Source organism: Streptomyces sp. CNQ329, assembly GCF_000482585.1.
The window spans coordinates 114,242-215,698 of sequence record NZ_AXVU01000007.1 but is presented as its reverse complement, the minus strand read 5'-3'; the positions used below and the strand labels follow the sequence as shown (position 1 = coordinate 215,698).

The 101,457-nt window shown below is 73.1% G+C and carries 89 protein-coding genes, 1 tRNA gene and 2 pseudogenes (1 of these 92 running past the window's edge); 56 read left to right on the top strand and 36 right to left on the bottom strand.

All coding sequences use genetic code 11. The features are described 5' to 3' along the window. A pseudogene (locus I003_RS35930) lies at window positions 1-164 on the top strand (IS701 family transposase); the annotation flags it as partial. A 239-nt stretch (window positions 165-403) separates the two neighbouring features. Here the strand turns inward: I003_RS35930 and I003_RS0107170 are convergent. Beyond that, entirely contained in the window at window positions 404-2,623 is a 2,220-nt protein-coding gene (locus I003_RS0107170; RefSeq protein WP_027770899.1) for an MMPL family transporter, read from the bottom strand. Window positions 2,624-2,706: 83 nt separating this feature from the next. Between I003_RS0107170 and I003_RS0107165 the strand changes: the two genes are divergently transcribed. The 10 genes from I003_RS0107165 to I003_RS0107120 all read left to right on the top strand — a co-directional run bounded on the left by I003_RS0107165 (window position 2,707) and on the right by I003_RS0107120 (window position 15,400). Further along, the gene (locus I003_RS0107165) at window positions 2,707-3,363 is read left to right on the top strand and encodes a TetR/AcrR family transcriptional regulator (RefSeq protein ID WP_027770898.1); all 657 of its coding nucleotides are present in this window, start codon (window positions 2,707-2,709) and stop codon (window positions 3,361-3,363) included. A 322-nt stretch (window positions 3,364-3,685) separates the two neighbouring features. Beyond that, window positions 3,686-4,582 (top strand): squalene synthase HpnC, encoded by an 897-nt coding sequence (gene hpnC, locus I003_RS0107160; RefSeq protein WP_027770897.1) that lies wholly within the window; start codon window positions 3,686-3,688, stop codon window positions 4,580-4,582. Window positions 4,583-4,589: 7 nt separating this feature from the next. Beyond that, window positions 4,590-5,525: a presqualene diphosphate synthase HpnD gene (gene hpnD / locus I003_RS0107155; protein ID WP_027770896.1), complete on the top strand. Its 936-nt coding sequence runs from the start codon at window positions 4,590-4,592 to the stop codon at window positions 5,523-5,525. Between the two features lie 211 nt (window positions 5,526-5,736). Further along, the gene (gene hpnE, locus I003_RS0107150; RefSeq protein WP_027770895.1) at window positions 5,737-7,182 is read left to right on the top strand and encodes a hydroxysqualene dehydroxylase HpnE; all 1,446 of its coding nucleotides are present in this window, start codon (window positions 5,737-5,739) and stop codon (window positions 7,180-7,182) included. A gap of 23 nt (window positions 7,183-7,205) precedes the next feature. Continuing rightward, window positions 7,206-8,300: a polyprenyl synthetase family protein gene (locus tag I003_RS0107145; protein ID WP_027770894.1), complete on the top strand. Its 1,095-nt coding sequence runs from the start codon at window positions 7,206-7,208 to the stop codon at window positions 8,298-8,300. 49 nt (window positions 8,301-8,349) lie between these two features. Further along, entirely contained in the window at window positions 8,350-10,383 is a 2,034-nt protein-coding gene (shc, locus tag I003_RS0107140; protein WP_027770893.1) for a squalene--hopene cyclase, read from the top strand. Further along, window positions 10,383-11,060 carry a phosphorylase family protein gene (locus tag I003_RS0107135; RefSeq protein WP_027770892.1) on the top strand — a complete coding sequence of 226 codons (678 nt, stop codon included), beginning with the start codon at window positions 10,383-10,385 and terminating at the stop codon, window positions 11,058-11,060. The genes shc and I003_RS0107135 overlap by 1 nt, the downstream gene beginning before the upstream one ends. Beyond that, window positions 11,060-12,109, top strand: coding sequence for an adenosyl-hopene transferase HpnH (gene hpnH / locus I003_RS0107130; protein WP_027770891.1), 1,050 nt, complete (start codon window positions 11,060-11,062; stop codon window positions 12,107-12,109). Before I003_RS0107135 ends, hpnH begins: the two co-directional genes overlap by 1 nt. A 1-nt stretch (window position 12,110) precedes the next feature. After that, window positions 12,111-14,024 (top strand): 1-deoxy-D-xylulose-5-phosphate synthase, encoded by a 1,914-nt coding sequence (dxs, locus tag I003_RS0107125; protein ID WP_027770890.1) that lies wholly within the window; start codon window positions 12,111-12,113, stop codon window positions 14,022-14,024. Beyond that, entirely contained in the window at window positions 14,021-15,400 is a 1,380-nt protein-coding gene (locus I003_RS0107120) for a class-III pyridoxal-phosphate-dependent aminotransferase (protein ID WP_027770889.1), read from the top strand. The genes dxs and I003_RS0107120 overlap by 4 nt, the downstream gene beginning before the upstream one ends. A 17-nt stretch (window positions 15,401-15,417) precedes the next feature. Here I003_RS0107120 and I003_RS0107115 read toward each other — a convergent pair whose 3' ends face one another. Continuing rightward, window positions 15,418-16,209, bottom strand: coding sequence for a tyrosine-protein phosphatase (locus I003_RS0107115; RefSeq protein ID WP_027770888.1), 792 nt, complete (start codon window positions 16,207-16,209; stop codon window positions 15,418-15,420). A 114-nt stretch (window positions 16,210-16,323) separates the two neighbouring features. Here I003_RS0107115 and I003_RS0107110 point away from each other — a divergent pair, with 114 nt between their 5' ends. From I003_RS0107110 to I003_RS31650, 7 genes are all read left to right on the top strand, one after another. Further along, window positions 16,324-18,441, top strand: a complete 2,118-nt coding sequence (locus I003_RS0107110; protein WP_027770887.1) for an alpha-galactosidase — start codon at window positions 16,324-16,326, stop codon at window positions 18,439-18,441. A 114-nt stretch (window positions 18,442-18,555) separates the two neighbouring features. Continuing rightward, window positions 18,556-19,200, top strand: coding sequence for a phosphoribosyltransferase family protein (locus I003_RS0107105; RefSeq protein ID WP_027770886.1), 645 nt, complete (start codon window positions 18,556-18,558; stop codon window positions 19,198-19,200). 166 nt (window positions 19,201-19,366) lie between these two features. Further along, a complete protein-coding gene (locus tag I003_RS0107100; protein ID WP_027770885.1) occupies window positions 19,367-21,049 on the top strand; it encodes an ATP-binding protein in 1,683 nt (560 codons plus the stop codon). A gap of 19 nt (window positions 21,050-21,068) precedes the next feature. Then, on the top strand, window positions 21,069-21,455 hold the full coding sequence (locus I003_RS0107095) for a roadblock/LC7 domain-containing protein (RefSeq protein ID WP_027770884.1): 387 nt from the start codon (window positions 21,069-21,071) through the stop codon (window positions 21,453-21,455). After that, window positions 21,452-21,805 (top strand): DUF742 domain-containing protein, encoded by a 354-nt coding sequence (locus I003_RS0107090; protein ID WP_027770883.1) that lies wholly within the window; start codon window positions 21,452-21,454, stop codon window positions 21,803-21,805. Before I003_RS0107095 ends, I003_RS0107090 begins: the two co-directional genes overlap by 4 nt. Next, the gene (locus tag I003_RS0107085; protein WP_027770882.1) at window positions 21,786-22,406 is read left to right on the top strand and encodes an ATP/GTP-binding protein; all 621 of its coding nucleotides are present in this window, start codon (window positions 21,786-21,788) and stop codon (window positions 22,404-22,406) included. The genes I003_RS0107090 and I003_RS0107085 overlap by 20 nt, the downstream gene beginning before the upstream one ends. Before the next feature lie 122 nt (window positions 22,407-22,528). Beyond that, window positions 22,529-23,974 (top strand): cytochrome, encoded by a 1,446-nt coding sequence (locus tag I003_RS31650; protein ID WP_051368129.1) that lies wholly within the window; start codon window positions 22,529-22,531, stop codon window positions 23,972-23,974. Between the two features lie 6 nt (window positions 23,975-23,980). Here I003_RS31650 and I003_RS0107075 read toward each other — a convergent pair whose 3' ends face one another. Then, entirely contained in the window at window positions 23,981-25,039 is a 1,059-nt protein-coding gene (locus tag I003_RS0107075) for a terpene synthase family protein (protein WP_027770881.1), read from the bottom strand. 256 nt (window positions 25,040-25,295) lie between these two features. Here I003_RS0107075 and I003_RS0107070 point away from each other — a divergent pair, with 256 nt between their 5' ends. The 4 genes from I003_RS0107070 to I003_RS0107055 all read left to right on the top strand — a co-directional run bounded on the left by I003_RS0107070 (window position 25,296) and on the right by I003_RS0107055 (window position 29,190). Further along, entirely contained in the window at window positions 25,296-26,900 is a 1,605-nt protein-coding gene (locus I003_RS0107070; RefSeq protein WP_027770880.1) for an alkaline phosphatase D family protein, read from the top strand. Between the two features lie 55 nt (window positions 26,901-26,955). Next, window positions 26,956-27,804 (top strand): GNAT family N-acetyltransferase, encoded by an 849-nt coding sequence (locus I003_RS0107065; protein ID WP_027770879.1) that lies wholly within the window; start codon window positions 26,956-26,958, stop codon window positions 27,802-27,804. 88 nt (window positions 27,805-27,892) lie between these two features. Further along, window positions 27,893-28,816 (top strand): alpha/beta hydrolase, encoded by a 924-nt coding sequence (locus tag I003_RS0107060; protein ID WP_027770878.1) that lies wholly within the window; start codon window positions 27,893-27,895, stop codon window positions 28,814-28,816. A gap of 17 nt (window positions 28,817-28,833) precedes the next feature. After that, window positions 28,834-29,190 (top strand): MmcQ/YjbR family DNA-binding protein, encoded by a 357-nt coding sequence (locus tag I003_RS0107055; protein WP_027770877.1) that lies wholly within the window; start codon window positions 28,834-28,836, stop codon window positions 29,188-29,190. Window positions 29,191-29,209: 19 nt separating this feature from the next. On the opposite strand, the gene I003_RS0107050 is transcribed toward I003_RS0107055, so the two are convergent. The 9 genes from I003_RS0107050 to I003_RS0107010 form a co-directional block, all read right to left on the bottom strand. Then, the gene (locus I003_RS0107050; protein WP_027770876.1) at window positions 29,210-30,136 is read right to left on the bottom strand and encodes a transketolase; all 927 of its coding nucleotides are present in this window, start codon (window positions 30,134-30,136) and stop codon (window positions 29,210-29,212) included. 31 nt (window positions 30,137-30,167) lie between these two features. After that, window positions 30,168-30,896: a transketolase gene (locus I003_RS0107045; protein ID WP_027770875.1), complete on the bottom strand. Its 729-nt coding sequence runs from the start codon at window positions 30,894-30,896 to the stop codon at window positions 30,168-30,170. 78 nt (window positions 30,897-30,974) lie between these two features. Then, window positions 30,975-31,595, bottom strand: coding sequence for a class I SAM-dependent methyltransferase (locus tag I003_RS0107040; protein WP_027770874.1), 621 nt, complete (start codon window positions 31,593-31,595; stop codon window positions 30,975-30,977). Between the two features lie 203 nt (window positions 31,596-31,798). Then, complete coding sequence (locus I003_RS0107035) at window positions 31,799-33,196, bottom strand: sulfatase family protein (protein WP_027770873.1); 1,398 nt, start codon at window positions 33,194-33,196, stop codon at window positions 31,799-31,801. A gap of 31 nt (window positions 33,197-33,227) precedes the next feature. Further along, the gene (locus I003_RS0107030; RefSeq protein ID WP_027770872.1) at window positions 33,228-34,046 is read right to left on the bottom strand and encodes a carbohydrate ABC transporter permease; all 819 of its coding nucleotides are present in this window, start codon (window positions 34,044-34,046) and stop codon (window positions 33,228-33,230) included. Beyond that, window positions 34,046-34,984: a carbohydrate ABC transporter permease gene (locus I003_RS0107025; protein ID WP_199784245.1), complete on the bottom strand. Its 939-nt coding sequence runs from the start codon at window positions 34,982-34,984 to the stop codon at window positions 34,046-34,048. Before I003_RS0107025 ends, I003_RS0107030 begins: the two co-directional genes overlap by 1 nt. A gap of 6 nt (window positions 34,985-34,990) precedes the next feature. Further along, window positions 34,991-36,292, bottom strand: a complete 1,302-nt coding sequence (locus I003_RS0107020; RefSeq protein ID WP_486584122.1) for an ABC transporter substrate-binding protein — start codon at window positions 36,290-36,292, stop codon at window positions 34,991-34,993. 58 nt (window positions 36,293-36,350) lie between these two features. Then, window positions 36,351-37,361, bottom strand: a complete 1,011-nt coding sequence (locus tag I003_RS0107015) for a LacI family DNA-binding transcriptional regulator (protein WP_027770869.1) — start codon at window positions 37,359-37,361, stop codon at window positions 36,351-36,353. Window positions 37,362-37,463: 102 nt separating this feature from the next. Further along, a complete protein-coding gene (locus tag I003_RS0107010) occupies window positions 37,464-38,546 on the bottom strand; it encodes a M23 family metallopeptidase (RefSeq protein ID WP_027770868.1) in 1,083 nt (360 codons plus the stop codon). Window positions 38,547-38,828: 282 nt separating this feature from the next. Between I003_RS0107010 and I003_RS0107005 the strand changes: the two genes are divergently transcribed. Beyond that, window positions 38,829-39,293: a Dps family protein gene (locus I003_RS0107005; protein WP_027770867.1), complete on the top strand. Its 465-nt coding sequence runs from the start codon at window positions 38,829-38,831 to the stop codon at window positions 39,291-39,293. Window positions 39,294-39,406: 113 nt separating this feature from the next. On the opposite strand, the gene I003_RS0107000 is transcribed toward I003_RS0107005, so the two are convergent. Then, the gene (locus I003_RS0107000) at window positions 39,407-40,645 is read right to left on the bottom strand and encodes an alginate lyase family protein (protein WP_486584121.1); all 1,239 of its coding nucleotides are present in this window, start codon (window positions 40,643-40,645) and stop codon (window positions 39,407-39,409) included. Window positions 40,646-40,825: 180 nt separating this feature from the next. Next, window positions 40,826-42,631, bottom strand: coding sequence for a gamma-glutamyltransferase (ggt, locus tag I003_RS0106995; RefSeq protein ID WP_027770865.1), 1,806 nt, complete (start codon window positions 42,629-42,631; stop codon window positions 40,826-40,828). A 137-nt stretch (window positions 42,632-42,768) separates the two neighbouring features. On the opposite strand from ggt, the gene I003_RS0106990 reads away from it, so the two are divergent. The 4 genes from I003_RS0106990 to I003_RS0106975 all read left to right on the top strand — a co-directional run bounded on the left by I003_RS0106990 (window position 42,769) and on the right by I003_RS0106975 (window position 46,615). Next, complete coding sequence (locus tag I003_RS0106990) at window positions 42,769-43,899, top strand: pyridoxal-phosphate dependent enzyme (protein WP_037720263.1); 1,131 nt, start codon at window positions 42,769-42,771, stop codon at window positions 43,897-43,899. Continuing rightward, window positions 43,896-44,519, top strand: coding sequence for a PAS domain-containing protein (locus tag I003_RS0106985; RefSeq protein ID WP_027770863.1), 624 nt, complete (start codon window positions 43,896-43,898; stop codon window positions 44,517-44,519). The genes I003_RS0106990 and I003_RS0106985 overlap by 4 nt, the downstream gene beginning before the upstream one ends. Before the next feature lie 159 nt (window positions 44,520-44,678). Beyond that, a complete protein-coding gene (locus tag I003_RS0106980; RefSeq protein WP_027770862.1) occupies window positions 44,679-45,743 on the top strand; it encodes an NUDIX hydrolase in 1,065 nt (354 codons plus the stop codon). 110 nt (window positions 45,744-45,853) lie between these two features. Then, a complete protein-coding gene (locus tag I003_RS0106975; RefSeq protein WP_027770861.1) occupies window positions 45,854-46,615 on the top strand; it encodes a crotonase/enoyl-CoA hydratase family protein in 762 nt (253 codons plus the stop codon). A gap of 18 nt (window positions 46,616-46,633) precedes the next feature. On the opposite strand, the gene I003_RS0106970 is transcribed toward I003_RS0106975, so the two are convergent. Both I003_RS0106970 and I003_RS0106965 read right to left on the bottom strand, forming a co-directional pair. Continuing rightward, entirely contained in the window at window positions 46,634-47,683 is a 1,050-nt protein-coding gene (locus tag I003_RS0106970) for an acyltransferase domain-containing protein (protein WP_027770860.1), read from the bottom strand. A 12-nt stretch (window positions 47,684-47,695) separates the two neighbouring features. Beyond that, a complete protein-coding gene (locus I003_RS0106965; RefSeq protein ID WP_027770859.1) occupies window positions 47,696-49,474 on the bottom strand; it encodes a serine/threonine protein kinase in 1,779 nt (592 codons plus the stop codon). A gap of 273 nt (window positions 49,475-49,747) precedes the next feature. On the opposite strand from I003_RS0106965, the gene I003_RS0106960 reads away from it, so the two are divergent. Continuing rightward, window positions 49,748-50,848 carry a hypothetical protein gene (locus I003_RS0106960; RefSeq protein ID WP_027770858.1) on the top strand — a complete coding sequence of 367 codons (1,101 nt, stop codon included), beginning with the start codon at window positions 49,748-49,750 and terminating at the stop codon, window positions 50,846-50,848. Between the two features lie 225 nt (window positions 50,849-51,073). Here I003_RS0106960 and I003_RS0106955 read toward each other — a convergent pair whose 3' ends face one another. From I003_RS0106955 to I003_RS36370, 3 genes are all read right to left on the bottom strand, one after another. Continuing rightward, window positions 51,074-52,609, bottom strand: a complete 1,536-nt coding sequence (locus tag I003_RS0106955; RefSeq protein ID WP_027770857.1) for an ATP-dependent DNA ligase — start codon at window positions 52,607-52,609, stop codon at window positions 51,074-51,076. 82 nt (window positions 52,610-52,691) lie between these two features. Then, on the bottom strand, window positions 52,692-53,354 hold the full coding sequence (locus tag I003_RS36375; RefSeq protein WP_199784243.1) for a hemerythrin domain-containing protein: 663 nt from the start codon (window positions 53,352-53,354) through the stop codon (window positions 52,692-52,694). Next, window positions 53,347-54,207, bottom strand: a complete 861-nt coding sequence (locus I003_RS36370) for an LLM class flavin-dependent oxidoreductase (RefSeq protein ID WP_027770855.1) — start codon at window positions 54,205-54,207, stop codon at window positions 53,347-53,349. Before I003_RS36370 ends, I003_RS36375 begins: the two co-directional genes overlap by 8 nt. A 96-nt stretch (window positions 54,208-54,303) precedes the next feature. Between I003_RS36370 and I003_RS0106940 the strand changes: the two genes are divergently transcribed. The 5 genes and pseudogenes from I003_RS0106940 (at window position 54,304) to I003_RS34160 (ending at window position 58,817) form a co-directional block, all read left to right on the top strand. Next, complete coding sequence (locus tag I003_RS0106940; protein WP_027770854.1) at window positions 54,304-54,837, top strand: MarR family winged helix-turn-helix transcriptional regulator; 534 nt, start codon at window positions 54,304-54,306, stop codon at window positions 54,835-54,837. Between the two features lie 25 nt (window positions 54,838-54,862). Further along, window positions 54,863-55,189, top strand: a pseudogene (locus I003_RS36760) (oxidoreductase); the annotation flags it as partial. A gap of 99 nt (window positions 55,190-55,288) precedes the next feature. After that, window positions 55,289-55,362, top strand: a tRNA-Pro gene (locus I003_RS0106935). A 432-nt stretch (window positions 55,363-55,794) separates the two neighbouring features. Continuing rightward, window positions 55,795-56,193 (top strand): effector-associated constant component EACC1, encoded by a 399-nt coding sequence (locus I003_RS0106930; RefSeq protein ID WP_027770853.1) that lies wholly within the window; start codon window positions 55,795-55,797, stop codon window positions 56,191-56,193. After that, on the top strand, window positions 56,190-58,817 hold the full coding sequence (locus I003_RS34160; protein ID WP_027770852.1) for a caspase, EACC1-associated type: 2,628 nt from the start codon (window positions 56,190-56,192) through the stop codon (window positions 58,815-58,817). The genes I003_RS0106930 and I003_RS34160 overlap by 4 nt, the downstream gene beginning before the upstream one ends. Before the next feature lie 89 nt (window positions 58,818-58,906). On the opposite strand, the gene I003_RS0106920 is transcribed toward I003_RS34160, so the two are convergent. Then, window positions 58,907-59,629: a peptidoglycan recognition protein family protein gene (locus I003_RS0106920; RefSeq protein ID WP_027770851.1), complete on the bottom strand. Its 723-nt coding sequence runs from the start codon at window positions 59,627-59,629 to the stop codon at window positions 58,907-58,909. 375 nt (window positions 59,630-60,004) lie between these two features. Next, window positions 60,005-60,856: a hypothetical protein gene (locus tag I003_RS0106915; RefSeq protein WP_027770850.1), complete on the bottom strand. Its 852-nt coding sequence runs from the start codon at window positions 60,854-60,856 to the stop codon at window positions 60,005-60,007. A 267-nt stretch (window positions 60,857-61,123) separates the two neighbouring features. On the opposite strand from I003_RS0106915, the gene I003_RS0106910 reads away from it, so the two are divergent. Continuing rightward, window positions 61,124-61,555, top strand: coding sequence for a hypothetical protein (locus tag I003_RS0106910; RefSeq protein WP_027770849.1), 432 nt, complete (start codon window positions 61,124-61,126; stop codon window positions 61,553-61,555). Window positions 61,556-61,909: 354 nt separating this feature from the next. On the opposite strand, the gene I003_RS0106905 is transcribed toward I003_RS0106910, so the two are convergent. Next, a complete protein-coding gene (locus tag I003_RS0106905; RefSeq protein WP_027770848.1) occupies window positions 61,910-62,929 on the bottom strand; it encodes a DUF4331 family protein in 1,020 nt (339 codons plus the stop codon). Between the two features lie 243 nt (window positions 62,930-63,172). On the opposite strand from I003_RS0106905, the gene I003_RS0106900 reads away from it, so the two are divergent. The 5 genes from I003_RS0106900 (at window position 63,173) to I003_RS31640 (ending at window position 69,892) form a co-directional block, all read left to right on the top strand. Beyond that, complete coding sequence (locus I003_RS0106900) at window positions 63,173-64,678, top strand: cryptochrome/photolyase family protein (RefSeq protein WP_027770847.1); 1,506 nt, start codon at window positions 63,173-63,175, stop codon at window positions 64,676-64,678. Between the two features lie 196 nt (window positions 64,679-64,874). Beyond that, entirely contained in the window at window positions 64,875-65,423 is a 549-nt protein-coding gene (locus tag I003_RS0106895; protein WP_027770846.1) for a 2Fe-2S iron-sulfur cluster-binding protein, read from the top strand. After that, a complete protein-coding gene (locus I003_RS0106890; RefSeq protein WP_027770845.1) occupies window positions 65,420-66,418 on the top strand; it encodes an FAD binding domain-containing protein in 999 nt (332 codons plus the stop codon). The genes I003_RS0106895 and I003_RS0106890 overlap by 4 nt, the downstream gene beginning before the upstream one ends. Beyond that, window positions 66,415-68,526 carry a xanthine dehydrogenase family protein molybdopterin-binding subunit gene (locus I003_RS0106885; RefSeq protein WP_027770844.1) on the top strand — a complete coding sequence of 704 codons (2,112 nt, stop codon included), beginning with the start codon at window positions 66,415-66,417 and terminating at the stop codon, window positions 68,524-68,526. Before I003_RS0106890 ends, I003_RS0106885 begins: the two co-directional genes overlap by 4 nt. 142 nt (window positions 68,527-68,668) lie before the next feature. Further along, on the top strand, window positions 68,669-69,892 hold the full coding sequence (locus tag I003_RS31640) for an aromatic ring-hydroxylating oxygenase subunit alpha (RefSeq protein WP_078563792.1): 1,224 nt from the start codon (window positions 68,669-68,671) through the stop codon (window positions 69,890-69,892). A gap of 26 nt (window positions 69,893-69,918) precedes the next feature. On the opposite strand, the gene I003_RS0106875 is transcribed toward I003_RS31640, so the two are convergent. The 3 genes from I003_RS0106875 to I003_RS0106865 all read right to left on the bottom strand — a co-directional run bounded on the left by I003_RS0106875 (window position 69,919) and on the right by I003_RS0106865 (window position 72,562). Beyond that, window positions 69,919-70,725, bottom strand: a complete 807-nt coding sequence (locus tag I003_RS0106875) for a SigB/SigF/SigG family RNA polymerase sigma factor (RefSeq protein ID WP_027770843.1) — start codon at window positions 70,723-70,725, stop codon at window positions 69,919-69,921. A gap of 277 nt (window positions 70,726-71,002) precedes the next feature. Then, entirely contained in the window at window positions 71,003-71,704 is a 702-nt protein-coding gene (locus I003_RS0106870; protein ID WP_486584120.1) for a HemK2/MTQ2 family protein methyltransferase, read from the bottom strand. A gap of 24 nt (window positions 71,705-71,728) precedes the next feature. Then, entirely contained in the window at window positions 71,729-72,562 is an 834-nt protein-coding gene (locus I003_RS0106865) for a 2OG-Fe dioxygenase family protein (RefSeq protein WP_051368122.1), read from the bottom strand. 244 nt (window positions 72,563-72,806) lie between these two features. Between I003_RS0106865 and I003_RS0106860 the strand changes: the two genes are divergently transcribed. The 4 genes from I003_RS0106860 to I003_RS0106845 all read left to right on the top strand — a co-directional run bounded on the left by I003_RS0106860 (window position 72,807) and on the right by I003_RS0106845 (window position 76,453). Continuing rightward, window positions 72,807-73,799, top strand: a complete 993-nt coding sequence (locus tag I003_RS0106860; RefSeq protein ID WP_027770840.1) for an iron-containing redox enzyme family protein — start codon at window positions 72,807-72,809, stop codon at window positions 73,797-73,799. Between the two features lie 210 nt (window positions 73,800-74,009). Then, window positions 74,010-74,222: a CDGSH iron-sulfur domain-containing protein gene (locus I003_RS0106855; RefSeq protein WP_027770839.1), complete on the top strand. Its 213-nt coding sequence runs from the start codon at window positions 74,010-74,012 to the stop codon at window positions 74,220-74,222. Then, complete coding sequence (locus I003_RS0106850) at window positions 74,219-75,508, top strand: preATP grasp domain-containing protein (protein ID WP_027770838.1); 1,290 nt, start codon at window positions 74,219-74,221, stop codon at window positions 75,506-75,508. The genes I003_RS0106855 and I003_RS0106850 overlap by 4 nt, the downstream gene beginning before the upstream one ends. Window positions 75,509-75,562: 54 nt before the next feature. Next, complete coding sequence (locus I003_RS0106845) at window positions 75,563-76,453, top strand: SDR family oxidoreductase (RefSeq protein ID WP_027770837.1); 891 nt, start codon at window positions 75,563-75,565, stop codon at window positions 76,451-76,453. A gap of 119 nt (window positions 76,454-76,572) precedes the next feature. Here I003_RS0106845 and I003_RS0106840 read toward each other — a convergent pair whose 3' ends face one another. Then, a complete protein-coding gene (locus I003_RS0106840; protein WP_027770836.1) occupies window positions 76,573-77,130 on the bottom strand; it encodes a hemerythrin domain-containing protein in 558 nt (185 codons plus the stop codon). A gap of 316 nt (window positions 77,131-77,446) precedes the next feature. On the opposite strand from I003_RS0106840, the gene I003_RS0106835 reads away from it, so the two are divergent. After that, window positions 77,447-79,792 carry a nitrate reductase gene (locus I003_RS0106835; RefSeq protein WP_027770835.1) on the top strand — a complete coding sequence of 782 codons (2,346 nt, stop codon included), beginning with the start codon at window positions 77,447-77,449 and terminating at the stop codon, window positions 79,790-79,792. A gap of 108 nt (window positions 79,793-79,900) precedes the next feature. On the opposite strand, the gene I003_RS0106830 is transcribed toward I003_RS0106835, so the two are convergent. Both I003_RS0106830 and I003_RS31630 read right to left on the bottom strand, forming a co-directional pair. Further along, on the bottom strand, window positions 79,901-80,428 hold the full coding sequence (locus I003_RS0106830; RefSeq protein WP_027770834.1) for a GAF domain-containing protein: 528 nt from the start codon (window positions 80,426-80,428) through the stop codon (window positions 79,901-79,903). A 388-nt stretch (window positions 80,429-80,816) separates the two neighbouring features. Further along, window positions 80,817-81,413, bottom strand: coding sequence for a serine hydrolase domain-containing protein (locus tag I003_RS31630; protein WP_158688943.1), 597 nt, complete (start codon window positions 81,411-81,413; stop codon window positions 80,817-80,819). Window positions 81,414-81,436: 23 nt separating this feature from the next. Here I003_RS31630 and I003_RS0106815 point away from each other — a divergent pair, with 23 nt between their 5' ends. Next, on the top strand, window positions 81,437-82,123 hold the full coding sequence (locus I003_RS0106815) for a cytidylate kinase family protein (protein ID WP_027770831.1): 687 nt from the start codon (window positions 81,437-81,439) through the stop codon (window positions 82,121-82,123). Window positions 82,124-82,142: 19 nt separating this feature from the next. Here I003_RS0106815 and I003_RS0106810 read toward each other — a convergent pair whose 3' ends face one another. Further along, entirely contained in the window at window positions 82,143-83,240 is a 1,098-nt protein-coding gene (locus I003_RS0106810; protein WP_027770830.1) for a two-component regulator propeller domain-containing protein, read from the bottom strand. Next, entirely contained in the window at window positions 83,237-84,082 is an 846-nt protein-coding gene (locus tag I003_RS0106805) for a hypothetical protein (RefSeq protein WP_027770829.1), read from the bottom strand. The genes I003_RS0106810 and I003_RS0106805 overlap by 4 nt, the downstream gene beginning before the upstream one ends. Window positions 84,083-84,548: 466 nt before the next feature. Here I003_RS0106805 and I003_RS0106800 point away from each other — a divergent pair, with 466 nt between their 5' ends. From I003_RS0106800 to I003_RS0106785, 4 genes are all read left to right on the top strand, one after another. Next, window positions 84,549-84,743 carry a hypothetical protein gene (locus I003_RS0106800; RefSeq protein ID WP_027770828.1) on the top strand — a complete coding sequence of 65 codons (195 nt, stop codon included), beginning with the start codon at window positions 84,549-84,551 and terminating at the stop codon, window positions 84,741-84,743. A 64-nt stretch (window positions 84,744-84,807) separates the two neighbouring features. Continuing rightward, a complete protein-coding gene (locus I003_RS0106795) occupies window positions 84,808-85,569 on the top strand; it encodes a hypothetical protein (protein ID WP_486584119.1) in 762 nt (253 codons plus the stop codon). Further along, window positions 85,566-86,486, top strand: a complete 921-nt coding sequence (locus tag I003_RS0106790; protein ID WP_027770826.1) for a DUF6895 family protein — start codon at window positions 85,566-85,568, stop codon at window positions 86,484-86,486. Before I003_RS0106795 ends, I003_RS0106790 begins: the two co-directional genes overlap by 4 nt. Before the next feature lie 14 nt (window positions 86,487-86,500). Then, window positions 86,501-87,544: a serine hydrolase domain-containing protein gene (locus I003_RS0106785; protein WP_027770825.1), complete on the top strand. Its 1,044-nt coding sequence runs from the start codon at window positions 86,501-86,503 to the stop codon at window positions 87,542-87,544. Between the two features lie 85 nt (window positions 87,545-87,629). Here I003_RS0106785 and I003_RS0106780 read toward each other — a convergent pair whose 3' ends face one another. Continuing rightward, window positions 87,630-88,568 carry a WYL domain-containing protein gene (locus I003_RS0106780; RefSeq protein WP_027770824.1) on the bottom strand — a complete coding sequence of 313 codons (939 nt, stop codon included), beginning with the start codon at window positions 88,566-88,568 and terminating at the stop codon, window positions 87,630-87,632. A 99-nt stretch (window positions 88,569-88,667) separates the two neighbouring features. On the opposite strand from I003_RS0106780, the gene I003_RS0106775 reads away from it, so the two are divergent. Beyond that, window positions 88,668-89,930 (top strand): ATP-grasp domain-containing protein, encoded by a 1,263-nt coding sequence (locus tag I003_RS0106775; RefSeq protein WP_027770823.1) that lies wholly within the window; start codon window positions 88,668-88,670, stop codon window positions 89,928-89,930. Further along, on the top strand, window positions 89,927-91,144 hold the full coding sequence (locus tag I003_RS0106770; RefSeq protein WP_027770822.1) for an MFS transporter: 1,218 nt from the start codon (window positions 89,927-89,929) through the stop codon (window positions 91,142-91,144). The genes I003_RS0106775 and I003_RS0106770 overlap by 4 nt, the downstream gene beginning before the upstream one ends. Before the next feature lie 22 nt (window positions 91,145-91,166). On the opposite strand, the gene I003_RS0106765 is transcribed toward I003_RS0106770, so the two are convergent. Beyond that, complete coding sequence (locus I003_RS0106765) at window positions 91,167-92,600, bottom strand: hypothetical protein (RefSeq protein ID WP_027770821.1); 1,434 nt, start codon at window positions 92,598-92,600, stop codon at window positions 91,167-91,169. Between the two features lie 100 nt (window positions 92,601-92,700). Continuing rightward, window positions 92,701-93,189, bottom strand: coding sequence for a glutathione peroxidase (locus I003_RS0106760; protein WP_027770820.1), 489 nt, complete (start codon window positions 93,187-93,189; stop codon window positions 92,701-92,703). A gap of 171 nt (window positions 93,190-93,360) precedes the next feature. Between I003_RS0106760 and I003_RS31625 the strand changes: the two genes are divergently transcribed. The 3 genes from I003_RS31625 to I003_RS0106745 all read left to right on the top strand — a co-directional run bounded on the left by I003_RS31625 (window position 93,361) and on the right by I003_RS0106745 (window position 97,801). After that, complete coding sequence (locus I003_RS31625) at window positions 93,361-95,583, top strand: outer membrane protein assembly factor BamB family protein (protein WP_051368121.1); 2,223 nt, start codon at window positions 93,361-93,363, stop codon at window positions 95,581-95,583. Then, window positions 95,570-96,934, top strand: coding sequence for a serine/threonine-protein kinase (locus I003_RS31620; protein WP_051368120.1), 1,365 nt, complete (start codon window positions 95,570-95,572; stop codon window positions 96,932-96,934). Before I003_RS31625 ends, I003_RS31620 begins: the two co-directional genes overlap by 14 nt. Before the next feature lie 78 nt (window positions 96,935-97,012). Then, window positions 97,013-97,801: a hypothetical protein gene (locus tag I003_RS0106745; protein WP_027770819.1), complete on the top strand. Its 789-nt coding sequence runs from the start codon at window positions 97,013-97,015 to the stop codon at window positions 97,799-97,801. A gap of 24 nt (window positions 97,802-97,825) precedes the next feature. On the opposite strand, the gene I003_RS0106740 is transcribed toward I003_RS0106745, so the two are convergent. Together I003_RS0106740 and I003_RS0106735 are read right to left on the bottom strand one after the other, a co-directional pair. Beyond that, window positions 97,826-98,602, bottom strand: a complete 777-nt coding sequence (locus I003_RS0106740) for an NPP1 family protein (RefSeq protein WP_027770818.1) — start codon at window positions 98,600-98,602, stop codon at window positions 97,826-97,828. Between the two features lie 170 nt (window positions 98,603-98,772). After that, window positions 98,773-99,174: a GNAT family N-acetyltransferase gene (locus tag I003_RS0106735; RefSeq protein WP_027770817.1), complete on the bottom strand. Its 402-nt coding sequence runs from the start codon at window positions 99,172-99,174 to the stop codon at window positions 98,773-98,775. 165 nt (window positions 99,175-99,339) lie between these two features. Between I003_RS0106735 and murA the strand changes: the two genes are divergently transcribed. Together murA and I003_RS0106725 are read left to right on the top strand one after the other, a co-directional pair. Beyond that, on the top strand, window positions 99,340-100,647 hold the full coding sequence (gene murA / locus I003_RS0106730; protein WP_027770816.1) for a UDP-N-acetylglucosamine 1-carboxyvinyltransferase: 1,308 nt from the start codon (window positions 99,340-99,342) through the stop codon (window positions 100,645-100,647). A 70-nt stretch (window positions 100,648-100,717) separates the two neighbouring features. Continuing rightward, entirely contained in the window at window positions 100,718-100,921 is a 204-nt protein-coding gene (locus I003_RS0106725; protein ID WP_486584118.1) for a hypothetical protein, read from the top strand. Here I003_RS0106725 and I003_RS0106720 read toward each other — a convergent pair. Continuing rightward, window positions 100,896-101,457, bottom strand: the end of a protein-coding gene (locus I003_RS0106720) for a low temperature requirement protein A (protein WP_027770814.1). The gene runs 725 nt beyond the window's last position; 562 of the gene's 1,287 nt are visible here — the last part of the coding sequence; the start codon falls outside the window, past its right edge; its stop codon occupies window positions 100,896-100,898. The genes I003_RS0106725 and I003_RS0106720 overlap by 26 nt on opposite strands.

Genomic DNA, 101,457 nt, shown 5'->3' with positions numbered 1-101,457 from the left:
TGGACAACTACCAGGTACGCAAATACGACGCCTGGTATCGCCATATCACCCTGTCCATGCTGGCGTTGGCGTTCCTGGCCGCGATGACCCGAACCCCGCAAAAGGGGGCTCTTCACGCCTGGGCGGTGACCGCGGGCCGCGAACGCGGCGGCTCGCGGCCCTGACCGTCACCGAGGCCCGGCGGCTGTTCAACTTGATCGGCTCGACTCGCACCGCCATCGACCAGGGACTTCACTGGTCGATCTGGAGGCGCGCGCATCAGGCGGAGGCACGACGCCACCACTTCCGAAGGCGGCTACGACTTCAGGTGATCAAGATCTAGCCCTGTAGTACTAGCCGCGCGTACGCGCCGAAGGGCCCCGCCGCACCGTCGCGGCGGGGCCCTTGCCGTACGCTCCGTGCCTCACACCCCGGCGGGGGTGCGCTCCGGCTCACGCTCGGGCGGAGCCCCCGGGCCGGGCCCCGCCTCGCTCAGGCCCACGCGGCCGTGCACCCGGCGCAGCCAGCGCGGCGCGTACCAGGCGCGTCCGCCGAGCAGCCGCATCGCGGCCGGCACCAGCACGCCGCGCACCGCGACGGCGTCGATGAGGATGGCCAGGCCGCTGCCCAGGCCGAACATCTGCAGGAAGCTGACCTCGCCGGTGCCGAAGGCGAAGAAGCTGACGGCCAGCAGCCCGGCGGCGATGGTGACGATCCGGCCGGTACGGGCCAGCCCGTCGGTGACCGCCGTGGCCGGGTCGGCACCCGCGTCGTGCAGCTCCTTGATCCGGCTGGTGAGGAAGACCTCGTAGTCCATCGACAGGCCGAAGGCGATGCAGAACATCAGCACGGTCATCGCCGTGTCCATCGGCTGCGGGGTGAAGCCCAGCAGCCCGCTGAAATGGCCGTCCTGGAAGATCCACACCATCGCGCCCATGGCCGCGGCCAGGCTGACGGCGTTGAGGACGACCGCCCGCAGCGGCTGGACGATGCTGCCGGTGAAGAGGAACAGCAGCACGAACGTGGTGATCAGAACCATCCCGACGGCCAGAGGCAACCGGTCGCCGATGCTGTCCTTGGCGTCGACCAGCTCCGCGTCGGTGCCGCCGACCAGCGTCTCCACCCCGCCGGGGGCGGGCACCGCGCGTACCTCCCCGACCAGGTGCCGGGCCGCGGCGGACTTGGGCGCCGGCTCGACCGAGACGGTCAGCCGCTGGGCGTCGGGCCGGCCGAGTCCGGCGGCGGCGGGGCCCGCGGGTCCGGCCGCGCCGTCGGCGTACGTGCCGTTGCTCGCGTCGACCCGGGCGACGCCGTCCAGCCGGGACAGCTCGGTGGCGTACGCGGTGAGGTCGGGCCCGGCGACGGGGCCGGTGGTCACCACGTCGACGGCGGTGCTGTCGTCGACGGCGAAGTCCTCGCGCAGCGCGGTGGCCACCTGCCGGCTCTGCGCGTTCTCCGGGAGCACCCGCTCGTCCGGGGTGCCGTAGCTGACCCCCAGCAGCGGGGAGGCGGCGAGGAGCAGCACCCCGAGCACCGGCAGCGCGGTCAGCGCGGGCCGGCGCATGACGGCGCCGGCGACGCGGCCCCACAGCGGTGCGTCGGGGCGCCGCACGGCGCGGGCACCCGGGATCCGGCCCCGGTTCACGCGGTGGCCGAGGACGGCGAGGAGCGCGGGGATGATCACCAGCGCGCTGACCGCCGCGATGGCCACGACGCCGATGCCGGCGTAGGCGAAGGAGCGCAGGAAGTACTGCGGGAAGACCAGCAGCGCGGCCAGGGCGGCGACGATCGTGGCGGAGGAGAAGGCGATCGTCCGGCCCGCGGTCGCCACCGTGCGGCGGACGGCCTGCGGTACTCCGTCGCCCGCGGCCAGCTGCTCGCGGAACCGGCTGACCAGCAGCAGCCCGTAGTCGATGCCCAGGCCGAGGCCCAGCGCGATGGTGAGGTTGACCGAGAAGACCGAGACGTCGGTGAGGCTGCCCAGCACCCACAGCTCGGCGAACGTGCCGAAGATGGCGACCAGGCCGATCGCCAGCGGCAGCAGCGCCGCGACGATGCTGCCGAAGGCGAGGACCAGCAGCACAAGGGTGACGGGCACGGCGATGGACTCGGCCAGCGCCAGGTCGGCGGCGACCTGCGTGGAGACGTCGTTGCTCACCGCGGCCCCGCCGCCGGCCTTCACGGTGACCCCGTCGCGGGTGCCGGTGTACGCGTCGGTGAGCGTCCTGGCGTGGTCGGCCTCCTTCTCGTCGCCCCCGGCGACGTGCGCGAGCACGAGGGCCTGGCTCCCGTCCTTCGACGTCAGCCCCTCGCCGCCGCGGTCCCAGTACGACACCACGCTGCTGACGGTGGACTCCGCCCGCAGCCCCTCGGTCACCTCCCGCCCGCGTTCGCGGGCCGCGTCCCCGCCGAGCCCCCCGGACTCGGCGGAGACGAGCAGGACCAGGTTCGTATCGCCCCCGAATCTGTCCTCGATCACCTCCTGCGCCTTGCTCGACGGCGATCCCGGATCGCTGAAACCGCCGGCGCTGAGCTTGCCGAAGGCACCGAAGCCGAGCGCCGCCATGGCGACGACCGCGAGGACGGCGAGCGTGAGCACGAGGCGGGTCCTGCGCAGTACGAGCTCCGCGATGCGTGTCAGCACGGTGCTCCCCCTTCATGTTTATGGCGTTAACATTGACCCTGACAGGTGATGTTAATGCTGTCAACATGAGGCATGATGCGACTATGGGCGAGGTCAGGGGCGGTAAGGCCGGATACCACCACGGCGACTTGCGGAACGCGCTGGTCGACGCGGCATCGGAACTGGCCCGCGGCGGCGGGCCCGAGGCGGTCGTGCTGCGGGAGGCGGCCCGGCGTGTCGGCGTGTCGCCGACGGCCGCGTACCGCCACTTCGCCAATCAGGCCGATCTCCTGCAGGCCGTCAAGGACGAGGGTCAGCGGCGGCTGGCGGACACCATGGAGAAGGCGATCGCCGAGACCGGGCCGCCCGGCGCCGTCCCGGCGGAGGCCGCCAAGGCCCGGCTGACGGCCCTCGGCCTCGGCTACGTCCGCTTCGCCGTCGCCGAACCGGGCATGTACCGCGCGGCCTTCTGCCGGGTCGAGCAGGACCCCGAGGTGTGGACCCGCGGAGACGGCGTCGGGGACCTCCATCCGGGCGACGTCCGCTCCTTCCGGCTCCTCGTCGGCGCCATGGACGCCCTCGACGCCGCCGGCGTGATGCGACCGGGCGTACGGGCCGGCGCGGAGTTCGCCGCCTGGTCCTCGGTGCACGGGCTGGCCATGCTCATTCTCGACGGGCCGCTGCGCGACGTGCCGCCCGCGCAGCGGGACGCGATCGTCACCCGCACGCTCACCATGATCCTGGACGGTCTCACCGTGTGACCCGTCAAACCCCTTGCGTGCGACGGCGTTTCGCGCTTTACCGGGAACGTGCGCAGGGAGGTGACCACTGCATGCCGCGTCTTCGTCCTGTACGGCGTACGCTGGACCGGTGCTGTTTGGCGGCATGTGGGCGATAAAGGAGCTTGACCGTCACCCCGGACCTGCTCGGGGTCACGACGCCGGCGGCGGCGTGTCCGGAATGGGCACATCTGGGTACGCGGTGTAGAACGGGAGGCGTGACGGCTATGGCGAAGACGAAACCCCAGCTCGTAGGTGCGCCCGCCGTCTGCGCCCCGAGGGCGGCAGCCCAGGGCAGTTGCCGGTGACCCCGGCGGACGACACCCCGTCGCGCGCCGTACTCGGCCAGGCCGCCGACGAGAACTTCCCCGTGGCCCCGTTCTTCCTGCCCCGTGCCTGGCGCGCCGACCTCATGGCGCTCTACGGCTACGCCCGGCTCGTCGACGACATCGGGGACGGCGACCTCGCCCCCGGCGGCGCCGACGCCGCCGCGCTCGGCCTCGGCCCGGACGAGGCCGGGGACCCCCTCGCGCTCCTCGACGCGCTGGAAGCCGACCTGGAGCGGGTCTTCACGCCCGGCGCCACGCCGGGCCACCCCCTGCTGCGCCGGCTGCGCCCCACCGTCCACCGCCACCGGCTGTCCCCGCAGCCGTTCCACGGCCTGCTCCAGGCCAACCGTCAGGACCAGAAGATCCGGCGCTACGAGACGTACGCCGAGCTGGAGGGCTACTGCGAGCTGTCCGCCAACCCGGTCGGCCGGCTCGTCCTCGCCGTGACGGGCACCGAGAGTCCCGAGCGCATCCGGCGTTCGGACGCGATCTGCACCGCTCTGCAGATCGTCGAGCACATCCAGGACGTGGCCGAGGACCTCGGCCGGGACCGCATCTACCTCCCGGCCGAGGACATGCGCCGCTTCGGCGTCACCGAAGCGGATCTCGCCCGGCCCCGCGCCGGCGAGCCGGTGCGCGCCCTGATCCGGTACGAGGCCGACCGCGCCGCGCGGCTCCTCGACGAGGGCGCGCCCCTCGTCGCCAGCGTGCGCGGCCGGCTGCGGCTGCTGCTCGCCGGCTTCGTCGCCGGCGGACGCGCGGCGCTCGCCGCCGTCGCCGCCGCCGGCCACGACGTGCTCCCCGGACCGCCGAAGCCCACCCGCCGCAGGCTGCTGCGCGAGGTGGGGTCGACCCTGCGACGAGAGGGGTGACCGCTCCGTGACCACACCGTCGCGCGCGGCCTACGCATCCGCACAGGTGCTCTCCGCCTACCGGTACTGCGAGGCCGTCACCGGCAGTCAGGCCCGGAACTTCGCGTACGGCATCAGACTCCTGCCGTACGACAAGCGGCTGGCGATGTCGGCGCTGTACGCGTTCTCGCGGCGCGTGGACGACATCGGCGACGGCGACCTGCCACCGGAGACCAAGCGCGCCCGGCTGGCGGACACCCGGCGCCTGCTCGACCGCATCCGGGCCGGCGAGGTGGCCGAGGACGACACCGATCCGGTGGCCGTGGCGCTCGCCCACGCCGCGCGCCGCTTCCCGATCCCGCTGGGCGGGCTCGACGAGCTGATCGACGGGGTGCTCGCGGACGTGCGCGGCCGGGAGTACGAGACCTGGGAGGACCTCAAGGACTACTGCCGCTGCGTGGCCGGAGCCGTCGGACGGCTCTCCCTCGGCGTGTTCGGTACCGTGCCCGGCGCGCGGCACTCCGAGCGCGCCCCTGCCTACGCGGACACGCTCGGGCTCGCGCTGCAGTTGACGAACATCCTGCGGGACCTGCGCGAGGACGCCGCCGAGGGCCGCAGCTACCTGCCTGCGGTCGACCTGGCCAAGTTCGGCTGCTCCGCGGGCTTCCACGGCGACACGGCGCCCCCCGGCTCGGACTTCCCCGGGCTGGTGCAGTTCGAGGTGCGCCGTGCCCGCGCCCTCTTCGCCGACGGCTACCGGCTGCTGCCCATGCTCGACCGGCGCAGCGGCGCCTGCGTCGCGGCGATGGCCGGCATCTACCACCGGCTGCTGGAGCGGATCGCCGCCGACCCCGAGGCCGTGCTGCGCGGCCGGGTGTCCCTGCCGGGCCGGGAGAAGGCGTACGTCGCGGTCCGCGGACTGGTCGGCGTCGACGCCCGGCAGGCGAGCCGGAGGCCCCGGTGAGCCCCGCGCCGGCCGCCGCGGCGCCGTACGCACGGGACCACGGCCCCGTCAACACGGCGCACGAGACGGACCGGGAGCGCCCGGAAGCGCCTTCGGCGTGCGCTGCGGCGCACGGAGCGCAGGGTGGTGCGCCGCGGTCCGGCAAGGTGTGCCGCACGAAGCGGCGGGCCAGACATAGTGCGTGTCGATACGGGTGGGGAGGTGGCCGGTGATGGCTGACTCCGGCCCGGAAAGACGGCCGCGTGCCGTCGTGGTCGGCGGCGGACTGGCAGGGATGACCGCCGCGATGGGACTCGCCGACGCCGGAGTCGACGTCACACTTCTGGAAGGCCGGCCGCGCCTGGGCGGGCTCGCCTTCTCCTTCCGCCGCGGCGATCTCTCCGTCGACAACGGCCAGCACGTCTACCTGCGTTGCTGCGCCGCCTACCGCTGGTTCCTGGACGAGGTGGGCGGCAGCGGGCTCGCCCCGCTGCAGGAGCGCCTCGACGTTCCCGTGCTGGACGCCGCCGCCCCCGCCCGCAGGGGCCCGGGCCCGCGGGCCGGCCGGCTCGGCCGCACCGACCTGCCGGCACCGCTGCACCTCGCCGCCGGCCTCGCCCGCTACCCGCACATGTCACTCGCCGAACGCGCGAGCGTGGGCCGGGCCGCACTGGCGATGCGGCGGCTCGATCCGGCCGACCCCGCCCTGGACGGCGTGGACTTCGCCAGTTGGCTGCACCGCCACGGGCAGTCGCCGCGCGCCGTCTCGGCGCTGTGGGACATGGTCGGCGTCGCCACCCTCAACGCCTTCGCCCCGGAGGTCTCCCTCGGGCTGGCCACCATGGTGTTCAGGACCGCGCTGCTCACCGACCGCGGCGCGGCCGACATCGGCTGGGCCCGCGTGCCGCTGGGGCAGTTGCACGACAAGCTGCCCCGCCGCCGGCTGGAGCGGTCCGGCGCCCGCATCCTGCTGCGTACCCGCGCCACCGAGCTGCGCCGTACCCCCGCCGGCGGCTGGCAGGTCGACGTCGCGACCGGGCCCGGACGGGCCGGGGGCACGGCCGCATCGCTGGACACCGACGCCGTGGTCCTCGCCGTACCGCAGCGCGAGGCGCACGGACTGCTGCCGGCCGGCGCGATCGACCACAAGGACCGGCTGCTGCAGATCGGCACCGCCCCCATCCTCAACCTCCATGTCGTGTACGACCGGCGGGTGCTGCACTCCCCGTTCGTCGCCGCGATCGGCACCCCGGTGCAGTGGATCTTCGACCGCACCGACACCTCCGGCCTCGCCGACACCCCCGAGGGCCGGGGCTGCCAGTACCTGGCGGTCTCCCAGTCCGCCGCGCAGGACGACATCGAGCGGCCCGTCGGCGAACTGCGCGAGCGTTACCTCCCCGAGCTGGCGAAGCTGCTGCCCGACGCGCGCGGCGCCGGGGTACGCGACTTCTTCGTCACCCGCGAGCGCACCGCGACCTTCGCCCCGGCACCGGGCGTCGGCCGGCTGCGCCCGGGTTCCCGGACCCACGCGCCCGGCCTCGCCCTCGCGGGCGCGTGGACCGCCACCGGCTGGCCCGCGACCATGGAGAGCGCCGTTCTCAGCGGCCTCGCAGCGGTCCGCGAGACCCTCGGCGGCCTGGGCCGAGAAGTGCCGCGGAACCTGCTGGAAGCAGTGTGAGATCCGTCATCGGAGGAGAGAACGTGCCCCGTCCAGAACCGGACACCGACACCGCGGCCACCCCCGGCGCCGCCGACGTCCTGGCCTTGCTGGACCACGCCCGGGAGCTGACCAACCCGGTGCTGCGTGCCTACGTCGACCGGCTCGTGCCCCCGATGGACACCGTCGCCGCCTACCACTTCGGCTGGATCGACGCGCAGGGCAACCCCGCGGTGGGAGACAGCGGCAAGGCCGTACGCCCCCTCCTGTCGCTGCTCGCCGCCGAGGCCGCCGGGGCCTGTCCGGAGACCGGGATCCCCGGTGCCGTCGCGGTGGAGCTGGTGCACAACTTCTCCCTCCTGCACGACGACCTCATGGACGGCGACGAGCAGCGGCGCCACCGCGACACCGTGTGGAAGCTGCACGGGCCGGCGCAGGCCATCCTCGTCGGCGACGCCCTCTTCGCGCTCGCCTGCGAACTGCTCCTGGAACTGGACACGCCCGAGGCGGCGCGCGCCGCCCGCCGGCTGAGCACCGCCACCCGCAAGCTCATCGACGGCCAGGCACAGGACATCTCCTACGAGCACCGCGAGAGCGTCACGGTCGCCGAGTGCCTGGAGATGGAGGGCAACAAGACCGGCGCGCTGCTCGCGTGCGCCTGCTCCGTCGGCGCCGTGCTGGGCGGCGCGGGCGAGGACGTCGCCGACGGACTGGAGCGCTACGGCTTCCATCTCGGCCTGGCCTTCCAGGCCGTCGACGATGTGCTCGGCATCTGGGGCGAGCCCGCCGTCACCGGCAAGCAGACCTGGAGCGATCTGCGCCAGCGCAAGAAGTCCCTGCCGGTGTGCGCGGCGCTCGCCGCCGGAGGCCCTGCCTCGGCAGAGCTGGCGAAGATGCTCGCCGCCGACGCCAAACGTGCCGATGACCGGAATACCGATGCGGAGAACGACTTCGACGAGGAAGAATTCGCGGCCCGGGCCGCGTTGATCGAAGAAGCCGGCGGACGCCGGTGGACTCAGGAGGAGGCACAAAGGCAGCACAAGAGCGCTCTGGCCTCGCTGGACGGGGTGAAGATGTCCGACGACATCCGCGAACGGTTCGTCGGACTCGCCGACTTCGTCGTCGTACGCCGGCACTGACACCGACGCCCGGGCCGCGCGTCCGGACGTTCCTTCGAAAGGGGTGTGCATGAAAGCCACCGCCGATGGCGGCAACGCAACCGACACCGCCCCCGCAGGGGCGACGGCCGCCTTACTGGCCGCGAGGCAGGCGGTCGAGCGGGCGAGTGCCAACCTGCTCGACCGGCAGGACGCCGAGGGCTGGTGGAAGGGCGACCTGGAGACCAACGTCACCATGGACGCCGAGGACCTGCTGCTGCGCGAGTTCCTGGGCGTACGGGACGAGACCACCACCTCGGCCGCCGCCCGCTTCATCCGGAGCCGGCAGGGCCCGGAGGGCGCCTGGGCGACGTTCTACGGCGGCCCCGGCGAGATCTCCGCGACCGTCGAAGCCTACGTCGCGCTCCGGCTCGCCGGCGACGCGCCCGACGAGGAGCACATGGCGCGCGCCGCCGCCTGGGTGCGCGCGCACGGCGGCATCGCCGGGACCCGCGTCTTCACCCGTATCTGGCTCGCGCTGTTCGGCTGGTGGCGCTGGGAGGACCTGCCCGAGCTGCCGCCCGAGCTGATCTACCTGCCGACCTGGTTCCCGCTGAACATCTACGACTTCGGCTGCTGGGCCCGGCAGACGATCGTGCCGCTGACCATCGTGTCCGCCAAGCGCCCGGTGCGCCCCGGACCGTTCGGCCTGGACGAGCTGCACACCGATCCCGCGGTGCCCAACCCGCCCCGGCCGCGGGCGTCGCCGGCGACCTGGGACGGGGTCTTCCAGCGGCTGGACCGGGCGCTGCACGCGTACCGCAGGGTCGCGCTGCGCCCGCTGCGCAAGGCCGCGCTGCGCAGTTGTGCCCGCTGGATCATCGAACGCCAGGAGAGCGACGGCTGCTGGGGCGGCATCCAGCCGCCCGCCGTCTACTCGGTGATCGCGCTGCACCTGCTGGGCTACGACCTCGACCACCCGGTGCTGAAGGCCGGTCTTGAGTCGCTGGACCGCTTCGCGGTCTGGACCGACGGCCCTCAGAAGGGGGATGCGGACACCGACGGCGCGAGTGATACGGGAGACACGCGCGACGACGGCCCGGTCCGGATGATCGAGGCGTGCCAGTCACCGGTCTGGGACACGTGTCTGGCGACCATCGCGCTCGCCGACGCCGGCGTGCCCGCCGACCACCCCCAGCTCGTCAAGGCCGCGGACTGGATGCTCGCGGAACAGGTGCGGACCACCGGCGACTGGTCCGTACGCCGTCCCGGACTCACCCCCGGCGGCTGGGCGTTCGAGTTCCACAACGACAACTACCCCGACACCGACGACACCGCCGAGGTCGTCCTCGCCCTGCGCCGCGTCGCCCATCCGGACCAGGCGCGCGTCGATGCCGCCGTGGAGCGGGCCGTACGCTGGCTGGCGGGCATGCAGTCGAAGAACGGGGCCTGGGGCGCCTTCGACGTGGACAACACCTCGGCATTCCCCAACAGGCTGCCGTTCTGCGACTTCGGCGAGGTCATCGACCCGCCGTCGGCGGACGTCACCGCGCACGTCGTGGAGACGCTGGCCGGTGAGAAGCTCGGCGGCGACCCGCACACCCGCCGCGGTGTGGCCTGGCTGCTCGCCGAGCAGGAGGCGGCAGGCGGCTGGTTCGGCCGCTGGGGCGTCAATCACGTGTACGGCACGGGTTCCGTGGTGCCCGCGCTCGTCGCCGCCGGGCTGCCCACGTCGCACCCGGCGATCCGGAGGGCCGTCACGTGGCTGGAGAAGGTGCAGAACGACGACGGCGGCTGGGGCGAGGACCTGCGTTCGTATCCGGACGCGACGTGGATCGCCCGCGGCGATTCCACCGCCTCGCAGACCGGCTGGGCGCTGCTCGCCCTGCTGGCCGCCGGCGAGCACGGCAGCGCGGCCGTCGAGCGCGGCGTGGCCTGGCTGGTGCGCACCCAGCTTCCCGACGGGTCCTGGGACGAGCCGCAGTTCACCGGCACCGGCTTCCCATGGGACTTCTCCATCAACTACCACCTGTACCGGATGGTCTTCCCGCTCACCGCGCTCGGCCGCTACCTGTCCGCGACAGCCGGCCCGGCGCCGTCCGCCGGTGACGGCCGGGGGGCCTGATGCCCGACGCCCCCGCGCCCCTGCTCGTCGTCTGCGCGCTCGGCATCGAGCGCAGGGCGCTGGGCTCGGGCACGTCCCCGGCCGAGGGCGCGGCCGGGGACGCGGGCCCGGTGGCCGTGCTGCGCACCGGCATGGGGCCCGAGCGGGCCGAGCGGGCCGTGGCCCGCCGGCTCGCGGAGGACACCTACCGCGCCGCGCCCGTGATCGCCGCCGGGTTCTGCGCCGGGCTGCTGCCGGAGATGCGTCCCGGCGACGTCGTCGTCGCCGACGCCGTACGGGCCGACCACGAGGACGCCGGGAGAAACGCCGAGACCACCGGCTGCCCGGACAACGGGCCGCTGCTCGACGCCCTCGCTCTTCTCGGCACCCGGGTGCACACCGGGCTGCTGATGGGCACCGATCACGTCGTACGCGGCGCGGCCGGCCGCGCCCGCCTGCGCGAGCGCGGCGCCATCGCCGCCGACATGGAGTCCGCCGCCACCCTGCGCACGGCGGCGGCGTCCCCGGGGACCCGGCCCGTGGCCGCCGTCCGGGTGGTCGTCGACGCGCCCGAGCATGAACTCGTCCGTTTCGGAACGCTGCGCGGCGGCATCGCCGCGTACCGCGTGCTCAGCTCAGTTCTTCCTGCATTTTTCGAATGGCACCGTCATGTGACGATCCCCAGGAGGCGAACCTGATGGCCATGCCACTGCGCCAATCGCTCAAGGTTGCCAGCTATCTCTTCTCGCAGCGGACGCTCAAGCGCCGGGAGAAGTTCCCCCTGATCGTGGAGTTGGAGCCACTTTTCGCCTGCAATCTCAAGTGCGAAGGATGCGGAAAGATCCAGCATCCCGCCGGCGTGCTCAAGCAGCGCATGCCGGTGGCCCAGGCGGTGGGCGCCGTGCTGGAGTCGGGTGCGCCGATGGTCTCGATCGCCGGCGGCGAGCCGCTGATGCACCCGCAGATCGACGAGATCGTGCGGCAGCTCGTGGCCCGCAGGAAGTTCGTGTTCCTGTGCACCAACGCGATGCTCCTGCGCAAGAAGCTCGACAAGTTCCGGCCCTCGCCCTACTTCGCCTTCGCGGTGCACATCGACGGCCTGCGCGAGCGGCACGACGAGTCGGTCGCCAAGGAGGGCGTCTTCGACGAGGCCGTGGCGGCGATGAAGGAGGCCAAGCGGCGCGGGTTCCGGGTCACCACCAACTCCACGTTCTTCAACACCGACACCCCGCAGACCGTCGTCGAGGTCCTCGACTTCCTCAACGACGACCTCAAGGTGGACGAGATGATGATCTCGCCCGCGTACGCGTACGAGAAGGCGCCCGACCAGGAGCACTTCCTCGGCGTCGAGCAGACCCGCGAGCTGTTCAAGAAGGCCTTCGCCGGCGGCAACCGCAAGCGCTGGCGGCTCAACCACAGCCCGCTGTTCCTCGACTTCCTGGAGGGCAAGGTCGACTTCCCGTGCACGGCCTGGGCCATCCCCAACTACTCGCTCTTCGGCTGGCAGCGTCCCTGCTACCTGATGAGCGACGGCTACGTGCCGACCTACCGGGAGCTGATCGAGGACACCGACTGGGACAAGTACGGCCGCGGCCGGGACCCCCGGTGCGCCAACTGCATGGCCCACTGCGGCTACGAGCCCACCTCCATCCTCGCCACCACCGCCTCACTGAAGGAGTCGCTGCGCGCCGCGCGGGAGACCGTCGGCGGCAACCGGACCCGAGGGGGAGTGCGAGGGGGAAAGTGAGATGTCGCTCCTGGAGAGCATCGGCGGCCCGGACGACCTGAAGGCGCTGCCGCCGGAGCGGCTGGACGACCTGGCGGCGGAGATCCGCGACTTCCTCATCCACGCCGTGGCCCGCACCGGCGGCCACCTCGGGCCGAACCTCGGCGTCGTCGAGCTGACCCTCGCGTTGCACCGGGTCTTCGACTCGCCGGCCGACCGCATCCTGTGGGACACCGGACACCAGTCGTACGTACACAAACTGGTCACCGGCCGGCGGGACTTCTCGGGGCTGCGCGCCGAGGGGGGCCTGTCCGGCTACCCGTCGCGGGCCGAGTCCGAGCACGACGTGATCGAGAACAGCCACGCCTCCACGGTCCTCGGCTGGGCCGACGGCCTGGCGAAGGCCAACGAGGTGCGCGGCAGCGGCGACCACGTCGTCGCGGTCATCGGCGACGGCGCACTGACCGGCGGGATGGCATGGGAGGCGCTGAACAACATCGCCGCCGCCCGGGACCGCCCGCTGGTCATCGTCGTCAACGACAACGAACGCTCCTACTCGCCGACCATCGGCGGCCTCGCCGACCACCTGGCGACCCTGCGCACCACGGACGGCTACGAACGCTTCCTGTCCTGGGGCAAGGAACTGCTCGACCGCACGCCGGTGGTGGGCAAGCCACTGTACGACTCGCTGCACGGCGCGAAGAAGGGCTTCAAGGACGCCTTCGCACCGCAGGGCATGTTCGAGGACCTGGGGCTGAAGTACGTCGGCCCCGTCGACGGGCACGACATCGCCGCCGTCGAGTCCGCGCTGCGCCGCGCCAAACGGTTCCACGGGCCGGTCCTCGTGCACTGCCTGACGGAGAAGGGCCGCGGCTACCAGCCCGCCCTGGACGACGAGGCCGACCACTTCCACACCGTCGGCGTGATGGACCCGTTCACCTGCGAACCCCTCGCGCCGGCCGGCGCGGCGTCGTGGACCTCGGTCTTCTCCGACGAACTGGTGCGCATCGGCGCCGAGCGCGAAGACGTGGTGGCGATCACCGCGGCGATGCTCCACCCCACCGGGCTCGCCGCGTTCGCCGCGGCGTACCCCGGGCGGGTGTGGGACGTCGGCATCGCCGAGCAGCACGCCGCGGTGTCCGCGGCGGGCCTGGCCACCGGCGGGCTCCACCCCGTCGTGGCGGTCTACGCCACGTTCCTGAACCGCGCGTTCGACCAGGTGCTGATGGATGTCGCGCTGCACCGCTGCGGCGTCACGTTCGTACTCGACCGCGCCGGCGTGACCGGGCCGGACGGCGCCTCGCACCACGGCATGTGGGACATGTCGATCCTCCAGGTCGTCCCCGGGCTGCGGATCGCCGCGCCACGCGACGCCGACCAGTTGCGTGCCCAGTTGCGCGAGGCCGTCGCGGTCGGCGACGCCCCGACCGTCGTCCGCTTCCCCCGGGGCACGGCGTCCGAGCCGATAGCCGCGCTCGGGCGCGTCGGCGGCATGGACGTGCTGCGCCGCGACGAGCGCGAGGACGTGCTGCTCGTCGGCGTCGGCGCCATGGCGTCCGTCTGCCTGGAGGCCGCGGAGCTGCTCGCCGGGCGGGGGCTGGGCTGCACCGTCGTCGACCCGCGCTGGGTCAAGCCCGTCGACGGGCACCTGCCGCCGCTGGCGGACCGGTACCGCGTCGTCGCCGTGGTGGAGGACAACAGCGTCGGCTCCGGCGTGGGCGCCGCGGTCGGGCGGGCGCTGCGGGACGCCGACGTCGACGTACCCTTGCGCACGTTCGGCCTGCCGGAGGCGTTCCTGCCGCACGGCAGGCGGGCCGAGGTCCTGGCCGGGGCCGGGCTGACCCCGGCGCGGATCGCCGCCGCCATCGGCGGGGTGCCCGCCGCCCGGGCCGGGGAGCCGGCCCGTACCAGACGGAGGGAAGAAAGCACGCGATGACCTTCGACGTCGGGGCGCTGCTGGCCGAGCGCGGGGGAGAGCGCTACGACCTGCACGCCCGGTACCTCAACCACCAACTGCCGCGGATGCTGCACACGCTGGGCTTCGACAAGACGTACGTGCGCGGTCAGGGCGCGTACTTCTACGACGAGGAGGGCCGGGACTACCTCGACCTCCTCGCCGGCTTCGGCGTCATGGGGCTGGGCCGCAACCACCCGGTGATCCGCAAGGCCCTGCACGACGTGCTGGACCTGGACCTCGCCGACCTCACCCGGTTCGACTGCCAGCCGCTGCCGGGACTGCTGGCGGAGAAGCTGCTGACGTACGCACCGCATCTGGACCGGGTGTTCTTCTCCAACAGCGGTACGGAGGCCGTCGAGACCGCGCTGAAGTTCGCCCGCTACGCCACCGGCAAGCCCCGCGTGCTCTACTGCGACCAGGCGTTTCACGGGCTGACCACCGGCTCGCTGTCCGTCAACGGCGTCGAGGCGTTCCGCGCCGGCTTCGCGCCGCTGCTGCCGGACACCGCGATCCCCCTGGGCGACCTGGAGGCGCTGGAACGGGAGCTGCGGGCCGGGGACGTCGCGGCGCTCGTGGTCGAGCCGATCCAGGGCAAGGGCGTGCACGCGCCGCCGCCCGGCTATCTGCGCGCGGCGCAGGAGTTGCTGCACAAGCACGGCGGGCTGCTCGTGGCCGACGAGGTGCAGACGGGCATGGGGCGTACCGGGGAGTTCTTCGCCTACCGGCACGAGGAGAGCGTCGAGCCGGACCTCGTCTGCCTCGCCAAGGCGCTGTCCGGGGGGTACGTGCCCGTCGGCGCCACCCTCGGCCGCGAGTGGATCTTCAAGAAGGTCTACTCGTCCATGGACCGCGTGCTGGTGCACTCGGCGAGCTTCGGCACCAACGCCCCCGCGATGGCCGCCGGGCTCGCCACCCTGCACGTACTGGAGGACCAGCGGCTCATCGAGAACGCCCGGCACACCGGCGATCTGCTGCGCAACCGGCTCGCGGAGCTGATCGACCGGTACGAGCTGCTGCACGACGTGCGCGGGCGCGGGCTGATGGTCGGCATCGAGTTCGGCAAGCCCGCCTCGCTGAAGCTGCGCGGACGCTGGACACTGCTCCAGGCCGCCCGCAAGGGCCTCTTCGCGCAGTTGATCGTGGTCCCGCTGCTGCAGCGCCACCGCATCCTCACCCAGGTCTCCGGCGACCGGCAGGAGGTCATCAAGCTGCTGCCGCCGCTGGTGATCGGGGAGGCGGAGGTGCGGCGGTTCCTGGACGCGTTCACGGCGGTGATGGACGAGGCGCACGCGGGCGGCGGGCTGATCTGGGAGTTCGGCCGCACGCTGGCCAAACAGGCGGTCTCCAACCGCTGAACGGCCGTGGACGGCGCTCAGGCGGTGAGCAGGCCGGCGCGCAGCCGCTCGCGGGCCGCGTCGCCGAAGTGCAGGGCCTCGTGGAGGTAGCGGTCGACGGTGCCCCAGCGTTCGGCGATCGTGGCGAAGGCCGCGCCGAGGTAGCTCGCCCGCGCGTCGAAGAGCGGGCTGAGCAGCTCCATCACCTCCGGCGACGTGCCGCCCTGGGCCCCCTCGCCGCGCCGGACCCGGTAGCGCCGGTGCTGCGCGTTGGACTCCAGGTAGTCCGCCTCGATCGCCTCCCGCTCGACGCCCACGGCCAGCAGGGCGAGCGCGATCGTCAGCCCGGCCCGGTCCTTGCCCGCCGCGCAGTGCAGCAGAGCGGGCGTGCCGCCGTCGGCCAGGGAGTGGAGGACCCTGGAGTGCTCCGCGTTGCGGTTGAGGATCATGTCCCGGTAGGAGTTCTCCATGCGGGCCTCGGCCTGGCCGTCGCCGAGCAGCGAGCGGAGCGTCGGTATGTCGCCGTCGCGGACCAGTTTCCAGAACTCCTTGCCCTCGGCCGGGTCGTTGAGGGGCACGTTGACGTTCCGGACGCCCGGCAGGTCGATGTCGGGGCCGTCGAGGCGGATGTCGGCGGCGTTGCGGAAGTCGAAGACCGTGTGCAGGCCGAGCGAGCCGAGGAAGGCGGCGTCCTCGGCGGTGGCGTGGGCCAGGTGGCCGCTGCGGTAGAGCCGGCCCGGCCGGGTTTTCCCGCCGCCTGAGGTGGGCAGTCCGCCGACGTCGCGGAAGTTGCGGACACCGGTCAGCTCCGGCTCCGTGGTCTGCGTCATCGGATCTCCCTGGCGTCGGTGAGGGCAACCCTTCGACAGTACGACAAAGGCACGCTGGACAAGCATCCCCCCGGCTGCGATGTTGTGTATCTCTGTTGAGTTATGGGAGATGAGATGGTCGAGGTCGGTGGGAACGGTCGGATCTGGCTGCTGTCGGGTCCGCACAGCAGCTACGCCCTGCGGCTGAACCGGCACGACGAGTTGCTGCACCTCCACTGGGGGCCGCGGCTCACGCTCGCCGACGCCGAGGCGCTGGCCGCCGAACGGCGCCCGCGCTCCCGCTCCTTCGAAGCGCGCCTCGACGGCCGCGAGGAGTACCCCGTCGAGGGCGGCCCCCGCTTCGTCCGGCCCGCGCTCGCCGTGCGCGCCGCGGACGGCGAGGGCGGGCGCGGCAGCGAGTGGGAGTTCCGCAGCGCCGAGACGGGGGACGACGTGCTGCGGCTCACCTTCCACGACCCCGTCCACCACCTCGCCGTCACCCTGCACTACCGCATGCGTGCCGGCACCGACGTGCTGGAGCGCTGGGTCACCGCCGTCCACGAGGGCGGCCCCGGCGACCCCGCGCTCGACCTGCTGCGGCTCGACTCCGCCGCCTGGACCCTGCCCCGTGCCGACCGACGCCGGCTCTCCCACCTGCACGGCCGCTGGGCCGCCGAGAGCCTGCTCGCGCGCACCGAGCTGACGCCCGGCGAGACCGTCATCGGCAGCCGCCGCGGCCACACCTCGCACCGCCACCTGCCCTGGATCGCCCTCGACGACGGCACCGCGGGCGAGGAGCACGGCGAGGTCTACGGCTGCGCCCTGGCCTGGTCCGGGTCCTGGCGCATCGCCGTGCAGCAGCTCCCCGACGGCGTCGTGCAGGCCGTCGGCGGCGCCGGACACGACGATTCCGGACTGGTCCGGCTCGCGCCCGGGGAGTCGTACACCGCACCCGTCTTCGCCGGACTCCACACCGCCGGCGGCTTCGGCGCCGCGTCCCGCGCCTGGCACGCGTGGCAGCTCGCGCACGTCGTACCGGACGCCCACATCCCCCGGCCCGTCCTGTACAACTCGTGGGAGGCCACCAAATTCGACGTCGAGCTGGGACACCAGCGCGAGCTGGCACGGCGGGCCGCGGCCATGGGCGTGGAGCTGTTCGTCGTCGACGACGGCTGGTTCGGCTCGCGCACCCACGACAGGGCCGGACTCGGCGACTGGACGCCCAACCCCGACCGCTTCCCCGACGGGCTGAAGCCGCTCGCCGACGAGGTCCACGCCCTCGGCATGCACTTCGGCATCTGGGTCGAGCCGGAGATGGTCAACCCCGACAGCGACCTCTACCGCGCCCACCCCGACTGGGTCCATCACCGCCCGGGCCGCCGGCGCACCCTGTTCCGCCACCAGCTCGTGCTGGACCTCGGCCGGAGTGAGGTCCGCGGGTATCTGTGGGAGCAGCTCGACGAGCTGCTGCGCTCGGCACCCATCGACTACGTCAAGTGGGACTTCAACCGCTCCCTCACCGAGCCGGGCGCCCTGACCGACCCCTCCGTCCCGCACGTGCAGGGGCTGTACGACCTGCTGGACAGGCTGCGTGCCGCGCACCCGCACGTCGCGTTCGAGTCCTGCTCCGGCGGGGGCGGCCGGATCGACCTCGGCATCCTGTCCCGTACGGACCAGGTGTGGACCTCCGACAACACCGACCCGCTCGACCGGCTGCCCATCCAGCACGGCATCGGCCAGATCCACCCGGCCCGGGTCACGGCCGCCTGGGTCACCGACAGCCCCAACGAACAGATGCAGGACCGCGTGAGCAGCCTGCGCTACCGCTTCGTCAGCGCCATGGCCGGCGTGCTCGGCATCGGCGGCGACCTCGCGCGGTGGGACGACGAGGAGCTGGCGGAGGCCGGGCGCTGGGTGGAGCTGTACAAGCGCATCCGCCCCGCCGTCCAGCTCGGCCGGCTCTACCGGCTGCGGGAGCCGCAGGAGGGCCTGACGGCCGTGCAGTACGTCCTCGGCGACGACCCCGACCGCGCCGACGAGGTCGTCGTCCTCGCCTGGCTGCAGGCACAGCGCTACAACGAGCCGCTGCCGCCGGTGCGCCTCGCCGCGCTCGATACCGCCGCGGAGTACGAGGTCCTGGCCGGGGGCGAGCAGGGCGGGGTGCTGCGCGGTGGGGTGCTCGCACACCGGGGTCTGCACACCGGGCTGCACGGCGACCTCGACGCCACCGTGGTGCACCTGCGCCGCCGCTGACGGTCGCGGGGCCGCCCGGGGCCCCGGACGGACGCGTGCCCCGCGCGAGATGCGCCTCCGCGCGGGCCGTCGCACAATGTGACGTGACCGGGGGAACCCCGACGGAGCGGGACCATGCGCTTCCACAACCGGACGGAGGCGGGCCGCGAGCTCGCCCGGCGACTGCAGGACGGCGGGCCCGGAGCCGCCCCCGCGCCCCCCGCCGTGGTGCTCGCCCTGCCCCGCGGCGGTGTGCCCGTCGCGTACGAGGTCGCCCGCGCCCTCGATGCCCCGCTGGACGTGCTGCTCGTCCGCAAGATCGGCCACCCGTTCCACCCCGAGTACGGCCTCGGCGCGGTGGCGGGCGACGCTCCGCCGCTCTACGACCCCGACGCGCTCGCCGGCGCCGGGCTCACCGAGGACGACCTTGCGCCCGTCGCCGAACGGGAGCGAGCCGAGCTGCACCGCCGCGAGGCCGTCTACCGGGGCGGCCGGCCGGCGCCCGCGCTCGCCGGGCGCTGGGCCGTCGTCGTGGACGACGGGCTCGCCACCGGTGTGACCGCCCGCGCGGCGCTGCGGGCGGCCCGGGCGGCGGGGCCCGCCCGGCTCACGCTGGCCGTGCCCGTGGCGTCGCCGGACGGACTCGGGGCCGTACGGAACGAGGCGGACGACGTCACATGTCTGCACACGCCGGAGGGCTTCGGCGCGGTGGGGCTCTGGTACGACGATTTCGAGCAGCTCACGGATGCCGATGTGCTCGAACTGCTCGGTACCGGCTGAAATGCGGTCGGAAGCAGCTTGCTGAATGGCCGTCAACTGACGTGAAACAGACGTTGGTTGGACATGCTGGGAACCTATGCCAGCGGCAAGCGGAGCCCACTAAGCTGCTTGCGATGCTCAGCGTGACCGCGCGGCGTCACATAGTCGTTCAACCCTGAGGATGCTCATGGATCCAGCGGGACCCGCCTCCGGCGGCCGGCGGACGGGATTCGTCCGCTGGTGGCTGATACCCACCGCCGTCGTGGTCGTGAGCACGGCCATCGCCCTGCCGCTCGTCTCCGCCGACGTGCGCACGCCCGTCGCCGTGTGCGGCGTCGTCGCCACCCTCGTGGTCGCCCTCGCCGCCGCCGAGGCCGAGCGCCGTGGGCGCGCCGCCGACGAGCCGTACGCCGGACACGCCGAGCACCAGGCCGCGTGGGAGCGCCGGCTCGCCGCCCAGGAAGCCGAGATGGTGCGGCTCGCGGGCCTGCTGCCGCAGGCCGTCGCCCGGCTGCAGCGGGGCGAGTACGCCGAGGACGTGCTCACCGACATAGAGGCGGAGAAGTCGCTGACACCGCAGGTGCAGGCCGCTCACACGGCCGCGCTGCGCTCCGTCGTCGAGGCGGTGCAGACCGCCGAGGACCTGCGCATCTCTGCCGAGCGGGGCTTCGTCAACATCGCCCGCCGGGTGCAGGCCATCATCCACCAGCAGGCGCGCAGCCTGCGGGAGATGGAGGACCGGCACGGCCAGCGGCACGAGTTCTTCGCCGACCTGCTCAAGCTCGACCACGGCACCGCGCTGGTCGGCCGGCTCGCCGACAGCATCGCCGTGCTGGGGGGCGACCGGCCGGGGCGTCAGTGGGGCAAGGCGATCGCGCTGTACAGCGTGCTGCGCGGCGGCATGTCCCGGATCATCGACTACCAGCGCGTCGAGCTGCACCCCGTGGCCGAGGTCGCCGTCGTCGGCTCGGCCGTCGAGCCGCTGATCCACGCCGTCGCCGAACTCCTCGACAACGCCACCCGGTACTCGCCGCCGCACGCCAAGGTCCATCTGTCCGCCACCGAGGTGCAGTCGGGCGTCGCCATCGAGATCGAGGACGGCGGCGTGGGCCTCAGCGAGGAGGCGCGCGAACGCGCCGAGCACATGCTCGCCGAGGCCCAGGCCGGCATCGACCTCAACGACCTCGGGGAGACCCCGCGGCTCGGACTCGCGGTCGTCGGCAGGCTGGCGCAGACCTACGACTTCCGCGTCTCGCTGCGCCCGTCCGCGTACGGCGGCGTCCGCGCGGTGCTCGTCGTGCCGCAGGTTCTGCTCACCACCACGCCCGCCACCGGCACCGCCCACGGCATCGGCGCCACCTCCGGGCCGCGGCCGCTGCGCAGTTCCACGCCGCCGGCCGGGGTCGAGGGGAGCGCCGACGCGCGCGCGGGCCTCAAGCGCAGCCGGGACCGGGTGTCGCCCGCGCGGCAGGCAGGTCCGCAGCCCTCGCCTCCCGCGCACACCGAGCAGGCCGCCGGCGCCCTGCCGCAGCGCCGCCGCCGCGCCCCGGTGGCGCCGCCGGCCACCCGGGCGGACGGCGGTAACGCTCCGGGACGGGGTACGGCCACCGCAACCCAGGCCGGGGTCCAGGCCGGAGCCGCGGAGAGCCGCGGCGTCGAACCGGGCCTGTGGCTCGGCGAGTTCACCCGCGGTCTGGAGGGCGAGCCGCAGGCAGGGGACGCCGGGCCGGAGCCGGGCCGGCCGGGCGGACAGCCCGCCGGCGGCGAGGACGCGGCGGCCGGAGGGATACGCCCGGATGGCTCCGCGCGCCCCCGGCACAGCGACGGGGCAACGGAACCGTCGAATTCATCATCGGGCGAGGAGGACTGACGTGGCGCAGCGAGCGGACATGGACTGGATGCTCCGGGATCTGGCCGAGAGCGTCCCCGAGACCCGGCACGTCGTGGTCCTGTCCTCCGACGGGCTGCGGATGGCACAGCACGGCACGGAGCCGGACACGGCCGACCGGCTCGCCGCCGCATGTGCCGGGCTGCAGAGTCTGGCCAAGTCGATCGCCGGCGTCTTTCCGCACAGCAACGGCAAGATGCGGATGCTGGTCATCGAGGTCAGCGGCGGCTTCTTCTATCTCATGGCCGCGGGCGCCGGAGCCTATCTGGCGGTCGCGGCCGACGAAGGAGTCGACGCGGGCCTGATGGGCCAGCGCATGCGCGATCTCGTGGCACGCATCGGGGCACACCTGACAAGCCCACCGCGGAGCGACGGACAGGCCATATGAAGGAAGCGGACCACGCGTGGCACGACGACGGTCCCGAACGGCTCTACGTCATCACCGGCGGGCGCAGCGGCACCGCCGCCCAGGGTGCACTCGACCTGGTCACCCTCGTCATATCCCGGACGCAGCCGGCGCCCGGGATGCAGCCCGAGCGCGCGGCCATCGTCCGGCTGTGCCGGGCGCCGCTGTCCGTCGCCGAGCTGACCGCCTATCTGCGCCTGCCCTTCAGCGCGGTGGCGGTGCTCGTCGCGGACCTGATGGCGGAGGGTGCGGTCGAGACCCGCTCCTCCGTGCCACCCGTGGCAGACCTGCGACTCCTCGAGGAAGTAATGGATGGACTCGAACAGCTTTGACGCCGTCGTGGGTCCGCGCAGCGAGGACCTCCTGCCGGCCTCGGCCACGACCTCGGTCAAGGTCGTGGTCGTGGGCGGGTTCGGCGTCGGGAAGACGACCATGGTCGGCTCGGTCAGCGAGATCGAGCCGATGACGACCGAGGAGACGATGACCCGGGCCGGCGAGGGGGTGGACCACCTCGCCGGCGTGCCGGACAAGAGCGAGACGACCGTCGCCATGGACTTCGGCCGGATAAGCCTCAACGAGCGGCTGGTGCTCTACCTGTTCGGCGCGCCCGGCCAGCAGCGCTTCTGGTTCCTGTGGCAGGGCCTCTTCGAGGGCGCGCTCGGTGCCGTGGTCCTGGTCGACACCCGCAGACTCGAAGCCTGCTTCGACGTGCTGGGCCGGCTGGAGGAAGGTGCCGTGCCGTTCCTGGTCGCCGTCAACCGCTTCCCGGACGCTCCGCACCACTCCCTCGACGAGATACGTGCCGCGCTCGACCTGCCCGAGCACGTGCCGCTCATCACCTGCGACGCGCGCGACCGGGACTCCTCCCGCGGCGTCCTGAAGTCCCTGGTGCGCTTCCTGCACTCCATCGCCCTGACCACGGAGGCGTCGTGACGACCGAATCCGACCCCGTACCGGCAGCAGACCCACAGGCGCAGGGCACCGGGCCGGACGCCGCGGCGCCCCCTCCCGGCTGCCCCGCGCACGCCGGGGGCGCGGGCGGCGGCCCGGCCCGGATGCACGGTCCCGAGGCGGCCTCGAAACCGTACGGGCTGTACGAGAAGCTGCGCGCCGAGCACGGCGCGGTCGCGCCCGTCCTCGTCCACGGCGACCTGCCCGCCTGGCTGGTCCTCGGCTACCGCGAGTTGCTGGACGTCACCCGCAACCCGACCCGCTTCTCCCGCGACTCGCGTAACTGGCGCTTCCTGCGGGACGGCCAGGTCGGCCCGGACAACCCGCTGCTGCCGCTGGTCACCTGGGTGCCGATGTGCTCCTTCGTCGACGGCACGGAGCACCGGAGGCTGCGCTCCGCCGTCACCGACAGCATGAAGCGCTTCGACCGGCACGGCATCCGGCGCCACGTGTCCCGCTTCTCCGGGCAGCTCATCGACGAGTTCGCGGCCACCGGCCGGGCGGACCTGGTGGGCCAGTTCGCGGAGCACCTGCCGATGCTGGTGATGACGAAAGCGCTCGGCATGGCCGAGTCCTACGGTCCGCAACTGGTCGAGGCCGCACGGGACATGGTCAAGGGCTCCGAAACGGCGATCGCGAGCAACGACTACATCGTGCAGACGCTGCGCGACCTGGTGGCGCGCAAGAAGTCGGTGCCGGGTCACGACTTCGCCTCCTGGCTGGTGGCGCACGACTCGGGCCTCGGCGACGACGAGCTGGTGGAGCACCTGCGGCTGGTGCTGATCGCCGCGTACTCCACCACGGCCAACCTGATCGCGAACACCCTGCGCATGGTGCTCACCGACAGCCGCTTCCGCGGCAACCTGGCCGGCGGCCACATGACGCTGCCGGACGCGCTGGAGCAGGTGTTGTGGGACGAGCCGCCGTTCACCGCGGTCTACGGGCGCTACGCCACCGGAGACACGGAGCTGGCCGGGCAGCAGATCAAGGCGGGGGACCTGCTGATCCTCGGCCTGGCCGCGGGAAATCTCGATCCCGAGATCCGCCCCGACCTCGACGTGCCGGTGCACGGCAACCGCTCGCACCTGGCGTTCAGCGGCGGCCCGCACGAGTGCCCCGGCCAGGACATCGGCCGGGCCATCGCCGACACCGGGATCGACACGCTGCTGTCCCGGCTGCCCGACCTGAGCCTGGCGGTCGAGGAGAAGGAGCTGCGGCACCGTACGTCGCTCCTCTCCCGCGAGCTCGTCGAGCTGCCCGTCACCTTCACCCCGCCCGGTCCGACCACCGGCGCGGCCCCGAAAGCTCCGGTGGTCACCTCGGTGCCGGCGACTCCGGTGCCCGCCGGCGGGCCCGCGGCGGGGGGCGAGCGCGTACCGGCGGCGGTGGCGAGCGCGACCGCGCCGGGGCCCGTGCCCCGGGCCACCGACCCCGGATCCGGGCCCGAGACGCACCCGAACGGCCCCACCGCGGGCGCGGGTACCGAGTCCGCAAGGCGTCGGCGGCCGTCGCTGTGGCGCACGCTGGTCGCCTGGTGGCGCGGGAACTGAGCGCCGTCAGACGAGGTGCGGCTCTATGTACGCGGGAGTGCTGCCGACCCTCGTGTCGGCCACCTCCCGGTAGCGCGGCGACCAGTCGTGCCACTCAAGGCTGCCCGCGATCCAGGAGCCGAGATCGGTCAGAGACGCCTCGACCGCCTCCCAGCGGCCGGGGGAGAGGCCGAACAGCTCCCGCATGCCGCGTACGTCCCGGCAGGCGGAGCCGAAGTCCTCGGTGCGCCTCGCGACCATGGCCGCCGCCCGGTCGAGCGCCGCCTGGAGGGTGCCGCCGTCGAGGCGCCAGAGCACGGCGGCCAGGTGGTCGTGGTCGCCGCGGGCGGTCTCCTTGTGGACCGAGTAGATGTCGTTGGTCCAGGAGATGACGTCGTTCGCGGCGTCCCGGACCGCACGGTACGCGTCGCTGGCGGCGACTTCGGCCGGGATCTCGGCGGAGTTCGCCGGCTCGATCAGGTCGAAGCTCATCTCGCAGCCGGAATTGAGCCGCCGGCGCCGTGCGTAGTCGGCGAGCGACTGGGCGGCGATCCGTGCCGGGTCGGCGTGCGGAAGGATCGTGTACCACAGGAAGTCGCGGTAGTGCGCCGCGAACCGCTCGCGCCAGGCGGGTGAGAAGGGCTTGGCCGTACGCTCCCACAGGTCGGCGAGGGCCACGGCGAGGGGGCCGGTGGGCTCCGGCGCGTCGAGGTCGGGGTCGAGCTGGGCGCACAGCTCGGCGGCCGTGCGCAGCCGCTGGTCGTGGGAGAGGTCGACGTGCCCCTCGTCGAGCCGGTCGTCCACGATCCAGTTGTAGACCTGCCACTCGGCGACCAGCTCCAGCCGGTCGGCCCGGGGGTAGACGGCCGCGGCGAACCGGCCGAAGCCGGCGCTGTGGAAGTGGGCGGCGGCGGACCCGTGGCGGATCAGGTCACAGTGGCGTGCCCAGGCGATGATGTGATCGTCCAGCCCGGCCGCCTCGGGGTGGAGCCGGGCCGGAATCGGACAGAAGATCGGCGGAAAAGTGACCTTTGCTGGAGTCGATTTGTGGGAAGTTGCGCTACTCCTGTTCTTCCTGAGCGTCATGTTCTGTCTCCTCGGGGCCAGGAATCGACAGTGACCTGCCGAGCCTGCCCGGGCGTATGCCCCCGGCAACCTGTTCGCATCTTCTTTGGCTATACCTACCACGAATTGCGCCGAGCAATATCGGACAGGGTTTCGCACCCGCCCGCCGTTCCGCCGAGATAGCCGTAAGAGGTGCCCAACCCTGTCCGCCGCCCCTATGTTGGGGCCGCCCCCCCCGCGTCGCTCAGGACTCAGGCACCGCTCACTGGGAGGCCTCTTGTCTCGTTTCACCAGCACCCCGGGTGTCAGCCGCCGCCGTTTCCTCGCCCTCGCGTCGGGCGTGCCCCTGGCTGCCGCGCTGCCGGTCGCCGGACTGTCCGCCGCGCCCGCATGGGCCGAACCCCGCTTCCGCGACAACCCGTTCGCCCTCGGTGTTGCCTCCGGCGACCCGGCGCCGGACGGTGTCGTGCTGTGGACCCGGCTCGCGCCCGAGCCGCTCGCCGCCGACGGCGGGGGAGGGATGCCCGCGAACAAGGTGCCCGTCCGCTGGCAGCTCGCCGAGGACCCGGGCTTCCGCCGGATCCGGCAGTCGGGGGTCGAGCTCGCCGTACCGGAGCTCGGGCACTCGGTGCACGCCGAGGTCCGGGGACTGGAGCCGGACCGGGAGTACTGGTACCGCTTCCGCGTGGGCCGGCACGTCAGCGCCGTCGGGCGCACCAGGACCGCGCCCGCCGTGGACGCCGCCATCGCCTCGATGTCCTTCGCCTTCATCAGTTGCCAGAACTACCCCGACGGCCACTTCACCGCCTTCCGCCACCTCGCCGAGGAGAACGTCGACGTCGTCGTCCACCTCGGCGACTACATCTACGAGGGCGGCAACCAGGGCGCCATCGGCCGGGGGCACCTGCCGGCGAGCGAGATTCACTCGCTCGCCGACTACCGGGTGCGCTACAGCCAGTACAAGCTGGATGCCGACCTGCAGACCGAGCATGCCGCCCACCCCTGGATCGTGGTGCTCGACGACCACGAGGTCGACAACAACTGGGCCGACGGCCTCGACGGCGACGACGTCGGCGGCGCCGAGTTCGCCGCCCGCCGTGCCGCGGCCTTCCAGGCGTACTACGAGAACCTGCCGCTGCGCCGTTCCTCCCTGCCCGCAGGCCCGCACATGAAGCTCTACCGCAGGCTGCCCTACGGCACGCTCACCCAGTTCCACGTCGTCGACACCCGCCAGTTCCGGGACAACCAGGCGTGCGGCGACGGCCGGCAGTTCGACTGCGACGACCGGCTCGACCCCGAGCGCACCATGCTCGGCGCCGAGCAGGAGGCATGGCTGCTCGACGGGCTCACCCGGTCGCGTACCACCTGGGACGTGATGGCCAATCAGATCATGACCATGCAGGGTGACTCCGCAGAGGGAATCGAGCAGGCGTTCGGCATGGACACCTGGGACGGCTACGCCGCCGCACGGCAGCGTCTCTTCGACGGCGTCGAGAAGCGCGGCATCGGCAACTTCGTCGTCGTCACCGGCGACGCCCACCGCAGCGTCGCCGCCGACCTCAAGCACGACTTCAACGACCCCGCCTCGGCCACCGTCGGTGTGGAGTTCCTCGGGTCCTCCATCAGCTCGGGCGGCGACGGCGCGGACCAGGACGAGTGGGGCCGGATCTGGCTGCAGGAGAACCCGCACATGAAGTTCCACAACGTGCAGCGCGGCTACGGCGTCTGCGAGGTGACCCGGGAGAGCTGGCGCACCGACTACCGCGTCCTCCCCTACGTCTCCACCCCCGGCGCCCCCGTCTCCACCCGCGCCCGCGTCCACGTGCTGGCGGGCCACCCGGGCATCCAGGAAGTGGAGCAGCCGGGCACCGCGCAGCCCTGAGCCGGCGGCGCGAAAAACAGGTGCCTTCGAAAGCGGCGGCGGTGCAGGGTGGAGCATGAGCTGGCTCACCACGCACGACCTCGACGCCTTCACCGCCGCCGCCGGGCCCTTCCTGCGCGCGGAGGCCGCGCCGCACACGGTCCTGCTGACGGTGACCGCCTCGCTCGACGCCGCGGGACTCGACCGGTACGGCGATGAGACGCCCGAGTTCGGCTGGTGGCGAGGGCCGGACGACCGCGTGGCCGGGGCGTATCTCTGCACCCCGCCACATCCGCTGGTGCTGGCCCGGATGCCGGACGCCGCGGCCGTCGAGCTGGCGGAGCTGCGCGCCACCGATGGGCTGCCGACCTCCGGCGTCAACGCCGGGCGGGCGGCGGCCGAGGCGTTCGCCGGGGCCTGGAGCGCGCGTACCGGTGCGGCCGGCACCGTGGAGGAGCGGCACCGGCTGTACCGGCTGGGGGAGCTGGTTCCCCCGGACCCGGCGCCGCCCGGGTACGCCAGGCCCGCCACCGGAGACGACCGGGACCTGCTGGTCCGCTGGACCCGGGAGTTCGCCGCGGAGGCCGGCGACGGCGTCGGCGATCCGGCACGCGCCGTGGCCGACCGGCTTGCCTACGGCGGCGCGACGCTCTGGGAGAACCGCGGCCGGCCGGTGTCGTACGCCGGCACCAGCCGCACCGTCGACGGCATGATCCGCGTCGGGCCCGTCTACACCCCGCCGCCGCTGCGCCGCCGCGGCTACGCGGCCGCCGTCACCGCCGCCGTCAGTCACGCGGCGGTGACCGCCGGCGCCCTCGACGTGCTCCTGTTCACCGACCTCGCCAACCCCACCAGCAACGCGCTGTACCGGCGGCTCGGCTACGTGCCCGTGGAGGACCGCCTGGTGATCTCCTTCCAGGGCTGATCTCCGTCCGCGACTGACCTGGTGTCCGGCGCCACGGCGGGAGAGGGTGGAGCCGGCAAGCAGACCGATCGCGAGGAAGGCGAGCCGTATGCACTCCGACCACCTGCAGGCCGCGGACGGCACCCCCGTCGCCACGTACACCTGGCTGCCCGAGGACGGCAGGCCGCGGGCGCTCGTACAGATCGTGCACGGAGCGGCGGAGCACGGCCTGCGCTACGACCGGTTCGCGCGGCTGCTCACCGCCCACGGCTACGGCGTCGTCGCCTCCGACCACCGCGGCCACGGTGCCACCGCAGCCGCCACCGGCGGCTACGGCGTCACCGGCACCGGTGACGCCGACCCCTGGCGGGCCGTCGTCGACGACCTCGCCGCGGTCGGCGACCGGCTGCGCGCGGACCACCCCGGACAGCCCTTCGTCCTCCTCGGCCACAGCATGGGCTCGATGCTCGCCCGCGACTACGCCCAGGAGCACGGCGACGGCCTGGCCGGCCTCGTGCTGACCGGGATCCTGCGCAGCCTGCCCGGCGTGGAGACCGAGACGGCGGTGCGCCGGCTGGCGGGGGAGGCCGAGGAGCGGGGGCGCGGCGGGCTCTCGGACTTCGTTCCGGAGATCTTCGCGTCGTTCAACGACCCGTACGAGCACCGCACCGGATTCGAATGGCTCTCCCGCGACACCGCCGAGGTCGACGCCTACGTCGCCGACGAGCGCTGCGGCTTCCCGTTCGACGTCGCCCTGTCCCTGGGCTGGGTGCTCGGCACCCGGAAGATCAACGACCCGTACAACGTCGCCCGGATCCCCGTCGAGCTGCCCGTGCACCTCGCGGTGGGCGACCGGGACCCGTGCAACCAAGGCCTCACGCACGTCGCCGAGCTGCTGGAGGACTTCCGCTACGCGGGCCTGCGCGAGCCGACCTGGCGCGCGTACCCCGGCGCCCGCCATGAGATCCTCAACGAGACGAACCGCGACGAGGTCCAGGCCGATCTGCTCGACTGGCTCGACAAGCACGTGTGACCGACGGGGGAGCACCGGTGACCCTCACCGCCGAGGACGTACGCAAGACCGCTCTGGCCCTGCCGGGGACCGCGGAGAAGCTGGCCTGGGGCATGCCCACCTTCCGGGTGAAGGGCAAGATGTTCCTCACCCTGCCGGAGGACGAGACGTCCTTCGCGGTGCGCTGCCCCAAGGTGGAGCGGGACGAACTGGCGCTGGCGGAGCCGGAGAAGTTCTGGGTCGCCGACCACGAGGCGTCGTTCGCCTGGGTACGGGTGCGGATCGCGGCCCTGGACGACCGCGACGAGCTGCAGATCATCGTCGCCGACTCCTGGCGGCAGGCGGCCCCGCCCCGGCTGCTCGCGGAGCACCCGGAGCTGGCCGGCGAGTCCTGAAGGGCCGGCGGCCCGCACCTCAGGCCGGGACCCGCATGGCGGCCCGCGCCGAGGTGAACGCCGCGATCCGCTCGCGCAGCGACGCCGGGTCGAGACCGTGGGCGTGCAGGTGTTCCGGGACTGTGCCGTAGCGGCGCAGTTCCCGTCGCGCGGTGCCCAGACCGAGCACCCGGTGCGGCACGTCGGCCAGCGCGTCGTTCGCGTACGCCGTGGAGGTGCCCGCGAGGTACGGCTCGACCAGGACGACGTCGGCGGCGCCCGCCCCGCCCACCGCGGCCCGCAGCCCGGCGCCGTCGAAGGGGCGCACGGTCGTGGCGTACAGCACCGTGACGTCCAGGCCCTCGGTGGCGGCCAGCACGTCGTCCAGCAGCGGACCGACCGCCACGACGACGCCCGAGCGGCCCTCGCGCACGGTCAGGAACCCGGCGCCGGTGACCGGCCGGCCCACCGCGTTCGTCTGCTGCGACAGCCGCACGTACACCTTGTCGTCGCCCGCGGCGACGGCCTGCCGCAGCAGCGTGTCGGCCTCGTCCGGGTGCCCCGGCACGTGCACCGTCCAGCCGTCGAGGGTGTCCAGCAGCGCCACGTCGCCGGGCGCCATGTGCGTGTAGCCGCCGGCCGGCCAGTCGTAGGAACCGTAGGCGGAGACCAGCACCGCGCCCGCGTCCTGGTGGCCGAGGTCGAGCTTGACCTGCTCGAAGGGGCGCTCGACGAGGAAGCTCGCGAAGGTGTGCAGCACCGGGCGCATCCCCGCCAGGGCGAGCCCGCCGCCGACGCCGACGAGCAACTGCTCGCGGATGCCGACGTTGAGCACGCGGTCCGGGTGCCGCCGGGCCGCGTCGGCGAAGCCGTCGGTGCCGATCTCGGCGAGCACGACGGCCAGCCGGGGGTCCTCGTCGAGCAGCCTGGAGGTGACAGAGGCGAAGCGCTCGCGCATCGTGTCCATGGTCGTGCGTTCCTTTCCAGAGGGGTGACGGTCAGGCGTACGCGGGCTCGACGCGGGCGACGACGGCGCGGGCCCGGCCGGGATGCGGGGCGGTGAAGGCGGCGTACAGCGCCTCGTGGTCGCGGCCGTCGACGGTGGCGGTGGACCAGCCGGCGGCTTCGAAGCGGGCGGCGATGCCGCCGGGCAGGGCGTAGGTCGCCGAGGCGTTGTCGATGACGACGGTGTGCAGGGAGTCCAGTCCCGCGGCCCCGGCGTAGGCCAGGGCCTCGTGGTTGCTGCCCTCGTCCAGCTCGGCGTCGCCGACGAGCACCCACACCCGCGGGTCTCGGCCCGGCCGGCCGTACAGGCCCCGGGCGCGCAGCCCGAGCGCGGTGCCGACGGCCAGCGGCAGGCCGTGGCCGAGTGAGCCGCTGCCGATCTCGACGCCGGGCAGCAGCGTGCGGTCGGGGTGGTGGCCGAGCGGCGAGTCGTACGAGCCGAAGCCGGGCAGCCACTCGACCGGCAGGAAGCCCTTGGCGGCGAGGACGGCGTAGTAGGCCATCGGCCCGTGGCCCTTGGACAGCAGGAACCGGTCGCGCCCTGCCGCCCCGGCGGTGCCGGGCGTCACCCGCAGCACGCGGTCGTAGAGGACCCACAGGGCGTCGAGGGTGGACGTGGCGGCGGGGCCGTGCTTCTCGTCGCCGGTCATCAGTGCCATGAGGCCCGGCAGGTCGTCGTAGCCTGCGGGCGAGTGCTGTGGTGCGGAGGTGGTCGTCGTCATGCGTCCACCGTGCAACTTGAAGGATGGTTCAAGTCAACAACGGCCGGTCAGAGCGGGACCGGGGGTCCGGCGACGGCCTCAGACCGCCCGGCGCAGCCGGGCCAGCGCGTCGATCGCGTCCTTCGGAGGCCCCGTCTCCTGAGCCACGGGCCGGCGCACCCGCTCGGCGCGTACGGGCTCCAGCGGCTCGTCCGCGAGATCCGCCAGCACGTCCTGCGCCGTGAACAGCACCCCCGGATCCTGCGGCCCGCCCGTGCCCGCCGTGAGGTTCGCCGAGTCGTGCCCGACGACGAGCAGCTCGCCGCCGCCGGTGAGCGCGGCGGCGGCCCGCCGCAGCACCATCCGCCGCTGATCGCCGGGCAGATGCAGATACGCCACGACCACCAGCCCGTAGGCCGCCTCCTCCGGCAGGTACTCCAGCAGGTCGGCCCGTACCCACCGGATCCGCTCCGCGTCCTGCGGCGCCAGCTCCTCGGCCCGCCGCCGGCCCCGCTCCAGCGCGACCCGCGAGAAGTCCACCGCCGTCACCCGCCAGCCGCGGGCCGCGAGCCACAGCGCGTTGCGCCCCTCGCCCGCGGCGAGGTCCAGCGCCCGCGCGGGCGTGATCTCCGCCACCTCGCGGGCTACCCAGCGGTTCGGTTCACCGCCCCAAACAAGGTCTTTCGCGGCATAGCGTTCGTCCCAGGCGCCACTGTCCATAAACCTGATCGCTCCCCGCTGCGTCTAACGAGTGGGAGATCACGTTCTCACAGCCGGGCGGAGGATCCGAGATGATCAGACACCTAACCCAGCAGCACGCCGCCGCGCTCGTGCCGGTGTGCCCGCGCTGCGGTCGCGTCCGCTGCATCTGCCCGCCCATGGCGGCCGCCTGAGCGGCCGCCATGGGCTCGCCCCACCGGGGTTCAGGGGATTTTGCGCTGGTGTCCGAAGCGCACGCCGTCCAGCTTGAACCCGTGCACGGTGGGATCGACCCGGCGCTGCATCGCGCGGCGCTCCGGAGCCGCCTCGATCACCGGCTCCGGCTCTCCCGCCGCCGTGATCCGCGCCAGCAGCCGCGCGCGCAGGCCGTCGGCGAGCGCGCGGTGCGAGGCGAGCCCGACAAGGTTGTCCAGCTCGTACGGGTCGTGGGCCAAGTCGTACAGCGCCGTTTCGGTGTACCTGCTGCCGGAGCAGGTGCGCCAGCCGTCGGCCTTCGGGTCGACGACGTAGTACTTCCACCGTGAGGTGCGCAGCGCCCGTCCGCACTCGGACTCGCTGACCTGGACGAAGACGTCCTCCGGCCAGTCGGCACCGGGGTCGCGGACCAGCGGCAGGAAGGAGCGTCCCTGCATCTCCTCCGGGACGTCGAGACCCGCCGCGTCCAGGAGTGTCGGCGGCAGGTCCAGGGTGCTGACCGGGGTGTCGAGCACCCGGCCGCCGGTGAAGCCGGGGCCGCGCAGGGCCAGCGGGACCCGGATCGACCCGTCGTGGCAGGAGCGCTTGTACTCGAAGTTGCGGGTACGGAAGTGGCTGCCGTGATCGGAGGTGAACGCCACGATCGTGTCGTCGAGCAGGTCCATGCTGCGCAGCGCGTCCAGCAGCCGGCCCAGGCCCTCGTCGACGCGCCGGATCTGGCCGCAGTAGCCGGCGATGTGCCGGTGCGCGGTGCCGCCTTCCGCGGACAGCGCGGCCAGGTCCGGCGGCAGCCAGCGGCCGGTGTAGCGCTCCTCGTAGCCGTCGGGGGCCGGGTAGTCGTCGACCTCGTTCTGGTGGTGCGGCTCGATGAGGGACAGGAAGAGGAAGAACGGCTCCTCGTGGTGGTCGGCGGCGAACCGGATCGCGGCGTCGAAGAGCGCGTCGGAGCGGTAGCCGGGCAGCCGCACCGGGTCACCGTCCTCGTCGTACATCACCGTGCGGTACGCGTCCGAAGTGAACTCCAGCACGTTCGAGGCCAGCCAGTGCTGGTATCCGCCGCGGTCCTCCGGCGGCACCGGGTCCTCACCGGCCAGATGCCACTTGCCGATGTAGCCGGTGGTGTAGCCGGCGTCGCCGAAGTGGTGCGCAAGCGTACGGGCGTCGCGCGGCAGCGGGATCCCGTTGCGGAAGCAGCCGGTGCCGGTGGGCCACCGCCCGGTCTGCAGCGCCGCCCGGGCGGGCGCGCAGACGGGCTGCGGGGTGATCGCCGCCGAGGCGTACGTGCCGGAGCGGGCCATCCGGTCGAACGCGGGCGTGAGGTCGAGCGGGTTGCCGCCCGCGCCCGTCGTGTCCCAGCGCTGCTGGTCGGTGAACACGACGATGACATGGGGACGCCGGTCGGGCATCGAAGTCCTTTCCGCACGGTGGAGTGGGGGGTCATTTCAGGCCGGTCAGGGTGATGCCGCGGACGAAGTAGCGCTGGCTGAAGATCAGCAGCAGGGCAGTCGGGACGAACATGATGACCGACCCCGCGGCGGTGAGGTGCCAGAGCTGGAACTGCTCCGTGCTGAACTGCGTGAGCCCCACCGGGATCGTCCGCATCCGCTCCGAGGTCGTCACGACCAGCGGCCAGAGGAACTCGTTCCACTGGAAGACGAACGTGAACAGGCCCAGCACGGCCAGCGCCGGCTTGCACTGCGGCAGGATGATCCGCCAGTAGATGGCGAACTCGTTCGCCCCGTCCACCCGCGCCGCGTGGATGAGGTCGTCGGGGATGGGCTGGATGAACTGCCGCATGAGGAAGATCCCGAAGCCGTCCATGAGGAACGGCACGATGAGCCCCTGGTAGCTGTCCAGCCAGCCGAGGTCCGACATCATCACGTACAGCGGGATCATGCGGACGAACAGCGGGATCATCAAGGTGGCGAGGATCGCGATGAACAGCGTGTTCTTGAACGGGAAGTCGAACTTCGCGAACACGTAACCCACCAGCGGGTCGAAGATCAGGTGGGAGACCGTGATCGCGCCCGCGACCACCAGGCTGTTGACGATGAAGTTGCCGAAGGGTGCTTCCTCGAAGAGCGTGGTGTAGTTGCCCCACTGCGGCGAATCGGGCCAGAGCACCGACTGCGCCGAGAGCATCTCGGCCTCGGTCTGCAGCGACAGGGAGACCATGTAGACCAGCGGCACGATGGTGATGAGGCTGGCGATGGTGAGCAGCAGATAGGCGATCGCCTTGGAGGTCCTGGCGGTCATCAGTACTGCACCTCCCGCTTCCGCCCGATGCGCAGTTGCAGCAGCGTGAACGCCACGATGACGAAGAGCAGGAGCACGGAGAGCGCGGACGCGTAGCCGAAGTCGCGCGCCCGGAACGCCAGCTCGAAGATGTGGAAGACCATGAGGTCGGACGCCTCTCCGGGGCCGCCGCGGGTGATGATGTACGCCTGCCCGAACGCCTGCAGGCCGGTGATCACGGCCATCACGGAGACGAACAGTGTGGTCGGGGTGAGCAGCGGCACCGTGATCCGCCGGAACTGCTGCCAGCGGTTGGCGCCGTCGACCTTGGCCGCCTCGTAGTACACGTCGGGGATGCCCTGCAGCCCGGCCAGGAAGAGGATCATCGTGTGGCCCGTGGTCATCCACAGCGTCACCGCGACGATCGTGGCCACCGGATGGGTGTTCAGCCACTCCTGCGTGGGCAGGCCGAGGTCCGACAGGATCCGGTTGAGAATACCGAGTTCGGGGTCGAGGATGTTCCGCCACATCAGGCCGACGACCGCGATCGAGGTGAGGTACGGCACGAGCAGCGCGAGCTTGAACGCCAGACTGCCGCGCAGCCGCTGGTTGATCAGGACGGCGAGCCCCATCCCCAGCACGATGGCGCCGATCGTCGTGGCCGCGGCGAACTGCAGCGTGACCGTGAACGCGTTGCGCGCCTGCGGGTCCTTGAAGGAGTTGGTGTAGTTGTCCAGTCCGGCGAACTCGTCGGTCCGCTGGCCCGTCAGCATGCTGGTGTTGAGGATGTCGGCGATCGGATAGTAGAAGAAGATCCCGAAGAAGATGAGCGCCGGCGCCAGGAACAGATACGCGGTCCGTGCCTGGCGCCGTGCGATCGGGGTGCGCTTGGTGCGCCTGGTGCCCTTCGGGAGCTCCATGGGCCCCGGGGTCTTGGCGAGTTCCGCCGGCGTTGCCATGTGCACTTAGCCCTTGAGGATGTTCTTGGCGGCGTCGTCGTAGGCGGCGAACGCCTCTTCCGCGTGGGATCCCTCGATCAGCATGCTCTCGTAGAGCGTCTTGTAGATGTCCTCCAGCTCGCCCGCCTTGCCGGTGGTGTAGACGCCGGTGCGGAACTCCTCGGCGTAGGGCAGGCCCTCGGTGAAGGGCCTGACGTCCGGGTTCTCCAGGACGGCCGACTCCTTCGCCCAGGACTTGCGCGGCATCAGCATGCTGGCCTCCTCCGTCGCCGCGGTCTCGGTCTTCAGTGCCGTGATCCGCTTGATGAAGTCCCACGACAGGTCGGGGCGCCGGGCCTTCGCGGGGATGAAGAGCGTGGTGCCGCCGGCGATCGTCGACTGCCGTTCGCCCTTGAGCGCCGGAGCGATCCCGTACTCCAGGTCGGGGTTGGACTGCTTGATGATCGGGATGTCCCAGGGGCCGGTGAGGATCATGGCGGTGCGCCCGGCGGCGAAGAACTTCGCCGCGCGGGTCACGTCGAGCGCGGTCGTCGGCTTGGGGGAGACCTTGTGCTCGTGCACGAGGTCCCGCTGGAACTGCATCGCCTCCATGGCGGCGGCGCGCGGCTGCAGCAGCTTCCCGCTGCCCGCGTCGTACTCGTGCACGCCGTTCTGCAGCATCCACGGGTACGAGTAGCTGAGGTTGTCGTTGAGCACGGTGCCGGTCACGTCGCCCGACGTCAGCACGCGCGCGGCGGAGAGGAAGTCGTCCCAGGTGGCGGGCGGTTCGATGCCCGCGTCGTCGAGCATCCTGCGGTTGTAGAACAGCAGGGTGCAGGTGTAGTGCATCTGGATGCCGTACACCTGGCCCTCGTGCGTGTTGTCGGAGACGGCGACGTCCAGCCAGTCGTCCGGGAAGCCGATCGTCGAGCCGTCCTTGTCGAGGTACTTCTGCAGCGGCAGCGCGTCCTCGCTGAGCGCGAACTCCTGCACCCAGCTTCCCGGCTCCTCCACCACGTCCGGCACGTTGCCGGACTGGAAGTCGGAGACGAGCTTGGTGCGCAGGTCCTCCCACTGGAACTTCTGCATCTCCACGGTGACCCCGTGGTCCTTCTCGAACTGGGCGACGACGTCCTTGTACGCCTCGTACTCGTGCGCGTTGTTCCAGTAGGCGAGGAACGTGCCCCCGCCCCCGCCGCCGCCCGACTCGGCCTCGGGCGCTCCCGAGCCGCAGGCGGCCAGGGGGAGCGCCGCGGCTGCACCGCCGGCGACGCCCAGCATCCTGCGCCGGGTCATCCACTGACCGTTTATGGCTGGCCTTGCTGACATGCGGGTGCTCCTCTCGCCGTGCATTCGGTTGTCACGCGCTCGTCGGACACGCGCTTGTTCACGTCGACTCCCTGGATATGAAGGACCAGGGCAGGACGATCTCGCGGGCCGCCGGCGGCTCGGCCGCCGCCAGCCGTTCGAACAGCAGCCCCGCGACGCGGCTGAAGTCGATCTGCCGCTGCCCCACCGTGCTCAGCGCGGGGCGGATGACCGAGCCCTCCTCCAGGTTGCCGACGCCGAGAACCGCCACGTCGGCGGGCACCGTGCGGCCGGTGTCGCGGACCGCCCATATCGCGCTGATGGCCGCCCGGTCGGAGGCCACGAAGAGCGCGTCCGGCGGCTCGGGCAGGGCCATCAGCGCGGCGGTGGCACGGTAGCCCTCGACGCGGCTGTCGGCGCCGGCGCCGACGAGCCGGCCGTCCGGCCGCAGGCCGTGCCGCCGCAGCGCGTCCCGGTACGCCCTCAGCCGCGCGGAGCGGTCGCCCAGCTCCAGGTCGTGCCGGTGGCCGAGGAAGGCGACCCGCCGCCGGCCGGCGGCCAGCAGATGGTCCAGCGCCTCGCCGCACGCCTCGTACTCCGGAGTGCGCACGACGTCGAACCCGTCGGGCGTCACGGAGTTGTCGACCACGACCATCGCCAGCCGGCCGCGGGCCAGTTCGCCGACGTCGGCGAAGTGGCGTGCGGCGTCGAAAAAGACGGCGCCGTCGGCCAGGCCCTGGCGGAGCAGCCGGGTGGCGTGCGCGGCGTGCGCGGGGGAGTCGACGATGAGGGTGAGGACGCCGTAGCCGTCGGCGTCGGCCGCCACGTGCAGATCACGCACCAGTTGCTCCTGCACGGGGCTCCCCAGCGAGCCGATCACCAGGCAGACCCGTTCGGTGCGGCGCTTGCGCAGCCCGCGTGCGGAGCTGTTCGGCACGTAGCCGAGATCCCGTACGGCCGCCAGGACCCGTTCCCGGGTGTCGGCTCCGATCCGGTCGTCCCGCCCGTTGACCACGTAGCTCACCGTCGCGACGGACACCCCGGCAAGGGCGGCGACGTCGCGGACCGTGGGACGCGTCTTCTTCGGCATGATGATACGTTTAAGCACCCGGAGCGCGGCAGGGTCAAGCCTTCGTGCGTGAAGTCTCGTGATGAATCGTCAAGCCCCAGGTCAGCGCGGTGCACGTGTGGGCTAGATGCGCACCCCGTGCGAACGCAGATAGCGCAACGGGTCGACGTCGGACCCGTAGCCCGGTCCGGTGCGGACCTCGAAATGCAGATGCGGACCGGTGGAGTTTCCGGTGGAGCCGGAGCGGCCGATGCGCTGTCCGGCGTTGACCGGCCGGCCGGCGCTCACCGTGATCGCGGACAGGTGTGCGTACTGGCTGTAGCGGCCGTCGCGGTGCCGGATGACCACCTCGTAGCCGTACGCGCCCGCCCAGCCGGCGCTGACCACCTCGCCGTCGGCGACGGAGCGCACCCCGGTGCCGACCGAGACGGGGAAGTCGACCCCGGTGTGGTAGCCGCTGGACCAACTGCTGCCGCTGGCGCCGTACGGGGTGCCGACGGGGGCGCCGGCGAGCGGGGAGGTGTAGTCGGCGGCGGACTTGGGCTCGGGTTTCGGCTTCGGTTTCGGCTTGGCCTCGGCCTTGGGGGCGGGGGTGCGCTTCTTGGCCTCCGGCTTCGCGCGTTCCGGCTTGGCCTTGCGGGGCCTGGCCTTCCCGGGCTTGGCCTTTCCGCCGGACTTCGCCGTGCCGGGCTTCGTCTGCGCGGACGTCGTCCCGTCCGCCTTCGCCTTGTCCTGCCCGGACTTCTTCGTCCCGGCGGCGGGCGCGTCCGCGCGGGGCTCGGGCGGGGCCGCGGCCCCACCGCGGAGGGTGAGGCGCTGGCCCGGGAAGATGAGGTCGGGATCGGCGCCGACGACGCCGCGGTTGCGCTCGTAGAGCGCGGGCCACCCGCCCCGTACGCGGTGCTGGTCGGCGATGCCGGACAGGGTCTCCCCGGCGGCGACCTCGTGGTGGCCGGGCTTCTTGCCCACGGTGCCGGCGCGCCCGCCCTGCGCTGCGGCGCCACCGTCCCCGGCCGCCGGCCGGGTCTCCGGCAGGTCGGATAACGCGCCGTCGGGCGGCGGGGTCAGGTTTTCCTGTGCCCGGCTCTTCGCCGGGCTGTGGACGGAGTCCTCGGGCGTGCCCGCGGCCGGCGCGGCGGCGCCGGCGACCAGCGGCAGCGCGAGCCCCGCGCCGCTCGCGGTGACGGTGAGGGAGGCCCGCGACACCGGGCCGGGGCGGTAGCGGCGGTGCCGTCCGCGCCCTGTGCGCTCTGACATGACTGAGTCACTTTCCGTGCGCCGAGACCTGAGCGAACGATAGAAGTGCCCGTCCGGTTGGACAAGAGGGCGTCGTCCGCCGTCTCCGTGACCTCGTACGTTGCGGCCGTCCCGGGCGGCCCGGGCGCCTCCCGCGGCATCCCGCCCCCCGGATGGCCTAGCCCGACAGGCACTTAGACAATGTCTAATGTAGGATGGGGTCCATAAGCACGAGCAAGGAGGCGCCCACACATGACCACGATCCTCGACAAGAAGGCTCTGGACGTCACCGGCGCGGCACTGCAGGGCGCGCTGGTCGATCTGCTGGATCTCTCCCTGCAGGGCAAGCAGGCGCACTGGAACCTCACCGGCCCCCTCTTCCGCGAGCTTCACCTGCAGCTCGACAAGATGGTGAAGATGGCCCGCGGCCACGCCGACACGGTCGCCGAGCGGGCCGCGTCCCTGGGCGTGAGCCCGGACGGCCGGGCCAAGACGATCGCCGCCGGCAGCCCGCTGCCCGACATCGGCCCCGGGAAGATCTCCGACCAGAAGGTCATCGACGACGTCACCGACATGCTGGAGAAGGCGTCCGCGCGCATGCGCCAGCGGGTGGTGGACACCGACGACACCGACCTCATCACGCAGGACCTGCTCATCACCGCCACGCAGGACCTGGAGAAGGAGGCCTGGTTCTTCCGCTCGCACCGCATCGGCTGAGGCGGACCCACGGCCGGCCGCGGCGCGCGGCGGCACCGTCATCACCGCCGCCCGCCGCGGCCGTCACCCCGCCCCGGCCCGCATGCGCCCCGCGCGTGCGGGCCGGTGGCGGGTCAGGCCGGGTTTTCCGCGTGGGTCAGGGTCTGCCAGGCCACGAAGAGGTTGTTCGACCCGGCGGGCCGGCTCTGCTCGGTGTAACGGCCCGTGTTGGTCATGGCGATGCCCATGCGGTGGTGCAGCGCGTTGTAGCCGATCTCGGTGACCGGCCCGAGCCCCCGGTCGACGCCGCCGCCGCAGAGCCAGCCGGGGGGCGCCTCGCCCAGCTCGTAGCGGGACTGGAAGCCGAGCGCGTGCCGCAGCCGTTCTCCGACGTCCGTCCGGTACAGGTCCTCGCCCTGGATCCGGGAGGTCTCGGCGACGTGCGAGATCGACGCCAGCCCGTATCCGGTGTGGGTGAAGTCGCGGCAGGTCTCCTGGGTCAGCCCGGTGACGAAGGTGGACTGCCCCTGCCAGTAGTCGATGATCTTCTGCCGCGTGTCGAGGTTCTGCTTCGGCACCGTCCGGGGCAGCTCGCCGTCGGTCTCCAGGTAGATGAACGCGGGCACGCGGGTGCGGAAGGTCTGCATCGCGCGGTCGTACGCGTCCTTGTCCTCCAGGAAGACGGCGATGCCGACGGCCGCCTCCATCATCGTCAGCTCCCAGTTGCCGTTGGAGTTGGAGCCGCCGATGACCTCGGGCAGGTAGACGTTGCGCAGCATGGTCGCGAAGCGTCCTTCGTTCGCCCAGCCGCCGTCGTACGTGTACTTGATGATCTCGGCCGCCTTCGGCCAGGAGGAGCCGGCCCAGCCGGTCTGCAGCGGCGCGTTGCTGTTGGTGTGGTCCCTGATCGTGGCGGACCAGGCGTCCATCAGCTCGATGGACTTGCGCGCATACCGCTCGTCGCGGGTGACGTACCAGGCGAGCGCGGTGGTGTACGCGGCGATCGCGTCCTCGCGCTCGTCCGTGCAGCCGTAGTTGGGGTTGGAGTACGAGCCGCACTCGACGACCTCGCGGGGCCTGGGCGTCCGGCTGAGGCTGGCGTACTTGCTGCCCATCATCTGGTCGTAGGCGCCCTTCCAGGGCTGGGCGCCGGCGTTCACCTTCTCGCGGGTGAAGTCCAGTTGGCCCCGGGAGACGGTGACTCCCGGGTGGGTGAAGTCCGCGGGCGCGGCGTCGGCGCGGTCGGTGCCCGGCCAGCCGAGGGGCGAGGCGACCAGGGCCGTGACGGCCGCCACGAGGGTGGCGAACAGCGCGGCGCGCGATCTGCGGCGATGGCGTGCGGGTGTGGGGGTGCCCTGCATGGTGGGGTCCATCCGTTCGCGTATATGAACTTTGAGTGTTCACATGAACACTGTGACAGTCCGTGACCTTAGGTATGGACCAACTGTGCGTCAAGAGCCGGGACATGCCCCGTACGTGCGAGGGCCGGGACGGGGCGCGCCACGCCCCCTCCCGGCCCCGATCCGCGGCGGCCGGCTTTCTCCGGCCCCGGTTCAGTCCCGCCCGGCCGGCCGTACGACGGCCGCCGCGCCGCCGCCGCGGCGCTCCGGCTCCGCCGCCGCGACCCAGCGCCCGTCGGGCAGCCGCTCGACGCCCGTCGCCGCGCCGATCTCGCCGCCGTCGGTGAACTCGTGGCCCAGCGCCGCCAGTTCCCCGCGCTCCGGCAGGCCGAGGAACGCCGGCTCCGCCGATGTCGCGGCCGTGTTGCGCTGGCTCGCACGCGGTGCCGCGATGGCCTCCGGCAGGCTCAGCCCGCGATCGATGCGGCCGGTCAGTACCTGTAGCACCGTGGTGATGATCGTCGAGCCGCCCGGCGAGCCGGTCGCGAGCAGCGGCTCGCCGTCGTCGAGCACGATCGTCGGCGCCATCGAGGACCGGGGCCGCTTGCCCGGTCCCGGCAGGTTCGGGTCGGGCACGCCCGGCACGGACGGGGTGAAGGAGAAGTCGGTCAGCTCGTTGTTGAGCAGGAAGCCGCGTCCGGGCACCGTGATGCCGCTGCCGCCGGTCTGCTCGATCGACATGGTGTACGCGACGACGTTGCCCCACTTGTCGGCGGTCGTCAGATGCGTGGTGTTCGGACCCTCGTACGACGCACCCTCCGGGGCGCCCTTCGCCTCGCAGCCGGTGTCCGGGCGGCGCGGGTCCCCGGGGGCGAGCGGGCTGCTCAAGACGGCGTCGGGGGAGATGAGGCACGCGCGGGAGTCCGCGTACGACTGGGAGAGCAACTCCCGCGTCGGGACGCGGGAGAAGCGCGGGTCTCCCACCCACCGGCCGCGGTCGGCGAAGGAGATCCGGGACGCCTCCAGGAAGCGGTGGAGGTACTGGGTCGCGGACGCCTCGCCGAGGTCAGCGCCCTCCAGGACGTTCAGGGCCTCGCCGACGGTGGTGCCGCCGGACGACGACGGCGCCATCCCGTAGACGTCGAGACCGCGGTAGCCGACGTGCGTCGGCTGCTGGCGTGCGACGCGGTACGCGCGCAGGTCGGCGGGGCGCAGATCGCCGGCGCGTACGACCCGGTCGGCGTCCGGGTCGACGGGCGGGCGGCGCACAGTGTCCGACACGTCGGCGGCCAGGTCGCCGCGGTACATCGCCCCGGCGCCCTCGTCGGCGAGCTGCGCGTAGGTGCGGGCCAGGTCGGGGTTGCGCAGGGTGCTGCCCACCTCGGGCAGTTCGCCGCCGGGCAGGAACAGCTCCCGGGTGGCGGGGAAGTCGCGGAAGCGCGCCTCGTTGGCCGCGGTCTGCGCACGGAACGTCTCGTCGACGGTGAATCCCCGGGCCGCCAGCCATGTCGCCGGTGCCAGCGCCTCGCCCAGCGAGGCGGTGCCCCACCGACGCAGCGCTTGCTCCCAGGTCGCGGGGGTGCCGGGCACGCCGACGGACAGGCCGCTGGTCACCGCCTCGTCGAAGGGGATGGCCGTGCCGTCCTCGGTGAACAGCCCCTCGTCCGCGGAGCCCGGGGCCTTCTCGCGGCCGTCGAGGGTGGTGACCCGGCCGCTCCTGGCGTCGTAGTGGACGAAGTAGCCGCCGCCCCCGATGCCGCCCGAGTACGGCTCGGTGACGCCGAGCGCCGCGGCGGTGGCGACGGCGGCGTCGACCGCGTTCCCGCCGTCGCGCAGCACCTCGATGCCGGCGGCGGTGGCGTCGGCGTCGACGCTGGCCACCGCGCCGCCGTAGCCCGTCGCCACCGGGGACTTGGGTGGTGCGGGCGCGTCCGGCCCGGCCGCCGTCGGCGGTGAGGCGGCCGCGACGGTGGCGAGGATCGCGGCGAGCGCGAGGGGAACGGTGGGGCGCAACCGCATGGGTGCCTCCCGGGCGGGTGGGCGTCAGGACCCGGCCCATTGTCGTGACCCCGACCGGTGCAGTCACCGGGGCGTGCCGGACCGTTCGGAAGAGATCGGCGCGGGCGTATTGGACGAGTCGTCTAAAGTTTGACGTTATGACTCATCTGGTGGACGAGCGTTCCGGACGTACGTATCCCTTCGACGCCCTCCGCTGGCGCGCCGACGACGGCACCCCCCTCCAGGTCGGCGGCGTGACCGGGATCGGCAGGGACGACATCGACACCGGCGAGCGCTCCCTGTGGCGCTACCGCGCCGCCCTGCCCTTCGGCATCGAGACGCCCGTCTCCCTCGGTGAGGGACGCACCCCGCTGCTCACCCGCCGGTGGGGCGAGGGCGACGTCCTCTTCAAGCCGGAGTGGTTCGGCCCCACCGGCAGCTTCAAGGACCGCGGGACCACCGTGATGATCTCCGCGCTGGCCCGGCTCGGCGTCACCGAGGTCATCGAGGACAGCTCCGGCAACGGCGGCGCGTCCGTCGCCGCCTACTGCGCCGCCGCCGGCATCCGCGCCCGCATCCTCGCACCCGAGGGCACCTCTCCGGCGAAGGTGCTCCAGGCCCGCGCGTACGGCGCCGAGGTCGAACTGGTCCCCGGAGGGCGGGACGCCACCGCCGCCGAGGCCGTACGCCGGTCCGCCGCCGTCCCATACGCCGGACACAACTGGCACCCGCTCTTCCTCCAGGGCACCAAGACCCTCGCCTACGAACTCTGGGAGGACCTCGGCTTCGCCGCCCCCGACTGCGTCGTCACCGTCGCCGGCGCGGGCAGCACGGTCCTCGGGCTCGACGCCGGATTCGGCGAACTCCTCGCCGCCGGCCACATCCGCCGCCGCCCCCGCATCTACGCTGCGCAGCCCGCCAACTGCGCCCCGATCCACGCGAGCTTCCGGGCCGGCGCCGAGGGGCCCGTCCCCACCGACTTCGCCCCGACCATCGCCGAGGGCACCGCCATCCGCGAGCCCGTCCGGCTGCCGGAAGTGCTGCGCGCCGTGCGCCGCTCCGGCGGAGACATGGCGGCGATCGGCGAGGACGGCATCCGCGCCGCCGTCGCCCGCCTCGCCGGCCTCGGGCTCTACGCCGAGCCGACCAGCGCCACCGCCGCCGCCGCCGTCGACGTCTTCCGCGCCCGCGGCGCCATCCGGCCGGGCGAGACGACGGCCGTGCTGCTCACCGGCACCGGGCTGAAGGCGGCGCCGGTGCTGGCGGAGCTCTTCGGAGGCGGGGCGTGAGCGCCGGGGACGCACTGCTGCTGCGCGAGGCCGAGAAGATCGTCACCGCCCTGGGCCGGATGTTCCCCGGTGTCTGCGAGGTCGTGCTGCACGACCTGCGCGACCCGCGGCACGCGGTGCGTGCGATCGAGAATCCGCTCTCCGGCCGCGGCCCCGGGGACCCCGCCACCGAGCTGGGCCTGGCCCGGATCGAGGACCCGGACTACCCCGAGGTGATCCAGAACTACCCGGGCCGCTTCCCCGACGGCCGCCCCGCGAAGAGCACGTCGATCGGCATCCGCAACGCGGACGGTGCGTACGTGGCCGCCATCTGTCTCAACCTCGACGTGTCCTTCCTCGACCGCGCGGCCCGTACGCTCCAGGCCCTCACCGCCGTCGAGGACCCCGGGCTGCCGCTGATCGAGACCCTGCGCGCGCGTACGGCGGACGAACTGCGCACGGCGGTGGAGGAGTTCGCCGCCGCCCGCGGCCAGACGCCGCGCGCGCTGGCTTCCGCCGACCGCCGCGAGTTGGTCCGTGAGCTGCGCGAGCGGGGACTGCTGGAGGTCAGGAGCGCGGTCCGGCTGCTCACCGGACTGCTGGGGGTCTCGCGGGCGACGGTCTACAACTACCTGCGGTGAAGGCCACGCCGCCAGCCGCGACCCGCATGCGGCCGAACGGGGGCACCGCCACCGCCCCCGTTCGGCCCACTCCGGATGCGTAGCCGCAGCGGGCGTTCGAGGCTGACGGTGGAGGTGTGTCATCCGCCGAGTGCCCGCCCCGACCCGAGGAGCCGCCCCATGCTCACGACCGCCGGCACCGCCGCCCAGCCGGACAGCCCGCCTCCGTACGCCGACGCCGGCCACGGGCCCGCGGTGACCGCGACCGCGGTGGTGCAAAACCGCGCCGGCCGGGTGCTCGTGCTGCTGCCCACCAAACCCGCCGTGGACACCGAGCCCATGCTGCCCGGCGTCACCGTCTGCGGCCGGCACACGCCGGAGGAGGCACTGACCCGGGCGCTGCGCGACGCCCTCGGCACCGATCTGCCGGCCGGGCGGCTCCTGGCCGTCGACTCCGTCCCGCCCGCCACCGGCCGCGCCGGGCTCGTCCACCTCTACGCGGCCACTGCGCAGGCCGCCGAACCGGGCGCGGTGATCGACGCCGCCGACGGCGGGGAGGCCGCCGGGCTCACGACGCGCTGGCTCGACCGCGCCGCGGCGCTGGCCGCCCTGCCCGACCTGGCCGCACGCCGGCTGCGCGCCGCGCTCGACGCCTGGGACACGGGCGCCGTCGCCCACCTCATCGGGGGCGAACCGCAGCCCGGCTCGTGCGCCGCGCTCTCCGCCGGCCGCCGCGCCGAACTGGAGCACGCCGCGGCGCTGGACCCCTCCTCGTACCTCGCCGTGCGCCCGCGTGTGCTCGTCGGCGCCGGCGCACTGGTGCGTGACAGCGCCGGCCGGCTGCTGCTGGTCCGCGCCGCCTATCGCGCCGACGGCCGCTGGCAACTGCCCGGCGGCGGCGTGGACAGCGACCTGGGCGAGACCCCGCGGCCCGCGGCGCGGCGGGAGCTGCGTGAGGAGACCGGGCTCAGCCGACCGCTGGGCCGGCTGCTCGCCGTCGACTTCGCCCCCCGCAGACCCGCGCCCGCGCTCGTCGTGTACGTCTACGACGGCGGGGTGCTGGACGCTTCCGACCTGTCCGGCATCCGCGTCGACGGCACCGAGATCGTCGACTGGCGGCTGGCGGCACCGGAGGAGTTCGACGACCTGCTCCCGCCGCGTGGCGCCGCCATCGCGCGGGCCGGCCTCGGCGCGCTGGAGGAGGGTGGAGGGCCGCTCGACCTCGTCGCGGGCCGGCCGGCCTGAGCGACGGGGCCGGTTCGAGCCGAGGCGGCCCGGCCCGCGTCGCTCCGTACCGTACGGGCGTACCGGCCGCCCGTGCTCCCGCCGGCCCTACGCGTTGGTAACGTCCGGTCATGAGCGGACACGTACGCACCGAGCGCACCGGCCCCGTCACCACCGTCGTCCTCGCCCGCCCCGGGGTCCGCAACGCCGTCGACGGCCCCACCGCGGCCGGACTGGCCGCCGCCTTCCGGGACTTCGACGCCGACCCCGACGCCCGTGTCGCGGTCCTGTGGGGCGAGGGCGGCACGTTCTGCGCGGGCGCCGACCTCAAGGCTCTCGGCACCCCCGCGGGCAACCGCGTCGCGCCGGACGGCGACGGGCCCATGGGCCCCACCCGGATGTGCCTGACCAAGCCCGTCATCGCCGCCGTCAGCGGGCACGCCGTCGCCGGCGGGCTGGAGCTGGCGCTCTGGTGCGATCTGCGGGTCGCCGAGGAGGACGCGGTGTTCGGCGTCTTCTGCCGCCGCTGGGGCGTCCCCCTGATCGACGGCGGCACCGTACGGCTGCCCCGGCTGATCGGCACCGGCCGCGCGCTGGACCTCATCCTCACCGGCCGCCCCGTGCCCGCCCCCGAGGCGTACGAGATGGGCCTCGCCAACCGCCTCGTGCCCACCGGTCAGGCACGTGCCGCGGCCGAGGAACTGGCCGCGGACATCGCCCGCTTCCCGCAGACCTGCCTGCGCGCCGACCGCGCCTCGGTCCTGGAGCAGCACGGACTGCCGGAGGCGGAGGCGATGGCGGCGGAGCTGCGTCACGGCAGCGCCGCGCTCGGCGAGGCGGCGGCCGGAGCCGGGCGCTTCGCCGCGGGGGAGGGGCGGCACGGGGCGTTCTGAAGCGGCGCGGAGGGCGGCTCAGCCGGAGAGCGGGAGCGTGAACGACCCGCTTCGCGCGCCCCAGTGGCCCCCGTCCGCGATGTGCGACACCACCGCCCGCTCCAGCGTCGTACGCACCGGCAGCGCCGCGACGTCCGCGGGCGTACGCACCTCGCGCCGGAACACGAACTCCACGATGCCGCGGTCCGGCACCGCCAGCCCGTGCTCGTCAGGCTCCGGGACGCGCTCCTCCTCGCGCGGATCGAGCGTGAACCGGCGCTGGAAGCGCAGGATGTTGCTCTCCTCCGGCAGATACTCCCCGAGCTGCGGATCGAGCAGCCACGACGAGCAGGTGAAGCGCAGTTCGCCGCCCGCCACGGCGGCGTCGAGGAACGTCCCGAAGCGGCGCGGGAAGAACTCCGCGGCCCGCGCGTACGACTCCGCGCACGCCCGCGGATCCAGCGGGCCGTCCTCCGGGACGTGCACCTCCAGACCGTGGCCGCCGTCCGGGCCCCGGTAGAGGTTGAACTGCAGCCGGCCGAGCCGGTAGAGGATGCCGCTGTACGGCAGCTTGATCCACCACTGTGTGCCCATGCCGCCGACGCCGTGCAGACGGCGGTGGACACCCGCCTTGTTGCCCAGGTCGGCCAGCGTCGCCCAGGACACGTCGTCCGGCACGTCGTGGCGCGCGTGGTACGCCCGTACCTGCGGCACGGCGGCGAGGAACACCGCGGCGTGGAACCAGCGACCCGCCGCGCCCAGCGCCGCGGGCAGCCCGGGGCCGCTGCCGGGACCGCCCCCGTCGTCACCCACCGACCCCATCCCGGCGGCCAGCGCGGCGACGGCGCGGTCCAGCAGCCACGCGTACGGTGAGCCGCCCTCGGTGACTTCCGCCAGTGCGGCGGTCAGCTCGGCGTCCTCGCGCCCCGGGATGCCGACGGCGCGCAGGAGCGCGGTCAGTTCCGTGCCCCGCGGCACGCTTGCGGGCGGCGGCGCGGAGTGGGCGGCTTCGAGGGCGTCGGTCCACGGAGCGTAGGTGTCGTCGAGGCCGAGCCGGTCACGGACGGCGGCGGCATCCAGGTCGGTCATGCCGCGATCATCTCAGCAGACCGGCAGGCCCGGGACGGGGCCGTCGTTGGCTCCTCCCTTGATGTAGACGACGCTGACCCAGACGCCCGCGTTGCCCGAGTCGTCGTCGGTCATGCCCCACCACACGTTCGTCCACTCACCGGACGTCTCGCGGTAGGACTTCTTCTCCTGGCAGAAGAAGTAGTTGGTGCCGGCGTAGAGAGTGCCGACCGGGCGGTGCGCCGCGTCGTACGACGCGGCGTTCTGCCACACCTGGCAGTTGTACTTTCCGCCGCCGATCGGCGTGCACGACGGGTCGGGAGCCGAGCCGCCGCCGGAGCCGCCGCCCGACGTCTCTGCGTCGCCCGCGTCGCCGCCACCGTCCCCGCCGCTGCCGCCGTCCGCACCGGAGCCGTCGCCCGCGGCTTCGTCGCCGCCGCCGCCCGCAGAACCGGTGCCTCCGCCCGCCGCGGCGTCCTCCTCCTCGGCGGGGGAGCCGCCGTCTTCGTCCGGCTCGTCCCGACCGTCCCCGCCGTTCTCGTCCTGACCGCCCTTGCCGCCTGTGCCGTCCCTGTCGTCCGTGTCTTCCCTCTTCCTGCCCTCGCCGCCTTTCCCGGGCGACGGGGACACGACCTCCGCGGCGGGCTCTTCCGTCTCCCCGCTCGCGGCGGGCTCGCCGTCGTCGCCGCCGGCGAGCGCGTACGTCACGCCGCCGCCGGCGAGGAGCACCGCCGTCGCGGCGGCGGCGACCGGCAGCCAGCGCCGCCCGCCGCGGTGCCGCTGAGGCACCGTCTGCTCGGCCGTACGGGGCTCCGTGCCGGGCGGTCCGAGCTGCGGCGGGCCGAACCGGCCCTGCGGGGCTGCGTGCCCGCCGGGCGGCCCGTACGCGCCGGGTGGCGGCGCGGCCGGCACCCGGCCGAGCCGTACCGTGTCCGGCCCCTGCGTCGCCGGCGGCTCCGCCGTACCGGCGATCGGCTCCAGCAGGGCGCGGGCCCGGTCGACGCCGGCGCGCTCGGCCGGGTCCTTGGCCATCAGTGCCTGGAGCACGGGCGCGAGGGGCCCGGCCCGGCGCGGCTCCGGCAGCGGGTCCACGATGATCGCGGTGATCGTCGACCACGTGGACGTACGGCGGAACGGCGAGATGCCCTCCACCGCGGCGTACAGCGTCGCGCCCAGCGACCACAGGTCGGAGGGCGGGCCCGGCTGCTCACCGCGCGCCCGCTCCGGCGCCAGGTAGTCCAGCGAGCCGACCAGCTCACCGCTGCGCGTCAGATGGGTGCTGTTGCCGTCGGCGGGCTCCTCCATGGCGGCGATGCCGAAGTCGGTCAGCACGACCCGGCCGCCGCGCTCCAGCAGAATGTTGCCCGGCTTCACGTCCCGGTGCAGCACCCCCGCGCGGTGCGCCGCGCCGAGCGCGTCGACCACCTTCAGCCCGATCTGCGCGGCCTCGGCCGCCGTGAGGCCGCCGCGCTCGCGCAGCACGTCGTCCAGCGACGGCCCGTCGACCAGCTCCATCACGATGACGGGCCGGCCCTCGTGCTCCGTCACGTCGTGCACGGCGACGACGCCCGGGTGCCGTACCCGCGCCGCGGCGCGCGCCTCCCGTTCCGTACGCAGCCTCATCTCGGCGAGGTCGCGCGCGTCCGCATCGCTGAACGCCCGCAGCTCCTTGACCGCGACCTCGCGCCCCAGCCGCTCGTCGACAGCCCGCCACACGGTGCCCATGCCCCCGCGTCCGAGCTGCGTCACCACCCGGTAGCGCCCGGCGAGTATCCGCCCGGGCACGCCCGCCCCGTTTTCCCCCAGTTGCATGCTCTGCCCCGTATCACGTGTCCAGGAAAGGGCAGCTTACGTGCCGCGGGGCACGCGGGACGGGTGACTGGTCGGTAGCACCCGAAGAGGTGGATCACGTCCGGGCCCTCCCCGCCGGCCGGCGGCCGGACTCATGCTCGGGCCGCCCGCCGGGCTGCTTCCCCGTTGCGCGCGGCGGCGGGCCGCGCTTGTTTGCGTTCTGGTGCAATACCCGGCCCCGGCGTGCCGCCCCGCGCGATGCTGCGGTGACCGACCGAACGCAGGGGGACAAGCATGAACTCGTGGCAGACCCGCACATTTCTGGGCGTCGCCGCACTGGCGGCGCCCTTCGCCCTGGCGTCACCGGCACCTGCCTCCGGCCCCGCGGACGGCTCGTCCGCCGGCGCCGCCGGCCCGGTGGCAGCCGCGGAGGCGGTGCCGAACAACGACCCCTCGTTCCTGCAGGTCTACGACGCCAACGTGGAGAACCTGCCGACCACGACGGAGTCCTGCCCCGGCGACTGGCACGACCTCATGTACTACATGCGTCTGCAGGAGTACCGGCCGGACATCTACCTCGTGCAGCAGATCAGCAACCGCGCGCAGCTCGACCTGCTGCTGACGCGGATGCAGGAGCACTTCGGCGAGAGCTACGCCGGAGTCCTCGCCGAGAACGACCCCGAAAACGACGAGAACGGCTGCGCCGGCAAGGTGAAGCAGACCAACGCCGTCATCTGGCGCACCGGCCGGCTCTCGCTGCAGACGTCCGCCTCCCCGGACAACCGGTGGCAGGCGCAGCGCGAGTACCCCGCCGGCTCGAAGCAGTGCGTCAACAACGACCAGCCGCGGAGCAAGGGCGTCAAGGCCCTGCTCCTCGACAGGCTCTCCGGCAAGACCGTCACCGCCGCCTCCTTCCACTGGCCGACGCAGGAGCACGGCGGTACGTACTGCAACGTCTCCAACGCCGGCGAGCTGAGCAACGAGCTGACCGAGGACGGCTACGGCGTTGCCGACCTCTTCGTCGCCGGCGGCGACACCAACCACTCCGCCAGCAGCACCAACGGTCAGGACAACTGGACCACCTGGTACCGGGCCGTCAACGGCGACATCGGCGGCGAGCACCGCTTTCGCGACGCCGTGTACGCCGGCTGCGCCGACGCCGGCGGCTCCATCCCGGACTGCCTGGCGGACAAGTGGACGCTGCACACGACGACGCCGCGCCGCATCGACTTCCTGCTCGCGCGGAACGCCACCGGCGCGCCGCCGCGCACGAGCCACCCGGTCGTCCCGACCTTCGACGAGGGCGACGCGGCCGACGTCGAGCTGACCGGCAACGACGACGGCGACATGGACTACTCCGACCACCGGGCGGTAGGGGCGCGCGTCCACTACTGACCCTCGATCCGCCCCGGGCAGGGGACACGCGTCGGCACTTGCTGCGGACCGGCGCGCGTGGCCGGGGCCTGCCGGAGCCGGGGACGTCCGGCTCCGGCGTGGGGCCGGGGCCGGCGGTCGCGCGGACCGCTGCCCCCGGTCCCGCACACCGGTCGGCTCCCAAGCGCCCGCCCTCGCGTCCCGCCCGGCGCGGGGGCGGGCCCGTCCGGTGGGTGCCCGGCCTCCTCAGCGCAGCAGGGCCAGGACCGACGCCACCGTGTCCGCCTCCGCCGCCGTCTTGTCGTCCCGGTACCGCACCACGCGCGCGAACCGCAGCGTCACCCCCTCCGGGTAGCGCGGAGAGCGCTGCACCCCGTCGAACGCGACCTCCACCACCAGCTCCGGCAGCACCACCACCCCCCAGTCCTTCTGCGCCACCGCCAGCTCCTGGAGCCGCTCCGTCTGCCACGCCAGCAGCGAGTCCGTCATCCCCTTGAACGTCTTGCCGAGCATCGCGAACGAGCCGTCCTCGCGCCGGGCGCCGAGGTGCAGGTTCGACAGCTTGCCCGTACGCCGCCCGTGACCCCACTCCGCGGCCAGCACCACCAGGTCCAGTGTGTGCACCGGCTTGATCTTCAGCCACGCCGCGCCGCGGCGGCCGGCGCTGTACTCCGAGTCGAGCGCCTTGACGACGACGCCCTCGTGGCCGCGCTCCAGCGTCGCCGCGGCGAACTCCCGCGCCGCCGCCCGCTGCGCCGCGTCCTCGGGGTCGGTGACCTCGACCCGGCGTACGCGGCGCGGCTCGGGCGTGATCCTGGCCAGCTCGGCGTGGCGTTCGCGCACCGGTGCGCTCAGCAGGTCGCGGCCGTCGACGGCGAGCAGGTCGAAGAAGACCGGATACACCGGCAGCGTCTCCCGCGCACCGGCGACGTCGACCCGGGAGCCCACGCGGCCGGCGACCTCCTGGAACGGACGGGGGTCGCCGTCCTCGCCGAGGGCGATCACCTCGCCGTCGAGCACGGCCGTCCCGGCGCTCAGCTCGTGGGCGGCGGTGACGACCTCGGGGAGCCGGCTGGTGATCTCATCGAGCGTGCGGGTGTAGATCCGTACGTCCTCGCCGTCCCGGTGCACCTGCACCCGGATGCCGTCGAGCTTCTCCTCCACCGCGCACGGCCCGAGCTTGCCGATCGCCTCGTCGAGGTCCTTCGCGGACTGCGCGAGCATCGGCTGCACGGGGTGGCCGACCGACAGCCGGAAGTCCGCCAGCGCCTCCGGCCCGCGGGCGAGCACCGCCTCGGCGACCCTGCCCACGGAACCGGCGAGCATCACCGCGCGGCGCACCCGTGCCGGGTCGGTGTCCACCGCGGCGGCCAGGCCCTCGGCCGCGAGCGCTTCCAGCGCGCCCTGGCGCAGCTCGCCGCCGATCAGCCCGGCGAGGAACCGCTGCTCCTCCATCGTGGCGGCCCCCAGCAGCTCGTGCAGCAGCCGGCGCCGCTCGGCCTGTGCCCCCTTGCCGGAGACGGAAGCGATGGCGTCGAACGCGTCGTGCACCTCGCGCACGGTCAACTGCGGCTGCCGGGCGGCCGGGGGCGCGTCCTTCAGCGCGCTCCAGCCCACGCCGGTCCTGCGCTGCGGCAGCCGCCCCGCCAGATACGTGACCACGAGGGGCGCGTCCGCGGGATCGGCCTCGCGGAACAGCGCGGCGAGCAGCGCGGTCTTCTCCGTGCGGGCCCGGGTGGCGGCGATCTCCCGCGAGGTACGGGCGAGGTCGGCGAAGAGCATGCCCCCATCGTCACCCACCCCGCTGACATCCGCCGCGCGACGGGCCCGGGGTTCCTCCCCCGGGCCTGCGGGACGGCCCGGGTCAGCCGCCGCCCATGAGCCGCCCCAGCGGCGCCACCAGCTCCTGCTCCTCGTACGACAGGTGCGACAGCAGCGCCTCCGCGAGCAGGTCGACCGCGTCGCGCAGCTCCGCGGTCCCCTCCGGGCCGGCGACGAAGGCGACCAGTGCGCGGTCGACGCGCTCCAGTACGTCGTCTATGACGAGGTGCTCCTCCGACAGCCGGTCGAGTACGGGGGTGAGCCGCGGGTCGAAGCGGCGCAGATGCGGGAACACCTGCCGGTCCTCGGCGGTGTGGTGGAGATTGAGGACGCGGCAGTACGCGGCGCAGCGGGAGCCCAGTGACCCCCTGTCCTGCCGCAGGGTCATCGTCGCGATGTGTGAGCGGGCCGCGGAGGCGGTGACGGTTCCCCCGGCCACCTCGACGACCAGTTCGCGCAGCAGCGCCAGCTCGTCGCGCAGATGGTCGTGAACCTCGACCAGATGGTGGCCGGCGGAGACGTCCTCGCCTGGCCGGGGCGTACGGGCCTCGGGCACGGTGGGACGGGTGCTCTCGTCCCAGAGCGCTGCCGTCGAAGTGGACTGCCGCTCCGGGCCGGCCGTACCGGACGGAACGCCGCCGTCCCGCTGCACCGGCACCCGGGCTTCCTTCTGCTCGGCCTTCTCGTCGTCCACGTGCTCAGGCATCGCGGCCACGCTCCTTGCCGACCAGTTCGCGTACGGCCGGGGCGACCTCGCCGGTGAACCGCTCGATCTGGTGCGGATCGCCGGTCAGGAGGAGGAACGTGCCCGTGCCGTACGCCAGCGCGAATTCCGCGAGCTGCTCGGCCGGGTGCTCCTCCGCGAGGTTGAGCAGCCGCCGCACGTCCCCGGGGGTGCGCCCCGCCGCCACCGCCGCCTCGTCGATCACGGCGTTGCCCTCGGCGAGCGCGCCGGGCGAGTCGAGGTAGGGCAGCGAGGGAAGCCACCCGTCCGCGGCCCGGCCGACGAGGCGGAGCATCCGCGGCTTGTACGCGCCGAGCCAGATCTGCATGTCGTGCGCCGGCCGCGGGCCGCGCTTGGCGCCCTTCACCTGGTAGTGCCGCCCGTCGAAGCGGATCCCGCCGCGGGCGTCGGTGTCCCAGGTCTCGCGGATGATCCGGATCCCCTCGTCCAGCGCCTCGACGGCCTCGCCCGGCGAGCGCCGCGGGCCGCCGAGCGACGCGATGGCGTCCCAGAACCCGCCGGCGCCGAGCGCCAGCTCGAACCGGCCGCCGCTGAGCAGGTCCAGGCTCGCCGCGCTGCGCGCCAGCATGGCCGGCGGGCGCAGGGGGAGCGGGTGGACGTTGGCGGACAGCGTGACCGAGTCCGTGCGCGCGGCGACGTAGGACAGCAGCGTCCAGGTGTCGAGGAAGGCGGGCTGGTACGGGTGGTCCTGAAAGGTGACCAGGTCGGCGCCGGTGCGCTCGGAGAGCTGCGCGAGCGCGACGGTCGCCTGCGGGTCCCGGCCGGAGGGTACGGGGTTGATGCCGAAGCGGAGATCGTGGCCGTAGTCGGGCATGGCGCTTCCTCAGCAGAGGGAAATGGTTCGTGCTGCGAACCAGATTATTTCGCGCCGCGAACTAGTGTCAAACTGGGAGTGTCCCCGGGAGGTGTCATGACGACGGAACAGACGGCACCGGCGACCGCTCCGGCGGCCTCGGCGGCGCGCGCGGAGCCGGCGACGCAGGTCGTCGAAGCCGGCGCGGCCGGACTGGCGAGCGCGCTGGTGCGGCTGACGCACACGCTCCAGCACGTCCTCGCCGAGGCCGGGCGCGGGCACGGCCTCACCCCGCAGCAGGTCCAGTTGCTCTGTGCGCTCAGCGGCGGCCCGGTGGGGATGGGTGAGCTGAGCCGCTGGCTGCGCCTGGGCAAGTCGGGACTGACCGGTCTGGTCGACCGCGTCGAGCGGCGGGGCCTGGTGGCCCGTACGCCGGACGCCGACGACGGCCGCGCGTGCCGGATCACGCTGACCGCGGCGGGGGAGGAGCTGGCCGGCCGCGCGCATGCCGAGGTGACGGCCCGGCTCGCGGCCATGGCCGCAGGGCTGGACGTCGGCGAGCGCGCCGCGCTGACCGACGCGGTGACGCGCATCCTCGACGCCGCCCCGTGCCAGTCACCGTCGCCGGAGGCGTGGCCGGAGCAGGCGTGAGCCCGCTCCGTACGGCGACGACGGAGCCTTCCGGGACCCCCGCCACGGCCTCGCGGTGGGTGGCGGCTTCCAGCCCGGCGACCCGTCGCCGGACGCGGCGGCCCGCACCGCCGACGGCGGCGCACTGGACGGACGCCCGCACGCCGCCGCCCGCGTACCGGTCGCGCGTGGCCTGGCTGCCGCACAGCCGCACCGCCGCCCTGGCCGTGGGCCCGACCGGCTCGGACGTCACGTTCGACGCGGGGCGCACGTGGCACGGCTTCGATTCCGGTTCGTACGACACCGTGGACTGCACCGCCGACCTCGCCTGCTGGGTGGCGGGGGACAGGGCGGGGTGGCACGCCTGGAGTAGCGGAGCCGGCGGCCAATCGGCTTTGCGGGACCGGGGGGTGGATGCGGTATGGTTCTCGTGCGCGAGCGGCCGGGGCGAAACCCCAGGTCGTCCGGGCACCGGGACGTGGCGCAGTTTGGTAGCGCACTTGACTGGGGGTCAAGGGGTCGTGGGTTCAAATCCCGCCGTCCCGACGGTGCTGAAGAGGCCCTTTGAGCGGGAGAAATCCCAGGTCAGGGGGCCTTTTGCGATGCACTGGCATGCTGCCGGTCTCACGCTGCGCCGGACCTCCGGGGACCCTTGAGGGCCCCGTACCCATGGAAACGGGACTTAACGACCACTCGGAGCGGGCTCCACGGAACTCGGAACAGTCCGGCGACTGCGCCGGACCCAGACACATCACCGACAGCCAGAGCGGTCTCCCTGCTCTCCCACCAGGCCCATGACGTGCGCCTTCGCGATGCCCACCACGCATTCCACCTGCTCGGACATGAATCTTCGCTGGCGTGATCTGCGCCCTCAGCCGGGTGATGCGCTCCCACGACGTCGGATGTCTCTGGAGAAAGTGGCATCCTGACCCGACGCAACGGCGCACGGAGCGTACGTCGCACAGCTCGGGGAGCACGATGGTTGAGGTCGAGATCAGCGTCGGAGGCGCCGCGGGCGCCGGTGCGTTGGCAGGATGGCTGCGACGTGACCCCGGGGTGGTCCGCTCCGGCGTTGAGATCGCCCCCGCGGCCAGACCTCGGCCTCAGGTGCCGACGGGCGCCATGGGCACCGTCGACACGGTCACCGCTCTCGTCGACAGCACAGTCGGTCTGGTCAGCCTGCTGGTCTGCGTCGCTGCCTGGCGGCGCCCGGTCGGCACGCCTCCTCCCAGCGTGCGGGTCGTCGAGAGAGACGGGACCGTGCTGGAGGGCACGGCCGACGACGTGCTCGTGGTGCTTCGCGCACGCCGGGAGCAGAGCCGGACGCAGGTCCGGAACACAGAGCCGGGTCAGGCTCCCGAGCAGGGTGGCGTATGACCGCACGGCTGTCCGAGCCGGCGGCCTCCCGGGCTGTCCTCATCGGCATCCATCGTTATGCCGAGGGCTCCGGTCTCGCCCGGCTGCCCGCGGTTGAACGGAACGTCGCAGCGCTGCGGGAGGCGCTGTGCGACAGCGAAGTATGGGGGCTGGCCCAGCAGGACTGCACGGTGCTTGGTCCGGAAGCCGGTCTCGGGACCGTCATGCAGGCCATCGACAGCGCAGCACACGAGGCCACGGACACGTTGCTCGTCTACTACGCGGGACATGGACTGCTGCATCCGGACCGGCCGACCGAGTTGCACCTCGCCCTCCACGCCTCCAACGATCACCAGATGTGGCGCTCGTTGCCGTATGCCCATGTCCGCGACGAGGTGCGGGCAGCGCACCGTCGTCGGGGACTGAAGTGCGCGGTCGTCCTGGACTGCTGTTTCAGCGGCGCCGCCGTGGAGGGTGGCATGGGCCAGTCCGAAACGCTGCTCCAGCAGGTCTCCGACATCGACGGCGTCTGCGTGCTCACCTCCAGCGCGGCGACCGAGCTCGCGTTCTCGCTGCCCGATCAGAATCTGTCCGCCTTCACCGGCGCTCTTCTCGGCATTCTGAAGGCGGGACTGCCCGGGGCCGGCCCGGTGCTCGACTTCGGCACCGCGCATACCTGGCTGCAGAGGGAGCTCGGCACCCGCGACCAGCCGCAACATCCGCAGCTCGGTGCACACAACTCGGGCGAACGCATCGCCGTCTTCCGCAATCCTGCGTGGAGGTCCCCCACGTCGCTCGACGAAGGGCAGGGCCCCGACGTTCCGATGCCGCCGGAGCGGCTGTTCGGCCGCGACCGGGAGCTGCTTGAACTGGCCGTTGAGGCGGCCGACGGTCCCGGCGCGCTGCTCGTTCACGGGCCACCGGGCGTGGGCAAGTCGGCCCTGGCGGCGGAGCTGAACCGACGGCTCACAGCCGACCGGGCTACCGGCCCTGCCGAATCTGCTTCGGGTCGGGCCGGTTCCTCCGGCGCTCCTGTCGTGCTGCTCGACGACGTCACCGATGCCACGGAAATCACCCGGGCGGTGGCCGCCGCACCGCGTTCGCTGGTCCTGGCGACCAGCCGCTCCTCGCTCACGGACGTCTCCGCCCGCCGGTATCTGCTGGCACCTCTGCAGCTCAGCCATGCGGTGGCGATGCTGCAGCACCTCAGCGGGCTCACCGGGTACGACACAGAACTCGCTCAGATCGCCCGCCTGCTGAGCTGCTTTCCGCTCGCCCTGCGCCCGATCGCGGCCCGGCTGCGGCGTACCCCTCCCGACCTGCTGCTGGAAGCGATGCGGGAGTCGGAGCGGCCGTTGCAGCACCTGCACTCCGACGACGACCAGGTGCGTACGGCGTTCACGGTGTCCTACGAGGCGCTGACCGCAGCCCAGAAGCAGGTGCTGCACGACTGCGCCAACCATCCCGGCCCCGATTTCGACCGCCACTCGGCAGCCGCGATCAGCCAGATGCCGCCGGGTATCTGCGGGCTGATGCTGGAGGAACTGGTGGACGCGGGCCTGCTGCAACGCAGGGACGGCCGCTACGGCTTCCACGATCTCTACCGCAGTTATTCGCACACGAAGGCAGGCTCGGAGGCGCTGCGGCGCACCTGGCTCTACCTGCACCTGCGCAGCGCCCTACGTGACGCACGCGAGCGCGGGACCGCCCGCCACGCCTGGCGGAGCGCCGCGTTGGCCGAACTGCGCGCGGCGGCCCGGGCGGCACGGGAGGACGGCTGGCACCTGGCGACGGACCTGAGCTGCGAGGTAGCCGACGCCCTGCGCGAGGAACAGCTGTTCGCGGAGGCGGGGGAGGAGGCGGGCGCCGCCTTCCGGCATGCGACCTGCCGACGCGACGGCCGGGCCATGGCACGGGCCCGCAGCTGCCTGGCTCTGCTGGGCGAGCAGGCCGGCTCCGGGCAACGGCCCCCGGACCTGGACATCCTGGCCGCGCGCAAGGGACTGGTCGAGGAGTTCCGTCGCACTGCGCAGGCGACTCGCACATCGCCGGAGGAAGCGGCTGAACGCGGACGTCGGCTGATGGGCCTCGCCGAGCGCGCCCTTGCCGCCGATCTCGTCGAAGAAGCCGTGGAATACCAGGCCGAGGCCCGCGCCTGCCTGGAAGAGGCAGGCGACGTGCGGCTGGTGGCCGAGTGCCTGGTGGGTCAGGCGGCACTGCACATGTACGTCGGCCAGTATCCCCTGGCGTCGGAGCTCGCCCGCACGGCCGCCGGCATTCTCGATGAGCAAGGCGACCGGGAAGGGGCGGCCCACGCGTACGCATCCGCCGCGGAGGCGCTGCGCAAGTCCGGCGAACTGGATCAGGCCGCGCACCACGCCCACCGGGCACTCGACCGCTTCGACGTCCTCAGCGACCCCGCCGAGCTCGGCTACGCCCACCGCCTCGCGGCGAAGATCGCCTGGGCGCAAGGGGAACACGACCTCGCACGTCTGCTGATGCAGAAGGCCCAGGCGCTGCACCGCACCTCCCGGGCCGAGGAAGGTCCCTCCACCCGTGCCATCGCCCACCCCTCGCGCTCCCTGCGCACCGATCCGTCCAGGCAGGATCACTCACTGCTGCTGGAGCACCAGGGATTCGAATAACAACTCTTGCGTGCTTCGCTCGTTCCTCTTCTGCGCAATCTGCGACACCGAGCTCCTCGACCGGGGGACCTTTGATCCGTCGCGACTGGTCAGCGTTGGCGCTCGACCGATGACGGCTCGGTATCCGGCCGGAAGGTGGGGTGTGCACCCCGGAAGTGGTCGTACGCCGCCTGTACCTCGGCGAGGACCTCGTCGTAGATCTGGTCCATGAACGGGCCGGCACAGATGGTCGAGCGCCAGTGGTGGTGGTAGAAGAGGTTGCTTCTGCTGGGGCGTTGGCCGATCACCCTGGCGAAGAGCCAGCCGGCAAGCCGCGCAGCGTTCTTCCAGGTGGCCTCGCCGACCGTCCAGTCGGGCGCGAGCGTTGCGTTCGCCATCTCGATACTGATCGAGCTCTGGTTGCCGACCGTGTTCCCGCAGGCCCAGGCGTACTCGGTCACCTTGACGTACTGAGCGACGGCGCCGGCGGCGTCCACGTCGAAATGAGCCGAAGCCGGACGTACCTTCCAGACGTCGAGCACACCCTGGTGCGAAAGCCGGCCGGCGTTGTGGTGCAGCGTGACCGACGTCTTCCGGTACGACCTGTGGGTGACGTGGCCCGTCGCGCTGAGCTCGTCGATGAAGTCCGCGACGGGACGGTCATAGGCGATGGTGGCGGTCGCTTGAGAGCCGGCCTCCGCGTCGTCCTCGGCGAAGCCGATGAAGTCGCTCTCCGGAAGGTCGTCAAGGTTCTCGGTGCTGGGTCCATCGCAGGCGTCGGGCCTCTCGATGGCCGCCTTCACGTCCTCAAGGTAGACGTTCTTCTGGGGCATGACGCCGTCCTTTCAGCTGCGCAACTTCGCGTGACCGATGGTCCGGGGCAGGCTTGGGGAGAGGGGCGGCACGATGGCCGAGCTGTTCAGGCACGGCCCATCAGGAGTGCTCCGGAAGGGCTGCCTGGTGCTTGATCCGGGACAGCGGATCGTGGCGTCGGCTGCGTACTCCGGCCCTTCCACGACCGAGTCCGGGCGGTGATTCCAGGTTCGCCCGGTACGCAAAACCTGTCAATTCGGTCGGATGTGCGTCGCTGCTGCGCAGCGCCTCCGGCCGCACACCGGCCGGTCGGGCCCGCGCGGGTTCCGGTCGGGGTGGCCGGACCCCCGGTCCGTCCGTATGGACGGACCGGGGTGCGATAGGGGCTCGCGTCGTCAGGCGCAGCCGACGCGCTCGGTGCCCACGGCGACGTCGTCGTACCAGAGGGTGTCGGTGCCCTGGCCGTAGCTCTCCCAGCCCAGGCGCAGGTCCGTGAGCGCGGGCTGCCAGGTGCCGCCGTTCTTCCACTGCGCGTCGACGTCCTGGGTGGGAGTGTCGTCGACGATCAGCCCTTCGACGCTCTCGCCGTCCATCCAGGTCTGCAGCCGGCCGGCCGGCTCGACCCGGAACTCCAGGCACGACCACGTGTCCACCGGCAGCGGCTTGCTCAGCGCGACGCCCGCCGGGCTCTGCGCGGGCAGTGTGGCGTCGTCGGACTCGCGGTTCCATTGCAGGGCGGCGTTCTGCCCGCCCATGCGCAGGTCGGTGTCGCGCGTGTTCGTGTCCTGCATGGCGAGGAACGTGACGTGCTGGGTGGGCAGCGCGGTGGTGTGCCGGACCCAGAAGCGCACGTACAGCGCGGAGCCCGCCGGTACGTCGTCGAGTGCGGTGCCGGCGAAGGCGTGGTTGCAGTACCCCTCGCCTCCGTTCACCCGAAGGGACGTCGTACCGCCGTGGGCGACGGCGGTGTCCACGGTGACGGTGCCCGTGCCGGAGCAGTCGGCGGCCTGGAAACTCCAGCGGCCGGAGGGCTGGGTGCCGGTCTGGGACTCGAAGTCCTCGCAGAAGCCGTCGGCCGTACACGCGGCGGCCGGCGTCGGGATCGGCGCGGCGGCCGCGGCAGCCGTGGGTGCCGCCGTGCCCGTGAGCGCCATGAGGGCCGTGCCGAGCAGGGCGAACGCCCCGCCGAGGGCGGCGCGCGGACGGCGGGCCGGCGGGCGGGGCGAGCGAGCGGGGAAGAGCGCCATGAGTCCTCCAGGGACGTGGGGGGTGCTGGATTTGGGAGCGCTCCCATAGCCTAGCCAGAAGCTGCCGCGGGATCCAGACGCCGCGGTCGGGGGACGATTGCGCGCCGCCCGGCCGGCACCGCCCCGCACCATGCGGTCCGGGCAGTCGTCCACGTTCTCGCCCCTTCGTCGATCTGCTGAACTGCAGACCGGCGATCGTCCGGGTCTTCGCGGCGCAGGGGGTGGCGCTGGGCGCCATACCCCTGCTGATCGGAGTGCACGGGGAGCGTGCCGCTCATCGTCGAACTCGGCATCTCCTTCGACGTCCTGCTGGCCGTACTCGCCCCCGCAGCCCCCGCACCCGCCCGGGAGAGGGCAGCCCTGGCCCGCTTCCTCATCCGCGCCGAGGAGATCGACACTTCCCTGGCCCTTATCGCCCGCCTCACCCCCGGCCTCAGGCCCGGCGTCACCGCCGCCCACCTGTCGGAGACGCCACGCCAGGGGCCCGCCTCCGGGGTGGGCATCACCGAGGGCTGGCGCAGCACCATCACGACCCGTGTCGAACTCGCGCCCGGCGGTATTCTCACCCGCGTCAAACCGGTCGACCCGTCCTTCTTCAACTGGCCCGCACTCCCCGTCGCGCTGACCGACACGATCGTTCCGGATTTCCCCCTGACCAATAAGAGCTTCAACCTCTCCTACGCGGGCAACGACCTCTGATCCGCGCCGGGACCGCACGACCCCTGCCCGCCGTTGCCGTCACCGCGTCGAGGGTGATCTCTCCGGCGGCGCATGTGAGGGGGCCGCATGGGGTACGTGCCCGGACCCGGAAGCCGGCTCGCGGGGGAACAGTACGTTCTCCAGAGCGTCGAGCCCGAAGGCCATGAGGGCCAGGACGAAGGGAACGAGCAGACCAAGAAGGAGCATCGCGCCACCCTGTGTAGTAATGACCCCTCCGGCATGCGACGACGGTCCGCGGACCGGTCACGCACTGCCATGGTGTACCCGTTCGGCGGACACCGCACCTTGTGCATCGGTTACCGGCCGGTTCGGGGCGACACGCCACGAAAGGCGTCAGGTGGCGGTTGCCGGGTGCGGGTCGCCGAGGTACGGGAATGTGTCCAGGGTGTCGGTGTGCGGCGTCAGGCCGGTGGGCGGTGCCTCGTTCTTGGTGAGGAACGCGACGCGGATATCGATGACGTCTTCCGTGAACGTCCGGCCGTTCGGGTATGCGGCAGGCATGGACGGGTTGTAGTGCAGCACGTCGGGCAGGAGGCCGTGCTCGTCCAGCGCGACGATCGCCTCCTCGCGCGAGTATCCGCCCGTGTGGCCCAGCAGGTGGACGAACTGGTCCGTCCACCTGGCCCGGTCGTCGACCGGCTCACTTGCGTTGTACTCCTCCTTCGTGTCGTCGGTGTTGAAGAAGCTGCTCATCGACGGGTGCCCGGCCCGGTCCGCGTGGACGAGTTCGCCGTCGCGCAGGACGCTGCACCGCCCCCAGATGTGCAGTTCGTGCTTGGGCGCGAGCTGCGCGGTGGGCAGTTCGACGGCCATGGAGAAGACGTTGGCCCCGGCGTTGGAGTCGACGCCGGTCCACGGTGACCTTTCGCCCAGGTGCGGTGCGGTGAAGTTCCTCTTGCCGCTGGTGTCGAAGAGGTTCTTGATTCCGTCGAAGTCGAAGAAGAAGGCGTCACTGCGGCTGCCGGCGGCGACCTTGTAGTCGCCGCTGCTGATCACGTTGGCCCGGGGACCGAAGGAGACGGCGGCGCCCGACACGATCTCGGTGCCGACCGCCTCCGGCCTGCGGGCCTCCTCACCCGTTGCCCGGAAAACGCTGTAGGTCTGCGAGCCGTCGGACGCCGGCGGGCTGAAGACCCAGCTGAAGGCGTGGTCGGGCAGGTAATCGCCGTCGTTGTCGATGTTCAGGCGGTAGACGGCGTCGGGATGCAGGGCGTCTGCGTCGGGGTTGGCGTTGAGGATGAGCGCGGTCCTGCTCGGATCGCCGGGCGCACCGAAGGCGTAGAGGTCGCACAGATCGAGCCGCTGGTCGCCGAGCGGCGGCCCGAGGCTGAGTCCGGTGAAGTGGTTGGACATGTCAGGCCCCTACCTTTTCTGCCCGTCGGAACCGCGAGAACCCCCGAACGGCCCTTTCGGGGCGCGTGATCCACCCTCACCCGGGGTGGATCCACGCTAGCCCCCGGAGTGGTCCGGCCATCGCAAGCGAAGACGCGGCCGTCAAACACCACTCGAACAGATCATCCGGTTCCACGGGCGCGCCGTGGGGGGCGGCCCGCCGGATCGCGCGGGTCCGTACGGACAGGGAGCAAGGTGGACCGTATGACCACTGCGCACTGGCTCTTCGGTGACCAACTCGGCCCGCACTTCCTCGCCGGCGGCGAAGAGGGCCCCGCCGTCAACGCGCCGCTCGTGATGGTCGAGGCCCGCTCGGTGTTCCGCCGCCGCCGATTCCACCGGGCGAAGGCCCATCTCGTCCTCTCCGCCATGCGTCACCGGGCGGCCGAACTCGGCGACCGGATCCGCTACGTGCGTGCCGAGACCTACGCCGAGGGCCTGCACGAGGCGGTCGGGGACGGCCCGGTCACCGTCCACCACCCCACCTCACGGGCCGCCCTGCGGCTGGTCGACACCCTGGAGGCGGTACGGGTGCTGCCCGCCCGCGGCTTCCTGCTGCCGCACGACGCCTTCCGCGCCTGGGCCGACGGACGCGACGGCCGCCGGCTGCGGCAGGAGGACTTCTACCACTGGATGCGCCGCGAGCTGAACGTCCTGATGGACGGCGGCACTCCGGCCGGCGGACGCTTCAACCACGACCACGCCAACCGCGAACGGCCGCCCCGCGGGGCCCGCACCCTCGGCGCACCGAAGCCGTACCGGCCCCGGGAGGACGACATCGACGAGGAGGTACGCGCCGACCTCGACCGCTGGGAGCGCGACGAGGGAATCCGCTTCGTCGGCCGGGACGGGCCGCGGCGCTTTCCCGCCACCCGCCGCCAGGCCCTGGCCGCGCTGCGCCGGTTCACGGAGCACCGGCTGGCCGGGTTCGGCCCGCACGAGGACGCCATGCTCGCCGCCGACCCGGGGATGAGCCACAGCCTGCTGTCCTCGTCGCTCAACCTGGGCCTCCTCGACCCCGCAGAGTGCGTGGCCGCGGCCGAGGAAGCCTGGCGGGCCGGCCGGGTGCCGGTGCACAGCGCCGAGGGCTTCGTCCGGCAGATCGCGGGCTGGCGCGAGTACGTGTGGCATCTGTACTGGTACTTCGGCGAGCCCTACCGCCACCGCAACGCCCTGCGCCACCGCGTGCCGCTGCCCGGGTGGTTTCTCGAACTCGACGCGGACGCCGTGACCGCCCGCTGCCTGGGCACTGTCCTCGCCCAGGTGCGGGACACCGGCTGGACGCACCACATCCCGCGGCTGATGGTCCTCGGCAACTTCGCCCTGCAACGAGGCTGGGAACCGCGGGAGGTGACCGACTGGTTCCACCGTTGCTTCGTCGACGGCTACGACTGGGTGATGCTGCCCAACGTCATCGGCATGTCCCAGTACGCCGACGGAGGCCGCATGACCACCAAGCCCTACGCCTCGGGGGGTGCGTACATCCACCGCATGAGCGATCTGTGCCACGGATGCGCCTTCCGCCCGGGTGACCGCACGGGCGACCGGGCCTGCCCCTACACCACCGGCTACTGGTCCTTCGTCCACCGCCACCGCGCCGCGCTCGAAGGCAACCCCCGCACGGCCCGCGCCGTGCGCGGCCTGGACCGGCTCGCCGATCGTGAAGAGGTCCTGCACATCGGGCGGGAGCAGGGCGACGGGCCGCCCTGACACCGGCGTCAGCCGGGGCCGGCGGCGCCTGCACGACACGCGCCCCTGGGCTCGTAGACCTGGAGTTCGTGCATTTTGTCTGTAATGTCTTATCGCAAGCGTCCGGTGCGCGCATGGCGCGGTCACCGGGTTTCGCTCCGCGCAGCGTGGTACCCCTGCGCTGGGACCGACACCGGAGCGCCCCGGGAGGCGGCATATGGAACACCGGATCACTCTTCGGGTGGACGGCACGGAGAGGGCCGTGACGGTCGACGCGCGCACCACGCTGCTCGACGCGCTGCGTGAGCGGCTGGGGGTGACCTCCCCGAAGAAGGGCTGCGACCACGGCCAGTGCGGTGCCTGCACGGTGCTGCTGGAGGGCCGCAGACAGCTCAGCTGCCTGACCTTCGCCGTCGCGCACGACGGCGACCGGGTGGTCACCGCCGAAGGGCTCGGTGAGGTACGCGGCGACGGCGGACTGCACCCGGTGCAGCGGGCGTTCATCGAGCAGGACGGCTTCCAGTGCGGCTACTGCACACCCGGCCAGGTCTGCTCCGCCGTCGGCATGTTCGACGAGGCGGAAGCCGGCCACCCGAGCCACGTCACCCGGGACCTGACGCCGCCCCGTGCGCCGCACACTTCCCTCTCGCTCGACGACGAGGAGATCCGCGAGCGGATGAGCGGCAATCTGTGCCGGTGCGGGGCGTACGTGAACATCCTCGCCGCGCTGCGCGAGACCGCGACGGCATCCACGGAGGCATCGTGATCCCCTTCGAGTACCGCCGGGCCGCCGACGCGGGGGAGGCGGTGGCGACCGTCGCCGCCCGTCCCGACGCCGTCTTCCTCGGCGGCGGCACCAACCTGGTCGACCACATGAAGCTGGGTGTCGCCGAGCCGCACATGCTCGTCGACGTGTCGCGGCTGCCTCTCACGGAGGTGGAGGAGACACCCAGCGGCGGGCTGCGCATCGGCGCGGCCGTCCGCAACAGCGACCTGGCCGCCCACCCCTTCGTACGGCAGCGGTTCCCTGCGCTGGCCCGGGCGCTGCTCTCCGGCGCCTCCGGGCAACTGCGCAACGCCGCCACCACCGGCGGAAACCTGCTGCAGCGGACCCGCTGCCGCTACTTCCAGGACGTCACCACCCCGTGCAACAAGCGCGAGCCCGGCTCCGGCTGCGCCGCGATCGGCGGCTGGGAACGCCACCACGCGGTGCTCGGGGCCTCCGAGCACTGCGTGGCCGTGCACCCCTCCGACATGGCGGTCGGCCTCCTCGCCCTGGACGCGACGGTGCACGTGCTCGGCCCGGACGGCGCCCGTATGCTGCCGCTCGCCGATCTGCACCGGCTGCCGGGCGACGCCCCGGAGCGGGACACGGTGCTGGCGCACGGTGAGCTGATCACCGCCGTCGAGCTGCCGCCCGCGAGCGCCATGACCCGGCGGTCGACGTACCGCAAGGTCCGAGAGCGGGCCAGCTACGCGTTCGCGCTGGTGTCCGTCGCCGCCGCGCTGGACGTGGACGAGGACGACGGCGTCCTGCGGGACGCGCGGATCGCGCTCGGCGGCGTCGCCCACAAACCGTGGCGCGCCGAGCGCGCGGAGGACGTGCTGCGCGGCGCGCCCGCGACCCAGGAGTCCTTCCGCATGGCCGCCGACGCCGAGCTGGCCGCCGCCGAGGTACGGGACGGCAACGCGTACAAGGTGCCGCTGGCCCGTCACACCATGGTCGCGGTCCTGCGCGACCTCACGGAGGCCGGGCGATGACCACGCTCCGCCCCCGCGCCGTCGGCCTCCCGCTGAAGCGTCTCGACGGCCCGGCCAAGGTGACCGGGACCGCCCTCTACGCCTTCGAGCACCCCGTCGAGCAGCCGCTTTATGTCCATCCGCTGCAGGCCACCGTCGCCCGGGGCCGGATCACCGGCGTGGACACCGAGGCCGCCGCGGCCTGTCCCGGCGTCACGGTCGTGGTCACCCACCACGACGCCCCCCGGCTCGAGGAGACCGGCGACGGGGAACTGGCGGTGCTGCAGTCCGGCCGGGTCGCCTTCCGCGGCCAGGTCGTGGGCGCGGTGATCGCCGAGGACGTGGAGACCGCCCGGCACGCGGCCTCCCTGGTGCGGATCACGTACGAGGACGAGCGACCCGACGTCGACCTGCGTGCCGACCGCGACGACCTGTACGCCCCGGAGACCGTCAACCCCGCCTTCGCCACCGACAGCGAGCAGGGCGACGTCGACGCGGCGATGGACCGGGCCCCGGTCACCGTCGACGTCACCTACACGACGCCGATGGAGCACAACAACCCGATGGAGCCGCACACCACGGTCGCCGTGTGGCAGCCGGACTCCGCGGTGCGGCTGCTGCTCTACGCCTCCACGCAGGGCGTGCACACCGTACGCTCCACCCTCGCCCCGCTGTTCGGGCTGGAGGTCGATCAGGTGCGGGTGATCTCTCCGCACGTCGGCGGCGGGTTCGGCTCCAAGGGCATGACGCACGCCCACGACGTGCTGGCCGCGCTGTGCGCCCGGAAGGTGCCGGGCCGGCCGGTGAAGCTGGCGCTGACCCGCCAGCAGATGTTCACGCTCGCCGGGCACCGCACCCCCACGATCCAGCACCTGCGGCTGGGCTGCGAAACGGACGGCCGGATCACCGCGATCGGCCACGACGTGGTCGAGCACACCGCCCGTATCAAGGAGTTCGCCGAGCAGACGGCCGTCGGCACCCGGATGATGTACGCCGGGGCCAACCGCCGCACGTCCCACCGGCTGGCGGCGCTGGACGTGCCCGTGCCGTCCTGGATGCGGGCACCGGGCGAGTGCCCGGGCCTCTTCGCGCTGGAATGCGCGATGGACGAACTGGCCGTCGCCTGTGGCCTGGACCCGATCGAGCTTCGGGCGCGCAATGACCCGCCACAGGACCCGGAGACCGGACGTCCCTGGTCCGGGCGGAACCTGGTGGCGTGCCTGCGCGAGGGCGCCCGGCGCTTCGGCTGGGACCGGCGCGCCGCCGCTCCCGGCGCCCGCCGGGAGGGACGGGAGCTGGTGGGCCTCGGCGTGGCGTCGTCCGTGTACCCCTACTACGCGAGTCAGGGCTCGGAGGCGCTGGTCCGCCACGAGGGCGAGGGCCGCTGGACGGTGGGGATCGGCGCGGCCGACATCGGCACCGGGACCTGGACGGCGCTCACCCAGATCGCCGCCGACGCGCTGGACGCGGCGCCGGACGACGTGACGCTGCGCATCGGCGACACCGCACTGCCCCCGGCGACGGTGGCCGGCGGCTCCTCCGGCCTGGCGTCCTGGGGCTCGACGGTGGTCGCTGCCGTCCGCGCCTTCCGCGAGCAGCACGGCCATGAACCACCGCCGGGCGCCGAGTCCCGCGCCGGCACGCCGGAGAACCCGGACCTGAAGAAGTACGCGCTGTACTCCTTCGGGGCGCACTTCGCCGAGGTGCGGGTCGACGCCGACACCGGCGAGATCCGCGTGCCGCGGATGCTCGGGGTCTTCTCCGCGGGCCGCATCGTCAACCCGCGCACCGCCCGCTCCCAGTTCATCGGCGCCATGACCATGGGCCTGTCGATGGCGCTGCACGAGCACACCGTGCTGGACCCGCGCACCGGGCACGTGGTGAACGACGACCTCGCCGACTACCACATCGCCGCGCACGCGGACGTCTGCGACATGGAAGCGGTCTGGCTGGACGAGGAGGACCCGCACAGCAATCCGATGGGCACGCGCGGGATCGGCGAGATCGGGATCGTGGGATCACCGTCCGCCGTGATCAACGCGGTGTTCCACGCCACCGGCGTGCGCGTACGGGACCTGCCGGCGACCCCGGACAAGCTGCTGGAGGGCCTGGACGCGCTGCGCGCATGACATCCGCTCGGTGCCGGCGGCTGCCGGCGGCCTGGCGGGCGATCCTCACGGGCCGCTCGCCCGTCCGGTCGTACCGGGCGGGCGGGGGCGGCGGGCGGCGGCCAGGATGGAAGGGACGTTGCTCGTCACACGAGGGAGAGGCATGACCGAGACCGACACCGACACCGACGAAGCCGGGCGCGGTCGGCCCTCGGTGCCCCGCTCCCCGCTCCCCGCCACCGCCGACCTCCGGCGTGTCGGGGTGAACCCGGATTTCTGGTACCCCGTCGCCCTGTCCAAGCACGTGCGCCCCCTGCGGGTGGTCGCAACGGCGTTCGCGGGGGAGCGCATCGCCCTCTACCGTGGGGCGAGCGGTGCCGTGCACGCGCTCGAGGACCGGTGCGCTCACCGGCAGGTGCCCTTGAGCATGGGCGTCGTGGAGGACGAGACCCTCCGCTGCTGCTATCACGCGTGGGCCTACCGCGGCGACGGCCGCATTTCGCAGATCCCCTATCTGTCCAAGGGCGATCGCCGGCCTCCGCGCGGGGTGCGCGGATATCCGGTCCGGGAGGCGCACGGCCTGGTGTTCGTCTTCCCGGGCGAGGCGGAGAAGGCGAAGGCCACCGCGTTGCCCGAGGTGCCGGCCTCGGGCTCGGCGAGGTTCAAGACCATGACCTTCTCGCGGACGGTGCGCTGCCACTACTCGTTCATGCACGAGAACCTGCTCGACATGAACCACCAGTTCCTCCATCGGGGCGTCGTCGGCAAGCTTCACCCGCAGTTGCTGCAGTACCGGACCGGACCGACGTCCGTGGAGGCCAGATACCTCTTCACCCACGCCGGAGGTAAGCAGAACCGCGCCGCCGGCCTGCTCGCGGGCGAGGGCCTCGGCGGCGGGAACTCACGCGACGTCATGACCATCAGCACCCGGTACCCGTACCAGACACTGGACCTGGTTCCGGAGGGCGCCGACCACCCGGCCTGCAGCCTGTGGGCGGCGTACGTGCCCGAGGACGCCGAGCAGCGTACGTGCCACGCCTACGGTCTGCTCATGATCGAAAAGCCCCGGATCCCCGGCGCCCTCCACCTGGCCTGGCCGTTCATCAGACGCTTCACCGAGCGCGTGTTCGCCGAGGACCGCATGGCCGTCGAAGCCGAGCAGCGCGCGTGGGAGGAACAGGGCGAAGACCGCAACCACGAGGTCTTTCCCCTGATCCTGGACGTCCGTGAGGTGCTGCGTACGAACGGCGTCGCGATCCGTCCACGGGCTGCCGCCTGCGGCATCCCCCCGGTGTGCGACGGCGTGGCGCCCGGGTCCGCCGTCCGAGGAGACTCCGCTCCTGCGGGCGGTACGCCGGAGCATCCGGCGCAGCCTGTTCCGGGTTGACCAGGACCCGCCCGGCGGCCCACGCGCTACGCGGTGGCCGCCCGGTCGGCCTCCACGCGCGCGCGTACCCGCTCGCACGTCCCGTTGATCAGCCGGGAGACGTGCATCTGTGAGATGCCCATGCGCTCGGCGATCCTGCTCTGCGTCATGTCGCAGAAGAACCGCAGATAGAGGATCTCGCGTTCGCGGTCCGGCAGCCCGCGCAGATGCGGTCGCACGGCCTCACGGTCCACGGCCCGGTCGAAGCCGGGCTCGGCGCTGCCGAAGCTGTCGATGAGCGAGTAGCCGTCCCCGGTGTCGGTCAGGGAGGCGTCGAGAGACAGGGTGGCGTAGCCCTCCAGGGCCTGCAGGCCCACGCGTACCTCGTTCTCGGTCAGGCCGGCCGCTTCGGCGATGTCCGCGATCGGGGGGAACCGGTCGTCGGCCGTGGTGCCCAGCGCCATGACGGCGCTGCGGACCCGGTTGCGGAGGTCCTGGACGCGGCGGGGCACGTGCACTGCCCACATGTGGTCACGGAAGTGGCGTTTGATCTCGCCGACGATCGTCGGTACCGCGTAGCTCTCGAATGCCTTGCCGCGCGCCGGGTCGTACCGCCGGACGGCTTTGACCAAGCCGAGGTGGGCGACCTGTTCGAGGTCCTCCAGCGCCTCGCCGCGGTTCCTGAACTGACGGGCGAGCCGCCGGGCCATGGGCATCCAGGCGCGTGCGACCTCCTGCCGCAGCGCCTTCTTCTCCGGTCCTTCCGGCATGTCGGCGAGTCGGTGGAACTGCGCGGAGGTGTCGGGTGCGTCGTGATGGGGGTGCTTTTTGTTCCTTGCCCGGATGTGGTCCACGGGGGCCTCCCTCGGGCGAGTTGCGAGCGTTCAGTTCTCGCGGGAGGACGACGGCGGCGGCGACGGGGCCGGAAACGCAGACGCTCCGGACCGCACGCGGCCGGAGCGCCGACGGCTGGGAAGCCGTGTACTACTCCCGCGGCGTGCCTCTGGTCCGAAGCACGTCCACTCCACCTGCCCACCGGCGGACCATGCAAACGCAGAGCCCCAAGTCGTACGGCAATGCCGTGCGTTGTACGACCCGTGGCACGACCGGGAGGTGGTGGCGGGGCGGAGGTCACATGTGGTCGGACGGTGCCTGGGCCGGGGGCCGGTCGGCGCGGATGACGACGAGTTCTTCCTCCGTCTGCCCGGGGTCGATCATTCCCTGCTCGGTGAGCCAGCCGGCCCGGGCGGTGAGGACGGGGCCGAAGGGCTGCCAGCGACGGGCCACGACGGATGCCTTGAGACCGGCCTCGCCGAGCAGCCGCAACGTCCGTTGCGGTCCGCACAGAGTGGAGTGGACGAGGAGCATCATCCCGTCGGCGGTGAGCAGCCGGGGTGCCATGGCGCACAGCAGATCCAGGTAGCGGCGGCCGTCGGGGCCGGCGTTCCAGGCCCGGGCCCTTCCCCGTTCGGCGTCGGCGGACGCGGGGCCGGGGACGTAAGGGGGATTGGCCGTGACCACGTCGTAGCGGCGTTCGGTGGCGCGGCTGGAGCGGAAGTCGCCGTGCTCGACGCGTACGGGAAGCCGGTGGAGCCGGGCGTTGCAGCGGGCGTTCAGTACGGCGCGGTAGCAGGTGTCGACGGCCTGTACCTGGCGGGCGCCCAGGCGGGCTGCCTCCACGGCGATGAGCCCGGTCCCGGTGCACACGTCCAGGACACGGGCCCCCACGGGTACGGACGCCTTCCGCAGCGCGTCGTGCAGCAGACGCGAGTCGCCCTGCGGTCCGTACACCCCCCAGAGCCTCAGCAGTCTGACGTCGGTGTCGGTGTCCACTCGCTCTCCTCTCCAGTTTCGGCCCTACAGGCGGGGGGCGTAGGGGGCGAGGCCGATGATGAGGATGCGGCGCTCGCCGTGCCCGGGCCCGTCGCCGAGCCGGACGGGGGCGACGTAGTGGCTCACCCGGTGGTCGTGGACGGCGTAGCCGTCCAGGGGCTCGGTCAGGGCGAAGCGCGCGTGCAGGTCCCGGGGCGGGAGATCGGCCGGTTGCCGGCCGGCGCCCTCGGCGACGGCGATGACGTTGTCACCGCCGCGGATGTTCGTGCATGCGACCAGGTGGGCGAAGGTGAAGGTGGCGGCGGAACCGCCGTCCTGGTGCAGGCAGTCGGGAGAGGAGACGGCCTGCTCCGCGCGGTCGTGCACGGCCAGCTTGATCATGTGGACACCGACGTACAGCGGGGCGTGGCTCAGCTCCTCCAGCCACAGGGCCTGCGCGATGTCGAAGTGGATCACATGCAGCAGCAGTGGGTTCTTCTGCAGGGCCGCGGGGATGTCGGCCAGCCGGCGCCGCATGTCCGGGTACTCGGGGTTGTGCTCGTCCTGCCAGTACTCGGTCACCGTGCCGTAGGTGTCGTCCGGCGTGCCGGGGACGAAGGACAGCTCACGGGTCCAGGGCAGGTACACGGCGTGGGAGTACCGGCGGAAGCGGTTGGTCCGCGGCGCGTACGGGTCGGGCGGGAGGGCGGCGTAGGTCTCGTCCAGCTCCGCGAACTCGTTGCCGTACGCCTCCGTCGACAGGCCGAGCCCCGCGGCGCCGTAGCGGGCGAAGCCCCGGCACCGCAGCTCGTCGGCGATGCCGCCGGCCGGCACGGGCGCCGGCAGCGGGTCGTGCAGCGTAGCCGAGGTCTGCTCCATGGGCTCCTCCTGTGCGGGTGCCGTACGGCGCCCGGGTGCCGGGGCGGCCGGTGCGGCCCTCGCCCGTGCCGTGTGCGCGGCGGCGGTCCCCTCAGGCTGACGCCTGTTCGGCCGGCGTGCCGCCCCGGAGCCGCCATCGGGGTGAAGCGGCCCGGCCGCCGGATTCGGGCGACGCGAAGGGCGGGCGGGGCCGCGGCGCCCGGAGCCTCTGCGTAACCGGACGATGCCTGGATACCCTCAATTCATGCATACCGGTCGATATGCGCCTACTCTGCCGGCCAGTCGCGGAGAGCTGTCCGCGGCGACACTCGCCTACCTGCGGCGTCACTCGGTCTCGCTGCCGCCGGCGGGCGGTGCCGCGCGCAGCGACCCGTACGGCGACGACCTGCAACTGGCCCTCTACCTCTGCTACGAGCTCCACTACCGCGGATTCGCAGGCGTGGACGACGAGATGGAGTGGGACGCCGCCCTGCTGGCCTTCCGCCGCAGTCTGGAAGACCGCTTTCTGGTGGCGCTGCGCGACGAAGCGCCGCCGGCGGTCGATGTCGACACGGCCCTGGCGGCGCTGCTGGCCGAGCCCGTGGACGGCGACAGCATCTCGCACCACCTGCGCCACGACGGCACGCTCTGGCAGCTACGGGAGTACGCGGTGCAGCGCTCCCTCTACCACCTCAAGGAGGTCGACCCGCACGCCTGGGTGCTCCCGCGCCTGCACGGATCCGCCAAGGCGGGCATGGCGGCGGTGGTGTACGACGAGTTCGGCGCCGGCCGCGGCGAGCGGGTACACGCCCGGCTCTTCGCCGACCTCATGGAGGACCTTTCGCTCGACACCGGATACGGGCACTATCTGGACGCCGCCTGCCCGCAGATGCTGGCCGTCGTGAACCTCATGTCGCTGCTCGGATTGCACCGCAGCCTGCGCGGTGCGCTGGTCGGCCACTTCGCCTCCGTCGAGATCACCTCCTCCCCGGGCTCCCGCAGGATCGCGCAGGCCATCGAGCGGCTGGGCGCGGGCCAGGCCGCGGAGCACTTCTACCGCGAACACGTGGAGGCCGACGCCGTCCACGAGCAAGTCGTACGGCACGAGGTGGTGGCCGGGCTGCTGGCGGCGGAGCCGCAGCTCGCGGCCGACGTGACCTTCGGGATCGCGGCCACCGACCTGGTCGAGGACCGGTTCACCGAGCACGTCCTCGGGGCGTGGCGCGCCGAGCGCTCCTCCCTGCGGCACCCTCTGTGAGCCCTCCTCGCACAATCCGGATGTTTCATCTCACATGTCCGGGTACCCGGCGGTCGTGACCCTCCCGGCCCGCCGGCCGCGCGGAGGAGCGCCGGCCGCGACGGTCGCTCGTTGCGGAACCCGCGTCCGCCCCGGGTGCCGGGCTGCCGTGGCCGGCGGCAGAGCCGTTGAGCGAACCGGAACACGGCAAGGAAGAGCTGGTGGTGATCCGTGCACAACGCCCGAGACGAAACCCCGCGCCGCCTGCGTGTACAGCGCACGGGCCCCCTGCTCGTCGAGGGCCCGGTGGAGGTCACGCTCGAAGACGGCACCGTTGCGGTCTCCGAGCGGTTCTGCGTCGCCGTCTGCACCTGCCGGCGCAGCCGCACCTACCCGTGGTGCGATACCAGCCACCGCCGCCGGTCACGGGCCGACCGGCCGTGACGGCGAACCGGCAGCGAGGCCCGCTGTTCATCCTGGCCAACTTCGCCTCGCCGCTGACGGGCGACCTCGGCCGGCACGCGCTGGTCCGGCAGTGGTCGGCCCAGGCGCCGCGCGAGATCTGGTCGGCGCACGCCGGGGACGTCCTGGTCACGCCGGTGCCGCTGTCCGACGACTTCCACGCGTACGCCTGCACCCTTCTGGGGCTGCCGTCCTCCGCGGTCGAGGTGGTCACGGTGCCGGAACTGCCGGGCAGGCCGATGGCCGAGGCGATCTGCCGCGACGGCGTCGAGCGGCTGCGCAAGCTGGCCGGGCGCCGTCCTGGCGCCCGGATGATGCCCCTCGCCCTCGACGGGCCGACGGTGGCACTCGCCGATGAGCTGGGTCTCCCGCTCCATCCGTACGATCACCACCGCCCCGGGCCGGACGCGGGGACCCTCGCGGCCGTCGAAGCGCTCAACACCAAGTCCGGCTTCCGTGCAGTCGCCCATGACCTGGGCGTGCGACTGCCGCACGGCCGGGTCTGCGCCGGCCCCGACCTGCCGGTGGCCGTCCGGAGCCTCGTCGGGGAGCACGGGCGGGTGGTGGTCAAGCCCGACCGGTCGGCGGGCGGCCACGGCCTGCGCTTCGTCGACGGAGACGGCCCGCCGGTGGCGGCCGGGACGGGGACCTGGGTGGTGGAGGAGTGCGTCGCCGGCGACACGGCGGTGAGCACCCAGTTCGAGTCGCGTCCGGGCGGCCCGCGGCACATGTTCACCGGCGAGATGACCCTGCACCGGGGCCGGTTCGCCGGCTACCGCGCGCCGGCGCGGTCGCTCCCCGTTCACGCCCTCGACGACCTGCGCCGATGGGCGCGCGCGCTCGGCCATCATCTCGCCGCCCACGGATACCTCGGCCCGTATGCCGTCGACGCCGTCGTCTCACCCACGGGAGCCGTCTACGCGACGGAGTGCAATGTGCGGCGTACGGCCACGACGGCACCGCAGGAAACCGTCGCCCGCCTCGGCGGCGGGACAAGACCGCGGCCCCCGGCCTGGCAGACGGGCCGCGCCCCGTCCGGTGCCTGCACCACCTTCGCCGCGGCCCTGCGGGAGGTACGTGACGCCGGCCTCGCCTACAGCGCACGCACAGGAGAGGGGGTCATCCTGCACGCCGACCACGGTGCTCCGGGGACCTTTCTGCCGTACCTCGCCGTCGCGGCGGATCCGCCGCGGGCCGCCGAACTGGCGTCCCGCCTGGTCCGCACCCTCGGCTCACCCACGGAGGCCGGAGGACCCGGCGCGGGGTGAGACGAACGCGGCCACCCCGTGACCCGTAAGCATCGATCCCCACCGGAGGGCACCATGACGGACCAGGAACGCAGCACACCGCACCCGGCCGAGCAGTACCCGCAGCCGGAGATGCCGGCGCAGGACCAGCCCCACCCGGGCTGGACCGGTCCGATGGACCCGCCGCCGGACCACGGCGAGGAGACGTACCGCGGCAGCGGGCGGCTGGAGGGGCTCAAAGCCGTGATCACCGGCGGGGACTCCGGCATCGGACGGGCCGTGGCCATCGCCTACGCCCGTGAGGGAGCCGACGTGCTGCTGACCCACCTTCCGGAAGAGGAGGACGAGGCGAACGAGTCGGCCCGTTGGGTGGAGGATGCCGGGCGCAAGGCCGTGACCGTCCCCTGCGACATCCGGGAGGAGAGCGCTTGCACCGGCCTGATCGAGCAGGCGGCCCAGGAGTTCGGCCGCATCGACCTGCTGGTCAACAACGCGGCTTACCAGATGTCGCAGCCCGACGGCATCGAGGCGATCACCACCGAGCAGTTCGACCGGGTGATGCACACCAACCTGTACGGGATGTTCTGGCTGTCGAAGAAGGCGCTGGCGCACATGGGGCCGGGCGCGGTCATCATCAACTCCGCTTCGGTGCAGGGATACAAACCCAGCCCGCACCTGCTCGACTACGCCATGACCAAGGCCGCCATCGTCGCCTTCACCCAGGGACTGGCCCAGATGCTCACCGACCGCGGCATCCGCGTCAACGCGGTGGCCCCCGGCCCGGTGTGGACGCCTCTCATCCCGGCCACGCTGCCCGACACCGTCCACTTCGGGAAGCAGTCACCGCTGGGCCGCCCCGCCCAGCCCGCGGAGATGGCCCCGGCATACGTGTTCCTGGCCTCCCCGGAATCCGGCTTCATCACCGCCGAGATCGTCAACGCCACGGGCGGCACCCCGCTGCCGTAGGGCACCGCGGCGGAGACGAGGGCCGGGTAGGCGGACACCGCGACGGGCCGCGAGGGGCCACGGCGGTGACGCCTGCCCGGACCGACGGCGTCAGAGCCGGCAGCGGACGCCGGAGCCGCTCACCCCTTCCGGCCGGTGAGGAGGTCGCGGGCGCGGTCGACCATGCCGATGCCCGGGTCGAGGAGCCTGTTGGCGGGCGGGGGCGAGGGCGACCGGGGGTGTGGCCGTGTGGGGGAGGTCTTCTTCGCCGTGCGGACCTTCTCGCCCAGATCCCACAGGAAGCCCTCCCCGCAGACGCGCCGCATCTGCACGAAGAGCACGCTCTCCTCCTCGTGGATGTGCTCACCCACCTCGTGCTGCAGCTTCCTGACCGAGGAGTCGAAGGCGGGGTCCTCGGGCTCCATGCCCTCCAGGTCCTTGAGCATCTGCTCGACCTGGGCGTGATCGGCCAGCTCCTTGTCGGCGATCTCCCCGCCCCCCGGCAGATGCTCGCGCACCGCGGGGTAGAGGTGCTGCTCCTCCGCGACCGAGTGCCGCACGAGTTCGATGGTCAGCTCATCCAGCAGCCGCTTGCGGTCGTGGCCACCGGACGGGGCCCGGTGAAACTGCTCGAAGAACTCCTCCACCTCGCGATGGTCGGTGACCAGTTCGTCGATGACGTCTCCGCCGTGTCCCATCGTGGCTCCCTTCTCTTCGGCGTGTGCACCCGGCGCCGGCGCCGGGGCGTACGGAAGGACGCGAGTACCCGTGCTCCCGGAGCTGATGCGGCCGTGCCCGGGGAAGCCGCGGCAGATGAGCCCGACCCACAGGGCATCCGAATAGGAAGACTTCGCATTTTTCCTGATATGCATGGATCCAGTGAGGAGCGCGAAAGGGTCGCCGCGAGGCGCCGTTCCCCCGGTGGTTGCGGCGCGCGGGTCGCGGTACCCGTGGTGCTGACGTGAGGCGACCGGGTGCGGATGGACCGGTGGCGGCGGCCGGCAGGGAGGCGTGATGGCGGGCAGCAGGGTCGATGACGTGTGGGGCGCGCGTACGCCGTACGGCGTGGACGCGGGGTGGCCCGAGCGGGTGGATCGCTTCCTGACCGTCGGCGAGGACCGGGTGGAGCGCTGGGTGCCCTCGGCCTGTGTGCTGTGCTCCAACGGGTGCGGCATGGACCTGGCCGTGACGGACGGCCGTATCGTGGGCGTACGCGGCCGTGCCGGGGACCGGATCAACCACGGCCGGCTCGGCCCCAAGGGCCTCTACGGCTGGCAGGCGAATCACGCCCGTGACCGGCTGACCGACCCCCTCGTGCGCGGGAGCGACGGCGAACTGCGGCCCACCGACTGGGACACCGCCATGGACGCCGTGGCCGGCCGCTCCGCGCAGGTGCTCTCCGAGCACGGCCCGCAAGGACTGGCTTTCTACACCTCCGGCCAGCTCTTCGCCGAGGAGTACTACACGCAGGCGGTCATCGCCCGCGGCGGCATCGGCACCCCCCACCTGGACGGCAACACGCGGCTGTGCACCGCGACCGCGGAGTGGGCACTCATCGAGAGCTTCGGCAGCGACGGCAACCCCGGCTCGTACCGGGACATCGACCTGTGCGACACCCTCTTCCTCATCGGTCACAACACGGCCGAGACGCAGACCGTCCTGTGGTCGCGGATGCTCGACCGGCGGCGCGGACCGGACGCCCCGCGCCTGGTGGTGGCCGACCCGCGCGCCACCCCGACCGCCCGCGAGGCGGACGTCCACCTCGCGCTGCGCCCCGGCACCAACGTGGCGCTGCTGAACGCACTGCTCCACGAACTGATCGCGAACGGCTGGACCGACGAAGAATTCGTCGCCTCGCGCACCGTCGGCTACGACGCGCTGCGCACGGTCGTCGCGGAATGCCCGCCCGAGCGTGCGGCCGACGTGTGCGGGGTGGACGCGGCCCTGATCCGCGAGGCCGCCGAGATCCTCGGCACCGGCCGGCGACTGGTGTCCACCGTGCTCCAGGGCGTCTACCAGTCCCACCAGGCGACTGCCGCCGCCGTCCAGGTCAACAACATCCACCTGCTGCGCGGCATGATCGGCCGGCCCGGCTGCACGGTCTTTCAGATGAACGGCCAGCCCACCGCCGAGAACACCCGCGAGACAGGCGCCGACGGCACCCTGCCGGCGTTCATGAACTGGCAGAACGAAGCGCACGTCCGCCGTATCGCCGAAGCCTGGAACCTCGACCCCGAGCGGATCCCCCACAAGGCGCCGCCCACCCACGCGATGGACATCTTCCGCCGCTGCGCGGAGGGGGAGATCAGGTTTTTGTGGGTGACCGGCACCAATCCGGCGGTCTCCCTGCCCGACCTGCACCGCATCCGGTCCGTGTACGGGCAGGACCGGCTCTTCCTCGTCGTCTCCGACGCCTTCCGCACCGAGACCACCCAACTCGCCGATGTCGTCCTGCCGGCCGCCCTGTGGGGGGAGAAGACCGGCTGTCACACCAACGCCGACCGCACCGTGCACCTCTCGCGGCAGGCCGTCGATCCGCCCGGGCGGGCCCGCCCGGACTTCGCCATCCTCCTCGACTACGCCCGCCGCATGGACCTGCGCGACCGCGACGGCCACCCGCTGCCGCCGTGGACCGAACCGGAAGAAGCCTGGCGGGCGTTCACCGCACTGACCGCCGGCCGGCCGTGCGACCAGAGCGCGCTGACGTACGAGCGGCTCCGCGACGCCGACGGCATCCAGTGGCCGGTGACCCGCGGGGCCCCGGACGGCACCGAGCGTCTGTACGCCGACCACCGTTTCGCCACCCGGGCCGACGTCTGTGAGGACTACGGGCACGACCTGGCGACCGGGGAGCAGCACGGGCCCGCCGAGTATGCCGCCCACGACCCGGACGGCCGCGCGTTTCTCAAGGCCGCGGCCTACGAACCGCCGGAGGAGCCGGTCGACGACGACTACCCGCTGCATCTGACCACCGGCCGCCGGGTCTACCACTGGCACACCCGTACCAAGACGGCGCGCGTGCCCGAGCTCGACGCGGCGGCACCGGACGTGTGGGTCGAGATGTGTCCCGAGGACGCCCGGGACCGGGGTGTCCGCGACGGCGACCTCGTACGCGTCACATCCCGCCGCGGCGAGGTCGTGGCCCCGGCCCGGCTCACGGGCAGCCGCCCCGGCACTGTCTTCGTGCCCTTCCACTACGGCTACTTCGACCGGCCCACCCCGCACCCCCACACCCGCGCCGCCAACGAACTCATCCGAACCGCCTGGGACCCCGTCTCCAAACAGCCCCTGTTCAAGACCAGCGCGGTCCGCGTCGGCAGGGCCGGCCCCGGGGCCGCCACCGAGCGGGCCGGCCCGTGAGCCCCCGCGCCGGCGGCCGGGCGGTGGCCCGCACCCTCGGCCGGCTTCGGATGTGATCCGGGGCGGTGCGTCCCGCGTGGTGATCGTCGCCCCGGGCCGGGACGGCTGTCACGGGGACGGCGGGGGGCCGTCGCCCAGGCGGTGGTAGTCGTCCAGCAGCACGACGGCCACGGCATCCGCCGCGGTGGCGCACAGCTTGTACTCCTCCTCCGGCAGGGCGCCGGGCGTTTGCCTGATCAGGCCGACGGATCCGAGGACGAGCCCGCGAAACCGCATCGGGAAGGCGTACAGCGCACCGGCCTCCGGCAGCGGCGTCCGCGGCGCCGGGAGGAACACCGGCGGCCGCTCCGGCTGATCGCGCAGATCGCCGACGAGGACGGGGCGGCCCAGCGTGGCCGCGTGCACGCACGGCCCCTGGCCCAGCGCGAACTGCAGGGCCTCCAGGCGCAGCGCGCTCGCGTCGGAGGCGTGGCACACGTGCCGGCGCGGCGGCCCGCGGCGGAGCAGTGAAATCGTCACCGCGTCCATGTCCAGGTCATCGCAGAGCAGCCGGCACAGGCGGCCGGGCAGCCCGTCCGGTCCGCCGCCGACGGCGGTGTCGAACACCGACTGACGGACGCTGAAACTGTCGTCCATTCCCCTCACTCGCTACGGAGACGAGGTGTGCTGGTCACCGGCACAAGTACCCGCGGTACGCCCTTCACTCACGCTTCTTTTCGATGTCTGCGCGCCCGGCCCCTCTCCGGCGATCGCCGTGACCCACGCCGGGAACCCGGCGTGGGTCACGGCGAGATCGAGGAGGCCGCGATGCCCGTCGCCACGTTCCGCCTGGTCGCGGTCGAGGCTGCGGAACGGCATGCCCTGGAGCTGGGCGCCCGGCGGCCGGACACGGACGACGACGGCGGCAGGCGCGGACTCCGCGTGTACGCGGATCCGGCGGGCATCCGGTCAGCCTCGTCCACGGGTCGTGAGCGTCGTCGCCGCCGGAGGCGACCGGTGGGGCGCGCCCGGTACAACGGCCTCCTCAGGATTCCTCATGGCCGGTGATGATCTCGCGGGCCAGTGCGTCGATGGCTTGCGTGGCCTCCTCGTAGTTGCTGAGGATCGCGGTGACCCAGCCGGAGTCGGGGTAGGAGTCCAGGTCGGCGCAGATGCCGTTGGTGGTTCCGCCATGGACGTTGAGGGGCCGGCCGGCCATGTGGGTGTTCGCGAAGCGGACCAGGTCCGCGGGGGTGGCGAACGAGTTGCCCGCGGGCGTGCCGATGAAGAGCTGGTCGTCGATGGCGTCTACGCGCTCGCCGGTGGGCAGCGTGTCGTAAGGCCGGGCTATACGCCGGTCGGCGCGCCAGTGCGGCGTCGTGTAGAAGTCCGAGCTGGCCATGTGGGCCGGGACGAACACGTGGTCCCTGACGTACTCGTGGTACGGCTGGTCGGCGACGTGCTGCACGATCGCGCCGAGCGTGACGTAGCCGGAGTTGCTGTACTGGGTCCCGGTGCCGGGCGGGAAGGACAGCGTGCCCCGGCGGATGTAGGCCATGATGCCGTCCATCACCTCCTCGGCGCTGTCCCAGGAGCGGGCCTCTTCGAAGAAGCCCTGATGAGGCCCCGGCGAGCTGCACACGGAGAGCTGCGAGAGAGGCGGTCATGGAACGAGGCACCCGTGGCGAACTCATCGGCCGGCTGGCCGAGGTGACGGAGTCCGTCACGACCGCGCACCCGGTGCGGGTCGCCGTCGACGGCCCGCCGGCTGCCGGCAAGACCACGCTGGCAGACGAGCTGGCCGCGGTCCTGCGCGCGCGGGGCCGCCATGTCATCCGCGCGACCATCGACGACTTCCTCGTCCCCCGTGCACAGCGCTACCGGCGCGGCCGGTACTCGGCCGAGGGCTGCTACTTCGACGCACACGACCACGCCGCGCTGTGCCGCGTCCTGCTCGATCCCCTGGGCCCGGGCGGGGACCGCAGATTCCGGCACGCGGTCTACGACGCGGACACCGACACCCGGCGGTCACCGCCGGCCGTGACCGCCCCCGCCGACGCCGTGCTGCTCTTCGACGGCGTCTTCCTCCTGCGTCCGGAGTTCGCCGACCGGTGGGACCTGCGCGTCTTCGTGTCCGTCCCCTTCGAGCGGACGGTGGACCGCGCCCGGAACCGGGGCACGGCGGCTGCCGGATCCGCCGCCGGCACGGCCGCCGAGATCGAGCGGTCCTGGCGCTTCCGCTACATCCCCTCCCAGCAGCTCTACTTCACCGACGCCCGGCCCGCCGACCACGCCGACGTCATCGTCCACAACGACGAGCTCCAGCAGCCGTCCTGGGAGGTCCGCGGATGACGTCGCGTGCAAGGCGGCCTCACGCCGGAGGCAGCTTCCTTCTGGCAGCCGGCGGCAGGTAGCCCTTCGCCGCCTCGGCGATGCTCCTGCGCTGCCGGGGCCGGCGGGCACGGCTGATGCCCCCCTTCCCCCTGGCGTACGGGTAGGTGCCGAACCAGAGATCGCCGTCGCGGTCCTGGACGATGGTCCGCACCAGGTTCTCCACCAGCCCGGTGCCGCGCGTGAACGCCTCCCAGTTCGTGCCGTCGTAGCGGCTGACGCCCCCCTCGGTGCCGAACCACATCCTGTGCTCGGCGTCGATGAACATCGCGTAGACCCGGTCGTGGACCAGGCCGTCCGCCGTGGTCATCCGGCGCCACCTGCCGTTGCCGTAGACGGAGACGCCCTTGAGGGTGCCGAACCACATCCGGCCTTCGGGGTCCTCGAACATCGAGTAGACGCAGTTGTCGAGGAGCCCGTCCCGGCGCGTGAACTGCTGCCACGACGAACCGTCCCAGCAGCCGACGCCGGCGCCGCGGCCGTGCTCGTAGGTGCCCACCCAGATACGGCCGTGCGAATCCTCGAACACCTTCAGGACCTCCAGGCTCGGCAGGCCCTCCGTCTTGGAGAACGCATGCCAGCTCCGCCCGTCGAACCGGTGCAGGCCGCCGCCGGTCCGGGTGGCGCGCCAGCAGCCCGCCCACAGGTTCTGGTCGCGGTCGAAGTGGATGTTCAGGATGCTCACGCCCGTCAGCCCCGCGGGGACGAACCTGCCGGCCGCGTCGTCGAAGCGGTTGAGGCCCGCGTCCGTGGCGGCCCATATCCCGCCGCCGGCGTCCTGCCTGATGCAGGTCACCGCATCGCTCGCCAGACCGTGCCGCCGGTCGTAGGTCCGCCACTCACCGCCTTCGTACAGGGCAAGGCCGCCGCCCCAGGTGCCGACCCACATGCGGCCCGCGGAGTCCTGGAAGACGTCGTAGATCCAGTTGTGCGGAAGGCCGTTCGCCGTGGTGAAGGAGTCCCACTCCAGCGGGTCGCTCCGCTCGTCCTCCTCCAGGAAGCGCCGCATCAGGTCCCGTACCTCGCTGCGGGCCGTCGGGCCGGCGGTCGTCCGCCGGCGCGGTGACCTGTCGCTCACGGACCGGCTCCGTCCTCGTCGCGTGCGCTGTCGATCAGCGCCTGCAGGCGGCGGCGAAGGAGCTGCACCTGCTCGGCCTCGTTGTCGATCGCCTGCCGGATCTGCTCGTTCCGCTGCCGCATCCGCTGCCGTGTCCGCTCCGGGTGGTCGCGCTCGTCCTGCGTGATCCCGCGCCGGACCGCGCGCAGGCGGTCGTCCAGCCGCTGTGCGGCGGCGCGGTACTCGCGCAGCCTGGCTGCGGCCCCCTCGTGGGTGACGCTCCGGCCGTCGTCGTCGGCCGCGCCGACCGCCCCCCGGTACTGGATGACGAGGGCCTCCATGAGGACGTAGTCCCGGGCCTTGTACGCGGAGTACGCCATGTCGAAGTCGGAGAAGGAGGTGTCCGAGGTGTCGGCGTGGACGGCCGGCAGGACGATGCGTCTGAAGTTCCGGAGGATGCGCTTGCGCGTGGCCTCGTCCAGCCCGTCCTCGGCGGCGTCTGCCTGCTCGTCCTCTTCGCCGGGTGCGGCGGTGTGGGCGGGAACGTCCGCGTCGTCGGCGTCCGCGGCGTGGAGGACGGCGCGGACGTCGTCCTCGATCTCGTCGGCACTGGGGTAACCGCCCCGGTCGATCCGTGCGCGGATGCGCTCCAGTTCCGCTTCGAGGTGTGTGCGCCGGCCGATGACTTCGTGCAGGTGCTGCGCTGCGTGCAGCACCTCGGCACTGAAGGTGTCCTCGAACTCGCGCATGCGGGCCGCGAGTCCGACGTACTCGGCGAGTGCGCGCACGACCTGCCCGCGCACGTCGTTGGTCGCCTCGACGAGGGCCGCGGTCGTCTCGAACCGGGGCACGAGCCTGCTCACCTGTCCACCTCACCGCCACCGCTCCCGGCCGGGCCATGAGCGGTCTGCTACGGGGCTGTTACCTTGCGACAGGAGTATGCCGGGTGCCTTCGGGACCCCTCCCGCGGTTCCGGCAGCCCTCCTGCGGCTGCGGTACGGCCGGGGCGACGCCGTGCCCGGACGGATCTGCCGCACCGGGCGCGCGCCGTCCGGTGAGCCTGTCGTGCGCCGGTGTGCGCATCACGGCGGCGGTGCCGGCGGTGGCCGCGGACCGCGTCGGCGGCCTCATAAACCTCAGTGCATCCGGGTGCACCCATCGTGTGGTGTCCGTGTGCGTGGGATCTAAGTGGCCGGCGGGGTGGGGACACCCTCGTTGGTGCGGTGAGCCGGATGGGTGACCACCGGCCGCACCCGTCGCGCTCGTCACTGCGCGGCGCAGTCACTCCCTCCCGTCGCAATCCGCGAGGGGACGATTCTTGGAGGCAAGATGTCCGTACAGACGACCCCGGCTCTCTCCCCCGTCCGGGCCGGCGTGGCCGAGAGGGCCGCGCTCACGGCGCTGGTCGACGAGCCGGAGGCTCCGTTCAGCGACGCGCCCGTGTACTCCCCGCAGGGCACCGGCGCCCTGCTGCTGCTCGCGCTCCTGTCCCCGAGGCTCCCGAAGGAGTCCCGCCCCTCGTAAACCGTCCGCGGACCTGAAAACCGCACACTCACGTCCGTGACAGACAGCAGAAGGTGAGCGCCTGATGTCGAATGCCGCACTGGGGGCCGACTACGCCCAAGCGGTGGAGCAATTGGCCGGGCGCGTCCTGGGTGCCCTGCGGGGCACCCAGGTTCCGCTGCCGGCCGTGTCCGACGAGGACCGGCCGGCAGACACCCCCGCGCTGGCAGCCGTGCGCGTCCTGGGGCCCGACCTCTTCGCGCCGGCGCTCTTCTGCCGCCAGCCGCTGCCGCAGCCCGACCGGGACACCCTCGGTGCGGCCCTGCGGGTCTTCCCGCCCCGCCCCGGGGACAGCACCGAGGCCCGCTGGCGCGACCGCACCACCGCCGCGCTGCTCGCCCGCGGCGCGGCCGGCGACCGGGGGGCCGTTCCGTACGCGGGTGAGGAGTCCGAGCGTGCCTCGATCGCCGAGGTGGTCGAGGTCGCCGGGCTCGTCGAGGACGCGGAGGACACCGAACTGTCCTGGCAGGAGCGGTCGCAGCGCATGGCACGGCTCGCGCCGCTGGCGCTTCCGGAGGTGGACGGGCCCTACCAGCAGCGGGCCTGTCTGCACGTGCGCGCCCTCAGCCGGGGCACCGCCCGCTCCCTGATGCGCCGCGACTATCCCACCGCGGCCCGGCTCGTCCGCTGGCTCGCCCTGGCCCGGAGCCGCGGCGCATCGCCCGCACTCGACGTGCCGACGGTGCTCGACCACCTGCGCCTGTGGGGCGCCCCCAGCGCCCGTACCGCGCTCGACCTGGCCATCGCCACAAGACTCCTGTCCGCGTCCGAAGGAGGCCCGCGATGACGGCCACCGGGCCGGCTGATCCGGTCCGTTCCCTTGCGCTGGGCACGGGCACCAAGGCGCTGGGCTGGCTGCACCGCAACCGCGCGCGGGGCAGGTTCGCCGACGGCGCGACAGCCGAGCTGGCCGAGCCCGACAGCGTCTACAAGCCGCTGGCCGAGCTGGCGCTCGCCGCGTCCCTGGTGCTGCGGGACGCCGTGTTCCCGTCCGCCGAACGCGAGTCGGCCGGCGAACTGCTCGACTTCGCCTGGGAACAGCTCCGCGGTGGCGACCTGCTCTACGAGCGGCAGTTGCGGCACCCGGCCATGACCGACCCGCTGGAGACCTACGTCCACTTCCACCGCGCCGGCTACCGCCACGAGCGGCTCCAGGCGCTGCTGGCCCATCTGACCTCCCTCACCTCGTACCGCGAGTACGAGCACGTGCCCAACCGCCGCATGGCGGTGGCCAACGCGACCCGGGTGATCGGGGTCGGCGACCGCACCGACTGGCCCGCGCGCACCGCGACCACCTGGCTCGGGGCCACGCCCGAACCGTGGACCATGGACTGGATGACGGCGTACCACATGACCCACACCGTCTTCCATCTCACCGACTGGGGCGCCCACCCCCACGCCCTGCCGCCTCACCTGCGCGACTACCTGGCGACCTGGCTGCCGGTGTGGACGGACGTATGGCTGGAGATCGAGGAGTGGGACCTCGTCACCGAACTCCTCATCGTCGACGCCTGCATGCCCGCACCGGTCTTCGACGTGGGTGCCTGGCAACGGGTCGCAGCCGCCCAGCACGAGGACGGGCTGCTCCCGCGCGACGGCCGGACCGGCACGGACGACGAGGACCGGCAGTTCGGCGACCACTACCACACCGCCGCGGTCGCCACGGTCGCCTCGTCTCTCGCGCTGTCACGCCTGGGCGCCTAACGGGCGACGCCGACGTGAACCCCCGCGACCAACCCCTCAAAGCGGTGGCCGCCGCGGCCGAACCACGGGCGGCGGTGGCCGTCGCGGTCTCCGTGAACGGCGCGTACCGCGCGCTGTGCCGCGGCGGTATCGACCGCAAAGGCACCGCGTCGGTCACCGACCGGACGCGCTTCGAGGTCGGCTCGGTGACCAAGACCTTCACCACGCTGCTCCTCGCCGACACCGCCGCGCGCGGCGAGGTCAGCCTGGCGGACCGGATCGCCGAACGCCTCCCGTACGCCGCCCTCCCGCGCGGCCACGGCCGGGCCATCACCTACGAACACCTGGCGACCCACACCTCCGGCCTGCCCCGGCTCCCGCCCGGGCTGCTGCTCAAGGGGCTGCCGTCATGGTTCGCCAACCCCTACCGGACGTTCACCCCCGACATGCTGCTGCCCGCACTCGGCCGCACCGTCGTGCACCACCCGCCCGGCACCCTCATGCGGTACTCCAACCTCGGCGTCGGTCTGCTCGGCCGCCTGCTGGCCGACGGCGCCGGCACGGACTACGGCACGATGCTCCGCGAGCGGATCCTCGACCCCCTCGAACTCGCCGACACCGGCACCGCGGCCCCGTCCGGCCCCGACCCGGCGTACGCCGTCGGCTACTGGCACGGCCGCCGCCGCCCGCCCTGGGTCATCCCCGCCCTCCCCGGCGCGGGGGCGGTGCGCTCCAGCGCCCACGACCTGATCCGCTTCCTGCGCGCCCACCTCTACCCGGAGGACTCCGGCGTCCCCGGCGCGCTGCGGACTCCGCTGGCGGAGGTGGTGCGCATCCGCGAACTGCCCGCGGGGGAGGAGGAGAAGGCCGGGCTCGGGTGGAGCGCACGCACCCTCGCGGGGGCGACCCTGTACTTCCACAGCGGCGCGACCCGCGGCTGCACGGCGTTCGCGGGCCTGAGCCCGGAACGGGAGGTGTGCGTGGTGGCCCTGACGAACTCGGGGGTCACGTTGCGGAGCCGGTTCATCCAGGCGGCGTATCTGCTGCTGCGGGCGCTGGCGCTGGGGGAGCCGACGTGACCTGGGACGCGCGGGGGCGGGGCACCCGGGTGACGGTGCTGTGGTGCGGAACCGCTGCCGGTGGCTTGGGGTGAGCCGGGGCCCGTTACGCCTCCGATGCCGACGTCAGCCGTGCGGCCAGGGCCGCGACCGCCGAGCGCAGCTCCGGGCCGCCCTCCACGCGGAAGTCGAACGGTATCCGGGCCAGCCAGTCGCGCGCGTACATCGTCGGCGTGCTCGTGCTGCCGACCAGCACACAGCCCTCGCCCGCCGCCTCCAGCCGGCCCATCGGCGGCCTCACCCACGGCGCGACCTCCGCCGCCGGTGCGTCGAACGCCACGCGCGTCGGGTACTCCCAGCCCGTGCCGAGGTTCTCCTCCAGCACCGCGACCGGGTCGAGGCCCTCGGGCGGCGTGAAGGAGCGGGTGGTCCGGCGGACCTCCCCGATGCGATCGACACGGTAGGTGCGGATCGCGTCCGCGCGGTGGGAGCGGCACAGCAGGTACCAGCGCCCGTGGCGTACGACCACCGCCCACGGGTCGACCAGCCCCTCCGACTCCCGCCCCGACTCGCTGCGGTACGTCACCCGCACGCTCCGCCGCTCCGCGCACCCCGCGACCAGCGCGCCGGTCGTGGCAGGGTCGGGGCGGGCCGATCTCGGGTCGGGGGCGGCCGAGGCGTGGTCGCGGAGCGTCGCCGCCTGCCGGCCGACGCTTTCCGGCAGCACGCGGATCACCTTGTTCAGCGCCTTGCCCACCAGCTCGTCCGCGTCGTCGAGCGCGGCCATGACCAGCGTCAGCGCCTCGGCCTCGGTGAAGACCACCGGCGGCAGCCGTGCGCCGCGCCCGAGCCGGTAGCCGCCGTACGGGCCGCGGGTCGACTCCACCGGGACGCCTGCCTCCCGGAGGATGCCGATGTAGCGGCGCGCCGCCCGCTCGGTGACGCTCAGCTCCCCGGCGAGTTCGGAGGCCGTCGTGCCGGGGCGGGTCCGGAGCACCTCCATGGTGCGCAGGGCCCTCGCGGTGGGGCTGAGGCCGGTCGGCATCCATGCAGGTTAAGCGGCCTTCTCCTATTCCGGAAGTGGATTGTCCGGAACCGGTCGTAGCGTGTCGGCGATCCGACCGCACGGAAGAAGGAACCGCTCATGGACAGCTCCCGGTCTCCGGCCTCGGCACGCCCCCGCGTGCTCGTCGTCGGCGGCACGCTCGCGCAGGTGCGCAAGGCCCGGGATCTCGGGCTGGACGTCGTGCACGTCCAGTACCCCGACGCCTACGACCGTGGCCACTGGCCGTACGTCGACCAGGCCCTGCTGCTCGACTACGGGGACACCGGCCGTCTCCTGCCGCTGGTGCGGGCGCTGCACGCGGCGTACCCGCTGCGGGCGGCGGTGTCGCTCTTCGAGCTGGGGCTGCTGCCCGCGGCGCGGATCAACGAGGCGCTCGGGCTGGCCGGCGAGTCCGTCGAGACCGTGGAACTGCTGCTGGACAAGGCGCGGATGCGCGGGCGCCTGGCCGCGCGCGGCGTCAGCCCGGTGGCCGCCGCGGTCGGCCGGTCGGCGGCGGACGTCCGGGAGTTCGCGGCGGCGCACGGGCTGCCGATCATCGTCAAGCCGGTCCGCGAGTCGGGCAGCCTGGGGGTGTTCCACGTACGGGACCGGGAAGGCGTGGACGCCGTCGCCGCGCGGTTCCGGTCACTCGACGGCGAGTGGAGTGCACGGGATCTCTCCGACGCCGCCCCCTTCGACGAGTTCCTGATGGAGGAGTACCTCGACGGCCCGGAGATCAGCGTGGAAACCCTGAGCTTCGACGGCCGGCACGTGGTGATCGCGGTGACCGACAAGGAGACCGGTGGCGCCGGCTTCGTGGAGGTCGGCCACGCGCAGCCCAGCGGGGTGCCGCCCGGCACGCTGCGGGAGGTCACGCGGCTGGTCACGGACTTCCTCGACGCGGTCGGGCTGCGCAACGGCCCCGGGCACACCGAGGTCAGGCTGACCTCGCGCGGCCCGCGGATCATCGAGTCGCACAACCGTGTTGGCGGCGACCGCATCAACGAGCTGACCGCGCTCGCCTACGGCGTCGACATGGAGCGGTACGCCCTGGCCGCCGGGCTCGGCATCCTCGCCCCGCCGGCCGCGCCACCCGAGCCGCGGGGCGGTGCGGCCGTACGGTTCCTCACGCCGGAACCCGGCCGCGTGGTGGAGGTCACCGGCGCCGACGAGGTGCGTGCGGACCCCGCCTGCGTCGAACTCCGGCTCGGTGTGCGGCCCGGCGCCGTCGTTCCCCCGCTGAGCTGGAACGAGGACAAGGCCGGGCACGTCCTCACCCGCGGCGCCACCGCCGCCGAGGCCGTCGCCCACGCCCGCCGCCTCGCCGCGGCGGTCGGCATACGCACCGAGCCCGCACCGTGAGCGCCGCTCCGCCGGGGCGGCCGGACGTCGCCGGGCAGCGGTTCCGCGACGAACTGCGCCACCTGCCCGGGCGGGTGTGGATCATCAGCCTGGGCATCCTGGTCAACCGGGTCGGCAACTTCCTGCCCGTGTTCATCGTGCTCTACCTCACCGAGCGCGGCCACTCCGCCGGCACCGCCGGCTTCGTGCTCGGCGTCTCCGGTCTCGGCAACGTGCTCGGCAACACCTTCGGCGGCTACCTCGCCGACACCCTCGGGCGGCGCTGGACCATCGTGCTGTCCGGCGTCACCACCGCCGGACTGACGGCCGCCGTGCCGTTCCTCGCGCCGCTGCCCGCCCTCGTCACCGTCGTCGGGCTCGTCGGCGTGACCTCCCACGTCTACCGCCCGGCCGCCGCCGCGGCGCTGCTCGACTCCGTGACGACCGGCCGGCAACGCCTGGCGGCCTTCGGCGTGTTCCGGGCCGCGATGAACCTCGGGGCCGCGCTCGGCGGTGTCGTCGGCGGCGTGCTGGCCGGCGCCTCGTACACGCAGCTCTTCCTCGGCAACGCCGCCGCCTGCCTGCTCTTCGCCGTGGTCGTGGCGGCCCTGCTGCGCGACGCGCCCCGCCCGCGGCAGGAGACGGAGCGGCGGGCGGAACGGGCCGCCGGCTACCGCCGGGCGCTCGCCGACCGCACTCTGCTGCGCTTCTTGCTGATGACCGCGGTCGCCGAGTTCGTCTACATCCAGTCCACCGTCGGCCTGCCCCTGCACGTTACCGACGCGGGCCTCGGCGCCCGGGACTTCGGCCTCCTCATCGGGCTCAACGGCCTGCTGGTGCTGGCCCTGGAGCTGCCCGCCACCGCAGCGGTCGCCCGCCGCCGGCCGGAGTACGTCCTCGCCGCGGGCAACCTGCTGGTCGGCGTGGGCCTGGCGCTCACCGGGCTGGTGACCGACATGGCCCTGCTGGCGGCGACGGTTGTGGTGTGGACCTGCGGGGAGATGATCACCAGCTCCGTCGCGTACGCCTACCTCGGCGGCCTGACCCCGCCGGACATGACCGGCCGCTACCAGGGCCTGCACGGCGCCGCATACACCGTCGGCACCGGCGCCGGGCCGCTTTTGGGCGGCGCCGCGTACGCCGTCGGACCCTGGGCGCTGTGGACCCTGGTCGCCGCCGCCGGGGTGTGGTCCGCCCGGCTCTGCCTGCCGCCGCGCCGGGCCCCGTCCGGCTGAGGACACCGAGGAGCGGGCGGCCTCAGCGGGGCGCGAATTCCGTCGTGGCGAACGTCACCGTGTCCCGCTCCGAGACCCCGTCGGTGATCCACCAGTAGGCGGGCTTCTCTCCGTACAGCGCGAAGAGCGGGTCGGGCGCCCAGGTGAGGATCAGCTCGTCCCTGCCGTCGCCGTCGAAATCGGCGGCGCCGGCCGGCCGGGCGTTCCTGTCCTTCGCGGGCGTCTTCTCGCCGTCGGCGGTCCGTGCCGGTCCTTCGCGCAGGACGGAGGTGCGCGTGTCGCCGTCGATGAGCGTGGCGTCCTCGTACGTCGAGACGAGCAGGGCGTCGCGGCCGTCACCGTCGGGGTCGGCGGCGGCGAAGCCGCCGGGGCCGTAGTCGGTGCTCTCGTTTTCCGGCGGCTCGGGCAGGATGAGGCGGACCGGTTCGCCGCCGTCGCCGGGGTAGATCGTGGCCTTGCCATGGACCTCCGGCTTCTCGGTCTCGTAGCCGGGTTCGTTGTTGCGTCCGAAGTCGTCGCCCACGGCGACGTCGCGCTGCCCGTCGCCGTCGAAGTCCCCGAAGGCGTGGGCGCTACCGAGACGCAGTTCGCGGACGTCGCCGGAGAGTCCGGTGCCGTTGCGGGCCGGATAGAGGGTGTTGCGGGCCTGCTCACCGTCGGTGAGGCCGCGTAGCAACAGCGAGGTCGCCCGCGGCTCGCCGGTGGGGTCGATCGCGTCCACGAGGAGGGCACTGGCGTCCTCGTACGGCAGGCCGGTGTCGACGCGGGCCGGCTCGCCCGCCCGTGAGAAGGGTCCGTACATCACCACCAGGTGCGAGGTGGTCTGCTCCTGCATCACCAGGTCGTGGTGCCCGTCGGCGTCGAAGTCTCCGCGTACCGGCGCATCGACACCCGTCATCCCCGCCGGGAGCCGCAGGCCGACCGCCTCGGGTTCGGCGACGGGCAGCCGGGGGCCGCCGAAGCTCACGTAGGGCTGCTGGAGCCAGTCCTCCTGCTGCTCCCCGGGCGCCGCGGCCGTCGTGACGAAGTCGGGGAAGCCGTCGTCGTCGAGGTCGGCGGTGGTCACCTGGTCGACGGAGAGGCGGGCGGGTCCGGGACCGTCGTCCGGAAAGCCGAGGTCGGCGGCCTTGAGCACGGTACGCGTCGCGGGGTCCAGGCCGTCGGGCGAGCCGTAGACGACGCCGAGGCGCTCCTCGGCGGTCTGGGGGTCGTCGCCGGCGAACACCGGTACGAGGAGGTCGCGGTGCCCGTCGCCGTTGACGTCGTCGGGGTCCTGCGAGCCCTCGCCCTGCGCCGGTGCCCGGCTCGCGGTCGGCGGCGCGGGCACGCCGTCCGCCGAGGCGCCGTCCGCCGAGGGCGACGGGCGCCCGTCCCTGCCCCCGCCCTCGTCACCGCAGGCGGTGAGGAGCAGCAGGGGGCACAGAACGAGCGCGGGGAGTGCGGCGCGGCGGGTCATGTGCGCCACTGTCGCAGCGCGGGGCCGGCCACCGGCGCGCCGAACGGGGGATCGTTGCACGTTCGTTGGCGTCCGCCCCCCCCGTGGACGCAGCGCTCCGTCAGCGCGGCAGGACCGACTCGACGGCCGCGACCAGCGCGGTGTCCTCCGGCGCGGTCCGCGGGCGGAACCGGGCGACGGGCTTGCCCGAGGCGTCCAGGAGGAACTTCTCGAAGTTCCACTGCACGTCGCCCGCCGCGCCGTCCGTGTCCGGCGTCTGCACCAGCCCCCGGTAGAGCGGGTGCCGATCCGGACCGTTGACCTCCAGCTTTTCGAACAGGGGGAAGGTCACGCCGTACGTCGCCGAGCAGAACTCCGCGATGTCCTCCGACGTGCCCGGCTCCTGGCCGCCGAACTGGTTGCACGGGAACCCGGCCACCGTGAAGCCCCGGGCCGCGTACTGCGCGTGCAGCTTCTCCAGGCCGGCGTACTGGGGCGTCAGCCCGCACTTCGACGCCACGTTGACGGCGAGCACCGCCGTGCCCCGGAACTGCGCCAGCGAGGCGGGCTCGCCGGCCAGAGTGCGCAGCTCGACGTCGTACAGACTCATGGCAAGCAGGTCCTCTCCGCGTTCGGTATCGCTCCGGGTACGGCATCACCCGTACCCGGGTCAAGTCTGCCATCCGCGGATCACCGGAGGCGGCCCGGTGGGCCTACGCTTCGGCTGGTCGGCAGGAGCACGGCACGGGCACGGCTGCCGGGACGCGGACGGGAGGGCGCGTTGGCGGAGCTGGAGCGCGGGGATCCGCGGGAGATCGGCGGGTACCGCGTGCTGAAGCGGCTCGGCGCCGGCGGAATGGGCGTCGTCTATCTCGGCCGCTCGCCCGCCGGGACGCTCGTGGCGGTCAAGGTCGTACGGCCCCGGCTGGTCGGCGACGGCCGCTATCGGGCCCGCTTCCGCCGCGAGGTCGCCGCCGCCCGCACGGTGACCGGCGCGTACACCGCGCCGCTGGTCGACGCCGACCCGGACGCGGAGCAGCCGTGGCTGGCGACGGCATACCTGCCGGGCCTCTCCCTCGACGAGGCCGTCAGGACGTTCGGCGCGCTGCCCGCCGCCGTGGTGCGGCTGCTGGCCACCGCACTCGCGGAGGCGCTGGCCGGAATCCACGGCGCCGGTCTGGTGCACCGTGACTTCAAGCCCGGCAACATCATGCTCACCCCCCGCGGCCCCTGCGTCATCGACTTCGGCATCGCCCGTCCCGAGGACTCCGCGACCCTCACCCAGGACGGCGCGCTCATCGGCACCCCCGGATTCATGTCGCCGGAGCAGGCCGCGGGCGGGCGCGCCGGGCCGCCGGCCGACGTGTTCGCCCTCGGCTCGGTGCTCGCGTACGCGACAGCGGGCAGGGCGCCGTTCGACGCGGGCGACCGGGCCGGCACGCTGCAGCGTATCCAGCGCGGGCAGGCAGACCTCGGGGGTGTGACGGACCGCCGGCTGCGGTCCGTCGTCGCGGCCTGCCTGCGCGCGGAGCCGCGCCGGCGGCCGGTCGCGTCGGCGCTGCTCGACCTGCTCGGGGAGCCCGCGGCGAGCGTGCACGGCACGCGCTGGCTGCCCGCGCCGCTCGCGGAGGAGATCGACGCCCGCACCGCCCGCGAGCCGTGGCCGCGGTCAGGCGCGGCGCGCGCCGTACGGCCCGGGGAGGTGACCGCGGACCCGTTCGCCGAGACGGCGGCCACCGGCTGGACCGGCTCGACCGGCGGGAGGGGGGCGGCGGGGGAGAAGGGCCCGGGAGACCGCCGCGGCGGGACCGGCCCGTCCGTTGCTCCGGGCAACCGCACCCGCGGCGCCCGCCGCCGTGCCCTCCTCCTCGGGCTGACCGCCACCGGCTTCGCCGGCGCGGCGGCGCTCGCCCGTCCGCTGCTCGACGGGTCCGGTGACTCCCCGCCGTCCGGCGACGGCGGCCGGGGCCGGGACTCCGGCACCCCGGCCGCGTCGCCGCCCCGGGCCGGGGAGGTCTGGCGGGAACGGGCCCGCTACCGCGGTGAGCATCCCACCGGCCTCCACACCGCCGGCGGGGTGCTCTTCGCCCACGGCGGTGACAAGGGCGGCGTGCAGGCCCTCGACCCCCGTACGGGCAAAGAGCTGTGGCGGCGCCGCTGGGGCTCCGGCGACGACGGCGAGTTCGCCGCGGGGGGCGGCGGGGCCTACCTCGTCGGCCCGCCGGGGGCCGAGACCCAGCGCGTCCGGGCCCTCGACCCCGCCTCCGGCGGTGAACGGTGGTCGCACGCGGCGGAGTTCGGCTTCGTGGACGCCGTGGTCGCCGCCGGCGGGCTCACCTACGTCGCCGCCGACGGCGTCGTCGCGCTGGACAGCCGCAGCGGCGAGGAACGCTGGTCCCACGAGACCACGGCCTTCTCCCTCACCGTCGGCTCCGGCCTCCTCCTCGCCGACGACGGCGAGGAGGTCACCGCGTTCGACGCCGCGGACGGCGAGAAGCGGTGGAGCCGCCCCGCCCAGAACACCACCGCCGTACTCGCCGCGGACGGCCTCGTCTTCGTCTGCGACGCCTATCTCAGTCTCGTCGTGCTCACCCCGGACGGTCGGGTCGCCTGGCGTGAGCGCCTGACGTACCCCAGCACCGTCCACGCCGCCGGCGCCGGCATGCTGTTCGTCAGCGAGAACCGCCGGCTCTGCGCCCTGCGCGCGGACGACGGCGCTACCGTCTGGGCCCTGCCGGACGCGGAGTTCGTCGGCCTCGCCGGCGGTGCCCTGCACGTCCGGGGGAGCGTGACCGAAGACGGCACCACGGGCGGGGGGCAGCGGCTGTACGCTCTGGATCCGGCCGACCGCAGCGTCCTGTGGACGTACGACGGCGCGGAGTACGTCCAGGCCGTCACCGCCACCGCCGGGCTGGTCTTCGCCGGCCTCCCCGACGGGTACGTACAAGCCCTCAGACCCCCCACCGAACGGCGGCGTAACGGAGGCACGAGTGGAGCCCCTTGAGCACGACGACCCCCGCTCGCTGGGCGGACACCGCATCCTCGCGCGGCTCGGCAGCGGAGCCACGGCCGTCGTCTATCTCGGCCGCTCCCGCGGCGGGCGCCTGGTGGCCGTCAAGGTCGTGCACCCCGAGCGGCTGCGCCGGCCGGAGGGCCGGGACCACTTCGTCCGCGAGGTCGCGGCCACCACCGCCGCGGGCGGTGTGCACAGCCCGCCGGTCGTCGGCGCCGACCCCGGCGGCAAGGTGCCGTGGATGGCGACGGAGTTCGTGCCGTCCGTCTCGCTGCACGAGGCGGTGGAGCGGTTCGGGCCGCTGCCCGCCCACTCCGTACGCCGTCTGGCCGCCGGGCTCGCGGAGGCGCTGGCCGCCGTGCACCGCGCCGGGGTCGTCCACCGCGACGTCAAGCCGGCCAACGTGCTGCTCACCGCCGAGGGGCCCCAGCTCGTGGACTTCGGCATCGCCGCCGCGGCGCAGCCCGCCGCGCTCGCGGGCACGCCCGGCTTCATGTCTCCGGAGCAGGTCGCCGGTGCCGAAGCGGGGCCGGCCACCGACGTGTACTCGCTGGGCTCCACGCTCGCCTACGCCTACGCCCGCGGCGGCACCGAGTCCGACGAACAGCCCCGCGCCGAGGACGACGACGCCCTGCGCGAGCTCATCGCCGACTGCCGCCGGCTGGAGCCCGCCGAACGCCCCACGCCGGCCGCGATCGGCGCCCGGCTCGCCGCGGACCCGGGACGGGACGCCCCGCCGCCCGGTGCCGCCTGGCTGCCCGCGCCGGTCCTCGCGGCGATCGACGCGCACGCCGGCGAGGCCGCCAACCCGCCGCTGGCGCCGACCGGGTCGCCGCGCCGGCGCCTGCTCCTCGGCGGTGCCGCGGCGCTCACGGCCGGCGCCGGCGCCGTCGTCCTGCTCGCCCTGCGCGAGGAACCACCGAGCCGGGAGGCGGGGAACGACGCCCGTACCGCGGAGCATGACTCCGCCCCGGACGTCAGGGAGCCCGAGCCCCCGCCGCCGCTCGAACCGGTCGCGGTCGAGTTCGTCCTCACCGGCGACGGACCCGTCCAGGAGATGACGTACTCCGTCAACCGCAAGCCGGTGACGCTCACCGAGGTGGCCCTGCCCTGGCGGAAGACCGTCGAGGTTCCCCGGGAGAACGGGTCCGCCGCCTGGAGCCTGGAGCTGTCCCACTTCGGCGAGGTGACCTACGAGATCCACGTCGACGGCCGCCGGCAGACGTCCCAGCGCTCGCCCAGCCCCGGGATCCCCGCCGCGGTGCGCGGCCCCGGCCCGTACACCGCGGAGGCCGGGGGCGAGGTCGCCTTCGCCGTCCCGTCCGCCGATGCGCGCGCCTAGTCTCCCGAGCCCGGGACCCCTCCGGGACGGGGATGGTTACGGTGAGGCGCAGTCACCCGGAGAAGGGGGTAACCCGCCATGGCGAGCAAGATCACTCTGCTGCCGAAGGAAGTCGGCAGCCTGAGCCGAGGGCTTCCTCCCGCCGACGCGCCGCCGCAGCCGGAGACGCTCTTCGTGCTCGGCTCGAACGGCGGGATGAGCGTGGCCCCGGACGCCGGCTTCCCGGTGGTGTTCGGTCGCAACGAGCCCGAGGTGCACGTCTGCGTCGGCGGCGGCGACAAGCACGTCAGCCGCCGGCAGGGGATGCTGACCAGGGAGTACGCGCGCTGGGTGCTGACCAACACCGGGAGGCGGCCGATCCGCTTCCCCGACTCCCGGCTGGTGCACGGCGGCGACCAGGCGTTCCTGCCCGCCGGCTACACCCCGCTGTTCGTCGTCTCGCCCCGCCAGGACCACCTGCTGGAGGTACGCATATCCGCGGCCAGACCCGGCGGCACGATCGGAGGGCCGACCGTGCAGGAGGAGTCGACCCTCGGCGAGGAGCGCGACCTCGACGACGAGGAACTGCTGGTGCTCGTCTGCCTCGCCCAGCGCTATCTGCAGGGCGACCCGCAGCCCCAGCCGCTGACCTGGGCGCAGGTCGCGGACGAGCTGAGGCGGCTGGACCCGGCGCGCAACTGGACGGAGAAGAGCGCCGCGCACATCGTCGCCGGGGTGCGCAAGAAGCTCAGCCGTGACGGGGTGCCGGGGATGCTGGCCAAGGACGTACCGCCGCCCGTGGGGAACGCCCTCAACCACAACCTCATCACCGACCTGCTGCTCACCGCGACGATCGAGAAGAAGCACCTGCGGATGCTGGGTGAGTGACAGGCCGCAGAACGCGCCCGCGGGCTACGGGGCACCGGGGTCGAACGGGATGCCCGCGGGCAGTGCCTTGCGCAGATGGGAGACGAAGGAGGAGTCCTTCAGCCCGAAGTTGGCGCTGCCGAAGTCCGTCGTGGCGAGCCGGTCGCGCAGGCCCGCGGGGTAGCCGTTCCAGCCCACCAGGTCGGGGAACTGCCAGGCGCCCTGGTGGTTCTCCGGCGGTTCGTCGTTGCCGGTGGCGGGGCGGAAGGCGTGGGTGCCGATGCCGTCCTTGTGGTAGACGACCTTGGGGTGTGTCCCGTCCCACCGGATCTGATCGCGCGGGTAGGTGGAGAAGTCGCCGTGCGCCGAGGTCGAGACGTACTGCGCCTGGTCGTTCTGGATCCACACCACGACGTGCTCCCAGTCGTGCCGGTGCCCGAAGAGGCCGGTGCCGGGCAGGGCCTGGTCCTTCTCGAAGTACAGGCCGTAGACCACGGCGCACCAGCCGTTGTTGCACTTCGCGCGCGAGTAGCCGTTGGTGTTGTCCAGGTCCGCGGCGTCCCGGCAGTCGCCGTCGAGGGCGCCGCCCGGCTCCAGGCCCGGGTTGACGGTGCCGTCCGGGCCGATGGCGGGGGTGGAATAACAGCCGTCGGTGTCGTAGTCGTACGCGGGCTGGAAGGTCTGCTCCAGGCCGTCCGCGTTCGCCGGCAGCGCCTGCGGCGGAGCAACGGCCGCCGAGGCGGCGTGCGGTAAGGCGACGACGAGCGCGAACGCGCCGCCCACGACGGCCGATACGCGACGGATACGGCTGCTCGACCTCATACGGCCTCCCCTGGCGGCTTCACGGCGCCCCGACGTCCGCTCATCCTCCGGGTGCGGCCACCGGCCGGGCAACGGCGCAAAGCCGCCCATGGGCGACATGTGAAGGGGCGGCCCCGGCGAAAGCCGGTGGCCGCGCGGTGGAGCCGCGCTCTCGCCGCGGTCGCCGTGGGTCAGCCGGCGAGCCGGATGAGGCCCGCGGGTGCCGGCCGGAAGCCGCAGCCGTCGACATAGAACCGGCGCAACCCCTCGTCGAAGTCGACGTGCAGCCACTCGCACCCGGCCGCGCGGGCCCCGGCGACCGCCTCCGCGACCAGCGCGGCGCCGATGCCCTCGCGCCGCCGGGCCGCCGGCACGACGGTGTCCAGGAGGAAGGCGTGCACGCCGCCGTCCCACGCGACGTTGACGAAGCCGACGAGCGCGTCGCCGTCGCGGGCGCACACCCAGCCGAGGCTGTGGCGGTCCAGCTGCGCGCGCCAGTCGGTGTCCAGGATGCGGTGGTGGAAGCCTTCGGCGTGCAGGGCATTGACGTCGGCGTTGCCGACGTCGCCGCGCCACTCGTAGGTGATCGTCATCGCGCGAGCCTACGGTCACCGGCGGGCGGCATGGCACCGGACTGGTCGCCGCGGGCCGGGCAGCGGTCTTACTCGCCGAATCGGGACAGCGGCGCCGTGAGCTGCGGGGGTGGGCGGTACGGGGGCGGGGGAGAGGGCCCGGAGGCGCGGTCGTAGGCTGCACGGGTGACTGGGAAGCTGTGGCAGATCGAGCCGTCCGGACCGCTGCGCGGTGACGTCACCGTGCGCGGGGCGAAGAACGCGGTCAGCAAGCACATGGTGGCCGCGATGCTGGGCTCCGGGCCGAGCACCATACGCAACGCGCCCGACGTCGGCGAGGTCGGCATCACCGCCCGGATGCTGGAGCACGTGGGCATGAAGGTCGAGCGCACCGACGGCGAGGTCACGGTCGTGCCGGGGCCGGTGGCGGATCCGAGCGTGGACAAGGCGTTCACCGGGCTCAACCGCATCCCGATCCTGCTGCTCGGGCCGCTGCTGCACCTGACCGGCGAGGCGTTCGTGCCGATGGTCGGCGGCGACCCCATCGGCCGCCGGCCGGTCGACTTCCACCTGGACGCGCTGCGCCGTTTCGGCGCCGAGGTGGAACTGGCCGAGGACGGCATCCACGCCCGTGCCGCCCGGCTGCGCGGCACCCGCGTCGACCTTCCGTACCCCAGCGTCGGCGCCACCGAGACGGTGCTGCTGACCGCCGTACGCTCCGAGGGCCGCACCGTCATCCGCAATGCCGCGACCGAGCCGGAGATCGTCGAGCTGGCGCTCTTCCTCCAGCGGATGGGCGCGCGGATCTCCCTCTACCCGGACCGCCGCATCGTCGTCGAGGGCGTCGACACGCTCGGCGGCGCCACCACCCGGCTCGGCGGCGACCGGATCGAGGCGTTCTCCTACCTGGTCGCGGGGCTGGTCACCGGGGGAGAGGTGCGGGTGCACGGCTGCCCGCAGGACCGGCTGGTGACGCCGATCACGACGCTGGCGCGGATGGGCGCCCGGTTCGAGATCACCGACGAGTGGATCACGGCGTCGGCCCCCGGCGGGCTGCGCCCCGCGGCCGTCCAGACCGACACCCACCCGGGCTTCGCCACCGACTGGCAGACCCCGCTGATGGTGCTCTTCACGCAGGCCGAGGGGATGTCGGTGCTGCACGAGACCGTGTACGAGAACCGGTTGGCCTACGTCTCCGCGCTGCAGGGCATGGGCGCCGAGATCGAGGTGTACGACACCTGCCTGGGCGGCCCCGCCTGCCGTTACCACGACACCGGCGCCCTGCACTCCGCGGTCGTGCGCGGTGTCAGCAGCCTGCGCGGCGGGGACGTCACGATGCCCGACATCCGCGCCGGGTTCTCCGCCGTGCTGGCGGCGGCCGTCGCCACCGGCGGATCGACGCTGCGCGGGGTGCACCACATCGAGCGGGGCTACCACCGGCCCGTGGAGCAGTTCCGGGCGCTCGGCCTGGAACTGCGCAGCCGCGAGGAGTAGGGCGGCGGGGAGGACGGGACGGGCGTCCGGGAGCGGAACCGGGGAGGGGACGGACGTGGAGTGGTGGTGGGTGGCTGCCGCCGTGACGCTGGGCGGCGCCGGGGTGGTGGCCGCCGGTTTCCGGCAGGCCGACGACTCGCCGCGGCGGCTGTCGGGGCGCTCGCAGCGCGCGGCGCGCGGCCTGTCCGTGGTGCTGATCGGCGTCGCGGTGCTCTTCGGGCTGCTGGTGGCGGTGGGCAAGTTCCTGATCACGACGGGGAACGGCGGGCTTTGAGGTCGGCCAGCAGCCGGTGCTGGTGCCGGTGGCCGACGGTCTCGTAGGCGACGACGTTGACGTACGGGGCGAGCATCACGACCAGCAGGCATGCCGCGACCGGCGCCCCGAGCACGGCCATCAGCACCGCCGCGCCCAGCACCACCAGGGTGAGCGAGACCAGCATGAGGTGGAAGAAACCCCTGGCGGACAGCAGCAGCAGGTGCAGCGCCTTGACCACGATCACGTAGAGACCGGTGGGCAGCGCCAGGGACAGCACGACCGCGAGCTCGCTGATCGCCGCGTCGTGCTCCAGGTACAGCCCGGCCACGTGCAGCCCGGCGCCGGCGCCCGCGATACCGGCGAACACCGGGATGTGCCCGTAGCCGAAGAGGTACCCGGTGGTGCGCCGGTACGCCAGGATGTCGCCGAAAGGTGTGAGGAAGTACACCCACCACATGCCGAAGGTCAGACCGATGCCGGCGACGACCACGGCAACGGCGTTCGCCGACCACTCGGTGCCGTCCGGACCGCCGAGAAGGCCGCGGGAGGAGGCG

What these genes read in the sequence shown, in the direction of transcription:
- I003_RS0106790 (WP_027770826.1), top strand. Translation starts at nt 85,566, where the DNA reads ATGACGGCCACCGGGCCGGCTGATCCGGTCCGTTCCCTTGCGCTGGGC.
- I003_RS0106975 (WP_027770861.1), top strand. Translation starts at nt 45,854, where the DNA reads ATGAGCGGACACGTACGCACCGAGCGCACCGGCCCCGTCACCACCGTC.
- I003_RS31650 (WP_051368129.1), top strand. Translation starts at nt 22,529, where the DNA reads ATGCACGGTCCCGAGGCGGCCTCGAAACCGTACGGGCTGTACGAGAAG.
- I003_RS0106940 (WP_027770854.1), top strand. Translation starts at nt 54,304, where the DNA reads ATGACGACGGAACAGACGGCACCGGCGACCGCTCCGGCGGCCTCGGCG.
- I003_RS0106800 (WP_027770828.1), top strand. Translation starts at nt 84,549, where the DNA reads ATGTCCGTACAGACGACCCCGGCTCTCTCCCCCGTCCGGGCCGGCGTG.
- I003_RS0107085 (WP_027770882.1), top strand. Translation starts at nt 21,786, where the DNA reads ATGGACTCGAACAGCTTTGACGCCGTCGTGGGTCCGCGCAGCGAGGAC.
- I003_RS0107020 (WP_486584122.1), bottom strand. Translation starts at nt 36,292, where the DNA reads ATGTCAGCAAGGCCAGCCATAAACGGTCAGTGGATGACCCGGCGCAGG.
- I003_RS0107075 (WP_027770881.1), bottom strand. Translation starts at nt 25,039, where the DNA reads ATGACGCTCAGGAAGAACAGGAGTAGCGCAACTTCCCACAAATCGACT.
- I003_RS0106965 (WP_027770859.1), bottom strand. Translation starts at nt 49,474, where the DNA reads ATGCAACTGGGGGAAAACGGGGCGGGCGTGCCCGGGCGGATACTCGCC.
- I003_RS0106990 (WP_037720263.1), top strand. Translation starts at nt 42,769, where the DNA reads ATGACTCATCTGGTGGACGAGCGTTCCGGACGTACGTATCCCTTCGAC.
- I003_RS36370 (WP_027770855.1), bottom strand. Translation starts at nt 54,207, where the DNA reads ATGCCCGACTACGGCCACGATCTCCGCTTCGGCATCAACCCCGTACCC.
- I003_RS0106780 (WP_027770824.1), bottom strand. Translation starts at nt 88,568, where the DNA reads ATGCCGACCGGCCTCAGCCCCACCGCGAGGGCCCTGCGCACCATGGAG.
- I003_RS36375 (WP_199784243.1), bottom strand. Translation starts at nt 53,354, where the DNA reads ATGCCTGAGCACGTGGACGACGAGAAGGCCGAGCAGAAGGAAGCCCGG.
- I003_RS0107035 (WP_027770873.1), bottom strand. Translation starts at nt 33,196, where the DNA reads ATGCCCGACCGGCGTCCCCATGTCATCGTCGTGTTCACCGACCAGCAG.
- I003_RS0106980 (WP_027770862.1), top strand. Translation starts at nt 44,679, where the DNA reads ATGCTCACGACCGCCGGCACCGCCGCCCAGCCGGACAGCCCGCCTCCG.
- I003_RS0107115 (WP_027770888.1), bottom strand. Translation starts at nt 16,209, where the DNA reads ATGACGCAGACCACGGAGCCGGAGCTGACCGGTGTCCGCAACTTCCGC.
- ggt (WP_027770865.1), bottom strand. Translation starts at nt 42,631, where the DNA reads ATGCGGTTGCGCCCCACCGTTCCCCTCGCGCTCGCCGCGATCCTCGCC.
- shc (WP_027770893.1), top strand. Translation starts at nt 8,350, where the DNA reads ATGAAAGCCACCGCCGATGGCGGCAACGCAACCGACACCGCCCCCGCA.
- I003_RS0107005 (WP_027770867.1), top strand. Translation starts at nt 38,829, where the DNA reads ATGACCACGATCCTCGACAAGAAGGCTCTGGACGTCACCGGCGCGGCA.
- I003_RS0106760 (WP_027770820.1), bottom strand. Translation starts at nt 93,189, where the DNA reads ATGAGTCTGTACGACGTCGAGCTGCGCACTCTGGCCGGCGAGCCCGCC.
- I003_RS0107110 (WP_027770887.1), top strand. Translation starts at nt 16,324, where the DNA reads ATGGTCGAGGTCGGTGGGAACGGTCGGATCTGGCTGCTGTCGGGTCCG.
- I003_RS0106865 (WP_051368122.1), bottom strand. Translation starts at nt 72,562, where the DNA reads ATGGAGCAGACCTCGGCTACGCTGCACGACCCGCTGCCGGCGCCCGTG.
- I003_RS0107040 (WP_027770874.1), bottom strand. Translation starts at nt 31,595, where the DNA reads ATGGACAGTGGCGCCTGGGACGAACGCTATGCCGCGAAAGACCTTGTT.
- I003_RS0107060 (WP_027770878.1), top strand. Translation starts at nt 27,893, where the DNA reads ATGCACTCCGACCACCTGCAGGCCGCGGACGGCACCCCCGTCGCCACG.
- I003_RS0107090 (WP_027770883.1), top strand. Translation starts at nt 21,452, where the DNA reads ATGAAGGAAGCGGACCACGCGTGGCACGACGACGGTCCCGAACGGCTC.
- I003_RS0107065 (WP_027770879.1), top strand. Translation starts at nt 26,956, where the DNA reads ATGAGCTGGCTCACCACGCACGACCTCGACGCCTTCACCGCCGCCGCC.
- I003_RS0106920 (WP_027770851.1), bottom strand. Translation starts at nt 59,629, where the DNA reads ATGCCCCAGAAGAACGTCTACCTTGAGGACGTGAAGGCGGCCATCGAG.
- I003_RS0106970 (WP_027770860.1), bottom strand. Translation starts at nt 47,683, where the DNA reads ATGACCGACCTGGATGCCGCCGCCGTCCGTGACCGGCTCGGCCTCGAC.
- I003_RS0107165 (WP_027770898.1), top strand. Translation starts at nt 2,707, where the DNA reads ATGGGCGAGGTCAGGGGCGGTAAGGCCGGATACCACCACGGCGACTTG.
- I003_RS0107000 (WP_486584121.1), bottom strand. Translation starts at nt 40,645, where the DNA reads ATGGACCCCACCATGCAGGGCACCCCCACACCCGCACGCCATCGCCGC.
- I003_RS0106905 (WP_027770848.1), bottom strand. Translation starts at nt 62,929, where the DNA reads ATGTCCAACCACTTCACCGGACTCAGCCTCGGGCCGCCGCTCGGCGAC.
- I003_RS0107100 (WP_027770885.1), top strand. Translation starts at nt 19,367, where the DNA reads ATGGATCCAGCGGGACCCGCCTCCGGCGGCCGGCGGACGGGATTCGTC.
- I003_RS0107050 (WP_027770876.1), bottom strand. Translation starts at nt 30,136, where the DNA reads ATGGACACGATGCGCGAGCGCTTCGCCTCTGTCACCTCCAGGCTGCTC.
- I003_RS0106895 (WP_027770846.1), top strand. Translation starts at nt 64,875, where the DNA reads ATGGAACACCGGATCACTCTTCGGGTGGACGGCACGGAGAGGGCCGTG.
- hpnE (WP_027770895.1), top strand. Translation starts at nt 5,737, where the DNA reads ATGGCTGACTCCGGCCCGGAAAGACGGCCGCGTGCCGTCGTGGTCGGC.
- I003_RS0107045 (WP_027770875.1), bottom strand. Translation starts at nt 30,896, where the DNA reads ATGACGACGACCACCTCCGCACCACAGCACTCGCCCGCAGGCTACGAC.
- I003_RS0106815 (WP_027770831.1), top strand. Translation starts at nt 81,437, where the DNA reads ATGGAACGAGGCACCCGTGGCGAACTCATCGGCCGGCTGGCCGAGGTG.
- I003_RS0106745 (WP_027770819.1), top strand. Translation starts at nt 97,013, where the DNA reads ATGGCGAGCAAGATCACTCTGCTGCCGAAGGAAGTCGGCAGCCTGAGC.
- I003_RS0106885 (WP_027770844.1), top strand. Translation starts at nt 66,415, where the DNA reads ATGACCACGCTCCGCCCCCGCGCCGTCGGCCTCCCGCTGAAGCGTCTC.
- I003_RS0106795 (WP_486584119.1), top strand. Translation starts at nt 84,808, where the DNA reads ATGTCGAATGCCGCACTGGGGGCCGACTACGCCCAAGCGGTGGAGCAA.
- I003_RS0106735 (WP_027770817.1), bottom strand. Translation starts at nt 99,174, where the DNA reads ATGACGATCACCTACGAGTGGCGCGGCGACGTCGGCAACGCCGACGTC.
- I003_RS0107030 (WP_027770872.1), bottom strand. Translation starts at nt 34,046, where the DNA reads ATGACCGCCAGGACCTCCAAGGCGATCGCCTATCTGCTGCTCACCATC.
- I003_RS0107135 (WP_027770892.1), top strand. Translation starts at nt 10,383, where the DNA reads ATGCCCGACGCCCCCGCGCCCCTGCTCGTCGTCTGCGCGCTCGGCATC.
- I003_RS0106845 (WP_027770837.1), top strand. Translation starts at nt 75,563, where the DNA reads ATGACGGACCAGGAACGCAGCACACCGCACCCGGCCGAGCAGTACCCG.
- I003_RS0107015 (WP_027770869.1), bottom strand. Translation starts at nt 37,361, where the DNA reads ATGCCGAAGAAGACGCGTCCCACGGTCCGCGACGTCGCCGCCCTTGCC.
- dxs (WP_027770890.1), top strand. Translation starts at nt 12,111, where the DNA reads ATGTCGCTCCTGGAGAGCATCGGCGGCCCGGACGACCTGAAGGCGCTG.
- I003_RS0106960 (WP_027770858.1), top strand. Translation starts at nt 49,748, where the DNA reads ATGAACTCGTGGCAGACCCGCACATTTCTGGGCGTCGCCGCACTGGCG.
- I003_RS0107105 (WP_027770886.1), top strand. Translation starts at nt 18,556, where the DNA reads ATGCGCTTCCACAACCGGACGGAGGCGGGCCGCGAGCTCGCCCGGCGA.
- I003_RS0107095 (WP_027770884.1), top strand. Translation starts at nt 21,069, where the DNA reads ATGGACTGGATGCTCCGGGATCTGGCCGAGAGCGTCCCCGAGACCCGG.
- I003_RS0106915 (WP_027770850.1), bottom strand. Translation starts at nt 60,856, where the DNA reads ATGGCGCTCTTCCCCGCTCGCTCGCCCCGCCCGCCGGCCCGCCGTCCG.
- I003_RS0107025 (WP_199784245.1), bottom strand. Translation starts at nt 34,984, where the DNA reads ATGGCAACGCCGGCGGAACTCGCCAAGACCCCGGGGCCCATGGAGCTC.
- I003_RS0106765 (WP_027770821.1), bottom strand. Translation starts at nt 92,600, where the DNA reads ATGACCCGCCGCGCCGCACTCCCCGCGCTCGTTCTGTGCCCCCTGCTG.
- I003_RS34160 (WP_027770852.1), top strand. Translation starts at nt 56,190, where the DNA reads ATGACCGCACGGCTGTCCGAGCCGGCGGCCTCCCGGGCTGTCCTCATC.
- I003_RS31640 (WP_078563792.1), top strand. Translation starts at nt 68,669, where the DNA reads ATGACCGAGACCGACACCGACACCGACGAAGCCGGGCGCGGTCGGCCC.
- I003_RS0106775 (WP_027770823.1), top strand. Translation starts at nt 88,668, where the DNA reads ATGGACAGCTCCCGGTCTCCGGCCTCGGCACGCCCCCGCGTGCTCGTC.
- I003_RS0106835 (WP_027770835.1), top strand. Translation starts at nt 77,447, where the DNA reads ATGGCGGGCAGCAGGGTCGATGACGTGTGGGGCGCGCGTACGCCGTAC.
- I003_RS0106860 (WP_027770840.1), top strand. Translation starts at nt 72,807, where the DNA reads ATGCATACCGGTCGATATGCGCCTACTCTGCCGGCCAGTCGCGGAGAG.
- I003_RS0106900 (WP_027770847.1), top strand. Translation starts at nt 63,173, where the DNA reads ATGACCACTGCGCACTGGCTCTTCGGTGACCAACTCGGCCCGCACTTC.
- I003_RS0106830 (WP_027770834.1), bottom strand. Translation starts at nt 80,428, where the DNA reads ATGGACGACAGTTTCAGCGTCCGTCAGTCGGTGTTCGACACCGCCGTC.
- hpnH (WP_027770891.1), top strand. Translation starts at nt 11,060, where the DNA reads ATGGCCATGCCACTGCGCCAATCGCTCAAGGTTGCCAGCTATCTCTTC.
- I003_RS0106955 (WP_027770857.1), bottom strand. Translation starts at nt 52,609, where the DNA reads ATGCTCTTCGCCGACCTCGCCCGTACCTCGCGGGAGATCGCCGCCACC.
- I003_RS0107120 (WP_027770889.1), top strand. Translation starts at nt 14,021, where the DNA reads ATGACCTTCGACGTCGGGGCGCTGCTGGCCGAGCGCGGGGGAGAGCGC.
- I003_RS0106930 (WP_027770853.1), top strand. Translation starts at nt 55,795, where the DNA reads ATGGTTGAGGTCGAGATCAGCGTCGGAGGCGCCGCGGGCGCCGGTGCG.
- I003_RS0106740 (WP_027770818.1), bottom strand. Translation starts at nt 98,602, where the DNA reads ATGAGGTCGAGCAGCCGTATCCGTCGCGTATCGGCCGTCGTGGGCGGC.
- I003_RS0106840 (WP_027770836.1), bottom strand. Translation starts at nt 77,130, where the DNA reads ATGGGACACGGCGGAGACGTCATCGACGAACTGGTCACCGACCATCGC.